This is a genomic window from Agrobacterium sp. CCNWLW155 (assembly GCF_036888815.1).
Taxonomy (GTDB): Bacteria; Pseudomonadota; Alphaproteobacteria; order Rhizobiales; family Rhizobiaceae; genus Agrobacterium; species Agrobacterium radiobacter.
Genome location: NZ_JBAKFW010000001.1, coordinates 110,564 through 221,234, shown reverse-complemented (window position 1 = coordinate 221,234; position 110,671 = coordinate 110,564). Strand labels below are relative to the sequence as shown.

Genomic DNA, 110,671 nt, shown 5'->3' with positions numbered 1-110,671 from the left:
GTCCGCGACAGAACTTGATCTGTGGCGCAACCTATAAATTTCCGATGATGAATTTTCGACGATCACGCGCCACGGGAAACCGGTGGCACGGCCACCTCTGTTAACGTGGCTGGTTCGCAAGAAACCTTATGAAAAGCGCTGCCTATTTGGGAAATTTTCCGCTTTTCACCTTGAGTGACATGATCCAGACCACAATCACCAAGCCCGATCACAACCAGTGCTTGACTCCAAACACACAACTGTAAATTATATATCCATTCCTATTGTACATTTTCCACTTCACAGTTTCAAATATCAGGGGGATCGCGTGAAGATAAGTTATGTTTTGGCCATCTCGCTATTCACGCTTTCCTCATGTGTTAGCGTGACACCTACTTTTGATGAAGCGCTGATGAAGCACATTGAGGCGCTAAACAACGATATCGATAAGATTGATGCCGCAGTATCTGCTGTTTACGAAGATAAAACACCGTTCTCCAAGGTCGAAGGCATATACGTCGACGCAGTATCAAATGTACGTTCGGCAATTTATATTGCCGAAGGCCGCGCAACTTACCTTCGCAACCGCGTTTCCGGTAGACCCGCCCAGATTATTCACAAAGCACTGCTGATCTGCCAGGAAGCGCTGATGATACAGTTGGCTGCTCATCGAAAAGCACCCTTTAACGTTGAGACCGCGTCCACATTCGCCACGAAGGAAGCCTGTAGCGTTCCGAAGTTGTTTGAAGCCCGGTTGAAGTGAGGTTCACATGGCAAAGGCACTAGATCTGGATAAATTTGAACCGAAAGATGCGTCGGAACTCTATAAGGGCATTCTGCAGCAGGTTTCAGCGGTTCTCATTTCGCACTTCAATGAAGTCAAAAATGAAATTGCCGTTCATATTAAGTCGATTGCGCAAAAGGCATGGCTAACGCAGGCAGGCCTCAAGAGCGGTACGATTTCCAGAGAGCACGCGGATATGGCCATGCACACACAGGAACTGGCCCTCAGCAGCGTGCTGCTCTATTCTGAGTTCCTCGTTTACGACACCGTCCAGACAGTTCTGAACGCGGTTTTTGGTGTGATCGGTGCTGCAATCAGAAACCTGACGGGCTTCGATCTTGCTTTTGGGCGCAGCTAACTGGAACAGGCCTAACAAATTATCCCATACTGCCCGGGCGATGGGTTCTTCCCATCCCGGCGGATGAGTTAGCTTACCGGAAGCGCTTAAAGCTTCGGTTCTTCCTCAAGCAGCGCCCGCACGAAATCGAACATGCCGTGGCGGCGGTCACGGCGGACGCGTTCGGCCTTCACGATTGCTTCGACGGCCTCGAAGGCGGCCTGCAGGTCGTCGTTGAGGATGACATAGTCATAATCGCGCCAGTGCTCGATTTCGGCACGGGAATTGAGGAGCCGGGTCTTGATGACCTCTTCGGTGTCTTCGGCGCGGCGATGCAGGCGCGATTGAAGTTCGGTCATGGTCGGCGGCAGGATGAAGATCGAAACGACGTCCGCCTTCATCTTGTCCTGCAGCTGCTCGGCGCCCTGCCAGTCGATGTCGAACAGCATATCGCGACCGGCGGCCATGGCATCTTCCACCGGCCCGCGCGGCGTGCCGTAGAAATTGCCGTGAACTTCCGCCCATTCCAGCAGCGCATCGCTATCACGCAGACGCTCGAAATCGCGCTTGGAAATGAAATGGTAGTGGATACCGTCAATCTCGCTCTGGCGGCGCGGGCGCGTCGTAACGCTGACGGACAGGCCGATATTCTTGTCCTTGTCGAGCAGGTTGCGGGCAATCGTGGATTTGCCCGCGCCTGATGGCGAAGAAATCACCAGCATCAGCCCTCGGCGGGCAATCGTGACGGGAGAATTATTCACCGGGACCATGGGGTCTACTCCAGATTTTGGACCTGTTCGCGAAACTGGTCGATCACCACTTTCAGCTCTACGCCTGCTGCGGTTACCGCACTCGCATTCGATTTGGAACAGATTGTATTCGACTCGCGGTTAAATTCCTGTGCAAGAAAATCGAGCTTGCGCCCTACCGGCCCGCCATTGGTCAGCAGTTCCCGGGAAGCCTGAACATGGGCGTGCAACCGGTCGATCTCTTCGCGCAAATCCGCCTTGGTGGCAATCAGCGCCGCCTCGGCATGCAGGCGGTCGCGGTCGAGCCCGTGCAGGCCATCGCCGATGAGCGAGATCTGCTGGGCAAGTCTTGCCGCGATCTGTTCCGGCTGACGGGACGGATCATTCTCGATGATGTCCACAAGCTGCTCTATGCGGTTGATATGGCCGGACAGGATGGCGAACAGCGACGCCCCTTCCCGCTCGCGCATGTCCTTCAGCTTCTCGACGGCAACCGCAAAACCGGCCAGCACATCGCTATTACGTGTGGCCTGCGCTTCAGCATCGTCTTCCGCCTCGCGAAAATCGACGAGACCCCGCAGTGTAAGCAACGTATCGAAGCTCAGCGGCTTGTCTTCAACGACATCACCAAGCTCCTTCTTAAGTGCCAGAACCGCAGCGAGCGCATCGCGGTTGATCACGGCCTCAAGCCGGTTTTCCGCAATGGCGAGCGTAAGCCCAGCCTGAATATTGCCGCGGGAAAGATGCTCGCCCGCGATTTCCCGCAAGGCGGTTTCCAGCGCTTCAAGACCGGTCGGCAGACGCAGGCGTACATCGAGCCCCTTGCCGTTCACGGACCGCAATTCCCACGCCCAGCGGTAACGGCCGGAGGTTCCTTCGCTGCGCGCAAAGCCGGTCATCGATTGCAATGTCATATCTGGAAGCCCCCCGTCATGCCGTACAAAACCGGGCCCTGTGGATCACAGGGCCCGGTCGAGATTATCAGTTGTTGGCGGGTTTTTCCGCCTCGGCCCCGCCCGGCTGACCATCCACGACAACATCGGGATTGGCGCCGGAAGCAGCCTTCTCAGCCTCGATCTTGCGCCAGCGGCGCACATTGGCGTTGTGCTCTTCCAGCGTCTTGGCAAAGACGTGGCCGCCGGTGCCATCGGCAACGAAATAAAGGTCATCCGTGCGCCAGGGATTGGCAACGGCCTCAAGCGCCGCCCGGCCCGGATTGGCGATAGGAGACGGCGGCAGGCCCTTGATGACATAGGTGTTGAACGGCGTCTGCTTCTGCAGGTCAGACTGGTAAATCGGGCGATCGGACGGTTTGCCATCGCCACCGAACAGACCGTAGATGATCGTCGGGTCGGATTGCAGGCGCATGCCCTTCTTCAGACGGTTGTAGAAAACGGAAGCAACATGGGCGCGCTCGTCATCCTTGCCGGTTTCCTTCTCGACGATCGAGGCAAGCGTCACAAATTCCTCGATGGTCTTGATCGGCAGGTCAGGATCGCGCCGCTCCCAGATCATGTCGATCAGCTTGTCCTGCGCCGCACTCATCTGGTTGATGATTTCTTCGCGCTTGGTGCCGCGGGTAAAGCGATAGGTATCGGGGCGCAAGCTGCCTTCCGGCGGCAGGGCCGAGGGCAATTCGCCGTCCAGCACTTCGTCTGCTCCAAGGCGCGCGAACATCTGCTTCACGGTCAGGCCTTCCGGCAGCGACACGGAATAAAGGATCGACTTGCCGGACTCCAGCAACATCATGATGTCCTTCATCGACGCGCCGGCCTTGATCTCGTATTCGCCAGCCTTCAGCGTCTGGTCCTTTTGCAGGTAGCTGCCGGTCATCAGACGGAAGACGCGGGCGTTGGAGACGACGTCGTTGCGCTCGAGATTATTGGCGATCTCGATGATGCCGGCACCATTGCGCACCGTGAAATGGGTGTTCGTCTGAAGCGGACCGGGCTCCTGGAACGCATTGATCATGTAATAGAAAGCGGCAATGGCCAGCACACAGACCGCGACTGCAAGCGTCATCAGAAAATTCAGAAAGATTACAAGCTGGCCATGGGCCTTACGGGAGCGCTTGGGCGGCGCCGGTACTTTTTCCGGCCGCAAGGCTTCCGTCGGGGATTTCGGAATGATCGGGCCGCGATTACCTTCGCCCGCGCCGTTCTGTCCGTATGGTCCCTGGCTGTTCTGGTTCGTGTCGCTCACCGTCGGTCCTTTTCAGTTCGGCGTTGTCAGCGCTTTTTGCGCAGGTAATGCGGCAAAAACAGGTTCGGAATGCCTTCCTGCACCACATGGAGATATCGTGAAGCATATCTTTCCGCTTCACGAACATCGTTTCGGACAAAGCCGATGGAGGAAGCAGCCTGCGGCCGGAAATCACCCCGAACCGGCAAACGCTTCATAAACGACTACAATATCGGCGCGAAAACCGGAATGACTTTCGCAAGCCTCAATGCGTTCTTCAAAGGAAAGAACGGCCTTCGTCAGCACCCGGTGGGAGGGCGCCAGCGCGGCGGCAGAGCCGCCGCCGGGGATTATGCTTCGTAACGACGCAGCACGAGGGAGGCGTTGGTACCGCCGAAACCGAAGGAATTCGAAAGCGCCACGTTGACCTGCCGCTTGCGCGCCTTGTGCGGCACCAGGTCGATCTTCGTCTCGACATCGGGATTGTCGAGGTTCAGCGTCGGCGGAACGATGTTGTCGCGGATCGCAAGCGTGGCGAAGATTGCCTCGATAGCGCCCGCCGCACCAAGAAGATGGCCGGTGGCCGACTTGGTGGAAGACATCGAAATCTTCGCGGCCGATTCGCCGACGAGCCGTTCGACCGCGCCGAGCTCGATCGTATCCGCCATGGTGGAAGTACCATGGGCGTTGATGTAATCGATATCATCAGGCGTCAGGCCGGCGCGCTTCAGCGCCATCGACATGCAGCGATAGGCGCCTTCACCATCCTCGGACGGAGCGGTGATGTGATAGGCATCACCGGAAAGGCCGTAACCGACGACTTCGGCATAAATCTTCGCGCCGCGCGCCTTGGCGTGTTCCAGCTCTTCCAGAACGACGATGCCCGCACCTTCACCCATGACGAAACCGTCGCGGTCACGGTCATAGGGGCGCGAGGCCTTCTGCGGATCGTCATTATGCTGGGTTGAAAGCGCCTTGCAGGCGGCGAAGCCGGCAAGCGCGATGCGGCAGACCGGCGATTCAGCGCCACCGGCGACCATGACGTCGGCATCGCCGAGTGCGATCAGACGGGCGGCATCGCCAATGGCGTGCGCACCGGTCGAGCAGGCCGTCACCACCGCATGGTTCGGTCCGCGCAGCTTGTGGCGGATGGAAACCTGGCCGGATACGAGATTGATCAGACGGCCGGGAATGAAGAAGGGAGAAATGCGCCGCGGGCCCTTGTCGCGCAGGGTATAGCCCGCCTCGACAATACCTTCCAGGCCGCCGATGCCGGAGCCGATCATAACGCCGGTGGCGATCTGGTCCTCGTCCGTTTCCGGGTGCCAGTCCGCGTCGGCAAGCGCCATGTCGGCGGCAGCCATGCCGTACAGGATGAAAGGATCGATCTTGCGCTGTTCCTTGGGTTCCATCCAGTCATCGGCATTGAAGGTGCCGTTGGAACCATCGCCTACGGGAATACGGCAGGCGATCTTTGCCGGAAGGTCTTCGACTTCGAATTCAGTCACGAGACGGGCGCCGTTATGGCCGGCCAAAAGCCGTTCCCAGGTCACTTCCGTCCCACATCCAAGAGGAGATACCATGCCGGTACCGGTGATAACGACACGCCTCATCGCCAACGCTCCGCCCTTATCCAAATCATCGGTCTTCATGCAACGCCGGACATCAGGGATGTTCATTCGATGTTGCAGTATTCAAATGTCCGCATGATGGCTGCGGGCGCCGTTTCCGGCCCGTGACCTCATGCATCGCCCGGAACACGCGCCGCCTGGGGCATGTACCGTCCTGCCTATAAAACATTGGCCCGGACGAGCCGGGCCAAGGACGGGAGGATATTGCACCTCCCCCATGAAGGTCGATCAGGCCTGGGCCTTCTCGATGAACTTTACGGCGTCGCCGACAGTCAGGATCGAGTCAGCTGCGTCGTCGGGAATTTCGACGCCGAACTCTTCTTCGAAAGCCATGACCAGTTCAACGGTATCGAGCGAATCAGCGCCCAGATCGTCAATGAAGCTAGCGCCTTCAACAACCTTGTCGGCGTCAACGCCAAGATGATCAATTACAATTTTCTTTACGCGTTCTGCGATATCGCTCATGTCGGTTTCCTCGACCTTTATTTTGAAGGGAATGCCTTACGGCACCCTGCCCTGTTAGAAGCCCTCATGCGCCGTTCAAATCCGGCACTGCTGGCAAACCCGTTCAACCCGGTCCAAGCTAGACATCGTCACGCAAAATCGCAACGGCTTCCTGTCTCTCCGGGACGACTGTTCACAGTCTTGGCCCGCTTAACATGGTTTCAATCGGTCGAAAAGCCTGAAAACGCGCTAAGCACAGCGTATGACAGGCTATTTCGCCGAAAACCAGTCAGCGGGGCCTTGCGGCGCCAGCTACCCAAGAAGGTACTTAAACAGCGCCGCAATCCTTTTCATGACGGCCTCAGGCGCCGTCAGATCATCGCCATGCCGCCATTGACGTGCAGGGTCTGGCCGGTCATGTAGGCGGCTTCATTGGAAGCCAGGTAAAGAACGGCCGATGCGACTTCCGCACCGGTTCCCATGCGCTTCATGGGAATGGCGCCCATAATGGCGTCTTTCTGCTTGTCGTTCAGCTTGCCGGTCATGGCGCTTTCGATGAAGCCGGGCGCCACGCAGTTGACGGTGACGTTGCGGGTGGCGATTTCCTGCGCCAGCGACTTCGAAAAACCGATCATGCCGGCCTTGGAGGCGCAGTAGTTGGCTTGACCAGGATTGCCGGTGACGCCGACGATGGAGGTGATGTTGATGATGCGGCCGAAACGGCGGCGCATCATCGGATGTGTCAGCTCGCGCGTCAGGCGGAACATCGCCGTCAGGTTCACTTCGATGACGTTATCCCAGTCCTCGTCGCTCATGCGCACGAAGAGGCCGTCCTTGGTGATGCCGGCATTGTTGACGAGGATATCCACGCCCTCCAGCTCGGCTTCGGCCTTTTCGCCGAGCGCCTTTACCTCGGCTCGGTCGGCAAGGTTAGCCGGGAAAATCTTGACGCGGTCGCCAAGTTCCGCCGCCAGCGCTTCAAGCTTTTCAACGCGGGTGCCGTGCAGGCCGACGGTTGCGCCCTGGCTGTGGAGAAGGCGGGCGATTTCTTCGCCGATGCCGCCGGTCGCGCCGGTTACGAGAGCCTTGCGGCCTGTCAGATCTAACATGTTCCGTTCCTTCTTTAGAGCAACTCCGCAAAGCCTTTTAACGGAATTGCATCGGGAATTATCGTAAAACAAAAGGCCGTTACGGGGCGAAGCCCGTCTCAGCCGATAAGAGTGGCGAGAAGCTGGTCGATATCGGCAGCGCCGTTGACGGCAACGCCGTTCACCGTCTTATCGATGCGGCGGGCAAGGCCCGTCAGCACCTTGCCGGAACCGATCTCGTAAAGCTGCGTCACATTGTTGGCGGCGAACCACTCAACCGTCTCGCGCCAGCGCACCTGGCCCGTTACCTGCTCGACCAGCAAAGCGGCGATCTCATTGGCATCGGAAACGGGTGTGGCGCGCACATTGGCGACAACGGGCACGACCGGGTTGTGTTTTTCGACCTTGGCCAGCGCCTCGCGCATGGCTTCCGCCGCCGGCGCCATCAGTGCGGAGTGGAAGGGTGCCGAGACCGGCAGCATGATGGCGCGCTTGGCGCCCTTTTCGGAAGCGATCGCCGCCGCCTTTTCAACGGCAGCCTTGCCGCCGGAAATGACCAGCTGGCCACCGCCATTGTCATTAGCGATTTGGCAGACACCGAGGATGCCGGCTTCCTCGCAGATTGCGGACACCGCATCATGCTCCAGCCCGATGATCGCAGCCATCGCGCCCTCGCCGACCGGCACGGCGGCCTGCATGGCATTGCCGCGGATACGCAGAAGACGGGCGGTATCGGCAACCGAGAAGGTGCCGGCGGCACAGAGCGCCGAATATTCGCCGAGCGAATGGCCGGCTACATAAGAAACCGTATCGGACAGCTTGAAGCCGCGCGCTTCGAGAACCCGCATGACCGCCATGGACACGGCCATCAGCGCCGGCTGGGCATTGGCCGTCAGCGTCAGCGTCTCTTCCGGGCCGTTCCACATGATATCGGAAAGCTTCTGGTCGAGCGCCTCGTCGACCTCCTGAAACACGGCGCGCGCTTCCGGATAGGTATCCGCCAGCTCCTTGCCCATGCCGACGGCCTGGCTTCCCTGACCGGGAAATGTGAATGCAATACCCATGGGATGTCGTCCTTCTTGTCTGGCCTTGCCTTTATTCTTTCGGACTTCCATTCACATTCCCGCCAGCGAAGTCAAGGCTTGAAGCCCTATGGCAGGCCTTTGTCAGGGGTTTTGCCGACCTGTTTTCCCCTTTCTTTTCATCATATTTTTTCTTGCACTGCGGCAAATCCCCATTACTTTCACCCCACCTTCCAAAACTCGTCAAAGCACCGGGACCTCTCCATGAAACAGAATCTACTGGGACGCACGGGCATCTCCGTGTCCGAAATCTGCCTCGGCACCATGACGTGGGGCACGCAGAACACCGAAGCAGAAGCCCATCAGCAGATGGACTACGCCATCGAAAACGGCGTCAATTTCTTCGATACGGCCGAGCTTTATCCGACCACCCCCGTTTCCGCCGAAACACAGGGCCGGACCGAGGAGTATATCGGCAGCTGGTTCGAAAAGACCGGCAGGCGCGATCAGGTCGTGCTCGCCACCAAGGTCGCCGGCTCCGGGCGCGATTATATTCGCGGCGGCCGCGATATCGACGCCGCCGCCATCCGCGAGGCGGTGGATACCAGCCTCAAGCGGCTGAAGACCGACTACATCGACCTCTACCAGGTTCACTGGCCGAATCGCGGCACCTACCATTTCCGTGGCGCCTGGGGCTTCGACGCCTCCGCTCAGGACAAGCAGCGTACGCTTGCCGAAATCACCGAAAAGCTGGAGACGCTCGGAGAACTGGTGAAGGCCGGCAAGATCCGCGCCATTGGCCTCTCCAACGAAAGCGCCTGGGGCACGCAGAAATATATCGATATCGCGGAAGCGAACGGCCTGCCGCGCGTCGCCACCATTCAGAACGAATATAACCTGCTGTACCGCAGCTTCGATCTCGACATGGCGGAAGTCGCCCATCACGAAGATGTCGGCCTGCTCGCCTATTCGCCGCTTGCGGCGGGTCTGCTGACCGGCAAATACCAGAACGGCGCGCGCCCGGCGGGATCACGCGCCTCCATCAACAAGGATCTCGGCGGCCGGTTGCAGCCGCTGCAGGAAGCGCCGGTCAAGGCCTATCTAAAGCTTGCCGCCGAGCATGGGATCGATCCGGCCCAACTCGCCATCGCCTTCTGCCTGACACGCCCCTTCATGGCCTCGGCCATCATCGGCGCAACGACGATGGAGCAGTTGAAGGTGGATATCGCGGCGGCGGATGTGACGCTGTCGGAAGAGGTGCTGACGGGTATTGCCGCGATCCATCGGCAATATCCGATGGCGATCTAAGGTAGCTGGTTGCCATGGCCGTCCCCGAAAGCGCAACGGAACTGCGAACTGCAATCGAAAGCAGTTTTGAAAAGCTGATGCGCGAATTGGAAACAGTCCCGGTGGACCTTGCCGGGACGAGGGACATGGACGGCCATGCAGCCGGTACGCTGATGAGCGTCAACGACCTCGTCGCCTATCTGATTGGCTGGGGAGAGCTGGTGCTGAAGTGGATATCGCTTCGCGCCGAAGGTCGTGAACCGGATTTTCCCGAAACAGGCTATAAGTGGAATGCGCTGGGAGCCTTGGCGCAGAAATTCTACGGCGACTACGTCTCCCTGTCTTTCGCCGAACGGCAGGAGCGACTGGACAGTGTGAAAAGACGGATCATCGACGCCATCAACGCATATGATCCGCATCAGCTTTACGCCCCCGGCTGGTACGGCAAATGGTCACTTGGCCGTATGATCCAGTTCAACACGTCCTTGCCCTACGTTAACGCCCGCGGACGGCTGCGAAAATGGAAGAAAGCCAGAGGAATAGCCTGATTTTGCGGTGCGGGGTTGTTTTCTGCGGAAAAATCCGTATAAGCGCGCTGTTCACAACACCCGGTCCAATTGGCTGGTGGCTGAACGGAGGGCTGGTTCCGGTAACGGAACAGCAGGAACCATAAGGTTTTTCCGGCCTCCCGTGTCTCCGCTCTCGACCGTCTCGAACAACGCTTTTCTTGCTTTAAGGCCTTCACGCCTTGTCAGGAGCAGTCGTTGAGGCTTAGCGCCGTTGCCGGGTGAAGGACGAAACGCAAGAAAGGCAAAGCTTAAATGGCTCTTTACGAACACATCTTCCTTGCCCGGCAGGATATTTCTGCCCAGCAGGTCGACGCACTTGTCGAGCAGTACAAGGGCGTTATCGAATCGTTCGGCGGTAAAGTCGGACGCGTCGAGAACTGGGGTCTGAAGTCCCTCACCTACCGCATCAAGAAGAACCGCAAGGCTCACTACGCTCTCATGGACATCGACGCTCCGGCGGCCGCCATCCATGAAGTCGAGCGCCAGATGCGCATCAACGAAGACGTTCTTCGCTACATGACCATCGCCGTCGAAGCCCACGAAGAAGGCCCGTCTGCGATGATGCAGAAGCGCGATCGCGACGACCGTCCGCGCCGTGACGGCGACCGTCCGGACCGTGGCCCGCGTGAAGATCGTGGTCCCCGCGCACCGCGCGAAGGTGGCTTCGGCGACCGTGAAGACCGTCCGCGCCGTCCGCGCGAAGACCGTGCATAAGAAGGAGTTTTGACCAATGGCTGACGCATCCTCTTCCCAGGCACGCCGCCCGTTCCACCGCCGTCGCAAGACGTGCCCCTTCTCCGGCGCCAACGCTCCGAAGATCGACTACAAGGACGTACGTCTCCTGCAGCGCTACATTTCCGAGCGCGGCAAGATCGTTCCGTCCCGCATCACGGCCGTTTCCCAGAAGAAGCAGCGCGAACTCGCCCAGGCGATCAAGCGCGCCCGCTTCCTCGGCCTGCTGCCCTACGTTGTAGCGTAATGAATTAAAGCGAGGCTGCGGTTTATCGCGGCCTCGTTTTTCTCGAGCAGCTGACTCTTGATCAGCGGGTCGAAAATTATAATCCTTCCGCGTTGGGCGCGGATCGATACTCTGAAAAACCCATGTTGGGGATGAGGCTCTCAGGAGCGATCCTCTAACTGCTTAAGTTTCAGCAGGACAGCGAAGTGCAGAAGTTGAACCAGACAGTGCTGATCTCCGGCGTTCTCGCCGGCATATGCGCCGCGTTTCTGACGCTTGGCGCAACGGCACAGTCGTCCCTGTCCTTCCTGCTTTATGCCGGTTCCGCCATGCCGATCTTCATCGCCGGCATGGGCTGGGGCAACCGCGCCGCCATTATCGCGATCATCACCACGGCCATCATCGGCGCGCTGGTCATGTCGCCGCTTTTTGCGCTGACCATCGCAATCTTCACGCTGATCCCGGCGGGCTGGCTTTCGCATCTCGCCAATCTGGCGCGTCCGGCCTCCGAACTCGGCGGCCCGGATGATCTGCTTGCCTGGTATCCGCTTTCCGGCATCGTCCTGCATCTGTGCATTCTGGTTTCCGTCGCCGTCGTCATTCTCGGCTGGATGATCGGTTACGGTCCCGATCTCGTCACGCGTATGATCGACATGATTATGACCTCGGTTCAGAACAGCGAACCGTTGTTCGAACCCAATGTCGAGGCACTGGCGCGGACGAAGTCCCTGTTTGTACTTCTGCTGCCGATCGTTCAGGGCGGTCTCTGGGTCATCCTGCTGTTTGCCGCCTATTATTTCGCGACGCGAGTGGTCGGCACCTTCGGCAAGGGTCTGCGCCCGCGCGAGGACATCGCTTCGGCGCTGCGCATGCACCGCAACGCCATCTTCATCTTCCTCGCCGGCATCGTCGCCATCTTCCTCGGCGGCGTCGCGGCCATGGTCGGCGCAGTCATCTGCGGCACCTTCGGCGCGGGCTTCCTGATGGCGGGTTACGCCTCGTTGCACAAGCGCGCCCGCGGCAAGGACTGGCGGCTGCCGGTTCTCATTCTCGCATATCTTTCGGCGGTCTTTGTCTTTCCGCTGTTCATCATTCTCGTGTTCGGCCTGAGCGACGTGCGCAGCACGATCTCTCTTACACCGGCGCGGAAAACCGACAATTCGAACGAAACCAAACCATAGAAAGGATCAAGAAGATGGACGTCATTCTTCTCGAACGCATCAATAAGCTCGGCCAGATGGGCGAAACCGTAAAGGTCCGCGACGGCTACGCCCGTAACTTCCTGCTGCCGCAGGGCAAGGCGCTGCGCGCCAACGCCACCAACAAGGCACGTTTCGAAACCGAGCGCGCAACGCTCGAAGCCCGTAACCTCGAGCGCAAGTCGGAAGCCCAGAAGGTTGCCGAAGCACTCGAAGGCAAGTCCTTCATCGTCGTCCGTTCGGCTGGCGAAACCGGCCAGCTCTACGGCTCTGTCGCTGCTCGCGACGTCGTCGAAATCCTGGCTGCCGAAGGCTTCAACATCGGCCGCAACCAGGTTGAACTGAACACGCCGATCAAGACCATCGGCCTGCACAACGTCACCCTGCACCTGCATGCCGAAGTCGAGCTGCAGGTTGAGCTGAACGTTGCCCGTTCGGCTGAAGAAGCAGAACGTCAGGCCAAGGGCGAAAGCCTCACCTCCGCTGACGCCATCTACGGCGTTGACGAAGACGCACTGCGTCCGGAAGACTTCTTCGATCCGGAAGCTGACCGCGACGGCGACGACGAATAATAGTTTGGCCTTGCGGCCATAAGAAAACCCCGGATGGCGACATCCGGGGTTTTTTGTTGGGTTGAATTCGCGGAGGAATACCCCCTCTGCCCTGCCGGGCATCTCCCCCTCAAGGGGGGAGATCGAATCGCCGCTAGCCCTCGATCACCTCAACGTTTGAGAATGAAGTGGTGGTAGAGCTTCTTGCCAATCTCCCCCCTTGAGGGGGAGATGTCCGGCAGGACAGAGGGGGGTGAACCACGCACTCCAACCGTGCCCAACTACTTCGCCGCCGTCTCCGCCCCCTCAGGCGCCTTGCTCTTATCCACATGCACCACCACCGACATGCCCGGCGAAAGCTCCGCCGCAAGCGGCTGATCCGCATCGATCGCAATCCGCACGCCGAGACGCTGGGCGATCTTCACGAAATTACCCGTCGCATTGTCAGGCTTGATGACGGCGAATTCCGAACCCGTCGCGGGCGAAAACCGTTCCACATGGCCGGTCAGCTTGCGGCGATGCAGAGCATCCACGGAGATCGTTACGGGCTGGCCCACCTGCATGCCGGCAAGCTGGGTTTCCTTGAAATTGGCGATGACCCAGACATCGTGCGGCACGACGGCCATCAATTGTGTTCCGGCGGTGACATATTGACCAGTGCGCACGCCGACCTCGCCTAGCCTGCCATCCACGGGAGCGTGGATTTCGGTATTGGCGAGATCGATCCGGGCGAGCTCGACGGCGGCTTCGGCATTGGCGACGGCCGCCTGCAGCGAGCTGCGGTTGACGATGATGGTCTGCAGATCCTGCCGCGAGACCTCAAGCGCCGCCTTGGCCTGGGAGAGCGACGCCCTCGCCTTTTCAAGCCCGGCATGGGCTTCTTCTTGCAGGCTGGAGGTGCCGGCGCCGCTCTTGATGAGATTATCCTGCCGGTCGGAGGCGAGCTGCGCCTGTTTCAGCGACGCCTCGGCACTGTCGACCGCCGCTTCACTCGAGCGGATGTTGGCGTTGGCGGCATTTTCCTGCTGTCGGGAATTGTCGAGTGCGGCCTTGTGGGTATCGAGCGTTGCTTCCGCCTGCGCCTGCTTCTGGCGGTAGATACGGTCATCGATCTTCGCGAGCAGCGCGCCCTGGCTGACTTCCTGATAATCCTTCACCGGCACGTCCACGACATAACCGCTCACCTGCGGGCTCATCGTCGTGACATAACCCCGTACGAAGGCGTTGTCGGTCATTTCGACGGTGGAAAGGAACGGCGGCAGCCGCCAGGCGTAAAGCACCAGCGCCACGCCGGCGAGACCGCCGAGCAGCACGAGAATGGAAACGGGGGTAAAAAACTTCTTCAGCATTTTGTCACTCTTGGAATGTTCAAGACTGTGGTGCCGGTGCGGCATCGATGTCTTCCCGGAAAAGGAAAGGACGGATGCGCAGCCATGCAAGGTGGATCAAAAGCGCGGCCAACGCCAGCGCGGAAACGACTGAAATCAGCAGGAACGTGTCATTATAAGCAAGCACATAGGCTTCCCTGCTGACCTGCTGGCCAAGCAGTGACAGCCCCTCTGCCTTCAGCAATGCCGGATCGGTGATGACATGGCTGTAAGCGCCGGAAAGCTGTGAGACACGCTGGGCGACCATGGGATTGGTAAGCAGGATATTTTCCACCAGAATATTGGAGTGGAACTTCTCCCGCAGCGTTACGAAACTGCCAAGCAGGCCGGTCATCAGCATCGAACCCGTGATCTGCGTGAACAGGAAGATGGTGATGAAGTTCACCAGATAGGGTGCACCCCGGGCCAGCGCGGCGGCGAAACCCTTGGCCATGACGGGCGGCAGGAACATCGCCGCGCCAAAGGCGATCATCATCTGGCTGAGATACATCTCACCCGGCCGCGTCAGATTGTTGGACTGGCTATCCATGAATGAACCGGCGGCGATCAGCGCCAGCGCAATCACATGGGCGGTATCGACGTATTTCGTCAGCATCAGCCAGGCACAGGCCGCACCGCCGAGAACGGTCGCCAGCAGCACAAGTGCATAAAGTGTCGTCGTCTGGTCGTTCAGCAGGCCGAGCTGCTGGTAAAAGCTGACCGCCGTTGAGGATTGCTCGGAGGAAACCGCACGGTAGACGAGCAGGACCGCAATAATGTGCAGGTTGGTTTTCGAGAAAATCCAGCGCAGGTCGAGCAGCGGATTCTTGCGCGGCAATTCGATGAAGGCCATCAGCGTCAGAAGTGCGATCGACGTCGCCAGAAGGACGCCCAGCCACCATGTTTCGAACCACCAGTAGAACCGGCCGAGGGTGAGCATGACCGCCAGACAGCCGAGACCGCCTGCAAACAAGAGATAGCTCAGAATATCCATGCGCTCGATGACTTTCGCGCGCGGCGGCGGGGTGACCTTCAGCACATAGATCATGGCGAAAGCGATCAGCGCGAATCCCACTTCCATGGAATAGAGCGCGTTCCATCCGTCGATTTCCAACAGGGATGGCGAGACGATGCGGGCGAGCGGCGCTGACAGCAACGTGCCCGTCAGCGCTATGCTGAAACCAAGCGAGAATTTCCGCGCAGGCGGAAAGGCTTCCAGAATATAGAGAAAGCCGAGCGACGAGATCGGCGCGGCGGCCATGCCGCTGACAAAACGGATGACGATTGCCGAATGCAGGTCGGTCACGAAGAGGTTGAGACAGGAGGCCACGACAAACACGATAATCGAGACTTCGGCGAAGGGCCGCAGGCCATATTGCGCCCGGACCTTGAACAGCGCGATGGAAAACGTGGCGTAAGGCGCCATATAGGCCGCGGAAAGCCACGCGACCTCAGCCACCGTGGCGGAAAACTCGCCCTGCAACTGGTAGATATTGGCCATGACGAGATTCATGCCCAGGCCTTGTGTGATGAAGAACGACAGGCCCGCAAAAATGAAGCACAGCCGCAGCCAGAGCGGCCGCTCAACCGGCTGCGGTGCGGCGGCAGCGGCAGGTTCCGGCACGGTTTCGCCCGCGCCCGAAGCGCTCATCGGCGTCACTGCCGCTTCCGGAAGGTCGACTGGTTTGGCAGTTCCTTCGGCATCCTGGGAAGCGGCCTTGTCAGCGGTTTGCGGTACGAGGTTGCTCATGATTGCACCCTCCCGGCCGCGAGATTTTGCAGATTGGCCGAAAGCCGGCGCATGACATCAAGCGCCGTCGCCAGTTCCTGCGAGGAAATGTCGGCGGCAATCTCGGAGCGCAGCGACTTTGCCATCGCCTGCACCGTCTCGGAGGTTTTCTCGCCCTCCGCCGTCATGTGGATGCGTTTGGCGCGGCGATCGGTTTCGTCGGAACGGCGCTCGATGAGGTTCTGCTTCTCCATGCCGTCAAGCACCCGCACCAGCGTCGGCGTCTCGATTTCCATTTCCTCGGCAAGCTCGGTCTGCGTCAGCGGTCCGCGCCGCGAGAGCGCAAAAAGCGCTCGCGCCCGCGCAAGCGTCAGCCCGCTCTCCCCCACCCGCGCGTCGAAAAACGCGCGCAGTTTCCGGGTGAAAGCGGAGACTTCATCGAGAAGCTGTTCCTTGTCGGTCTCGCGGGACATGTCAGCAAGCCTTATAATTAGCACACTACTTATTTTCTGCCTATTTATTCGCAAGGCTGACGATTTTCAAGTTTCTTTCACGCCGGGTCTGCCATGCGATAAACTCATGGCAGCGAATCACCTTGCCGGAAGACCCCGGCACCTTGTTCCCCACCGCCTGTGGATTGCTGGGGACAACTGAAGATGTGATCAAGCTTCGTAGAGCGGACGTCAGCCTGCCATAGAGTGTTGCAACAATATCATTGACTGCCATGCCCCAGAAAGCCAAACCCGAGGTTTAAGGACAAAGGCAAAGGGAGATCGCGCAAACCATGAACGACGCTGTGAGAAAGATCACCCCCGCGCAACCGGCGGAACCGCATTACCGTGAAGCGCCGAACAATATCGAGGCCGAACAGGCGCTGCTCGGCGCCATCCTCGTCAATAACGACGCCTATTACCGCGTGTCGGACTTCCTGAAGCCCGTGCACCTCTACGAGCCGCTGCACCGAAAGATCTTCGAGGTGGCGGGCGATATCATCCGTATGGGCAAGACCGCCAATCCGGTGACGATCAAGACCTTCCTACCCGCCGACGACAAGATCGGCGATCTGACGGTGGCGCAGTACCTCGCACGTCTGGCAGCGGAAGCCGTATCGATCATCAACGCGGAAGATTACGGCCGGGCGATCTATGATCTGGCGCTGCGCCGCGCGCTTATCCAGATCGGCGAGGATGTCGTCAACATCGCCTATGACGCGCCGCTCGACATGCCGCCGCAGGCGCAGATCGAAGACACCGAACGCCGTCTGTTCGAACTGGCGGAAACCGGCCGTTACGACGGCGGCTTCCAGTCGTTCAACGATGCCGTGGCACTGGCGATCGACATGGCGGGCGCGGCCTTCGAGCGCGACGGTAACCTCTCGGGCATCTCCACCGGCATTCACTCGCTCGATGCCCGCATGGGCGGCCTGCAGCGTTCCGACCTTATCGTGCTTGCCGGTCGTCCGGGTATGGGCAAGACCTCGCTTGCGACAAACATCGCCTACAACATTGCCGCATCTTACGAGCAGGAAGTGCAGCCGGACGGGTCGTACAAGGCCAAGAACGGTGGCGTCGTCGGCTTCTACTCGCTCGAAATGTCGTCCGAACAGCTGGCGACGCGTATCATTTCCGAGCAGACCGAAGTGTCCTCCTCGAAAATCCGTCGCGGTGACATTACCGAGGCCGACTTCGAAAAGCTCGTCGCCTGCTCCCAGATGATGCAGAAAGTGCCGCTTTATATCGACCAGACCGGTGGTATCTCGATTGCCCAGCTTTCCGCCCGCGCCCGCCGCCTGAAGCGCCAGCGCGGCCTTGATGTTCTGGTGGTGGACTACGTTCAGCTGATGACCGGCTCCGGCAAGAGCGGCGAAAACCGCGTGCAGGAAATCACCCAGATCACCACAGGCCTCAAGGCGCTGGGCAAGGAACTCAACGTTCCGATCATCGCGCTGTCACAGCTCTCCCGTGCGGTGGAAAGCCGCGAAGACAAGCGCCCGCAGCTCTCCGACCTTCGTGAATCCGGCTCCATCGAGCAGGACGCCGACGTGGTGCTGTTCGTGTTCCGCGAGGAATATTACGTCAAGAACATGGAGCCGCGCGATATTTCCGATCCCAAATATACTGAATGGGAAGCCCTGTTCGACAAGGTGAAAGGCACGGCCGACGTCATCATCGCCAAGCAGCGTCACGGACCGACCGGCACGGTGAAGCTCGCCTTCCAGTCCGAGTTCACGCGATTTACCGATCTCGCCGATCCGAGCTTCAGCCAGTACGAAGAGCATTGATCCGGACATAATAGCCGAGAGGGTATGTTTACCGTCTCGGCTATATCCCACGTTCCGGAAACAAGGCCCGAGTCTTTTCAGAGCCTTGGTGGAATTTTCTCACAATCCGATTCCGCGCAGCAGCGCCACGGCCGCAACACCAAGCGCGGCGGCCGGCAGGAGGCTGAGGCGCAGCGCCGCGACGGCGGTTATTGCGCAGGCGATGGCTTCCGCCGGCCCGCTCGCAAGCGCCGTCGGGGTGACCACGGCCATCAGGACGGCGGGAGGGACCACGCCGAGCGCCTTTTTCAGACGCGGTGTCAGGGTAAAATGACTGACCAGCAGCAGGCCGCCAAGACGCGTGGCGACGGTTGCCGCCATCATGGCAAGGATTGTCAGCAGCGTATTCGGATCGAGCGTCATGCCGGCTGCTCCGCCGGTTCCTCGTGGCCGAAGGCGGCAACGGCAAGTCCAGCCAGGGCGCCTGCGGCGATATACCAGGCGTCGGGAACAAGCGCATGGGTGAGATAGGCCGCGGAGGCACTTGCCACAAGCACGAAGCCGGTTTCCCTGCCCCTCCAGAAGCCCATGAGCAGCACGATGAAAACGGCCGGAAAGGCGAAATCCAGACCGATGACCGACATGTCTCCCACAACCGAACCCAGCAGCGCACCGGCGAGCGTGGCAAGGTTCCAGACGAGATAGATCGACAGGGCGGCCCCGGTGAAGAAGGCTGCCGTCAATCGACCGGCAATGACGCGGAACTCCGACAGCGCCCAGGATTCATCCGTCAGCACCAGCATGGCCGCATATTTCCGCCAGCCCCTGAAATCATCCAGCTTACCGGCGATGGAAGCGCTCATCAGCACATGGCGCAGATTGACCAGCAGCGCCGCAAAACCAAGTGCGCTCCAGCTTGCCGGATGGGTCCATAAATCCATCGCAACGAATTGCGAGCCGCCGGCAAAGACCAGCAGCGACATCAGCGAAGCTTCGAGCGGCGACAAGCCCTTGCCGATGGCGACCGCACCGAACACCACGCCGATCGGCACCATGGCGACCAGCAATGGGGCAGCCGCCCTCAATCCCGCACCGAACTCGCCGCTTCTTCCCGATATGGACATCGCATTCTCCCTTTCGAAAGAGAGGGATTACGCTTGCGACATCCTGCGGTCTTGAACGAAAGTGATGTTATGCGGTTTTCTGCTGAAACTCCGCTTTTTGTTTTGTCGCATTTCCGAACGGAAAACCGGGGGCCACTTTCCTGGAAATGCTTTAAACTCAGGCGACCCGGAACTGCCCCGGCGTGACGCCGGTGCGGGCCTTGAAATGCCGAGTGAAATGCGCCTGATCGGCAAAACCGCACAAAGCCGCAACCTCGGCCGGCATCTCACCGGCGCGCAAAAGGCGGCGCGCCCTGCGGATGCGCACATCCGTCAGATAGGCATGCGGGGTGATGTGAAACTCTTTCCTGAAAGCGCGGATGAGGTGGGCGCGGCTGAGACCGGCGATGGAGGCAAGTTCCTCAAGGCCGATATCGGTCTCGTAATTGTCAGAGAGATAATCGCGGGCGGTGTAAACCGCCGTTTTCTCTCGGGTTTCGACCGGCAGAATGATGGCGCTGCCGTGCTTGCCGAACAAAGCCGCCAGAACCGAGAACATGCCCTCATCCGCCTCAAGAGCACCGGATTTCCCCTCCAGCCGCCGGTGCGCCATCTGAAAGGCGGCCGCCATCTGCGGATCGCGCGGCAGAAATCTGGGGAAGGATGGTGTGCCGTGGAAAACCCTGCCCGTGACATCCTCGATGATGTCGCGCAGCAGTTCCGTATCGGGATAGATCATCCGGTAGCGATAACCGCCGCCGCCCGGTGCGCCATCGTGAATCTCATCCGGATTGATGAGATAAAGATGCCCCGGCCCCGTCTGTTCGGTGGTGCCCTGAATGGTGGAAATCTGCGAGCCGCTTTCGATCGCGCCTATGGAAAACGTGTCATGCGCGTGCGGCGAATATTCGTGGGTGAGAAAAGTCGCGCTCAGGCACTCCATGCCGCCAAAACGCCGGTCACGCCAGAAACGCGTGGTTTCCGTCGTGGCAACGGGCATGAAATCAAGGGCCTGTTCCTGCGAAACATTGTGCATGAGCGAAGTTTAGAGCATTCCGTCCTTACCGTCTTGAACAAAAGTGCTAGGGTCCCAACCGGTTCAAGATCAACCGGACGCATGGCATGACAGACGACTTCGAAGATAGCTTCCCCGAAAACGAAATCGATGCTTTCGAGCACGCACCGCTGAGGCTGACCGTCGATCTCGGCGCTCTCGCCGATAATTGGCGGGACATGAAAAAGCGTTCCGGCAAGGCGCGGACGGCGGCTGTCGTCAAGGCCGATGCCTATGGTCTCGGCATCGAGGATTGCGGCGCGACGCTTTACCATGCCGGCGCGCGTGATTTCTTCGTGGCGACTGTGGCCGAGGGTGCGACCCTGCGTTCCTATGCCCCGGAAGCGCGTATCTTCGTGCTATCAGGCATATGGCAAGGCCAGGAACGCCAGGTTTTCGACAATGACCTGGTGCCGGTTCTGGCCTCCGAGGAGCAGCTTTCCTTCTGGATGGCGACGGTTGCCGAGCGTGGTGACCACCCCTGCGCGCTGCATGTGGATACCGGCTTCAACCGTCTGGGGCTGCCGCTCGACGACGCCTTGTTTCTGGCCGACGACGTGACGCGGCCGGCGAGTTTCGACCCGGTTCTGGTGCTGTCGCACCTCGCCTGCGCCGACACGCCCTCCTCGCCGATGAACAGGGTCCAGCTCGAATCATTCCGGAAGGTTAGCGCTGCTTTCGAAGGCATCGAATCAAGTCTCTCGGCTTCCGCCGGGATATTTCTCGGCCCCGACTATCATTTCGACCTCACCCGCCCCGGCATCGCCCTTTATGGCGGCGAAGCGGTCAATGACATGGCAAACCCGATGCGTCCCGTCGCCACGGCCGAAGCGCGGATCATCCAGATCCGTGAAGCGGGCGAAGGCCAGACCGTGAGTTATGGCGGCACCTTCCTGCTGAAACGGGCAAGCCGCCTTGCCATCGCATCTGTCGGTTATGCGGATGGATACCAGCGTTCGCTTTCCGGCTCCGGCATTCCGCTGCGCGAAATGGGCCATGGCGGCGCCTATGGTGTGGTCAACGGGCACAAGGTCCCCGTTGCCGGCCGTGTGACCATGGACCTCACCATTTTCGACGTGACGGATGCCCCGGCCAATGCCATCCGTGCCGGCGACTATATCGAGCTTTTCGGCCCCAATGTGCCTGTTGATGAGACCGCACGGGCGGCCGGCACCATCGGTTACGAAATGCTGACGGGGCTTGGCCTGCGTTATGAGCGGCAATATCTGATGGCCGACGACTAGGCCGCACCTTGGCTCTTGGAAAGCGGAAGTGACCTGTGCTACAAGAGAACAAAAGGAGATCGAAATGCCCGAAATCCATTTGAGCGAGCAGGACGAGAAGTTCATCGAAGAGCAGGTGGCGGCGGGCATCTATAGCGATGCGGATGCTGTCATTCATGCGAGCCTGCAATTGCTGAGCAGTGGCGAGGGAAGACTCGCGGAGCTCCGGAAGATGATTCACGAAGCTGACGCAGAGTTCGAACGGGGTGATTACGTGACCTTTTCGACGGATGATGATCTGACCGCCTGCATCATCGAACGCGCCAGAAACGAAAAGTGACAAAGGCCCGCGCCTATTCGCTGTCATCGCGCGCCATTCGTGATCTTATCTACATCTATAAATATCTGGAGGATAGAAATCCGGCCGCCGGCGAACAGCTCGTATCGGCCATCGAACGGAAAATCCGGGACACGGCGCGGCTAGGTCTCACAGGGGTTCCCGTGACTGGATCAGTAGCGGCCTTCGCGCCGTCAATCATAAAAATCGCTGCATCTATTTTCGTGTAAAAGAAAACGAGCTGCGCACATTACGCATCGTCCATGGCCATCAACACATTGGCGCTGAAGACGTAGAAGAAGAAAATTGACATCACATGGCCAAAGCCAAGACCCAATTCGTGTGCCAGAACTGCGGCACGGTTCACACCCGCTGGGCGGGAAAATGCGAAGGCTGCGGCGAATGGAACACCATCGTCGAGGAAGATCCGATGGGCGGCATCGGTTCCGGGCCGGGCAAGACGCCGAAGAAGGGCCGCCCCGTCACCCTCACCTCGCTATCAGGTGAAATCGAGGAGGCGCCGCGTATCCCGACCGGCATCAGCGAACTCGACCGTGCGACCGGTGGCGGTTTCGTGCGCGGTTCTGCGGTGTTGATAGGCGGTGATCCCGGCATCGGCAAATCGACGCTGCTCATGCAGGCGGCGGCCGCCCTTTCGCGGCGCGGGCATCGCATCGTCTATGTTTCGGGCGAAGAAGCTGTGGCGCAGGTGCGCCTGCGCGCCCAGCGTCTGGGTGCGGCCGAGACCGATGTGCTGCTGGCCGCCGAAACCAATGTCGAGGATATTCTGGCGACGGTTTCCGAGGGCAAACGTCCCGATCTCATCATCATCGATTCCATCCAGACGCTCTGGAGCGACACGGCTGATTCCGCCCCCGGCACGGTGACGCAGGTGCGCACCGGCGTGCAGGCGATGATCCGGTTTGCCAAGCAGACGGGCGCGACCATGGTGCTTGTCGGCCATGTCACCAAGGAAGGCCAGATTGCCGGTCCACGCGTGGTCGAACATATGGTCGATGCCGTGCTTTATTTCGAAGGCGACCGCGGCCACCACTACCGCATCCTGCGCACCGTCAAGAACCGCTTCGGGCCGACGGATGAGATCGGCGTGTTCGAAATGTCGGACAAGGGGTTGCGCGAGGTTTCCAACCCTTCCGAACTGTTCCTCGGCGAGCGCAACGAAAAATCGCCGGGCGCCGCCGTCTTCGCCGGCATGGAGGGCACACGCCCTATCCTGGTCGAAGTGCAGGCGCTGGTTGCCGCCACCTCGCTCGGCACGCCGCGCCGCGCCGTGGTCGGCTGGGACAGTTCGCGGCTCGCCATGATCCTTGCCGTGCTGGAGGCCCATTGCGGCGTGAAGCTCGGCCAGCACGACGTCTACCTGAACGTCGCCGGCGGTTACCGCATTTCCGAACCGGCCGCCGATATGGCGATTGCCTCTGCGCTGGTTTCCTCGCTTGCCGGTCTTGCCCTGCCCGCCGATTGCGTCTATTTCGGCGAAATCAGCCTGTCGGGCGCGGTACGACCGGTCTCGCATACGGGCCAGCGATTGAAAGAAGCTGAAAAACTCGGCTTTTCCGCCGCACTTCTGCCTTCTGCTTCGGCTGAATTGCCGAAAGGCGGCAAGGGGCGCTGGACGGAAATCGAAAGCCTTCCGGACCTCGTGGCCCGCATCGCCGGCTCCGGCAACCGGTTCAAACAGGTTGAGGACGACGAATATTGATCCTTTCGCCAGGGGAAACAGTGGTGTAAGAGGATCGCAAAATTGGCAAGGCAGCGTCTGACAAGGCGTCGCACCTCCGGAGTTGGTATATGCCCATTACAATTTTCGACGGCATCGTCATCGCCGTTGTTCTTTTCTCCGCCATTCTTGCGATGGTACGCGGTTTTTCCCGCGAGATTCTGTCGATCGCGAGCTGGGCCGGTTCGGTCGCCGCCGCCTATTATCTTTATCCGGTCCTGCTGCCCTATGCGCGCAACTATACCGATGACGACAAGATCGCCATTGCCGGTTCGGCTGGCGTGGTCTTCCTCGTTTCGCTGATCGTGATTTCCTTCATCACCTCGCGCATTGCCGATTTCATCATCGACAGCCGCATCGGCGCGCTGGATCGCACGCTTGGTTTCCTGTTTGGCGCAGCACGCGGCATTCTGCTTTTGGTCGTCGCGGTCGCCTTCTGGAACTGGCTGGTGGATGTGAAGACGCAGCCGGAATGGGTGACGCAGGCGAAGTCCAAGCCTTTCCTCGACGGGCTGGTGGGCAAGCTGGAGGCGGTTCTGCCTGACGATATCGAGCCGCAGATCCGCGCCCGCATCCTCGGAAAGCCGCAGGAACCGACGACCACGCAGGCACCTGCGGAAGATGTGCCGGCAACAAATCCGCCGGCAACGAATAATTGACACAGTGTCGCGCCTTGCAATGCATGCAAGGCGCGCTATTTGTGCTAAATATCAAGCACGACACAGACGGACCGACCGGGGGAAACACTCACCGGAGAGGTCTTTCTTTTTTTCTCGGTAGAGAGCAAGGGCAAGCCGGATGATTGAGCCGCTTTCGCATTCCCCGTTCCCTGGGGCCACTTTCAAGGAAGAGATCGACGGCGACACGCTGCATGAAGAATGCGGCGTGTTCGGCATTCTCGGCCATGCCGATGCCTCGGCGCTGACCGCTCTCGGCCTGCATGCGCTTCAGCATCGCGGCCAGGAAGCAGCCGGCATCGTTTCCTTCGATGGCAAGCGCTTCCATCAGGAACGCCATATGGGCCTCGTCGGCGATCATTATACCGATCCGGCAACCCTTGCCCGCCTGCCCGGCTCCATCGCGATTGGCCACACCCGTTATTCCACGACAGGCGAAGTGGCGATGCGCAACGTGCAGCCGCTGTTTGCCGAGCTGGAAGAAGGCGGTATTTCCATTGCCCATAACGGCAATTTCACCAACGGCCTGACGCTGCGCCGCCAGATCATCGCCACCGGCGCCATCTGTCAGTCTACCTCCGATACCGAAGTCGTCCTTCACCTCATCGCCCGTTCGCGCCACTCCTCCACCGCCGATCGTTTCATCGACGCTATCAGGCAGATGGAAGGCGGTTATTCGATGCTGGCCATGACGCGCACCAAGCTGATTGCCGCGCGTGACCCGATCGGCATCCGCCCGCTGGTGATGGGCGAGCTTGATGGCAAGCCGATCTTCTGCTCGGAAACCTGCGCTCTCGATATCATCGGTGCGAAATTCGTCCGCGACGTTGAAAACGGCGAAGTCATCATCTGCGAAATCCAGCCTGACGGTTCGATCACCATCGATGCGCGCAAGCCGTCGAAGCCGCAGCCGGAGCGTCTCTGCCTGTTCGAATATGTCTATTTCGCCCGTCCCGATTCCGTCGTCGGCGGCCGCAATGTCTATACGACGCGCAAGAATATGGGCATGAACCTTGCCAAGGAAGCCCCGCTGGAAGCCGATGTCGTGGTTCCGGTTCCCGATGGCGGCACGCCGGCAGCTCTTGGTTTTGCGCAGGAAAGCGGTATTCCCTTCGAATACGGCATCATCCGCAACCATTATGTCGGCCGTACCTTCATCGAGCCGACGCAGCAGATCCGCGCTTTCGGCGTCAAGCTCAAGCATTCCGCCAACCGGGCGATGATCGAAGGCAAGCGCGTGGTGCTGGTGGACGATTCGATCGTGCGCGGCACGACCTCGGTCAAGATCGTGCAGATGATCCGCGAAGCGGGCGCCAAGGAAGTGCATATCCGTGTCGCCAGCCCGATGATCTTCCATCCGGATTTCTACGGTATAGACACGCCTGACGCCGACAAGCTGCTGGCCAACCAATATGCCGATGTCGAAGCGATGGCGAAGTTCATTGGCGCCGATTCGCTCGCCTTCCTGTCGATCGATGGGCTTTATCGTGCCGTTGGCGGCGAGAATCGCAACCATGCGCGTCCGCAGTTCACGGACCATTATTTCACCGGCGACTATCCCACCCGCCTTCTCGACCAGAACGGCGAGGCCATGGGCAGCAAGATTTCCATGCTGGCCAGCAACGGCTGATTTTCCAGATCAACAAGCGGCCACCGGCTTCCGGGGCCGCTTTTTTCTTGCCTTTTGTTCAGGCAAGCGCATGCGACGATATGATCGCTTGCGAAAGGCCAGCGGCGCTTCGTAGAAGGAAGCGCAATCATTTCGGGGGAGACCATGACTATCGATCTCAAGGGCCGCATCGCTCTCGTTACCGGCGCTTCGCGCGGCATCGGCTATTTCACCGCGCTGGAACTTGCCAAGGCCGGCGCGCATGTCATCGCCTGCGCCCGCACGGTGGGCGGCCTTGAGGAGCTGGACGACGCCATCAAGGCCGTCGGCGGCACGGCGACGCTCGTTCCCTTCGATCTCTCCGACATGAAAGCCATCGATGCGCTGGGCGCCAATATTTTCGAGCGCTGGGGCAAACTTGATATTCTCGTCGCCAATGCCGGCGTTCTCGGCGTCATCTCGCCGGTTGGCCATATCGAAGCGAAAGTCTTCGAAAGGGTCATGAACATCAACGTTACCGCCACCTGGCGACTGATCCGCTCGGTCGAGCCGCTGCTTCTGAAGTCGGATGCCGGCCGCGCGCTTATCCTGTCCTCGGGCGCCGCCCATAGCTGTCGCCCCTTCTGGGGTGTCTATTCCACCTCCAAGGCGGCAGTCGAAGCACTGGCCCGCACCTGGGCTGCTGAGACGCAGAAGAGCGCGCTTCGCGTCAACAGCATCAATCCCGGCGCCACCCGCACCGCCATGCGCGCTCAGGCCATGCCCGGCGAAGATCCGACAACCGTACCGCATCCATCAGAGGTGGCGGCGGCCATTCTTCCGCTCGCCTCGCCCGATCTGACCGAAACAGGCAAACTCTTCCTCGTGCGCGAGGGAAAATTCGTGGACTACCGCCAGCCGGAGTGAATATTTTCCGCTCGGAGCGGCGATACGGCCACCACGGTTGCTCTTGACCGGGCCGCACCGCCGCGCCATAAAGCAAGATATGAGAACGATGATCTGCACCTGCTGCTGAGATTTTTTTGCTGGTTCGCCACCGGCCAGATCGTTTTCGTCTCCCGCAAGGTCAAGAAAGATAAACGTTCCGGCCAGGATAATATTCTGCCTCTAGGGAACTGCCGCATGTCCTTGCGCCTGAAATTTCACAATACACTCACACGCGAAAAAGCGGAATTTGCGCCGATCGACGCTGACAATGTGCGCATGTATGTCTGCGGTCCGACCGTCTATGATTTTGCCCATATCGGCAATGCCCGCCCGGTCATCGTGTTCGATGTTCTCTACCGGCTGCTGCGCCACGTCTTTGGCGAAGACCATGTGACCTATGCCCGCAACATCACCGATCTCGATGACAAGATCAACGCGCGGGCGCTGCGGGATTATCCGCATCTGCCGCTGAACGACGCCATCCATGCGGTGACGAAAAAGACCGCCGACCAGTTCCATGAGGATGTGGCCACGCTCGGTTGCCTTCCGCCGACCGTCGAGCCGCGCGCCACCGACTATATAGCCGAGATGATCGACCTCATCGAGAAGCTGATCGCCCGCGGCCATGCCTATACGGCAGGCGGCGAGGTGCTGTTCGATACCCGGTCGATGGCGGATTACGGCCAGCTTTCCAAACGGCCGCTGGACGAACAGCAGGCGGGCGCGCGCGTGGCGGTGGAAGCCCACAAGAAGACCCCCGGCGATTTCGTGCTGTGGAAACTGTCCTCGGATAATGAACCGGGCTGGGAAAGCCCCTGGGGTCGCGGTCGTCCGGGCTGGCACATCGAATGCTCGGCCATGGCCGGTCGCTATCTCGGTGAAGTTTTCGATATTCACGGCGGCGGGCTCGACCTCATCTTCCCGCATCACGAGAACGAAATCGCGCAATCGCGCTGCGCCAACGGCACGCATGTCATGGCCAATGTGTGGATGCATAACGGCTTCGTGCAGGTGGAAGGCCGCAAGATGTCGAAGTCCGAGGGTAACTTCGTGACGATCTACGAATTGCTGCACACGGAGAAATTCGGCGGCCGGCAATGGCCGGGCGAGGTTCTGCGCCTTGCCATGCTGATGACGCATTATCGCGAGCCGATCGATTTTTCGGTGAAGCGTCTGGAAGAGGCTGAACGCCTGCTCGCCAAGTGGCCGGCGGCGGAAGCCTCAGATGCCGCCCCGGACGAAACCGTGCTCGAGGCGCTCGCCGACGATCTCAACACGGTTGCCGCCGTTCAGGCCCTGCATGCGCTGGCGCATGCCGCCAATACCGATCCATCCAGGCTGCCCGCCTTTGCGGCGAGTGCTGCCCTGCTCGGTGTCCTGCCGAAGAAGACGGAAATGGACGAGGCCATCGTTTCCGCCGTCGATGCGCTGGTTGAGCTGCGTCTGGAAATGCTGAAGGCGAAGAACTTTGCGGAGGCCGATCGTTTGCGTGACGAGCTTTCCGAGAAGGGCATTCAGCTGAAGGATGGCAAGGACAAGGAGACCGGGGAACGGACGACGACGTGGGAGTTGAAGCGGTAGGCTCCGCGTTCGAGGCTACCCCCCTCTGCCCTGCCGGGCATCTCCCCCTCAAGGGGGGAGATCGACCTGCTGCGAGGTCTCGCCCATCTCAAAGCTTGAGAGTGGAGCAACGGTAGTGCTTCTAGCTGATCTCCACCCTTGAGGGGGAGATGCCCGGCAGGGCAGAGGGGGGTTAAGCGCCACGGTACGCCCTTGCTTTCGCCCACACCATACTCCAATCTCGCGGCACCCCATCAAGCTGCGAGCATTCCCGTGCCCCATGCCAAGGTCGAGCTAGAACATCGCGCGTATGCCCGGCAGGTGCGAAAGACTATGACCGACGCCGAACTGAAGTTCTGGAACGCTGTCCGCGCTCACCGCCTTGACGGCCTGTCTTTCAGACGCCAGCTGCCAGTCTCCGGATATATCGTTGATTTCGCTTGCCCGTCGCATAAGATCATCGTCGAGTTAGATGGGTTTCAACATGCGGAAGACGCTGCGGCGGCCTATGACCAGCAGAGAACACGGACGTTTGAGGAACTTGGCTGGACAATCCTCCGTTTCTGGAACGAGGATATTCTGAAGGACATCGACAATGTCTGTCTCCACATTATCCGAACGGTGAAGGAGGACCGGCCATGACAACATATACCGGCGGATGCCAGTGCGGCGCGATCCGTTTTCGCGCCAGCGGGGAGCTGAAAGACAGTTCCATATGCCATTGCCGCATGTGCCAGAAGGCCTTTGGTGCCTATTACGCGCCGCTGGTTTCGGTGCGGGGCGTGGAGTTTGAATGGACCCGGGGAGAGCCGAAACGCTTCCAGTCCTCCAGTGTCGTCAAGCGCGGTTTCTGCCCCGAATGCGGTACGCCGCTAACCTATGAAGCGCCTGATGGCGTAGCGGTGGCGGCCGGGGCCTTCGATGATCCCGCCGCGCTGCCGCCGACCATTCAGTGGGGCGTGGAACGCAAGATCGATTTCGTCGACAGCCTTCACACACTGCCTGCCGTTGCCACCGAGGACGACCTGACGCAGGTGGACTATCTCGCCGATCTCGTTTCCTATCAGCACCCCGACCACGACACAGAAAACTGGCCACCGGAGAACAGATAATGAGCGAAGCGGGATTTTCCGGCGGCTGTCAGTGCGGCGCCGTGCGTTTCCATGCGGGCAAGCTCGGCCGCGCTTCCATCTGCCATTGCCGCATGTGCCAGAAACATTTCGGCAATTTCTTCGGCGCGCTGGTCAGTGCCGATCAGGCGCACCTGACCTGGACGCGCGGCCAGCCATCCCTCTTCCGCTCCTCGGCAAAAATCCATCGCGGTTTCTGCAACAAGTGCGGCACGCCGCTGACCTATCATTATCCCGGCGGCGTGGAGATCGCCATTGGCGCTTTTGACGAGCCGGAGCGCATCGAACCGCAGGTGCAGGTCAATTTCCACAAGCGCATGCCGTGGATCGAACAGCTCTTCGGCAAGCCGGCAGTGGAACAGGGCGTCGACGAGGCGGAGATCACCTCCTATCAGCATCCGGATCACGACACGGCCAAATGGCCACCCGAAGGAAACTAAGACATGACCGAAGAATTGTGCGGCTTTTACCCCGAGATCGAACCTTTCGAGACCGGCATGCTCGATGTCGGCGACGGCCACACGATCTATTGGGAAAGGGTGGGCACACGCGGTGCAAAGCCGGCGGTTTTCCTGCATGGCGGTCCGGGTGGTGGGGTGAACCCGACGCATCGCCGGGTTTTTGATCCGGCACTTTACGACGTCATCCTGTTCGATCAGCGCGGCTGCGGCCGTTCCACGCCGCATGCGGAACTGGAAGCCAACACCACCTGGCATCTGGTCGCCGACATGGAAAAACTGCGCGCACTGTGCGGCTTTGAAAAATGGCTGGTTTTCGGCGGTTCCTGGGGCTCGACGCTGGCGCTCGCTTACGCCGAAACCCATGCCGACCGCGTCAGCGAACTGGTTCTGCGCGGCATCTACACCGTCACCAAGCCGGAGCTGGACTGGTATTATCAGTTCGGCGTATCCGAAATGTACCCTGATCGCTGGGAAAACTTCATCGCGCCAATCCCTGAAACGGAACGCGGTGCGATGATGCAGGCCTATAATCGTTATCTCACCGGCGCGGACGAAACCAAGAAGCTGGAATGCGCCAGGGCATGGAGCCAGTGGGAAGGCGCGACCATCTCGCTGGTCACCGATCCGGAACGGGTCGAGGATTTCGGCGAGGACAAATATGCCATCGCTTTCGCACGCATCGAGAACCACTTCTTCGTCAACGGCTGCTGGCTGGAGGAAGAGCAATTGCTGCGCAATGCCGGCAAGCTCAGGGATATTCCGGGTGTCATCGTGCATGGCCGTTACGACATGCCCTGCCCGCTGAAATATGCCTGGCAGCTTGCCAAGGCCTGGCCGAAGGCGGATTTCCATATCATCGAGGCGGCCGGACACTCGATGAGCGAGCCCGGCATCCTTGACCAGCTGATCCGCGCAACCAACCGTTTTGCAGGGAAATAATCAGTCTTTTCAGAGCTTTGGCCCGGCCGGATGAGAGAATGATTCACGCGGGCTTTCCAGCGGCTATCATCCGGCAGATTGCGACAGCAGCCCGTTTCAAGGGCAAACCGCCTTTTATTCATGCAGTTTTTCTCATGGACGCTTCACGGAAATGAATTGGCTCGCACCACGCCGATCCGGTATGAAGGGCCATCCCTAATAATTGGCGGTACTCCCATGGCACTCGATAAAACGCTCCCGGCCCAAGAGGGCGGCGATAGCGCGCGCGGTTTTGCTTTCGCGCTTTCCGCATATCTGCTGTGGGGGTTCCTTCCCTTCTACATGAAGGCGGTTGCGCATATTTCGCCGATCGAGGTCATCGTTCACCGCGTCGTCTGGTCGGTGCCGATCGCCGCTGCCGTACTCATAGCGATCGGGCGGACGACGGAAATCAGGGCGGCGCTGAAAAACCCGAAAATGCTTGCCATGGCGAGCCTTACGGCCGCTCTGATCAGCATCAACTGGGGTGTCTATATCTGGGCGATCGGTGCGGGTCGCGCGCTCGATGCGGCTTTGGGTTATTTCATCAATCCGCTGTTCAGCATCTTCCTCGGGGCAGTGCTTTTGAAGGAAAAACTCTATCCGGCGCAGATCGCCGCCATCGTTCTGGTGGCGCTCGCAGTCGCGATCCTCACCTGGCATGCGGGCAGCCTGCCGTGGGTTTCCATTGCGCTCACCGTGTCCTGGGGTTTTTACGCCTTCTTCCGCAAGACGCTGCCCATCGGCGCAACGCAGGGCTTCCTGCTTGAAGTCATGCTGCTGTCCATCCCTGCCGTGCTGGTCATGGCCTGGCTGGGGTTCAGCGGACAGGCGCATTTCATGGGTGGCAATGCGGCCGACACCTGGCTTCTGGCAGCCAGCGGCGTCATCACCGCCGTGCCGCTCATCCTCTATGGCAATGGCGCAAAACTGCTGCGGCTGTCGACCATCGGCATCATGCAATATATCGCGCCGACGATGATCTTCCTCATCGCCATCTTCGTCTTCAAGGAACCCTTCGACATGGTGCGGATGGCGGCCTTTGCGATGATCTGGGTCGCGCTGGCGATCTATACAGGCTCAAGCCTGCTGCGGCTCAAGCGATAGGGCCTACGGCGTCGGGATTTCTATCCTTCCTCATTCCCCGTGTTCGTCACAGGAATGAGCGAAGTGGAAGTTAATAGTCCACCAGCAATTGCGGTGTCGCGTCATAACCGAAACGCGGCTTGACGCCGAGAAGGCCTGCCGTCTGGGCGATGATTTCGCGGGTCATGGGGGCTGCTGTCGAGGCCGCCGTGCGCCCGCCGTTCACGCCGGTCCTCGGAGCATCGATCATCGTCAGCACGACATATTTCGGCTTGTGCATGGGAAAACCGGCCACGAAGGCGTTGAAATTGATATCCTTGGCGTAACGCCCATTGATCACCTTGTCGGCGGTTCCGGTCTTGCCGCCCACGTGAAATCCCTCCACCTGCGCGCCACGGCCGGAGCCCTTGATGCCGTTCCAGTTGAACAGGTAACGCATATCCGCACTGGTCTTGTCTTTGATGACGGTGCTCGCCAGCGATACCGCAGCCTCTTTCGAACGCGGCAGGAAGGTCGGCGAAATCAGGCTTCCGCCATTGATGAGGGCTGCTGCAGCCACCGCCGTCTGCAACGGGGTGGTGGCGACGCCATGGCCGAAGGAGATGGTGACGGAATTGATCTTCTTCCAGTTTCTCGGCTGGGTGGGGGTGGCCACACCGGGCATTTCCGTGTCCATTCTGGTAAGAAGCCCGAGTTTCGTCAGGAATTGCTGATGGCCTTCGACACCGACCTTGTCGGCCACCGCCGCTGTGCCAATATTCGATGAATATTGAAACACCTCCGGAATGGAGAGCGGCCGGTTCCGGCCCTTGAAATCCTTGATGGTGAAGCCGCCCATGCGGATCGGCCGCGACGCATCGACCACCGAATTGAGTGTGATCGCCCCCGCATCCAGCCCCATGGCGAGGGTGAAACTCTTGAAGGTTGAGCCCATTTCGAAGGTGGCGTTGCTCATGCGGTTGAACCAGCCCTTTTCATACTCCCTGTCGATGCTGCCATCGGCAAGGGTGCGGGAAGGTTCGTTCGGATCGTAATCCGGCACGGAGGCCATGGCCAGTACTTCGCCCGTCTCCACATCGAGGATCACCGAACCCGCCGCTTCGGCCTGATACGCGCTTTTCGCCTTCACGACCACTTCGCGGACGATGTTCTGTACCCTGAGATCGATGGAGAGCCGCACCGGCTCCAGCGGCGCGCCGCTGGCAAGACCGACGGCGCGCAGATCGGCCAACCCCTGCTGGTCGAGGTAACGCTCCATGCCGGCAAGCCCCTGATTGTCGACATTGACGTGGCCGATAATATGCGAAGCGGTGGGGCCACCCGGATAAAACCGTCGCTTTTCCGGCCGGAAACCAATGCCCGGTATGCCGAGATTGAGAATATCCGCCTGCTGCCGGGGTGTCAGCTGACGTCGCAGCCATTGGAAGCCGGTATCCGAACGCAATCTGCGGTGCGTTTCACGCCAGTCGATGTTGGGAATGACGGTTGCGAGTTTTTCCACCACCTCGTCCGGATCGACGATCCTGCGCGGATCCGCATAAAGCGAGACCATATTGAGATCTGTCGCCAAAAGCATGCCATTGCGATCGACAATATCCGGCCGGGAAGCGACGGCATTGACGCCGGTGTTGATCCATGCGGTCGCCACCGGTTCGGCAAGGCCATATTGGACGAGACGCGCGGCGACGACACCATAGATGACGACAAAGGCGGCAATCAGGATGCCGAGCCTCATGCGCGCATCGCCCCTGCGACGGGCGGCGGAGCCGAGGATCGCCTCACTGCCCTCTCCGGGACTTCTCCTGATAATGAAATGCGCCCGGCTTTTGAGCCGCACCACAAAAGCAATCATTTCCTGATGACACCCACCCTCATGGCGGCGAAAACGAATTCCGCGACAACCAACGCCCTATTGAGGCTGGCACAAGATCATTCGCGGGGCCATGGAAAGAGCGGGCGGACCGATGCCGCCGTTAAATCTGTATTAATATACATTTAAAATTGTAACGAACCCCCAAGGGGCCGTTAACAATCGTCACGCCTAGAGGCGGGAAATCACCGAGGGATCGCCTTCCGGGTTCTGCTGCGCCAGCGCCCGGTCGATGATAGCGGGCACGATATCCTTCACCTCGTCGATAACGAGCGGGTTGAGAAGGTGGGCGCGGTGGATGAAGCCCTGGTCGCGCATGTGCTGCACCAGCTCCAGCATCGGGTTCCAGAAACCGTTGATATTGGCGAAAACCATCGGCTTGGCGTGACGGCCAAGCTGCGCCCAGGTCATGATCTCGACGATCTCTTCCAGGGTGCCGACACCGCCCGGCAGCGTCACGAAGGCATCCGAGCGCTCAAACATCATATGTTTGCGCTCATGCATGTCCTTGGTGATGACAAGCTCGTTCAATTGTCCGAGAGAATGGCGCGTTGCCTCCATATCGACCAGAAATTCCGGTATGATGCCGGTTACTTCGCCGCCATTGGAAAGAACGCCGCTGGCAACCGCGCCCATGATGCCCTTGGTGCCGCCGCCATAAACGAGGCGAATGCCGTTTTCGGCAATGGATTTCCCAAGCGCGCGGCCTGCTTCCATATGGGCCGGATCACGTCCGGGCTGGGAGCCGCAATAAACGCAGATGGATCGAATCGGTGTATTTTTGTCCGTCATGAAGGGAAGGAACTATGTGCGATGCGGCACGTCAAGAAAATTTGGGAAATCCCTTGCAAATATGGCCTTTTGGCCACTCGCCGCTTGTCTGTCGCAAGGTAAGACGCTAGCAATCTCAACTCGTGTGAAAAGCTTGAAATACCCGGAGATTCCAGGATGAAAAACAATAAAGCCGGTTTGCTGGCGCTGATCGTGCTGGGCATTGCGTCCCTGCTCATGATCTTTTTCGTCCTGCCGCGGATTTCCAATGACGGCAAACCGATCGGCGACGCCATCAACGAGGCCGGCAACGCCGTGAAGAACAGCGTTGAAATGGGCAGTGACAAGGCGGGCGACATCCTCTCCGATGCGGCCGAGGAGACGGCCAACATCGCCGATAAGGTGGGACGTCTGGCGGCTTCCGCAACCCAGTCGATCAAGGATCTGACCACGCTTTTCGCCGACAGCAAGGTTCCCTCCGACGCCGACTTCGCAGCGGCACGCAAGAAGGTCGAGACCTCGCTCAAGGAACTGACGAATATCGAAATTCCCGAGTCGCTGGATGAAACGACGTCGCGGCTCATCACCACGGCCCGCACTGCGGCCGAACGCACCACGGCGTTCCTGCGCGGTCTGCCTGACAATGCGGCGGCGGCGGCGGCACAGGTGCGTCGTCTGGCGGGCGTCTTCGCCGGCACCGACGATGGTGCGCCCGAACCGGCAAAGCCGGCCGCAGCACCAGCCGATACGGCACAGTCTTCTTCCGGCGCGCCGACTTTCGACGTGCTGCGCGTCGAGCCCGATGGTTCGGCCGTGATCGCCGGCAAGGCGCAGCCCGGCGCAAAGCTCGAAATCCTCAGCAACGGCAAGGTGGTCGCCCAGACGACCATTGACGGCACCGGCGATTTCGCTGCCGTTTTCGACAATCCCCTTCCCCCGGGCGATCACGAGCTCGTGCTGCGTTCAACCGACGCCAACGGCAAGGCGACGCAGTCCGAGGAAGTGGCGACCGTTTCCGTGCCTGATGGCAAGGCGGGCGAGCTTCTGGCCATGGTTGCCAAGCCTGGCAAGGCAAGCCGCGTGCTGGCCATGCCGGAGGCAGCACCCCCGGCGCTTAAGCCGCAGGCCGCGCCATCGCAACAGCCTGCGGCCACATCTGAGACCAGCGCCAACACCGCCGCCGCGCCGCTCGCCGGTACTACAGCTCCGTCCGCCGCGGCTCCGCTAACGTCGAGCGTTCAGGTCACTGCCGTCGAGTTCGAAGGATCGAAGATTTTCGTCGCGGGTTCCGCGCCCGCCGGTTCGACGGTGCGCGCGCTTGTCGACGACACGGAAATCGGCAAGACCACGACGGAAGCCTCGGGTCATTTTGTCATCGAAGGCGATGTCGATCTTGCCGTCGGCAGCCATATCATCACCGTCGAGGAACTGAATGCCGACGGCACCGCGAAAGTGCGCGTGCGCGTTCCCTTCGAGCGGCCGCAGACCGATCAGGCAACCGTCGCCATGCAGGCGCCATCCACCTCATCTTCGGCGACCACGACCGCGGCACCGGCTGAAAACCAGAGCACGGCAAGCGACCGCGCCGCTTTCGAAAAGCTGCGCGCCGATGTCGCCAAGGCCTTCGGCATTCTCTCCAATCTCTACAGGGATCAGGCGACGCCGGCGCTCGACCAGGCCATTGCCGGCCGCTCCGCCGTCGTCATCGGCCTGAAATCGCTTTCGGAATTCCGTACAGCGGCCGCGACCGAGCCCGCCTTCACCGCCTTTGCGGGCGATATCACCGCCAAGGCGCGTCAGCTGCTGACATCGGTCGAGGCATGGCCGAACGACGTGGCGGCAATCGGCAAGGGCATCGCTTCGCTCGCAAGCCGGCTCTCCGAACTGCACATCACCGCGCCGCCCGCACCGGCACCGCAGGCCCCTGCTGGCCCGCAGACCTTCGAGCAGGCGCCGCTGGCCGAAAGCCAGAACAGCGTCATCATCCGCCGCGGCGATACGCTGTGGCAGATTTCGCGCCGCGCGTACGGACAGGGCGTGCGTTATACGACCATCTATCTCGCCAACGAGGACCAGATCAAAAACCCCGACCTGATCGAGCCCGGCCAGATTTTCGGCGTGCCAAAGGAAGCCCTGCCGAATTCGGAGGAACTTCACCGCAAGCGGCTGAAGAGCGGTTCCTGAGCATTTGAAGCGTTGCGGTGAACCCGTGACGACCCTATCTGTGACACGCGCGGCGGCTTGACCAGAGCCGCCGTCCTGCTGTCGGCTTCCGGCAGTGACCGGAGAGAATGATGGCCACGACCAAAAAAACAATTTCGGCGGATTCCAGCAATCCGACCCAGACGCTGATCAATCTCTGGCCCTATATGTGGCCGGAGGGTCGGTGGGACCTGAAGATGCGGGTGGTCTGGGCGACCATATTCCTCATCGTCGCCAAGCTGGTGCTGATCGCCGTTCCCTATTTCTTCAAATGGGCAACGGATGCGCTGAATGGCAAGCTCGATATGGCAGGACTGGTCCCGGCCTTCCTGCTCGGCGCCGTCGCGCTTGTTATCGCCTATAATCTGACGCGGCTGATCCAGGTCGGGCTCAACCAGCTGCGCGATTCCCTCTTTGCGAGCGTCGGCCAGCATGCGGTGCGCCAGCTCGCCTACAGGACCTTCGTGCACATGCACCGGCTTTCTTTGCGTTTCCATCTGGAGCGCAAGACCGGCGGGCTTTCGCGGGTTATCGAGCGTGGCACCAAGGGCATTGAAACCATTGTCCGTTTCACCATCCTCAACACAGCGCCGACCTTCATCGAATTCCTGCTGACGGCGATCATCTTCTGGGCTTCCTACGGTTTTTCCTATGTGCTGGTCACGGTCATCACCGTCTGGGCCTATATCTGGTTCACCGTGCGGGCCAGCAACTGGCGTATCGGCATTCGCCGCGCCATGAATGACAGCGACACCGACGCCAACACCAAGGCGATCGACTCGCTCCTGAATTTCGAGACGGTCAAATATTTCGGCAATGAGGAGATGGAGGCGCGACGTTTCGATGTCGCCATGGAGCGCTATGAGAAGTCAGCGATCTCGATCTGGACGTCGCTCGGCTGGCTGAACTTCGGTCAGGGCGTGATCTTCGGCATCGGCTCGACCGTTATGATGGTGATGTCGGCGCTTGCCGTGCAGCGCGGCGAACAGACCATCGGCGATTTCGTCTTCGTCAACGCGCTTCTGCTGCAGCTTTCGGTGCCGCTCAACTTCATCGGTTTCGTCTATCGCGAAATCCGCCAGGGCCTGACCGACATCGAGCAGATGTTCGACCTTCTGGAGGTGGAAGCCGAAGTGACCGACAGGCCGGATGCAGAACCGCTCGCGGCCGGCCCAGGTGCCATCTCCTTCCGCGATGTGCACTTCGCCTATGACCCCGAAAGACCGATCCTGAAGGGCGTTTCCTTCGACGTACCGGCGGGCAAGACGGTGGCGATCGTCGGGCCTTCAGGTGCGGGAAAATCGACGATCTCGCGGCTGCTCTATCGCTTCTACGATATTCAGGAAGGCTCCGTCACCGTTGACGGGCAGGACATTCGCGACGTGACGCAGAAGAGCCTGCGCTCGGTGATCGGCATGGTGCCGCAGGATACCGTGCTCTTCAACGACACGCTTGCCTATAACATCCGCTACGGTCGCCCCTCGGCAACCGACGAGGAACTGAGGGCGGCGGCGGATGCGGCACAGATCAGCGCCTTCATCGGCAAGCTGCCGGAGGGCTACGCGACCATGGTGGGTGAACGGGGCCTGAAGCTTTCCGGTGGTGAAAAGCAGCGCGTGGCGATTGCCCGCACGATCCTTAAAGCCCCGCCGATCCTCATTCTCGACGAGGCTACCTCGGCGCTCGACACCCACACCGAACAGGAAATCCAGAGCGCGCTCGATATCGTCTCGAAGAACCGCACGACGCTGGTTATCGCCCACCGGCTTTCCACCGTCATCGGCGCGGATGAGATCATCGTGCTGAAGGAAGGGCTGATTGCCGAACGCGGCACCCACAGCTCGCTGATGACGCAGAACGGTCTCTATGCCTCGATGTGGAGCCGCCAGCGCGAGGCGATCCGGGCGGAAGAAATGCTGCGTCATGTTCGCGAAACCGACGATCTGGGTGTCATCGACCGCGGCGAACCCGCCCATTGATGGCTATACCCGGGGTAACTGGGCCAACGGACGAACCCCGCCATTGCCGCGCGGGGCGTTTGGCTGTAACCAGCTAGGCAAAATTTGTCGCATTGCCGTGTGGAGCGTGTCGTATCACGACCACATATAGACGCGGCAGACGAAAACCGGAGCAAGGAATCTCATGAATCTGTTCGACACCATTCGCAACACCATCGTACCGATCCACAAGGAAGGTTATGTCTTCGTGGCGGCCTTCTTCGTCGCATCGCTGGTGCTCGGCTGGATCGCCGAACCGCTGTTCTGGGTCGGCCTCGTCCTGACGGCCTGGTGCGCCTATTTCTTCCGCGACCCCGAGCGTGTCACGCCGCAGGATGACGACCTCATCATCAGCCCGGCCGACGGCAAGGTTTCCGCCGTGCAGAGCGTCGTTCCGCCGCTGGAGCTGGAACTCGGCAAGGAGCCGCTGGTGCGCATCTCGGTGTTCATGAACGTGTTCAACTGCCATGTGAATCGCGCGCCGGTACGCGGCCGCATCGTCAATGTCGCCTACCGTCCCGGCCTCTTCCTCAATGCCGAAGTCGACAAGGCTTCCGAAGACAATGAACGCAACGGCCTCGTCATCGAGACTTCGCACGGCAAGGTCGGCGTGGTGCAGATCGCCGGCATGGTTGCACGCCGCATCGTCTGCTGGGTGAAGCCGAATGAACCTGTTGATGCCGGTGAGCGTTTCGGTCTTATCCGTTTCGGTTCGCGACTCGATATCTTCCTTCCCGTAGGTTTCGAGCCGCGTGTATCGGTCGGCCAGACGGCGATTGCCGGTGAAACCGTGCTTGCCGAATTCGGCTCGGCCAAGGGTCCGGTCGTCAGCCGCCGCGGCTGACGGAAACAGGAAGGGCATGCGCATGGAAACGCCGATCGCCGAGCCGCAACAGAACGGCAAACCCGAGGGCCGCAGCGACAGCGGCCGTGGACCCCGGCTGAGGGAAATTCCCTTCCGCCTCGTCGTTCCTAACCTCATCACCGTTCTGGCCATCTGTGCGGGCCTCAGCGGCGTGCGTCTCGCCATTGAAGGCCGCTTCGAGCTGGCCGTCGGCATGGTACTGCTGGCCGCCTTTCTCGACGGCATAGACGGGCGCATTGCCCGCATGATGAAAGCGACGTCGAAATTCGGCGAACAGATGGATTCGCTGGCCGATATCGTCAATTTTGGTGTCGCCCCTGCCCTCGTGGTCTACGCCTACCTTCTCGATCAGGCGCGTTCCATCGGCTGGATCGCCGCCCTCATCTATGTCATCGCCGCCGGCCTGCGTCTGGCGCGTTTCAACGTCATGATCGAGCGGCCGGTAAAGGCGCCTTGGCAGAATGAATTTTTCGTGGGCGTGCCGGCCCCGATGGGCGCCCTGCTGGTGCTTCTGCCTGTCTATCTCGGCTTCCTCGGCGTCGAGCCGGACAAGCCCTTTGCCTATGTCGCCGCCGCCTATACGGTCCTGATCGGTTATCTCCTCATCAGCCGCCTGCCGGTCTGGTCGGGAAAATCGGGCACCAGCCGCATCCGCCGCGATCTGGTGCTGCCGATGATCCTCGTCGTCGTGCTCTATGTGGCGATGTTGATGAGCTTCACCTGGGAAGTTCTGGTTCTGACCGTCGCCGCCTATCTCGTCTTCATCCCCATCAGCGCCCGCCTCTGGCACCGCCGCTACGGCACGCTGACAATCGAGGAAGACGCGCATGACGACGCGAACGGCGGCAACGGCCTCGATCGCGGCATTTAAAACCGCAGGTTTATTTTTTCTCGCTACAGGCCGGCGCAGGGTGTGACGCAAAATGTCGCAGCCTGAAAAGCCGGCTTCGTTTTTTTCGCCTCGAATCCGTCAAGATTAGCCGCGAAAGAAGTGGCTCACACGCATCGCAACGGCGATTGGCGTGAATTGTGGAGAGAGAGAAATGACGAACGAGACGAAGGCACAGCCGCAGGCGAAGCCCGACCTCAACAGCCACTACCGCCCGCTCGGACTGAAGGCCGTTGCGGCCGCAGCCCTGATGCTGAAGCGTAAGCCCGCTGCCAAAACCGCCTGAAAATATTCGCTTTTTTGATTTTCCCGGTTTTTGCGGACTACCCGGAAAACGGAGAGTTGCGGACGGAAGATCAACAAGCATGCGGCGCCTTTTCCGGGCGCCGTTTTTGTATATGGCGTTCCGCGAAACTGCGGATCGTCAATCATTTGCAAAATTGGCAGCCTTCTGTAACGAAGCTGAAACGAAAATGTAGTAAAAATCTCGCCTTCCACAAGAAGGCTATACGAACAGCGACGTATAGATTAGTGAATACAAAAGAACTTTTCTATTCCGCATTTTTTTCCACAACAATGAATAAGCCAATTTTCGAATTCGCAGAAATGCGGATGACGAATATTCGGCGTTGGGGGAAGATTGTGAAGACAGGCCAGGGGGGCTTGGGACGGCCATGCAGGATAAAATCCTTCTGATTGAAGATTCCGTTGCTCTTTCCATGCTGCTGAAGACGCGGCTTTCGGAAGAAACGGAAGCCGAGGTTGTTCATTGCGACAGCATGGCCGCGGCCGATGCCCTCATGCAGGCCCATAGTTTCACGCTGGCGCTGACGGGTCTCAATCTGCCCGATGCGCCGAAGGGCGAGATTCTCGCACTTTTATCCGAGCGTAAGGTGCCCGCGATCGTTTTCACCGCCACGGTGGATGACGAGGCGCGCAAGCGCTACGCCGAAAAGAAGATCATCGACTACATTGTCAAGGACGGCCATCGCACCGTCGATGCGGTGGTCAGAACGGTCCAGCGGATTTTGAGCAACAAGCTTTTTTCCGTTCTGGTGGTCGATGATGTTCGCACAGCCCGTTCCGGTCTCGTGGAAATTCTGGAACGGCAGAATTTCAGGGTCAGCGAGGCCCATTCGGGCAAGCAGGCGCTGGAAATACTGTCGCAGGACCCGACGATCCAGCTTGTCATCACCGACTACCATATGCCCGACATGGACGGTTATGAGCTGACGCGCCGCATCCGCGACAGCCGCTCATCCGAAGATTTGCGGGTGATCGGCATATCGTCCTCCACCGACCGGTTGCTTTCGGCAAGCTTCCTGAAGGCGGGCGCCTCGGATTTCGTCTACCGCCCTTTCGTGCCGGAAGAATTGCAATGCCGCATCGATAACAATATCGAGACGCTGAAGCAGCTTAAACGCCTGCGCGAGCTGGCCGAACGAGACCACCTCACCGGTCTGCCCAATCGCCGCTCCTTCTTCGAGCGCACGCGGGCGCTGATGGATGTCATCAACGGCAATGACGAGAGCGGCGCCGTCGCCATTCTCGACATCGACCATTTCAAGAAGATCAATGACACGCTGGGGCACGATGCCGGCGACAGGGCGTTGAAAAAGCTGGCCGAACTGCTGCATGACATGTGCGATGAACAACGCCATATTCCCGCCCGCCTCGGCGGCGAGGAGTTTGCCGTGTTCCTACGTGGGCTGGATGCGCGAGCCGCCTATCAGTTCTGCGAAGAGCTGCGTGGACAGGTGGAAAAGAACGGTCGGCAGCTGAGCGGCAGCAGCCTCGCCCTGACGATTTCGCTCGGCGTCGTGGAGATCGAAAAGGGTGAACCCTTCGACAACCAGCTGAATGCGGCGGACCAGCTGCTCTATCTCGCCAAGGCAAATGGCCGCAACCGCGTCTATTCCGACATCATGATCCAGGAAGGCCTGCAGAAGATCGGCCGGAACAGCTGAGCTTTTCTGAACAAGATAGTCTTGTGTGGGACCGAGCGCGTGCCGCGTAACGACGGCTGACCTCGACTTCCTCGGAAAGCATCTCAAAACAGCGACATCTGCCCGTCATCCTTCGCCGGTTTGATCTTCGCCAGCGGCGCGCTTTCCGGCACCGGCTCGATGAGATCGGCACCGACATTGGCGACCTTGTTGACCTTGTCCGATACCGGGATCATCTCGAAGAAATCATCCTGAACCGGCCGCATCAGGTCGACGATCTCGCGCGGTTCCTGGGTCTTGCAATCCAGCCAGCGGCTGAAATCCTCGGGCGCAATGACAACAGGCATGCGGTCGTGAATACGGCCGATCGCGGCATTGGCGGCGGTGGTGAGGATCGCACCGGTATCGACCTCCGAACCGTCGGCGGAAGACCAGGTTTCCATGAGGCCGGCGAAAGCGACTATGCCGCCACTTTTCGGGCGAATGAAATAGGGTTGCGGTTTGCCGCCCTCCTCCTTCGGTGGGCGTCGCCATTCGTAAAAGCCGGTTGCGGGCACCAGCACGCGGCGATGGCGCATGGCGGCGCGGAAGGAGGCCTTGCCGATGGCGGTTTCCGAACGGGCGTTGATGAGCAGCGGAAAATCCTTCGGGTCCTTTACCCAGCCCGGCATGAAACCCCAGCGGACCAGCACGGCGCGGCGATTGGGCAGGTTGCTGCCGCGCTCCTGCCGCTCCCCCTCCATCACGATCAATATGGGCTGCGTCGGTGCGATGTTGAAACGGGCGGGAAAATCCTCAAGGCCGATCAGATCGAGATAGTCGGCGATCTCCTCGGGTGTCGCCTTCAGCACGAAACGTCCACACATGCTTTTTCCTCAACCCCTTGGTCCGAACAGGATGATGGCGGTGCCGGCAAGGCAGACAGCGCCGCCGGCAATATCCCATTTGTCCGGCGCATGCCCTTCCACGCCCCAGAGCCAGAAAAGCGACGCAGCGATGTAAATCCCGCCATAGGCGGCGTAAGCCCTGCCCGCCGCCTCTGTCGGAACCAGTGTCAGAAGCCAGGCGAAAGCGGCAAGCGCCAGCATGCCCGGCAGCAATATCCACCCGGTCTTGCCGAGTTTCAGCCAGGCCCAGAAGGAAAAACAGCCGGCGATTTCGGCAAGAGCCGCCAGGACATAGATAAGATAGACCTTCATTCCACCGTCTTTAGCATGCACAATCGCGACAGTTCCGGACTATAACGCTCACTTCGGAAACCGGAATCGATTTTCCGGACCACGACACTATAGACAGGCCGCAGACGGCCGAAACAAGCGAAACCATTCATGACCCTTCGTATCAAGCCCCGCGCTGCCTCCTCCGCCATCGTCAGGAACGGAGACCGGCTGCTTCTCGTGCGCCGTATCAACCCGCCCTCGAAGGACATGTTCGCCTTTCCGGGCGGGCGCGGCGAAGACGGCGAAACGGCAGCCGAGACGGCGCTGCGCGAATTGCACGAGGAAACCGGTATCGTGGCGCGAAGGCCGCAGCTTTTCGCGACCTATGATCTTCCCTCCCGCGACGCTGAAGGCGTGCTGACGAGCCATTATTTCCTCTCCGTCTTCACCGTGGAGACGGATGCCGATCCCGTCGTGACTGTGGGCGACGATGCGGCGGATGCCGGGTGGTACACATTGGCGGAAATCCGCCTTCTGCCTGCGCCCGAAAGTGTGGTCGAATGCGCCGAGCGCCTGCTTGCATGATTGCCAGTCAGCCAGAATCGCTATTATCTAGGACTGATCCGCCCGCCGGATGGTCACGAGCCAACAGTTCACGAGTATGTGTGGGGCAGAATAGAATTTTGATACGGCCAACCATCTTCCTGTCTCTTTTTCTGACCATGCTTGCCATATCAGGGCAAGAAGGCATCGCTTTTGCGCAGCCTTCAAAACCGGCTTCCGAGGCACGTCCGGCGGAAGCGATACCGCCCAAGCCCGCTCCTTATGACGACAAGCTGGCACGGCTGTCGGAAATACTGGGCGCGGTGCAATATCTGAGAACCCTGTGCCCCTCTTCCGGACCGGAGGACTGGCGCAGGTCGATGAGCGATCTTCTGGCTGCGGACACGGCCAACGAACCTGAACGACGTCAGCGCATGACGGCTGCATTCAACCGTGGATACCGCTCCTTTGCGGCCATCCACACCAGTTGCACACGCGCCGCCATCATGGCAGAAGAGAACTACCGTAACGAAGGGGCAACACTCGCGCAGGAAATCGCGTCCAGGTTCGGAAATTAGAGGATTGTTAACCTCTTTTCGCCGCAGCCCGTGCCGTTTTGATAAAAGGCTGCTAGTGTTGTTAACAGGGTGGTAAGGACTTGCCCGCCCTGTCGAGGATGAAAAATGCAGACAAGCCGTAACGAAATCGACGATATGATCGTGCATGAAAAGATGCAGGTCGCTCTGGAACACCAGAACGAGGCATGGGCTGACGGCATGGCCGACGGCATCGAGCCGGAGATCATCGCCGATGCCGCCATCGCTCTGGCCATGCGCGAAACCATCCGTATCCATGGCGAGGCCGGCGCTGAAGCAATGCTGGAATCGCTGCGCCAGCGCATGCTTCAGGGCGAATTTTCGCCGCAGCGGGTAATACAGTAAAGCCGGGGTCTATCATGTCTTGCCTGAGCAAGGGCCTTTTGCGCTCTTCCGCCCTGCTGTCCATTCTGCTTGCCCTGACCGCCGGTCCGATTGGCGTGCCGAGCCGCGCCTTTGCCCTTTCCGAGCTGAAGCCGGCGCAGAACACCGAAAGCGAGCCGAAGGCCGAGAGCGAGCAGCCGCAGCAAGCCCAGCCTGCTGAGCCGGACGAGATCGAAGGCGATTCGGAAGGCATTCCCCTGCCCGACCCTTTGGTGGACCGTTCCGCTGGCCAGGCAAACCAGCAATCCGCCAAGCCCGATAACACCCCGGAAATGTCTGTTGTAATCGAGCACGACATTTCCAAGGCGCCGGAACCCGTGCGCAAGCTGCGCCAGCAGATCATCGACGCCGCCGCGTCAGGCGATATCGAAAAGCTGCGGCCCTTCATCGCCGCCGGGCAGAACCAGTTCCGCATCGACGGCAGTGACAGCGAAGACCCGATTGCAGCGCTGAAAAGCTATTCCGGCGATCCGGACGGGTTGGAAGTGCTGGCGATCATCATCGATCTCCTGTCGACCGGTTATGCCCATATCGATGCCGGCACGCCTGACGAAGCCTATGTTTTCCCCTATTTTGCCGGAAAACCGCTGAATACGCTGACTGCACCGGAAAAGGTGGAGCTTCTGCGAATCATCACGGCGGGCGATCTGGCGGACATGCAGGAATTTGGCAATTACAGCTTCTATCGCGTCGGCATTTCGCCTGACGGCAAGTGGAAGTTCTTCACCGCCGGCGATTGATCGCATCGCAGTGCTTGCCGTTCTCGGGCAAAAATCCTAACTGTGCGGAATGAGCATTCCGGCAAATGCATCTGCATCTTGCCTGCTATCCGCATAGTCTCGACGAACCGAACGGTGACACCATGCCTTCCGCCTTTCTTGCCGACCGCCGCCTGATCCGGGTTTCCGGCACCGGCGCCGAGGAGTTTCTGAACAACCTCATCACCGCAGATATCGAGAATCTGCCGGCAGGCGAGGCCCGGGCCGCGGCACTTCTGACGCCGCAGGGCAAGATCCTGTTCGATTTCCTGATCTGGCGCGATGGCGGGGACTATCTGATCGAAACGGGCGCCGCCGAACAGGACGCATTGCTGCGCCGCCTGACCATGTACAAGCTGCGCGCACCGGTCGACCTCAAAGTCGAGACGGTCGAAGGTGTGAGCGTTTTCTGGACCGAGACTGCACCGGTGGCAGGCATCAGGGACGGCCGTTTCGCCAAGGCCGGAATCGATCTCTTCAGGCTACCGGGCGCATCGGCCTCGGGCGATGTTGCGGCCTATGATGCGCTGCGCGTTGACCATGGCATTGCCGAATCCGGCCGGGATTATGCGCTGCAGGATGCTTTTCCCCATGATGTTCTGATGGATGTGAATGACGGCGTTTCCTTCAGGAAGGGCTGCTTCGTCGGTCAGGAAGTCGTCTCGCGCATGAAGCACCGCGGTACGGCAAGACGCCGCGTCGTCACCGTTTCGGCCGGAGGCGCGTTGCCCGCCAGCGGGGCGGAGATTACCGCCGATGGAAAACCGGTCGGCACGCTTGGAACCGTTTGCGGCAACAGGGCGCTTGCCATCGTGCGGATCGACCGCATTGCCGATGCGCTTGCTTCGGGCACGCCGCTTCTTGCCGAGACTGTTCCCGTGACCGTGGCCCTGCCGGCCTGGAGCGGCCTTTCCTTCCCAGCGGCCGATCCCGCGGCTCGGGCGGAGGATTAAGAGTGACGCCCGCAAAAAGCCCGCGCGCCTGGCAGCGCATGCTGTCCGGCCGGCGGCTCGATCTGCTCGACCCGTCGCCGCTCGATGTGGAAATCGCCGATATCGCCCACGGCCTTGCCCGTGTTGCCCGCTGGAACGGCCAGACGCGCGGCGACCACGCCTTTTCCGTCGCCCAGCATTGCCTCATCGTCGAAACCATCTTCTGCCGCATGTGCACGGGTGCGACGCCTGATGACATGCAGATGGCGCTTCTGCACGATGCGCCAGAATATGTCATCGGCGACATGATCTCGCCGTTCAAATCCGTGGTGGGCGGTGGTTACAAGACCGTGGAAAAACGGCTAGAAGCCGCCGTGCATCTGCGTTTCGGCCTGCCGCCACATGCATCGCGCGACTTGAAGGACCGCATCAAGAAGGCCGACACGGTCGCCGCCTTTTTCGAGGCGACGGAGCTTGCCGGTTTTTCCACCGCCGAGGCGCAGAAATTCTTCGGCCTGCCGCGCGGCATTACCCGCGATATGTTCGACATTACGCCCCTGCCCTCCACCGAAGCGCAAAAGCTGTTCATCGAACGTTTCGAGGCTATCGAGGCGCTGCGCGCGGTCAAGACGGGGAGCGCGACATGACGGCCATTGTCGTATCGCCGCTGTCGCGGATCGCGGAGATGGCCGTGAAACACAAGGCCCGCGAAATGGTGACACTGATCGCCAAAGAGCAGGCCTTTCATCGCCCCGCCGTCATTGCCGCAGATCGGCATCTGACGCTTGCCATGAACGACATCACATTCAAGGGCACCGCTGATCTCATCGCGCCTGATGATGCGCATGTGCTGAGGCTGATCGATTTCGCCCGCGAATGGGACCAGTCCGCGCCGCTGCTCATCCATTGCTGGATGGGTGTTTCGCGCTCGCCCGCCGCCGCCGTCATCGCAGCGCTCAGCCTTTATCCTGACCAGGATGAAATGGAGCTTGCGCTGCGCCTGCGCGCCGTCTCGCCCTATGCCACGCCGAATGCCCGCATCATTGCCATCGGCGACCGTCTGCTCGGACGCGACGGCAGGCTGGTGGCGGCGATCAAAAAAATCGGCAGGGGCGCGGATACGGATGGTAACGTGCCCTTCGTACTGCCGCTTGGCGCCTGAGGCCGTTTTGGCGGAACCCTCACGGCGTCCAGTCGTTACCAACCCTGAACAGCAATAAAAATCACAGGATAATTCATGGAACAACAGGCAACGGATATCATCGTCGCATCGCAGGCGGCGTTGCAGCAGGCGAGCGCGCTTGCGGTGCAATATTCCTTCTCGGTCGTTGGTGCGCTTCTGCTGCTGATCATCGGCTGGCTGGCCGCCACCTTCCTGCAACGCTGGGCCTTTCAGGGCCTGTCGCGCATTCGCGGCTTCGATGCGACGCTCGCCGGCTTCTTCGCAGGCGCCATCCGCTATGTGGTTCTCATTCTGGTACTGGTCATGGTGCTTGGCCAGTTCGGGGTGCAGACCGCCTCCATTCTCGCCGCCCTTGGCGCCGCCGGTCTGGCCATTGGTCTGGCGCTGCAGGGCACGCTGCAGAATATTGCCGCCGGCATCATGCTTCTGGTGCTGCGCCCCTTCCGGGTCGGTGAATATATCGAGACCGGCACGGTCAGCGGCACGGTGATCGAGATCGGGCTCTTTGCCACCGAACTCAAGACCAGCGATGGGCTCTATCGTCTCGCGCCCAACTCCACCCTCTGGAACGTGCCGATCACCAATTACAGCCGTTTTCCCTCGCGCCGTCACGAACTGAGCCTGACGGTCAAGACTGACGAGGATCTCACGGCCGCGCAGAATATGCTGATGAAAGTCGTGCGCTCGGAGAGCCGGGTTTTGCTGGACCCCGCCCCCGTCACCTTCGTCGATTCGGTCAGCGCCGACAGCGCCACCGTCAAATTGCGCTACTGGGTGCGCAGCGACAGTTATTTCGCGACAACCCGCGACGTGACGAAGGCCATGAAGCTCGCCTTCGACGAGCGCAAGGCGGAAGTGAACGCGCAGCCTGCCTGAGGCCTCGCGCCTCCCCCTCTCTTCAAGCGCGGTGGCTGCAGCAGCCATCGCGCTTTTTCGTTGCGTTGCGTTGGAGCACACACTTGCATCCCGCTGACGTGGCCTCTATAGGTCGTTGCGTAATGTTATTACGTAACTTACTTTTATGAATATGAGAGGGCCGAAACAATGCAGAAGATACTCACCCGCGTCACCGGCGCTGTCGCACTTGGTTCCATGCTGCTGGCGGCGACCACGGCAATGGCTGCCGGTGGCGACAAATCCGCAGCCCATAGCCACGACCATGGACACGATCACGGCCACCAGATGACCGAGGCTGAAAAGCAGATCTACAAGGGTTATTTCGAGGATGCGCAGGTGAAACCACGCGCTCTCTCGGACTGGGAAGGCGACTGGCAGTCGGTCTATCCCTACCTGCTGAACGGCTCGCTGGACCCCGTCATGGCCGAAAAAGCAGCCCATGGCGACAAGACCGCCGCCGAATACCGCGCCTATTACGACATCGGTTACAAGACCGATGTAAACCGCATCGTCATCAAGAGTGACAGCGTGGCGTTTTATAAGGACGGCAAGCCCGCTGAAGGCACCTATGTCAGCGACGGCCATGAAATCCTGACCTACAAGAAGGGCAATCGCGGTGTCCGCTACATCTTCAAGAAAACCGGCGGCGATGAGGCCGCACCGCAATTCATCCAGTTCAGCGATCACTCCATCGCCCCTGTCAAGGCGGGCCATTACCATCTCTACTGGGGAGCTGACCGCAAGGCGCTGCTGGACGAAGTGACCAATTGGCCGACCTATTATCCCTTCCTGATGGACGGTGGCGATATCGTGAAAGAAATGGCGGCGCATTGAGACCGCAAGTTAGCGGTCTTCCGCAGCATGTGTGAATGACGCGAGCGGTTGCCGCTTGTCACCTTCTCCCCAAGGGGGAAGGTCGCGGCAGCGGGATGAAGGGGCAAGCTCTCGGCTTATCGCTGGCGTTGCCCCTCATCTACTCCTCCGGGGCATCCTCTCCCCGGCGGGGAGAAGAAAGGCTCACTGCCCCATGGTCGAACGATGCGCCCAGCCGGTCATGCGCTTTTCAAGCCAGGCCATGATCGCATACATGACGATGCCTTCCACCGCGAGCATCAGCAGGCCGGCAAAGACGAGCGGCACATTGAACTGGCTCTGGGCCGAACTCATCATGTTGCCGAGGCCGTAATTGGAAGCGACGGTTTCCGACACGACCGAACCGACAAAAGCGAGCGTGATGGCGATTTTCAGCGAGCCGAAAAAATAGGGCATGGAGCGCGGAATACCGACCTTCAGCATGATGTCCATCTTCTTTGCGCCAAGCGCCCGCAGCACATCTTCCGTTTCCGGTTCAATGGTGGCAAGGCCGGTCGCGACATTCACGACGATGGGAAAAAAGGAAATCAGGAATGCGGTCAACACGGCGGGAACGGTGCCGATGCCGAACCAGATGACGAGGATCGGCACCAGCGCCACTTTCGGGATGGCGTTGAAGCCGATCATCAGCGGATAAAGCCCGGCATAGATGGTTTTCGACCAGCCGATGAACAGACCTATGGCAAGACCGGCGGCCACAGCAATGGCAAAACCCAGTGTCGTCGTATAAAGCGTCTGCAGCGAATTCTTCCAGATCGGCGACCAATATTGCATGATGGCCTGTCCAACCCTTACCGGTGACGGCAGAATGGTGGGCGGCATTTTCAGCGCATGGACGAGCAGTTCCCACAACACGAAAAGCGCCAGCGTATAAAGCCATGGAGCGGCTTTCACCCAGTTGACGCGGGCGATCAGCGGCTTGCGCGACTCGGCCGCAACGGTGCTTTCCAGGATCGCGCTCATGCCGCCACCCTCGCCTGGGCGATCTCGCCATGCAGTTCCTGCACCATGTCGTTGAAACCCCTGTCATACATGATATCGAGCTGGCGCGGGCGGGCAAACGGAACGCGGTGTTCCGCGAGCACGCGGCCCGGCCTTGCGCTCATCACGAAAATCTTGTCGGCCAGAAATGTCGCCTCGCGCAGATCATGGGTCACAAGGATGATGGTGACACGCTGTGCGGCGTGCAGGTCGCGGATGACGCACCACAATTCCTCGCGGGTGAAGGCATCGAGCGCGCCGAAAGGCTCGTCCAGCATCAGTAGTTCCGGTTCGTGGATCAAGGCCCGGCAAAGATTGGCGCGCTGCTGCATGCCGCCGGAAAGCTGCCACGGATACTTCGAACCGAAACCCTTCAGGCCGACGATTTCCAGCAGCCGCTCGGCTTTCGCGACATATTCCGCCTTATGGGCGCGCAGGCGTCGGCGATGTCTCTCGACGATTTCCAGCGGCAGCAGGATATTTTCAAGCGTCGTGCGCCAGGGCAGCATCGTCGGGTTCTGAAACGCCATGCCGACAATTGAAACCGGCTCCGTGACCTGCCGCCCGGCAACGATGACATTGCCCTTCTGCGGAATATGCAGCCCGGTCACCAGCTTCATCAGGGTCGACTTGCCGCAGCCGGAGGGACCGACCACGGCGGCGAATTCACCCTTGTCGACCGTCAGGTTCAAACCGGATACGGCCAGCGTGCCGGCGGAGCCGCCGTAACGCATGTCGACACTGTCTATTTCCACGAGATGTGACATTGCTGTTCCCGTTTTAAGTAAAATGATAGGCCATGACAGCCCGAAGCGTCGCCGCTTGTTTCTTCTCCCCGCCGGGGTCTCCCGCTCGGGGAGAAGAGACTCGCGGCATCCGCCCGTTCTTTCTTCAGCATCAGGGAAGCATGCGCTCTTCCTTGGCCGGCAGGTAGGTCGCGTCGAACACCTGCTCCGCCTTGATGTTGCCCTTCAGGCCGAGGGAGACTTTCAGCGTTTCGACGGAGGCCGCAAGCCGGGCAGGATCGACGCCGCCCATGCCGTTTTCCACCACATAGGGCGTCTTGATATTCATGCTGTTGGCCATGCTGAGGCGTTCAAGCTCGATGGCGCTGTCGAGCGTCTCGTTGCGCTTGAGCACCGCCGCCACGCCCTCTTCGGGGTTCTTGACGGAATCGGCGAAGCCCTTGGCCAATGCTTTCAGGAAGCCCTTTACTGCTTCCGGGTTTTTCTCTGCGAAATCAGTGTTTACCAGCACCGCATTGCCATAAAGATTCAAGCCGTGCTCTGCCATCAGGATGGTCGAGATATCGTCATCGGCAATGCCCTGTTTCTTGAGGTTGAGGATCACCGAAAAGGCAAAGCCGAAAACGGCGTCGACATCGCCCTTGGCGAGCATCGGTTCACGCACCGGAAAACCGATCGATTCGATCTTGATCTTGCTGTCGTCGAGACCCGCCACCTGTTTGAAGGCCGGCCATTGCGCGAAAGCGCCATCCGGCGGCGGCGCGCCGAGCTTCTTGCCTTCCAGCGACTTCGGATCACCGGTGACACCCAGCGACTTGCGGCCGACCACGGCGAAAGTCGGGCGCTCATAGACCATATATACGGCCTTGATCTTCTGGCTCGGATCTTCGTCGAGGAACTTCATCACCGAATTGATATCGCCGAAACCCATCTGATAGGCGCCGGTCGCCACGCGCGGAATAGCTTCAACCGAACCGTTACCGCTGTCGATGGTGACATCGAGACCCTCAGCCTTGAAGTAACCCTTGTCGAGCGCCAGCAGGAAACCGGCGGCGGGGCCTTCGAACTTCCAGTCGAGCGTGAATTTCACCGGCGTTTCGGCCCGCGCCTCGATGATCGGCAGCGAAAAGCCGGCGGTTACACCGATGGCGGTAATGGCCAGAGCTCTGGTCAACAACCTGCGCGTTAAAATCATCTGTTCCCCCTGATGGTTTTGTTGGATTGGTTGCATAAGACCCAATTCCAACCCTCAAGGCAAGATAAAATTGCATACAAAATAGCCGTTATTTTGTATGCTTATTTTATATGCACAAACAATCACAAGACAGGCAAAAAGCCGGCAATCTGCCCATCGCGAATGCAACGAAGCGAAAGCAGTATCGTTCACCCAGAGAACACAGCGTTCTCATTTGCCGGGGTTGCGGATCAGGGGCAGCCTGCGACAAATAGGGCCAGGAACAGCAGGCGAAACGGCGGGACGGCAAGATGAATTCTGCACTGGGCATACACCACATCACCATGATCACCCGGAAGGTGCAGGCGAATGTGGATTTTTACGCCGGCTTTCTGGGCTTGAGGCTGGCCAAGCGCACGGCCGGCTTCGAAGACGCCATGCAGCTTCACCTGCTTTATGGCGACGACATCGCCTCACCCGGCTCGCTTCTGACATTTCTCGTCTGGGAAGATGGCGGCCAGGGCCGTGTCGGTTACGGCCAGACGCTGGAAATTTCCGTGGCGATCGATCCCGCTGCGATCGGCTTCTGGCTGACGCGGGCGCTGAGATTCGGCATCCGCGCGGAAGGCCCGACTGATGAATTCGGCGCTCCGGTGATCCGGCTGAAAGACCCTGACGGCCTGATCGTCAAGCTGGTCGGCACCCGCGCCTTTGCCGATGCCACGCCACATGTGACCGACGATATTTCCGCAGAAGACGCCATTCGCCGAATCTATGGTGCGACGGTGCTGAGTGAAGTGCCGGAAGAAACCGTAGCGTTTCTGGAGAAACATTTCGGCTACCGGCAGGAAAGCCAGGCGGGCGCGATCCGCCGGCTCGTTTCCGACAGCGGCGACATTATCGACGTGCGTGACGCCACCGGCTTCTGGTCCAGCGCGCCGGGCACCGGCACCGTCGATCACATCGCCTTCCGGGCGAAGGACATGGATGAGCTGAACACGGTTCTAACCGGGCTGAAATCGCTGAATTCCAGCACCACCAACGCGCATGACCGGAAATATTTCCACTCGCTTTATGTCCGCGAACCGGGCGGCGTGCTGATCGAAATGGCGACCGATGGGCCGGGCATGACGGTGGACGAACCGCTGAACTCGCTCGGCGAAAAACTGTTCATCCCGCCGCTCTTCATGAAGGACGAGGCGGATGTGCGTGTCGCCCTGCCGCAATTCTCGATGCCGGGCGAAGAACGCATCATCTATCGCGACCTGCCCTTCGTGCACCGTTTCTACACGCCCGAGGAAGCTGATGGCAGCACCATCATCCTGCTGCACGGTTCCGGCGGCAGTGAAACGAGCCTGATGCCCCTGGCGCACCGGGCAGCACCGGGCGCCACCCTTCTGGGCGTGCGCGGCCGTAGCACGGAAGAAGAAATCGCCCGCTGGTTCCGCCGTTTCCCCGATTTCAGCTTCGACCAGCAGGATATCGTTACGGAAGCAGAAGCCTTTGCCGCCTTCGTGGAGGGGGCAATCCGCGCCTATGGTCTTGATCGCTCGAAACTGCGGTTTATCGGCCATTCCAATGGCGCGAACTTCTACGCTGCCTTTGCCGCGCTCTATCCCGAACTTGCAGGCGACGCCCTGCTCTATCGCCCGATGCCGGTTCTCGAAACATGGCCGCAAACCGATCTTTCCGGCCACAATTTCCTGCTCGTGGCGGGACAACGCGACAAATATCTCGACAAGGCGAGCGAGCTGCAGGGAAAGCTCACGGCGAGCGGTGCAAAGGCCGAGATGGAAACGGTTGAGGACGGGCACGAGCTCGGGCTTACCGATATCGAAGCGGCGCGGCGGTGGCTGGCGGGTGCTTCCTGATTCGAGCGGTACATCGGATCGAGCGGAGGCCACCCATTTCTTCTCCCCGTCGGGGAGAAGAAACAAATGGCATATGCTTACCCCCGCGCCACCCACACCATTCATCAACCGGGCCTTGCATAAATTCACCAAAAGGGCTTTAAAAACAGCTTCGTAATTGGAGAGTCCGTTTGGAAATCCCGCTGTTTATCCTCGCCCTCGTCGCGGCCTTCATCTACACGCTGGTCGCGAGCATCCGCAATTCAAGCCGAATCAAGTCGCTCGAACGGGAGGTGCACAGCCTCAAGCGGCTGATGGCTGCGGGCGTGACGTCGGCTGCGGCATTGCAAACGGAGAGCACGGAATCCACGGTAAAACCGGATTTCGAGGCGGAAGAGCCAAGCACGCCCCCTGCGGAAGACACAGCCTTCCAGGCTGAATACGCATCCGAGCCCGAAGACGCCGCCGCCATGGCAGCATCGGAAGAGCTGGCGCGCGAGGAGGCCCAACCTGCGCCTGCCGCCGAGGCCGTATCCACCCCGGCAACGAAGGAGAGCTTCGAAAGTCTGCTCGGCGCGCGCTGGGCGGTCTGGGCCGGTGGACTGGCGCTGGCGCTCGGCGGCATTTTCCTCGTTAAATATTCGATCGAATCGGGCCTGCTCAGCCCGGCCGTGCGGCTTTCGCTCGCCGCCATTTTCGGTCTTGTTCTCGGGCTTGCCGGCGAAGCGATCCGCCGCAAGGCGGTGCCGGGCATCGCCACCACCTATTCCAACGCCATGATACCGGGCGTGCTGACGGCGGCGGGCGCATTGACGCTGTTCGGCGTGGTTTATGCAGCCTATGGCATTTACGACTATATCGGTCCCGGCGCGGCTTTTGGCCTGCTTGGCCTCGTCGCTTTCGCCACCATCGGGCTTTCGCTGCTGCACGGGCAGGCGCTGGCCGGTCTCGGCCTTCTCGGTTCGATGCTGACACCCGCGCTGATTTCCACCGAAACGCCGAATATCTGGGCGCTCTTCGTCTTCCTCACCGTCTCCTGGCTGGCAACGGCGGCAGCGGCGCGCAGGCAGGGCTGGACCGTGGTTCCCTCTCTCGCCAATGCCGGGCTTGGCCTCTGGGCGCTCGGCTATATCGGCTTTTCCGAAACGATCAGCGCCGAACCGCCAACACTTGCCCTGCTCGTCATGCTGGCGGGAACAATATTCCTCTGGCCCGGCAAGGCATTCGGCACGCCGCCCGCCCAAACTGCCGAAACCGCAGCGCCCGAGCGACGCGCCGTCCGCGCCATGCGGCTTCTGCTACGCCCGTCACTCGCCCTCAATCTCACCGTCTCGATGGCCGTGATCCTGCCGGCAATCGGCTTCCTTTTTGCCGATGGCGGAGTCGATACTCATCCGGCCCTGATCGTTTCAGCGCTCATAGCCGCCCTTGCGGCCCTTGGCGCCGCCCGCCACTATGCGGTATGGCCCGCTATTATCGCAGCACTTGGCGCGCAGGCTGCGGTATCGCTGATGTCACGTCAGGGTCTCGACTTCATCGGCGTCATCAACGATACGGCCGTATCGCTTCCGCCCGTATCGGTTGGCTATGCGGCGGAAATCGCCATGGCGCTCGGCCTCGGGGCCGTGTTCGTGCTGTCCGCCTTCTCCTTCCTGAAGCGCAAGGGTGCTGACGACGCGGATTTCGCCCAGCTCTGGGCCGGTATCGCCGCGCTATTCCCGGTCTGGCTCGCCACCGCAAGCTTTGTTGAATATGGCAATCTTGGCCGCGACTGGCTGCACGCCGCCTATGGCCTCGGCCTCGGCTTCGTGTTGATTGCAGGTGCCGAATGGCTGCACCGGCAGAACAATGAGGCCTATCGCAAGCCGCTCAACATTCTCGTGCTCGGATCATTCGCCGCCTTCGCGCTCAGCCTGCACACGCTGACGGAAGGGCTGGTGACAACCGTTCTGCTTTCGGTCATCGGTTTCATCTATGTGCTGGCAAGCCGTTACCGCAACTGGGAGGTTCTGCCCTGGGTGATGGCCGTGGCAAGCGTTGCCGTTCTCGGCCGCATCGCCTGGGAACCCACCATTGTCGGGCCGCAAAACCTCGGTATCACACCGGTCTTCAACGCGCTTCTACCGGGTTATGGCATTCCCGCACTGCTTGCCGTTGCCTCGGCATGGCTGCTGCGCGACTGGCCGGGGGTCAGGGCGAAGAACTTCCTGCAGGCGGTTGCCAGCGTCATGGGGCTTCTCGCCGTCGCCATCCTCATCCGCCACGCAATGAATGGCGGCACGCTGGATGACAGTGTGCCGACGCTTGGCGAACAGTCGATCTATACGCTGCTGACCATTGGTTTCTCGGGCGTGTTGATGACGCTGGATCTGAAAAGCCCCAGCCCCATCTTCCGCTACGGCTCGATGATTGCCGGCGTGATTGCCGTCATCAACGTGCTGACGATGCATTTCTTCACGCTCAACCCCTATTTCACCGGCGAAAATACCGGCCGCATCCCATTCCTCAACCTGCTGCTGATCGGTTACCTCCTGCCGGCGCTCGCCTATGGCGGCCTTGCCTATTACGCGCGGGGAAAACGTCCCCCGCCCTATGTCAGCATGCTGGCGGTGGCGGGCGCAGCGCTCGGTTTTGCCTGGGCCACGCTTTCAGTGCGCCGCTTCTGGCAGGGCGAAAATATTGCCGACTGGAAGGGTTTCCTGCAGGGCGAGACCTACAGCTATTCGGTGGTCTGGCTGCTGATCGGCGTGTTGCTGCTCGTGCTTGGCTCGCGCTTTAATGCCCGCAGCCTGCGTCTGGCATCGGCCGCCTTCGTGCTGATCTCGGTTGCCAAGGCGTTCCTGATCGACATGAGCAATCTCGAAGGCGTGCTGAGGGCGCTGTCCTTCATCGGGCTCGGCGCGGTGCTCATCGGCATCGGCCTGTTCTACCAGAAAATCCTCACCCGGAAGCCGCAGGCATGATTGCTGCCGAGGCTTTCGCGCCCTATGCGGCGCTTGCGCAGGACCTGATACCACACGCCGCGGACAGCGGCGACGGTTCGCATGATCTTGCCCATATTCACCGCGTCTTCCGCAACGCCATGCGCATCCATGTGGGCGAAGGCGGCGATGGCACCGTGCTGGCCGCCAGCGTGCTGTTGCATGATTGTGTGGCGGTGGAGAAGAACTCACCGCTGCGCGCGCAGGCCTCGCGGCTTGCGGCGGAAAAGGCATCCGGCATTCTGATGGGGCTCGGCTGGAAACAGGCGGATGTTGACGCCGCCGCCCATGCCATCACCACACACAGCTTTTCCGCCAATATCGAACCGCAGACGCTGGAGGCAAAAATCCTCCAGGATGCTGACCGGCTGGACGCCATCGGCATGGTGGGGGCGGCGCGCTGCTTTTATATTGCCGGGCGCATGGGCTCGGCACTTTACGATCCGGTCGACCCGCTGGCAAAGGACCGGCCGCTTGACGACCGCGCCTTTGCCATCGACCATTTCGAAACCAAGCTGTTCAAGCTGGCCGACGGTTTTCGCACCGAGACAGGCCGGCAGATGGCCAAAGCCCGCCACGAGCGGCTGAAACAGGTGCTGGACCTGTTTCTCGACGAGATCTAAGGAGACCCGAGATGCGTGTGACCGAACTCAACATCTATCCGCTGAAGAGCGCGCGGTATCCCTCTCTCCGAAAGCGCCGTTTCGGCCGAAGGCCTGCCGGGTGACCGCCGCGCCATGCTTACTGATCCCTCCGGCCATTTCATCACCCAGCGCGAATTGCCCGCCATCGCCACGGTTCTGGCGCGGCATGAGGATGGCGGCATGGTGCTGGCGCGCGACAAGGAAAGCGAGATTTTCGCAAGGCCATCCGGGCAGCGCATGGATGTGGCGGTGTGGAAATCGATCGTCAGCGCCAATATCGCCGATGACGAGACCAATGGCACGCTCTCGGCATGGCTGGGGCGCGAGGTGAAGCTCGCCTTTTTTGATGATGCCTCGAAACGTATTGCGAGCCTCGAATGGACGGGCAACGAAACGCCCGTCACCTTCGCGGACGGTTACCAGATCCTCGTCACCACCACCGCTTCGCTTGCCGCGCTGAACGACAATATGCGCGCCAATGGCGAAGACGCTGTTGGCATGGAGCGGTTCCGGCCCAATATCGTGCTTGACACGGACGAGCCATGGGCTGAGGACCGCTGGGCGGCCATCGAGATTGGCGGCATTCGCTTCGATCTCGTCAAACCCTGCGCCCGCTGCATCATGACCACGCAGGATCAGACCACCGGCTCGCGTGATGTGCCCTCCCCCATGAAAGCCATGGGCCGCATCCGCATGTCCGGCGACCGGCGCGTGCCCGGCCCGCTCTTCGGCTGGAATGTGACGCCGCGCAGCCAGGGCAAGCTGTCCGTCGGCGATGTGGCAAAGGTGGTCGAGGAACGGCCGGAAGGCTGGACGATCAAACGGCGGTAAGTTGCTGGTTCGGGTCAAACCCAACCCACAGCCCACAGCGCAAAGTTTTCATAGGCTGGCGCGCCCTCTCTCCATCATTCCTGCGCCTGTCACAGGATGAGGAAAGGACGGAGCGTCACCGCATCACGGCTTGTGCGCCCCGACGATCAGGAAAATCGGGCGGCGATCTTCGTGCTTCAGTTCAGGCCGCTCGGCCATCAAGGCCGGATCAGGCCTCGGCTCCGCCAGCCGCGCCAAAACAAATCCGGCAGCCAGGAGACCATTGAGAAGGCCTGACACCGTGCGGTGATATTTGACCACATCGTCCGCCATCCAGTTGGAATGGCGCACGCCCTGACTTTGATAATTATCGAGCGGCCAGTGCAGGATTTCGCCATCCTCGCCATAAAACCAGTCCTGTTTTTCCAGCGCCGTGAAAACGGGATGTTCGATGGAAAAGATGAAATCGCCGCCGGATTTCAGTACGGTGAAAATCTTCGCGAATGCCAAGTCGAGATCGCGGACGTAATGCAGGGCGAGAGAACTCAGCACCACATCGAAACTCTCCTGCGGAAAATCGATGTCTTCGATGGCAGCGCGGCGGTATTCGATGCCGGGCCCGCCATTTATCTCGGCGGCGCGGTGCAGCATGTTTTCCGAGAGATCGACGCCAACGACATGGCGCGCGCCCTGCTCTGCAGCAAAACGGCAATGCCAGCCGAAACCACAACCGAGATCAAGAAGGCTCCTGTCTTTCAGGGGCGGAAGCATGGCACGCAATTCATGCCACTCGCCGGCCTGACGCAGGCCCTCCACGGAGCGCGGCATGGCGCTGTAGCGCTCAAAAAACCCGGGATCGTCGTAGATATTCTGTTTCATCGTCGTCTCTCCGGCCGTATTCCATCAATCGCATGAATAGTGGCCGTCAAGAAAAGTCGCTAGTGGGACTGGCTGACAAAAGATAATATTCATCCCATCATAGCGGAATCCGCGGCAAGCCATGTCCCTCTTTTTTGGGACGAGGCGCCGCGATGGGGGAATATTCATGTTGCAAGCCACACGCCAGACAATGCCCTGGCTGATTATCGCCGCCGGGTCACTGATTGCCGTCATGACCTTCGGGCCGCGTTCGGCCATGGGCTTCTTCCAGCTGCCGATGCTTGCCGATACCGGCTGGGACCGTTCCACCTTCGGTCTCGCCATGGCCCTGCAGAACCTCTTCTGGGGTCTCGGCCAGCCCTTCTTCGGCGCCATCGCCGATAAATACGGCACGGGCCGCGTGCTTGTTCTCTCCGGCCTGCTTTATGCTGCCGGCCTCATCTGCATGTCCTTTGGCACCTCGCCCTTCTGGCTGCATTTCGGCGGCGGCGTGCTCGTCGGGCTCGGCATTGCCGCCGGTTCCTTCAGCGTCATCCTTTCGGCCTTTGCACGCCATGTCACGCCGCAGCAGCGTTCGCTCGCCTTCGGCATCGGCACGGCGGCGGGCTCAGCCGGCATGTTCCTGTTCGCACCGATCAGTCAGGGGCTGATTTCCACCTATGGCTGGTCGGACAGCCTCGTCTGGCTTGCCGCGATGATGATGCTCGTGCCGCTGCTCGCCTTCTTCATGCGCGGCAATTCCTCTTCCGGCAGCCAGTCGCAGGCGCAGTTCCAACAGACGGCAGGCGAAGCGCTGAAGGAGGCGCTCGGCCATAAAAGCTACCTGCTTTTGACCACCGGCTTTTTTGTCTGCGGTTTTCAGGTGGCCTTTATCACCGCGCATTTCCCGGCCTATCTCGGCGATATCGGCATCGAACCGCGCTACGCCGTCATCGCCATGGCGCTGATCGGCTTCTTCAACATCATCGGGTCGCTTGCCGCCGGTGTCATTGCCCAGCGTTATTCGAAACCCTATCTGCTCGCCTATATCTATATCGCCCGCTCTGTCGCCGTCACAGCCTTCCTGCTTCTGCCGCAATCGCCGCTTTCGGTCATCATCTTCGCCGCCGTCATGGGCATCCTCTGGCTTTCCACCGTGCCGCCGACCAATGCGCTGGTGGCGATCATGTTCGGCACCCGCCATCTCGGCATGCTCGGCGGCGTCGTGTTCCTGTCGCACCAGATCGGCTCGTTCCTCGGCGTCTGGCTCGGCGGCTTCCTTTACGACAGGCTGGGTTCCTATGATCTCGTCTGGTGGCTGGGCGTCGGCATGGGGATTTTTGCGGCCATCGTGCATTGGCCCATTCAGGAGCAACCGGCCCCGAGGCCTGCAATGGCCTAGTCAGACAGCCTTATCGAGCGCGGGCGGCATCACCTTCCCCTCAGTCGCCCGGCCTTCCAGCGCCTTCAGCGCCGCCTGCACGAAACCGTCGCGGGCGGCGTTTTCGTTGAGCCCACGCGGATCGTAGACATGCCGGTTGAGGAAATGGGCGGTGAGGCGGAAAGCCGCCGCAAGGCTGTCAGGATCGGCGGCCTTCGACTGGCCTTCGCTCAAGAAAGCCGGAAGCGACAGCATGCGCTCCGCATAGGGCGCGCCTGCCGTGCGGCAAACCGCCCGGCCCGTCTTTGGCGATACATAGATGAGGTCGGTGCGCAGCCCCGTCGCCGCGCATTCGGTAAGATCAAGCCCGAAACCGAGATCGTTCAGCACTGCCAGTTCAAAGCGCACGAACAATTCCCCGGCATCGACGGGGTCGTGGAGATTGTCGAGAATGATATCGAGCGCCTGATAGAGATGCGGGTGCGGATCACGCTCCGGCAGAAGCCTGAGAAGAGCACCCATGGCCTGTACGCCATAAACCGCGGTCGCCGTCTCCATCAGTTGTGCGGCGCGCAATTGCAGCGGCTCAATGCGGAACTCGCCGAGATGATCGTGAAGGCGCGCGCGCCAGATGACATCCACCCGGTTTCCGGCCTGTAGCACCGGCTGCATGCTGCGGGAACGGCCGGAACGGACCAGCCCCAGATGGCGGCCACGCGAAGGGGTCATCACCTCGGCGATGACACTTGTCTCGTCATGGCGTTTTACGCCGAGAATGATTGCCTCTTCCTGCCACTGCATGAAACGCGTCCGAATTTCGATTCAAGGCCGATCATACCCGATCTGGCGGCGAAACGTTATTCTTTTACGGCATCGTCGACCGTGCCGACGAGGTTGAGGACGAAATCGATAATTTCGTTTTCTCCGAAGGGCTTGCCCAGCAATGGCGCATGCATGAGATCATCCGGAAAACCCGTCGTGTCGCCATAGCCGCTGACGAAACCGAAGGGAATTCCCCCATCGCGCAGCCCGCGCGCAAAATCATAGCTCTTGCCGTCGGTAAGGCTGACATCAAGAAGTACGCAATCGGCGCCGTCCTCTTCAACGGCCTGCCTCGCCTGCGCCAGCGTCGTGGCGATGACGACGGTTTCCACCCCCATGGACTGGAGAACCGCTTCGACATCAAGCGCCACCAGATATTCATCCTCAACGATGATAACCCGTTGTGGCACCATATGTTTTCTTCTTCCTAAAAAGATGGCCGCAAGGCTCGAAGCTGCGGTTTCCGACATGATTCTCCAGTGAGATATCACGACAGGAGTCGCAAATTACGGCTCCACCGTCATTTAAAAAAGACATGTCGAAAGAAGATCAGATGAAGGGTCTTTGCCGCTTCTCTTCGCTTTCCCAGCCCGCCACATGGCTCAACCCGGCATCATCAAGCACCAGACAACCCTTGTCGGTCCAGCGAATGAGACCGCGATCGACCAGCTTTCTCAAGGTCTTGTTGGTGTGGACAATGGAGAGGCCAAGTGTATCCGCCACATGCTGCTGGGTGACCGGGATCGGCGTTTCCCCCTGTATGAGATGGACCGCCTTTGCCTTGCTGTAGAGGAAAACAATCAGATAGGCGGCGCGCTCCAGCGCCGTGCGCCGGCCGATGCTGAGGAGATGGCTGTCGAGCATGCGTTCCTCACTCGCAGCGATCCAGGTCAGGTCATAGGCAAGCGTCGGATGGTCGGTGAAGAGATTGTTGAGGCGCGAGCGCTCGAAGACGCATAGGGTTACCGGCGACAGCGCCTCCACCGAATGCTGCATTTCCCCCATCACCGTGCCCTGCAGGCCGACGAGATCGCCGGGCATGACATAGTTCAGTATCTGCCGCCTGCCGTCTTCCAGCGTCTTGTAACGGAAAGCCCAGCCCTGCAAAACGGTGTAAAGATGGGCGCTATGCGAGCCTTCCATCAGGATGACGGAGCCGCCTTCCACCGCAAGTTCCCCCGTCTTGAAACGCGAGACGAAATCTAGCTCGGAGGAGGAAAAGTCGCGGAAATGCGGCAGGTCGCGCAGGGGACATTGCTGGCACGGGGTGGTGGAAATTCCGTTCGGTTTTTTTGGCGACATGAATATCCGTCATCGAAAAAAGGTTGCGCCCAATTGTTTTGGAACAACCCGCCCGAACGTATTCGGTTCCCGATGGTGGGTGAAGATATTCAGTTCGCTATTTGTACGTCGTTCCATCCCCCCACCCCCTCATTCCTGTGCTTGCCACAGGAATGAGGGGGTGAAGCGGATGTGCTTCAGTTTCGGGGGAATTCCAGTCCCATTTCGCGGAAACGCTCGGGGTCATCACCCCAGTTCTCGCGCACCTTGACGAACAGGAAGAGATGCACCGGCTGTTCCAGGATATCAGACAGTTCCTTGCGCGAGGCGGTGGAGATCGCCTTGATTGCATCGCCGTTCTTGCCGAGCGCAATTTTCTTCTGGCTGTCGCGCTCGACATAGATCACCTGCTCGATGCGTACCGAGCCGTCCTTGCGTTCTTCCCACTTTTCCGTCTCGACATGCGAGGCATAGGGAAGCTCCTGATGCAGGCGCAGGAACAGCTTCTCGCGGGTGATTTCGGCAGCGAGCTGGCGCATCGGCAGATCGGAAATCTGGTCTTCCGGGTAATACCACGGACCTTCCGGCAGAGCCTCCACCAGATAATCCATCAGGTCTTCGCAACCCGAACCGTTGGTGGCCGAAATCATGAAGGTGCGGTCGAAGGCCACCGTCTCATTGGCGGCGGCGGCAAGCTTAAGCAGGTCTTCGCGCTTCACCTGGTCGATCTTGTTGAGGCAGAGGATCTTCTTCTGCGGAACATCCTTCAGGCCTTCGAGAATGGCCTCGGCGTCGCCTTTAAGACCACGTTCGCTGTCGATCAGCAGCAGGATGAGATCGGCATCCTTCGCGCCGCCCCAGGCGGAGGTGACCATCGCGCGGTCGAGCCGGCGGCGCGGCTTGAAGATGCCGGGCGTGTCCATGAAAACGATCTGCGCATTCTTGTGAATGGCGATGCCGCGCATCACGGCGCGCGTCGTCTGAACCTTGTGGCTGACGATCGAGACCTTGGCGCCCACCAGCCTGTTGACCAGCGTCGACTTGCCGGCATTGGTCGGGCCGATAAGGGCCACGAAACCGGAACGGGTCGGAAGGTTGTTGTCTTCGCCTTCAATGGCGGGGTTTTCGTGATCGGTCATGATATCCATCAAGGTCAGAGGTATTCAACATGCGGCCTTATCGGTCCGCCATGCGCTCGATTTAGCACCCTATGGCGGGCGCTCAGTTCTGGGTGGAGCCCTTCTGCCAGACGCCTTCGCGTTCCAGCAATCTGGTTGCCGCCACCTGCTCGGCCGCGCGCTTGGAGCGCTCGACACCGGTTTCCGGCTTTACGCCGGGAATTTCGACAGTCACTGTAAAGCGAGGATCGTGATCCGGTCCGGAGCGATCGTCAATCCTGTAAGAGGGCGTGGTCGCAAATCTGGCATGCGCCCATTCCTGCAATTCGGTCTTGGCGTCTCGCCGTCCGGCATCCACGCTCGTTGCGCGGCCCTGCCAATATTTCAGAATGAACTTGCGCGATGCTTCCAGCCCGCCATCCAGATAGATGGTGGCGATCAGGCTTTCGACCACATCGGCACGCACATTCAACATCGCCTTGCCGGTCAGCTTCTTCACGTCGGATCCGGTACGGATGAAATTGTGCAGCCCCATCTCGTCGCCGATCGCGGCGCAGGATTCGGCGCTCACGAGCTGGTTGAGACGGACGGAGAGTTCACCTTCGGTGGCGTTACGGAAGATGGAGAACAGCAATTCCGCCACGCAGAGGCCGAGAACGCGATCCCCCAGAAATTCCAGCCGCTCATAATTGCCGGCCGCGGCGGAGCGGGCGCTGGCATGGGTCAAGGCCCGGTCGAGCCGGGCCTTGTCCTTGAATTCATATCCGATCAACGCTTCCAGACGGGAGATTTCGTCCGCGGAAAGCGGCTTGGTCTTACTCATCCCACAACCTTGAACAGGCGGTCCCAACGCATGTTGGCCGGCCATTCCCAAATGCGGCTGAACGGCGTGTCGTTGCCCAGCGAGAAGAAGATGACGCTGGCGCGGCCGATCAGGTTTTCTTCAGGCACGAAACCGACATCGAAGCGGCTGTCGAGCGAATTGTCTCTGTTGTCGCCCATCATGAAATAATGGCCTTCCGGCACCACGAATTCACGCGTGTTGTCGCCACGCGAATCGGGCGACTGGTCCAGCGTGTCGTAGGTGACGCCATTATCAAGCGTTTCGCGGAAAACAGGCACATTGGCGCCCGGATCGGCGCGATAATCTGACGTGAAGGTGCCGTCGGGCTGCTTCGGAATCGGCTGACCGTTGATGAACAGCACGCCGTTCGTCACCTGGATGCGATCACCCGGCAGGCCGACGAGACGCTTGATATAATCGACTTCAGGATTGGGCGGCAGGCGGAAGACCACGACGTCGCCGCGCTTCGGCTTGCTGAATTCGAGAATGCGGCCCGAAAACAGGTTCGGCGAAAAAGGCAGCGAATATTTCGAATAGCCGTAGGAGAACTTATTGACGAAAAGATAGTCGCCAACCAGAAGCGTCGGCATCATCGAGCCCGATGGGATCGTGAAGGGCTGAAAAAGCACGGTGCGGATGACCATGGCCAGCAGCAGCGCCTGAATGATGACCTTGACGTTCTCCCAGAGGGCGTTCTGCTTCTTTTCAGCTTTTTCCGACACTTAAAGACCTGCCTGATTGTTTCCCGGCTTCTTCGGCTTCGCGAAGGCTTCCGGGCCGTTGTTTGTAGAGCCTGCGGCGGTGGAGCGGTTTACACTGCCGGCAACGCTTTCATATTTCTGCGACTTCTCTAGAACCTTTCCAGCCCGAAGGGAAGCGCTTCTGTCACACGCCCGCAAATAGAACGCCAATGCGGCAAGGCCGGGGCCTCAATCGATCACGGGAAGCGCTTCTATGATCACAAATGCCTGAGCATAAGGAAAATCGTCCGTGATCGTCAGGTGAATATTGGCGCGGTGGCCGGCAGGCAGCATGGCCGCCAGCCTCTCCCCTGCCCCATTGGTCAGCACCATGGTCGGCTTGCCGCCCGGCAGATTGACGACACCCATGTCCTTCCAGAAGACGCCATTCGCAAGGCCGGTTCCCAGCGCCTTGGAACAGGCTTCCTTGGCGGCAAAACGTTTGGCGTAGGAAGCGGCGCGGTTCTTGCGGCCATCGGATTTCGCGCGCTCGATATCGGTGAAACAGCGATGGGTGAAGCGCTCGCCGAAACGTTCGATCGACTTTTCAACGCGGCGGATGTCGATCAGGTCGCTACCCAATCCAATGATCATTTCAGCATCTCCAGAGAAGCATTCTTGTTGGCGGCGCGATGCGCGAGATTTTCCATCTTGCGGCGCTGGAAACCGCTGATGAGGCCATAAACGGCGATATAGGCGATGATTGCGCTGATGCCGGCCGGAAGAAGCGCGCCGATGGTCATGGGCTCCAGCACCGGCGTCCATATCTGCCGGAATTCAAGATGGCTGAACAGCGCCACGAAATCCACATGCGCGGCACTTTCCGTCTTCTGCCGGCCGAGGATGAAGTGCCCCAGCTCCCAGGTGGATGCCCAGATAAAAGGAAATGTCAGCGGATTGGCGAAGGTGGTGCCTAGTGCTGCCGCCACGAGATTGACGCGCAAGAGGAAACCAAGCGCCATGGCGATGATGATGTGAACGCCGAGAAACGGCGTCCATGCCACGCCCACACCGATGGCGACACCGGCGGCAACAGAATGCGGAGAGGCGGAAAGCCTGAGCAGCCGCAGCTTCATATAGCGCAGCGAACGGGAAAAACCCGTTCGCGGCCAGAACAGGTCGCGAATCTTCTCTGAAAAACCAACGGGTTCACGGCGGCGAAACGGCATGGAGGCAGTCTATTTCATCGCCCTGGCCGAGCCAAGAGCATGGTAGACAACAAAGGACTTTTGCTGACTTATCCCCACGTCCGTCATTCTGGCCTTGAGCCGGAAACCAGCCTACGCGTGTTCGCGCAGCGTCGACAGATCAATAACAAACCTTGCCGGACACTCTGACGTCATCCTTGGGCTTGTCCCGAGGATCAGCAAGCGATTGATTCAATTCGACGTGATTAGATCCTTGGGGCATCCTCGAACTTGTTCCGGGGACCAAGGAGACGTTGAGGAAATACGCTCCCTCTCGCCGTCAACTTCATTGCAAACGCAGCATGTCATATCAGTCAAACCGGACAGCTGTGTGTGGGACACCCGCTAGAAGCGCGTATTCACCTTGGTCTACGAGACGCAGGGATGCACAGGCCGATAGGGCTGCATCTGCTAGCCCCATACGCATGGCGATGGGCTGCCATGCGTTGAGTGCATTACCGGCGGAACAGGCCGCGGTCGATTTCGCGCTGGCGGAATTCGAGATCGACATTCGATACCGAACCGCTGAGATATTCGAATTCGCGTTCCTGGGTGGTCTTGCCACGGACGGCACGGGCGATCTTGCGAAGCGGAGTAAACATGATTTTCGGTCCTTTCGGTTTGGAACTGGCGTTTCTCATCGGTGTACATCCACCGGCACGCCGCGTTTCCTTCTCTTCAATTTCTGAGGAGAAAATAGTCGCAAACCGCTTCCACGACCAGAGACAGGAAAAGGCCGCTGCCATGCATTGAACGCATAACAACGGCCTTTCAGTATCTTCAAAGGATCAAAAATGCCTCAATCGAAGGCACGCGTCACCGTCGAGACGCAGTCGAGATCCTTGAGCTGCGACAGAAGCTGGTTCAGCTGCCTGAGATCCCAGACTTCGACATCCAGCGCCAGCTCGGAGAAATCCGTGCCGATGCGGACCATGTTCAAGCCCCGAATATTGACATCGAGCGTGGCGATCGATTGCGCCACGGAGGCGAGCGTGCCCGGTTCGTTCAGCGCATTGATCATCACCCGCGCCATGAAGCGCGACTTGTTCGCCTCATCGAGATCCCAGCGGACATCAATCCAGCGCTCCGGCTCATCGTCGAAACGCTGCAGCGCCGGCGCCTGAATGGGATAGATGGTGATGCCCTTGCCTTTTTCCATGATGCCGACGATGCGGTCACCCGGAACGGCGCCCGCCGCTCCGAAATGCACGTCGACATTGCCGGAAAGGCCACGGATGGGCAGCGGGTCGGGTCCATCCAGCATTTCGGCCGCGCCGTCATCTTCCAGAACGGAGCGCGACTTTCCGGGGATCTTGAAGACCATGCCGGAGGCGCTGCGCATGTTGAACCAGCCGTCGTCACCGGTCATCTTCACCGTAACGCGCTCATCCTGATAATCCGGATAGACCGCGCGCAGCACATCCAGCGAGGAAACCTCGCCGCGCCCGACGGCAGCGATCGCGTCTTCCACATCCTTCTGCGCCAGACGATGCAGCACGGGCTTCAGCGCTTCCCGGGAGAAGGCCTTGCCGGCGCGCTCGAAGGTGCGCTCCAGAATGCGATAACCGAGGCCGGAATATTGCTTGCGGATCGCCATGCGGGTGGCGCGACGAATGGCCGAACGGGCCTTGCCCGTCACCACCACCTCTTCCCATGCGGCAGGCGGCACCTGCACGCCCGAGCGGATGATCTCCACCTCGTCGCCATTGTTAAGCCGGGTCACGAGCGGCATGATCCGCCCGTTGATCTTGGCGCCAACCGTTGTGTCGCCGATATTGGTGTGCACCGCATAGGCAAAATCGATAGGTGTCGCGCCGCGCGGCAGCGCAATCAGCTTGCCCTTGGGCGTGAAGCAGAACACCTGGTCCTGGAACAGTTCCAGCTTGGTATGTTCGAGGAATTCTTCCGGGCTGTCGCCTTCGGCGAGCGATTCGATGGTGTGGCGCAGCCAGGAATAGGCGTTGCTTTCCCGAGAGAGCAGATCGCCCTCCCCGTTTTCGCCATCCTTATAGAGCGCATGGGCGGCAATGCCGAATTCGGCGATCTCGTGCATGCGCTTGGTGCGGATCTGCAGCTCGATGCGCTGGCGCGAGGGTCCGACGATGGTGGTGTGGATGGAGCGATAGTCGTTCTGCTTCGGCGTGGAGATGTAATCCTTGAAGCGACCCGGCACCACGCGCCAGCGGGTGTGCACGATGCCCAGCGCCCGGTAGCAGGCGGGAATATCGTCCACCAGAATACGGAAACCGTAAACATCCGAAAGCTGCTCGAAGGAAAGCGACTTCGCCTGCATCTTGCGGAAAACCGAATGGGGCTTTTTCTGCCGCCCTTTTACATTCGCCCCGATCAGGCCGTTCGCCACGAGAAGCTCGCGCAATTCGTCCTCGATCTTCTTGATCAGGCCTTCATTGCGCGTTTCCAGTTCCTGCAGGCGGTTGGTCACCGTCTCATAGGCTTCCGGGTTGAGATAACGGAAGGACAGGTCCTCCAGCTCGTCGCGCATGTCCTGCATACCCATGCGGCCGGCGAGCGGCGCATAGATTTCCATGGTCTCTTCGGAAATGCGGCTGCGCTTGTCAGCCGGCATATATTCCATGGTGCGCATATTGTGCAGGCGGTCGGCGAGCTTGACCAGAAGGACGCGCACGTCGTCGGAAATGGCGAGCAGCAGCTTGCGCAGATTTTCCGCCTGTTTCGCCTTGCGGGTGACGAGATCGAGCTTCTTGAGCTTGGTGAGGCCTTCCACAAGCCGGCCGATATCTTCGCCGAACAGCTCGTCGATTTCCGCGCGGGTGGCGGTGGTGTCCTCGATCGTATCGTGCAGCAGCGCCACCGCGATGGTCGATTCGTCGAGATGCATTTCTGTGAGGATCGCGGCAACTTCCAGCGGATGCGAGATATAGGGGTCGCCATTGGCCCGCTTCTGCTGGCCGTGTTTCTGCATGGCGTAAACATAGGCCTTGTTCAGCAGGGCCTCATTCGCATCCGGTTTGTATTTTTGAACCCGCTCAACGAGTTCGTATTGCCGCATCATGCGATATTCCACAAAAAGAAAGCGCGCCAACCTTGGGGTCGGCGCACAATGCTGCATCAATAGGGATCAGATTATGACGGCAACTATTGACAGACGGTAACCACCGCCTGCCAAAGGCGTCATAAAGTCAGATCAATAATCGTCATTTTTTTCCGGCGGCACAAGGCCTTCGATGCCGGCCAGCAGTTCTTCTTCCGACATCTGGTCGAAAGTGACGGTTTCCGGCTGGTCGTCGTCTTCGCCGTCGGCAATAGCAGAGGCGGCGAGCGTGACCGGATCGGGCTCGGGCTCGTCCACCTCCACATGCTTCTGCAGCGAGTGGATGAGGTCTTCCTTCAGATCGTCGGGAGACAGCGTCTCATCAGCGATTTCGCGCAACGCAACGACAGGGTTCTTGTCGTTGTCGCGGTCAACCGTGATGGAAGAGCCCTGCGAAATCTGGCGCGCACGGTGGCTGGCGAGAAGCACCAGCTCGAAACGGTTGTCTACTTTATCAATGCAATCTTCTACTGTGACGCGGGCCATTGCCTGTCCTTTGTGGGTCGTAATGTCGTGGATCAGAGCGCCGTGCGATATTAGCGATGCACCGGCTGTGCCCTAACCTATTGAATCTGCGCCTCGCGCCTTGCGAAAAACACTCAAGATTTCTCGTGACGAAGCTTTCCAGCTTCCGATACAGCCATTGGCCGCGGAATTCAAGTTTTTCCTGTATTTGGCGTCTTTTGGCAACTTATCCGCCATGTTTGGCGTCTGATGAACAAAATGTCTAGAAGAATTGTCTTGGAATACGGGGGAAGGTAGCTTACTTAAAACGCAACGGCGATGCGCAAAATTCGTTGATACGACATGATTTTTTGCGTTAGCGACCGGAAATAAAAGCCAGATAATGGCCTTTCCAAAAAAAAGGAATGGGATGGAATGTTCGATCCACGGGAGAAAATTGCGCTCTTCATAGACGGAGCCAATCTTTATGCAGCATCGAAAAGCCTGGGGTTCGATATTGACTATCGCAAGCTTCTGAAGGCGTTTCAGAAGCGTGGCTATCTGCTGCGCGCCTATTATTACACCGCTCTTATCGAAGATCAGGAATATTCCTCGATCCGCCCGCTGATCGACTGGCTGGATTATAACGGCTACAAGGTCGTCACCAAGCCCGCCAAGGAATTCACCGACGCACTCGGCCGCCGCAAGATCAAGGGCAATATGGACATCGAACTGGCAGTCGACGCCATGGAGCAGTCCGAGACCGTCGATCACCTGGTGCTGTTTTCCGGCGACGGCGATTTCACCACGCTGGTGGATGCGCTGCAGCGCAAGGGCCGCAAGGTTTCCGTGGTTTCCACCATGGCCACCCAGCCCGCCATGATCGCCGACGATCTGCGCCGCCAGGCCGATCACTTCATCGATCTGATGACGCTGAAGGCCGAAATCGGGCGCGACCCGAACGAGCGCCCCGTTCGTCACGCCGAAGGTCCAGAGACCGTCTGATTCGGTTTTTGTGCCGCTGATATTGCAAAACGCGTCCGTCCAAAAGACGGGCGCGTTTTTGTTTCAAGCGTCTCCAGCAGGACAAAATTCCTCTTATAATTAACAAACATCAAATCCGGCCAGTCGAAATTATATCTTGGTTAATTTTAGACGTGTCTAAATCACGCAACGGCGCCAGAGACGTGATTTGGGCGTCAGATCAGGATGACTAGACATGCATGGCCAAGAAAAAACCGACCGACAACTCGATGAAAGACTGAATTTTCTGGGGCTTGGCCACGGTGAACGGCAAAATCTTTCAGACATGAAGGGCGTCATCACCGGCTCTCTCGACGCCTCTCTCGATCGTTTTTATGCGAAGGTCCGCTCGGTGCCGGAGACCGCGAAGTTCTTCGCGAACGACGCCCACGTGCAGCACGCCAAGGCCATGCAGCTCAAACACTGGGCAAGAATCGCCTCCGGCACATTCAATGCGGATTATACCGATGCCGTGACCGCTATCGGCCGCACCCATGCAAGGCTCGGGCTGGAGCCTCGATGGTACATCGGTGGTTATGCGCTGATGCTCGATGGCATCGTAAAGGCCCTGATCGAGTCCGAGTTGAAGGGCCTCTTCATGGAAAAGAAGGCCCGGAAGGTGAAGGACGCCCTGTCCGCCACCATCAAGGCCGCGCTTCTCGACATGGATTATTCGATCTCCGTCTATCTCGACGTGCTTGCCGCCGAGCGGCACAAGGTGGAGGCCGAACAGGCGCAGATGAAGAAGGAGCAGGAGCATGTTCTCGCACTGCTCAACAGCGCCCTCGACAGGCTGGCCAATGGCGACCTCACCTCCAGCATCGGTGAAAAGACCGCACCGCAATTCCAGGGACTGATCGCCAATTTCAACGCCGCCGTCGGCAATCTCTCCGGCGCATTTGCGCAGATCGTCGAGGAAGCGAACAAGATTTCCGGCAATACGCGCGAACTGACGTCAGCGACCGACGACATGGCCCGCCGGACGGAGCAGCAGGCCGCGGCCCTTGAGGAAACCGCCGCCGCTGTCGAGGAAATCACCACCATTTCCAAATTGTCGGCGCAGCGTTCCGAAGAGGCCAAGGCCATCGTCGAAAGCTCGGCCGTTGAAGCCGCGCGCTCGCGCGATGTGGTGACGGAAGCGGTGAGGGCGATGGGGGCCATCGAGGACTCATCGCAGAAGATCACCCAGATCATCTCCGTCATTGACGAGATTTCGTTCCAGACCAATCTTCTGGCGCTGAATGCCGGCGTGGAAGCCGCGCGCGCCGGCGAGGCTGGCAAGGGTTTCGCCGTCGTTGCTCAGGAAGTGCGCGAACTGGCGCAGCGTTCAGCCAACGCCGCAAAGGAAATCAAGACCCTGATCTCCAAATCCTCCGCGGATGTGATGCAGGGCGTCTCGCTGGTCAACAAGACAGGCGAATCCTTGAATACGATCGGCAACAAGGTGGATCATATTCAGGAACACATTGCCTCGCTGACCAAGGCTGCGCAGGAGCAATCCGTCGGCATTCAGGAAATCAGCGCCGCCATCAACAGCATGGATAATCTGACCCAGAAGAATGCGGCGATGGTGGAAGAAACCAATGCGGCCACGCATAATCTGAGCGATGTCAGCGCCAATCTGGCGGCGCTCGTCAGCCGGTTCAGCGTCTCGGCAACGAAAGCTCATGTGGAGCGGACTTACAAGGCGGCGTAACGGGGCCCGGCGCGCAACACACTCCCGTCATCCCGGCCTTAAGCCGGGATCCAGCCAGTCCAAGTCCTTGGGCTGAAAGAACTCTTTCCACGGCGCAGACGCGCCGTGACTGGATGCCGGATCAAGTCCGGCATGACGGAGGAACAAGCGGTGAAAGGCAGCAAGCCCCCTGCCCGGCAAAATTTATTGCCGCTCAGGCGTTGCCACCCTTCAGCAAGCGCGACTTCTGCCGGTTCCAGTCGCGTTCCTTCTCGGTCTCGCGCTTGTCGTGCAGCTTCTTGCCCTTGGCGAGCGCCAGTTCCAGCTTCGCGCGGCCTTTTTCGTTGAAATAGACCTTCAAGGGTACCAGCGTCATGCCTTCGCGGTTGATACCGGCGCGCAGGCGGTTGATCTCACGCTTGCTCAAAAGCAGCTTGCGGCGGCGGCGCGGCTCATGGTTGAAGCGGTTGGCCTGCAGATATTCCGGCAGGTGGGAATTGATGAGCCAGATTTCATCGCCCTCGTCCGACGCGTAGGATTCGGCGATATTCGCCTTGCCTTCGCGCAGCGACTTGACCTCGGTGCCGGTCAGCACGAGCCCTGCCTCGTAGGTATCAATGATCTCGTAGTTGAAACGGGCCTTGCGGTTTTCCGCAACGATCTTGTTCACCACGCGCTGGCTGCCTTTGGGGGCCATGATATTTCAATCCCTTGTTTTCCTTATTGCGCCTTCGGCTTACCGCCGAGAGCGGTTTTCGAACCTCTATTTAATGTTGTCGTCGCAAAAAGAAAAGGCGCGCCGAACGGCTTCTGTTTCGAAGCGGTCCATGGCGCGCCTTTTAGGTTTTCAGGCGTGTCTCAGTTCATCAGGCCGGCATGCTTCAGCGCCGCATCGATGGCCGCTTCCGTGGCCGGTTCCAGCGTGCTCATCAAGGGCGAACGGACCCGGCGATTGCCGCCGCGGGTCTTCGACAGCGCATATTTGGTGCCGCAGACGCCGGGCTCCATGAAGATGGCCTTGTGCAGCGGCATCAGGCGATCCTGATATTCCAGCGCCTTGGCGTAATCACCGGCGAGCATCGCCGCCTGGAATTCCGAACAGAGGCGCGGCGCGACATTGGCCGAGACCGAAATGCAGCCGACGCCGCCATGGGCGTTGAAACCGAGCGCCGTACCATCCTCACCCGAAAGCTGGATAAAATCCTTGCCGCAGGAAATACGCTGTTCGGAAACGCGATCGATCTTGCCCGTCGCATCCTTCACACCGACGATGTTCTTATGCGCCTTGACCAAGGCGCCCATGGTTTCCGGCGACATATCCACCACCGAGCGCGGCGGGATATTGTAGATGACGATCGGCAATTTCACCGCTTCGGCCACGGCGGAGAAATGGGCGAACAGGCCCTTCTGGGTCGGCTTGTTGTAATAAGGCGTAACCACCAGCAGCGCATCCGCACCGGCTTCCTGCGCGTGCAGCGCAAGCTCGATCGCCTCATCGGTATTGTTAGAGCCAGCGCCCGCAATGACCGGAACCCGTTTCGCCGCTACCTCGATGCACAGCTCGACGACACGTTTGTGCTCGTCGTGGGAGAGGGTTGGAGATTCCCCCGTTGTGCCCACGGGCACAAGTCCGTTGCTGCCTTCAGCGATCTGCCATTCCACATGGGCGGCAAACGCCTGTTCGTCCACGGCGCCATTGTCCGTGAACGGGGTAATGAGGGCGGGAATTGATCCCTTGAACATGCAAAGCTCCTGGCGCCGAGCCGGTTCATGCTTCGGCCGCATTCGATGGTTAAAACCGGCACACATTAGAGCCAGCCCTTGGCGCCGACAAGCGCTAAGGCAGCGTATTTTGTCCGAAATTGTCGGAAGTGTGACAGTCTCCGGACCGTGATCGGCAAGCACAAAAGGCCGGCACCGAAAAGAGACGCCGCTCGCGGGCCGGTGAATAAAAGTTGATTGAATTGCGGGGCGGTTATTAAGATTTCATTAAGGCTGAAATCCCAAGATTCCGGTGCGGGACATCAGACCGTTTTCGGCAATCCCGCTGCAATGAAGCGATATTACAAGAAAGTCGACAAATCCGTTACACGATGAAGAGCGGCATGAAAAAGACAGTCTGGGGATTGATGGCGGCGGGCCTTGCCGCAACCGTTTGGAACGCACTGGCCGGGCCGCTGCCGGAAGGTGCGGCGCCGCTTCCCTATGTCAAGCCGAATGCACCGACCGTTCCGGCCTTCATGCCGGCCTCGCCCGAGATCACCGGCGCCATACCGCGCCTCAACCGCCCCGATGACACAAGCCAGTTGAAGGCAGGTCTCGACGCGCTTTCGAGCCGTGATGCGGCCCGCGCGATTGCGCTGCGCAACACCATGCCGACCGGCAGCCTTGACCGCCATATCCTCACCTGGGCTATTGCCGTTTCCGGCCAGAAGGACGTCGCTTCCGCCGAAATTGCCGCTGCCCAGCGCGAGCTCTCCGGCTGGCCGGGTGCGGCGACGCTGCGCGCCAATTCCGAAAAAGCGCTTTACCGCGAAGATCCGCCCGCACCCCAGGTGCTTGCCGCCTTCGGCAATAGCCGCCCGGAAACCGCCGAAGGCACCGTGGTGTTCGCCAAGGCGCTCGCCTCCTCCGGCAAGGGTGCGGAATCGCAGAGTCTCATTCGCCAGCTCTGGGGCAGCGAAGGCATGGACAAGGACATGGAAGACCGTGTGCTTGCCGAGTTTCCCGCCTATCTGACGCCCGCCGACCATAAGGCGCGCATGGACTATCTGATGTATCGCAGCCGCATCAGCCAGGCGAAGCGTTTTGGTGATCTCGGCAAGGCGCAGTCGCTTTACAACGCCTGGGCGGCCGTGCTGCAGCGATCCGCAACCGCAACCGCGCTCCTCGGCAAGGTCGACGCCTCCTGGCGTAGCGACCCTGCTTATCTCTTCGCGCGGGTGGAAAACCTGCGCAACCAGCAGAAATACCCCGAAGCAGCGGCCCTTCTGCGACAGGCGCCGAAGGAAGCGGCCAAGCTCGTTAATGCCGGCGAATGGTGGAACGAGCGCCGTATCATCGCCCGAGGCATCGCCGATCTCGGTGATTTCGCCGAGGCCTATCGCATTGTCGCCAATCATTCTGCCACCTCGGCGGTCGATACCGCCGATGCGGAATTCCATGCCGGCTGGTACGCGCTGAGGGCGCTGCGCGACCCGGCGACGGCTTCGCGTCACTTCAACACGCTGCTTCAGACCTCGAACCGGCCGCTTTCGGCGTCGCGCGCCTATTATTGGCTAGGTCGGGCGGCGGAAGCCGGTGGACCGGGCGACGCCCGCGACTTCTTCACCAAGGCAGCCGCTCACCCCGGCACGTTTTACGGCCAGCTCGCCGCCGCGCGAATCGGCGCAAAAACATTAAACGTCACCTATCCGAGCCCCAGCAGCAGCGACCGCGAACGTTTCGCCGGCCGCGAAGCCGTACGCGCCATCGACCGGCTGGAGGCGGCCGGTTACGGCTGGCGTGCCGACAGCCTTTATCGGTCGCTTGCGGAACAGCTCGACAGTCCCGGCGAGCTTGCCATTCTGGCGGCAAGGGCTGAGGGCAACGGCAATCACCAGGTCTCGCTACAGATCGGCAAGACGGCCTTCAGCCGCGGCATCGATGCGGCAGCGCTCGCCTATCCGCTCGGCGTCATTCCCGCCAGCGCCAATATTGCCGGCTCCGGCAAGGCGCTCGCCTATGCGATTGCCCGGCAGGAAAGCGCTTTCAATCCCGCCGCCGTCTCCGCCGCCAATGCCCGCGGCCTGCTGCAACTACTGCCCGGAACCGCCAAGGGCGTGGCCGGCCGCCACGGCCTGCCCTACACGCAGGCGATGCTGACCAGCGATGCGGGCTACAACGCCACGCTCGGCGCGCATTATCTCGGTGAACAGATCGACAGCTTCGGTGGATCCTACATCCTCACCTTCATCGCCTATAATGCCGGACCGAAACGCGTGCCGGAATGGATCTCGCGATATGGCGACCCGCGCGGCAAGCCGATCGACGAGGTGGTCGACTGGATCGAACGCATCCCCTTCCCCGAAACGCGCAATTACGTGCAGCGGGTGATGGAGAATTATCAGGTTTATAAGACGCGGCTGGGGCAACAGGCCGATATTGTCGATGATCTGCGCCATGGGCGTGCGGGATAAGGCAGCATTCTTCCGCCAATCGCTGATCGTTCTAAAACATTCAAGCATCGGTTCGCCCGGTGCTTTTTTTGTTTTCCGTGTTTGAATAACGCCTCTCAGCTCCGGAAGCCATCAAACGAAAAACCCCGGCATTTCTGCCGGGGTTTCCATCACTGACAATGTCAGATCAGATTAGAACGTGCGCTGAAGGCGGAAGAAACCAGTCCACTGCTCGCCAGCACCGCTGTCAACACCTTCGGTGCCATCGACGTCCTGGTAGTTAACAGCAATCTTCGTGGCAAGGCCCTGCGTGATCTGGTAGTCAAGCGTCACACCAGCGCGCCATGCGTCGCGGTCGCCAACGAAGTCGTTGTCAGCACCGATATCAACCGTACCGAAGTACTGTGCACCGGGGGTGATGGTCAGCTTGTCAGTTGCCTTGATTGCGTATTCAGCAGCAACCGTCCACTCGGACTCTTCGTAGTAAGAGTTCGCGCCGGAAGCCCATGCACCGGAAAGACCAAACGTGCCCGGACCGATGTCAGCCGTTACGATTGCACGGAGTGCACCGTTTTCCTGGTCGGTGTCATAGGAGCCGAGCAGGTTTGCGCTGACAGCGCCGAACTTGGCACCGATGATACCGCTGATACCAACGTTGTTCGGGCCTTCGATGAAGCCGCCCTTGGCAATGCCGAGGTTCGAAACGTCGTCCAGCTCAGTTTCCAGCTCTTCAACCGAAATACCTGCGTAGAAGGAGCCGGCATCGTAGGTGTAACGCAGAGCGTTTGCACGGGTGGAGTTCGAAGACAGGATATCGGTTTCGCCGGAGAGATCATCATCCCACCAGGTGTACATGTAACCGACCTTCAGGCCGCCAAGTTCGATGAAAGCCTGATCGACATTAACGCCACGATCAGCGTCGTTGTCGGCTTCGCCACGCAGACCGATGTAACCACGCAGAGCGCCAAGCTCGGTATCGGTGCGGGTGTCGATGTTGAACTGAGCGCGGGTGAACGAGTTCCAGTCAGAGGTGCCGGACTTGTCGCGACCGAAGTCGGTCTGGAAACGGATGTAACCGTCGAACTTCAGGCAGGTTTCCGTGCCGGGGATGTAGAAGAAGCCGGTGCCGAAAGCGTCGCAAACGCGAACGTATTCCAGGGGCTCAGGCTCAGCAGCGACGATAGCGTCGGCAGCGTGAGCGCCGGATACTGCTGCGAGAGCTGCAGCGGAGCCGATGAGAAGGCTCTTGATGTTCATGGTTGACCTCCAGTCAAACGCTTAATCTTCTAAGCAGCGGGTGGGAAAGCACTCAGGAATGCGTGCCGCTTATGAAGATGATTAGAGCCAAAACCGGACGGAGAGGCAACGGTAATCGTGACAGAAGGAAGACAGTAAGGTGTCCTTAGTTTTTCATTGTTGCGAAATAGCTACAATTCTAATCGACGGGCCCTCATTTCTTAAAAAACCGTTAATAAACAATGCCTTTCAAGTGGTTAACGAGCGGAAATGCCAGCCCGGCCGCCCGAAACCAATCCATCCTCCAAAATCCTGACACAACCGGGCCATGAGAAATTGTCCAAAAGACGATTGCCAAGGCTGCAAATCAGACCTTCTTCGATGCAACCAATCAATCTTGGGGGCAACTCTTGCGGCTCCCAACTTGATCTGCCTCTGATCGCGAATCACCGAGGGTTGCTGCAGCTATTTACGTGAAGGGGCCGAGCACGATCCAAGCGCGATACTGCCTTGGTGCCGTAGTCGGCATTCCGATGCTTGCTCAAACAAAAAAAGCCCGACATTTCTGCCGGGCTTTCCATCACTGACAATGTCAGATCAGATTAGAACGTGCGCTGAAGGCGAACGAAACCAGTCCACTGGTCGCCACCGCCGTTAACACCTTCGGTGCCGTCGACGTCCTGGTAGTTAACCGAAACGAGCGTCGAGAGACCAGAGGTGATCTTGTAGCCAACAGCTACGCCAGCGCGCCATGCATCGCGGTCACCAACCCAGTCGCCATCAACGTCCAGATCAAGCGTGCTGAAGTACTGAACGCCGGGGGTGATGGTCAGCTTGTCGGTTGCCTTGATTGCGTATTCAGCGGCAACAGTCCACTCGGACTCTTCATAGTACGCGTTAGCGCCAGATGCCCATACGCCGGAGAGGCCGAGGGTGCCCGGGCCGATGTCAGCCGTCACGATTGCACGGATAGCACCGTTTTCAGCGTCGGTGTCGTAACCGCCAAGCAGGTTAGCCTTAACGGCGCCGAAGTTTGCACCGATGATCGCGCTGATGCCAACGTTGTTGTTCGGCTCGTTAGCGACGACGTTGGTAACGCCAAGGTTGTTTACGCCGAAGATATTCGTGGAAGAACCGCCGACAACAACGTTTTCGAGTTCTTCAACAGCTACGCCAGCGTAGAAGGAACCTGCATCGTATGTGTAACGGATAGCGTTCAGACGGGTGAAGTTGGAAGACAGGATATCGACTTCACCAGAGAGACCGTCATCCCACCAGTTGTAGTAGTAACCAACCTTCAGGCCGCCGAGCTCGATGAAAGCCTGGTCAACAACAACGCCACGGTCAGAGTCGTTGTCAGCCTGACCACGGAAGCCGATGAAGCCGCGCAGAGCGCCGAGTTCGGTGTCGGTGCGGGTGTCGATATCGAACTGAGCGCGGGTGAACGAATCCCAATCAGACGTGCCGGACTTGTTGCGGCCGAAGTCAGTCTGGAAACGGATGTAACCCGAGAACTTCAGGCAGGTTTCCGTGCCGGGGATGTAGAAGAAGCCGGTGCCGAAAGCGTCGCAAACGCGAACGTATTCCAGGGGCTCAGGCTCAGCAGCGACGATAGCGTCGGCAGCGTGAGCGCCGGATACTGCTGCGAGAGCCGCAGCGGAGCCGATAAGAAGGCTCTTGATGTTCATGGTTGACCTCCAGTCAAAGTTTTTAAGTGGGTCTGGGTACTTTCGCTGAAGGACAGCATTCCCTGCCCCATTCCCGTGTTCTTAGAAGCCAAACGATCCACCGCCTCGCTTCTGGTGGTGAAAATACAAAAGGTTTCGCCGCTTGCAATCGCCAACATCCGATAAATAGCATTTACGTATATGCTTCATTTCGGTTTGTTGCGGAAACAACACACAGTGCGCACCCGGCCGGCAGACAGCTTTACCATGCGTTAAGAAATTGCTTGAAAATCCGTTAGTTAGCGAGGTTAACAAGGTCTTTCTAAACTACCGGCCTTTTCGGCGAAGCCTTGCCTTGCTGGGCAAGGATGATGGAAATTTTTGCTTCCTCATACCCCTTAACCTGACATGCCGCCACGGCGCTCACGGAGAAAGGATAGAAAACCATGCCGTCTGCCACCGATTCCTCGCGCAACGATTCGACGCGCTTGCTCAGCGCTGGTTACGATACTGCCGGTACGATATTGAAGTCGACACCACCAAGTCTCTTGATTCGCTCGTTTCTTCCATAATCGAAACCTGAAGAGCGCGGACGTCTGCGGCTTCATGGTGCGAGGTCGACATGGCTGTCGCGCACCGAAGCACGAAGCGCGGGTCGGCTATGATTTGGAGCTGAGGGATATGTAGGGCTGAAGTTTCCGGTCTGTGCCAAAGTGGCGGAGAGGATGGGATTCGAACCCACGATACGCTTTTGACGTATACTCCCTTAGCAGGGGAGCGCCTTCGACCACTCGGCCACCTCTCCGGTGCGGCCTGATTATTGCGTAAAAAAAATGATTGCAAGGCTTTTTCGCCAAGAAGCACAAAAACCTGTTGGCTGAACATCGTCCCCGCGAAACTTTGCGGGCAATTCGGGAACTTCTTGACCGACCGTACGTTCTGCCTTCGGTAACAAAAGAGGTGTTCTAATGGCTCAGACCAAACTGAATGTTGTCGAAGACACGATCGAAAACCAGATTGCGGAGTTGCGTTCGCAGATCGCATCCCTCTCCAAATCCGTATCCGCCCGCGCGGAAGGGGTGAGCGAGGATGCATCCGAATTTCTGGATGAGGCGCGCGGACGCGTCCGCAAGGCCGCGCATAATGTACGCGCCCAGGGCCAGAATGTCGTGGAAGCTGTCAAGGAAAATCCCGGTACGGCAACCTCCCTGCTGACGATCGTTGGCGCACTCGGTTTTGCCATCGGTTATGCCGTCGGCACAAGCACACAGCAGAACTCGTCGAACAGCAGCCTTTATCGCTGGCGCTAATCGCTGCATGGAATTAAAATTCAGGCAAGGCGGGTCAACCCTGCCTTGCCTTTTCGTATGGGTTTGAAATGTAATGAATGGGGGCGGATATGCGGTTCAGCGACGATCTTGAAACGGCTTTGTCGGATTTTGCGAGGGATCACGGCATAGACAGGGATGAGGCCATCCAGCGCATCATTCGCGCCGCCCTTATCAATAGCGGTTATCTCGCCTCCGGCGAAGAAGGTATTCCGCCGGAAAAGCTGAACGCCAGCAACGACGACTGAATTAATATCCCGACCGCGATGGCGCAGGCGCTGCTCCGCCCTTGTAACGGGCCGACAGCGCACGCAGGGTGTTGGCGAATTCCGTGACATCCGCCCCGACGGCGACGAAGGACGCGCCGAGTTCGAGATAACGGCGATTATAGGTTTCGTTAAAGGTGAGAATGCCGGCAGCCTTGCCCGCCTTGACGATCTTGACGATGGCCGCCTCAATCACCGCCTGCACTTCCGGCTCGTCTATGCGGCCGAGATAACCCATATCCGCGGCCAGATCCGCCGGGCCGATGAAGACGCCGTCCACGCCCTCCACCGCGAGAATATTATCGAGATCGTTGATCGCCGCGCGCGTTTCGGCCTGCACCAGCAGGCAGACGCTATCGGAGGCGCTGTCGGCATAGTCGGTTATCGTGTTGAAAGCGGAAGCACGGGCAACGGCCGCGCCCATGCCGCGAATACCGCGCGGCGGATAATGCATGGCGCTGACCAGATCCGTGGCCTGGGCAGCGGAATCAACCATCGGCACAAGAAGCGTGCGCGCACCCGCATCCAGAAGCTGCTTGATCATCCAGCTTTCGCCGACCGGCACGCGCACCACGGGTTCGGCAGGTGATGTGGCAAGGGCACGCAGCTGGTCGATGATGCTGCGCAGATCGTTAGGCCCATGCTCGCCGTCGATCACCAGCCAGTCGAACCCCGCCGTACCGGCGATTTCCGCCGTGATGGCCTCACCCATATCGAGCCAGAGGCCGATCTGCGGCTTGCCGGCATGGATGGCGGTTTTGAAACGGTTTTCGGGAGCAGGCATGATATCCTCAGGAAAGCAGTAATTTCAGATCGGCGGAGAAGTCCGCCAGGATGGCGCGATCCGGCTCCGCGCCGGTATCGAGCAGTTTCTTGCCGGCAACATAGGCCTTGGCGTCATTGACGGCATCGACGGCGACGAATCGTCCATCGCGGAAATACCAGACGGACCAGCTGCCTTCGCGCGCACCGGGCCGGAGCACCGTCTCGTCGTAACCCAGGTTGAAGCCGGCAATCTGCAGCTTGGCGTCATATTGATCCGACCAGAACCACGGTTTCGGATCATAGGCGGTTTCAGCCCCGGTGAGCACGGCAGCGGTCGCCTCCGCCTGATCGACCGCATTCTGTACCGATTCGAGACGCACGTGCTGGCCTCGCCACGGCAGCAGCGCGCAATCGCCCACCGCATGAATGGCGCTGTCGGATGTGCGGGTATGGTCGTCCACCACGATGCCATTGCCGACATCGAGGCCCGATTCGCGGGCAAGGCGGTCATTCGGCGTCACGCCGATGCCGACGATGACGAAATCGACATCAAGCATAGAGCCGTCGGAGAGTTCGGCAGCGGCCACCCGGCCTTCCATGCCGACAAGGCGCACAAGGCCGGTCTTTTCGCGGATGGAAACGCCATGGGCCTGATGGATGCCGCGCATGATATCGGCGGTTTCTTTCGCCGCCACGCGCTGCAGAATGCGGTCGGCCATCTCGATCAAGGTCACCTCGAGGCCGAGCTTGCGGGCGACGGCGGCCGCTTCAAGGCCGATATAACCGCCGCCGATCACCAGCAGCCTGCGGCCGGGCTTCATCTCCTCCATCAGCCGGTTGGCGTCGCGCTTGTCGCGAACCGTCAGGACGCCTTCGAGATCACCGCCGATGCTGGCGGGCAGCAGGCGGGGTGCGGCCCCGGTTGCCAGGACCAGCCTGTCATAAGAAAGCGTGCTGCCATCCTGCATGCGCACGGTTTTTTCAGCTCGGTCTATCTCCTCCACCCAGGTGGAAAGCCGAATATCGACATTGTTTTCGGCGTACCATTCCTCCGGGCGGAACATCAGCCGGTCGAAACTCATCTCACCGAGAAGGTATTTTTTGGATAGCGGCGGACGCTGGTAAGGATAGGCATCCTCGGAACCGATGATGGTGATGGGGCGCTCGTCCTTCAGCGCCCGAAGCTTCGACGCCAGCGCGAAAGCGGCCTGCCCCGCCCCGACGATTACCAGCCTTCCCGTCACAGTTCACTCCCAGAACAACCACGAAGCGCCGATCCTGCCGACCCTCGCGAAGCCATATTACCGGATCAGGCGTAACGCCAAGTACGGCCCCAGTCAACCGCGCAGCAACGCCAGCCCGGTGCAAGCATGACGCATTATCAGCACAGGCTGCGGCACGACTGCAACCTGATGGGACCGAACGCATTTCCATAGTGGAAACATCGGCTTCCCCGACGGAAGATTGGTCGAGATCGACACACACTAGAGATAATTGCGCGCATTTCCTTCATGCCCTGGCAAGGAAGCGGCGTTAAAATCGGCACGAAAGAGGCAATCCGGGAGGTTGTCATGGCTTTACATATGGATATCAGTCAGAACGTCCCACAGGACGAGATGTACGAGAAATTTCAGATCGACCGGCCCGGCAAGATCACCTTCATCGGGCATCATCTCAGCGCCAAGGACACCATGCGCTGCCTGGTGCGGACCATTTCCCTCTACGGCGCCGAGCTGGATGTCAGCCCCGATCTGGAAATGCCGGCCAATTTCTATCTGGAAATTCTGGGCATCCGCGACGAGATCGGCTGCACGCTGATCCGCCGCGAGGAAGAAAAGGCCACGATCGGCTTCAACATGCTGATCGATGCGGAATTCCTGCACCATGTGCGGCGCCTGAGCTTCGAGACCAGCGTCTGACCTTGTCACGACAGGCCGATGGTTTTTTCCATCCCTTCTTCGCGACGAAAAATTCTGTTCCAAAACAGCCATGCCGCAACCGGCCGCGCCTTGCGTCCGGTTTTTTTGCACCTATTGTGAGCCGGGTTTTAAACACAGGTACCGGAACTTTCAGCCAATGTCCGCTTTTTCACGCCTTACACCACTTGCCGTCTCACTTCCTTCCACCGTTCCCTTCGTCGGCCCCGAGGCCATCGAGCGGAACCGCGGTTTGAAGGTGGAGGCGCGAATCGGCGCAAACGAAAGCGGCTTCGGCCCCGCCCCTTCCGTGCTGCTGGCCATGCGCGATGCGGCAGCGGAAACCTGGATGTATAGCGATCCGGAAAATTTCGAGTTGAAGGAAGCGCTTGCCATTCACCACGGCGTTGCACGCGGCAATATTGCCATCGGCAGCGGGGTTGATGGCTTGCTGGGCGAGATCGCCAGGCTGATCGTCGAGCCGGGCACGCCCGTCGTCACCTCGTTTGGCGGCTATCCCACTTTCAATTACCATGTAAACGGTTTTGGCGGGAGGCTCGTCACCACGCCCTATGTCGACGATCACGAAGACCTCGACGGTCTTCTCGACCTCGTTAACAGGGAAAATGCGCCGCTGGTCTATTTCGCCAACCCTGATAATCCGATGGGAAGCTGGTGGGAAGCGAGCGAGGTGGTTGCCTTTGCCCGCGCATTGCCGGAAACCTGCCTGCTCATTCTGGACGAAGCCTATTGCGAGACCGCGCCCGCGAGCGCCGTTCCGGCCATCGATGCGCTGATCGGCCAGCCGAACATCCTGCGCATGCGCACCTTCTCGAAAGCCTATGGACTCGCCGGCGCGCGCGTGGGTTACGCCATCGGCACGCTCGGCAATGTCGAAGCCTTCGACAAGATCCGCAACCATTTCGGCATGGCGCGCATTTCGGTCGCCGGCGCCTTGGCGGCGCTGAAGGACCAGGCCTATCTGCATGAAGTCGTTGGCAAAATCTCCGCGGCCCGCGAGCGGATTTCGGTAATCGCCCGCGAGAACGGCCTTTCACCGCTCCCCTCCGCCACCAATTTCGTCACCATCGATTGCCACCGCGATGGTGCTTACGCCCGCGCCATCGTCGATGGGTTGATGGAGCATGGTGTGTTCATCCGCATGCCGGGTGTTGCGCCGCTCAACCGCTGCATCCGCGTGAGCGTGGGGCCGGATGACAAGCTTGATCTTTTCGAACAGGCGCTGCCGAAGGTTCTCAAGGCGATCGGGTAAGTTCCCAACCCACCCTCATTCCTGTGCTCGTCACAGGAATGAGGGTTGGAAAGTCCGCACAATGCGCGCATCGATTCAACATCCTCCCGCAAACCCCTGCCCAGGAATCATTTTCTGGCAACGAGAGCTCACCAGACATAAGAAAACCGCGCCGGCCTTGTTCCTGCCGGTCGCGGTTTGATGTGTCAGCGCAAAAGCCCTTTTCAAAGCCCTCGCCGCGTTCCCCTTCGGGTTTACTTTCGTTTTGACCGGTCGTCGGGACTGGAGGGAACCGGACCGGAAATCTCAATAATGGCTTGGGTAAATCAGTGCATCGTCATCCAGTCGCGGGCGGCGCGCAGCGCTTCGGCGAGTTCCGATTTCGTCATGTTGCGGGCGAGATCAGCGCGGAGCGAAGCGGCTCTTTCCGATCCGCGGATCGCGGCGATGTTGAGCCATTTATGCGCTGCGATCAGGTCCACCTTGCAGCCCCGGCCGGTCGCATAGACCAGGCCGAGATTGCAAAGAGTGTCGGCGCGGGTTTCGCCACCGGCAGCCATTTCGATATCGCTGATGTCAAAGCGTGCCATTGTTTTAATCCCTGTCTTTCTACCTGTTTCATCATTCGCCTTCTTGTCGAGGCTACCGTCCGGACCCGCCGTCTTTTGCGGCTTTTTTGTCCTTTCGTCCGGCAGGTTTTCCCTGCGCTTTTGATGAGTTCACTATGCCACGGGGCTTTCAACGGTCGCTTAAAAGGCATGATTAATGGGCCGCAAACAAACTGCAAACGATTGGTAAAATTGGGTTTTTGTTAAATATCACGAGCCGCGGAAATTAAGGACTTTGCGGCGAATTTTACGAAAACTTTAGAAATGGATTTAAACCCTTCCTTCACCACGATCAAAACAGCGGTTTTCGAATTCTCCCTTTTTCGCTCCTCCCGCTGCTGCAAATGCCGCGCCGCGGCCACAAATTTCTGTTTCCTTTTACGTGAACGTCAAATACTATCCGCGCTGCCCGTCATGAGGATGAAACGGGCAAAGGATATTGCGGTGTGAGGAGCAATCGTTGCGCCGCAGGGCGGCTTTGGGCCAGAAATGGTGCATTCGCATGCCAAATGGGTTTGATCTGCGCATCGCCTCTTCGGGCCTGTCCGGCCCAGGAAAGCCTGCGCGAATTTCGGGAGGAATTTTATGAAGCGTATGATGACGATTGCCGCCGCCCTCATGCTGAGCGGCAACCTTGCCTTTGCCGGCGAGGCGATCGAAGGCAATTGGAAGACGGCCAGCGGCGAAACCGCCGTGATCGGCCCCTGCGGCGGCGCCTTCTGCGTAACGCTGAAGACCGGCAAACACGCCGGAAAACAGATCGGCAAGCTTGCCGGCAAGGGAAACAGCTATTCCGGCGAAATCACCGATCCCGCCAATGACAAGACCTATAGCGGCTCCGGCACCGTTTCCGGCAACTCGCTGAGCATGAAGGGCTGCGTGCTGAAGGTTCTGTGCAAATCACAGACCTGGACACGGCTGTAATCGACAAGGCGGCGGGTGGGCTTTCTGTCCTCCCGCCTGCGGTCCCGCGCCTGACGGCGCGGTGCGCTGCCCAAGGATCGCGCCCGAAATTGCGGACAGACGCCGCATGGAAGCCGTATATCCCTACGAGAGCAACGCATGCGCCCCACCCTTTCGACAATCCTGATCGCGGGCACCTCCCATGTCGGCAAAAGCACCCTTGCCGGCCTGCTGAGCGAAAGACTGCGCTGCGAGGCAATATCGACCGACAGTCTCGCCCGCCATCCGGGAAGGCCCTGGCCGGGCATTCCGGCACCGGTGGAGGAATATTACTCACAGCTCTCGCCGGAAACGATCCACTGGTTTCTGAAGATACATCATCAGAACATCTGGCCGCTGATCCGCACGATGATCGACAGCAGGTCGGGCACCGGCAATCCTGCAATCTTCGAGGGCGCGGCCCTGCGGCCGGAATTGATATCGCCGCTGCTCGGCAGCACGGTCGCCGGTGTCTTTCTCCATGCCGGCAATGATTTTCTTCTCGAGAGAATGCGTTCTCACGCGCAATATGAAGACGCAACGGCCGACAGGCGGCGGATCATGGACGCTTTCATCGAGCGTTCGTTGCGGGAAAACACCGATATGCTGGCATCCGCGCAGGAACACCACTTGCCGGTTGTCAATGTGACCCAGCCTCGGGCATTCGAGACCCTGCTGACCGATCTTGCGGCACGCGCGGAGGCCCCTCTGTCCTGATCGAAAAGCGGGTGGTCCGCGAGATGCCCAGCGCCATTGCGTGCCAATCCACCATGTCACCACCCGTTAACATCCCTGAACACCATATGAACCGGGGTCTCAGGGTCCGTTCAGTCCGAGTGTGGCAAAACTCTGTCCATCAACTCCAATAAAGGGGAATGGACATGGCAAAGCTGATCAGCCGACTGGCAATCTTCGCGTTTCTCATGGCGATCTTCGCCATGTCCTTCGCCTCGCTCGTCGTTAATCCGAACCGCAGTTTCCAGCGTGTGAATGCCGGTGCAGCAATTGCCTGCCAGCACAGCCCGTCGCCCGCCGCCAATTGCCCCGTCGTACTTTGAGGACCGGCCGATGACGACAAGCTTTTCCAACGGCCTGTTTTCCGCACTGAGACTGGTGCTGATGGCCTCGATCTTTCTTGGTCCGGTGGCCGGACTTGCGGTTTACAAGGCCGATCCCCGCCCCGCCTCCAAGGGCGCCGGTTTCGTGCTCCTGATGAGCCTTCAGCGCGGCGCGCTCGGCTGAGTTTCCGCCGCCCCAATATTGCTCCAGCCGCTTTTTCCGTTTCTTTTCAGTTTCTTCGTATTTCTGTCGCTTGCCTGTCGAATTTGGCCTCTTATAATGGGCCATGACAATAGCAAAACGAACGATTCCGCCCTTCACCTTCATCAGCCCCGAGCCTTTCGCGCCGCAGACATTCACGGACCCGAAAGAAGCTGTGGCGGCTTTGACCGCGCTTTACGAACGCAATACGGCGTTCCTCATCAACTCCTTCACCGACCTTGCCAAGGGCGCGCCGATCACCGGCCGTTACCGCGCCTGCTACCCGCAGGTCAGCCTGGAGACCGCCACCTTCGGCCATGTCGATTCGCGTCTCTCCTACGGCCATGTCACCGCCCCCGGCGTCTATACGACGACGATCACCCGGCCGGAACTTTTCCGCCATTACCTGAAAGAGCAGCTGGGGCTTCTGATGAAGAACCACGGCGTTCCGGTGACGGTTGCTGAATCGGCCACGCCCATTCCGCTGCATTTCGCCTTCGGCGAAGGCGCTTATGTCGAAGCGGCGGCGGCATCCTCGCTCTCCGACGTGCCATTGCGCGATCTTTTCGATACGCCCGATCTCAACAATACCGACGATCTCATCGCCAATGGCGAATATGATCAGGTGCCCGGCGAACCCGCGCCGCTCGCACCCTTTACCGCACAGCGCATCGATTATTCGCTGGCCCGCCTCAGCCATTATACGGCAACCAGCGCCAGCCACTTCCAGAACTTCGTGCTGTTCACCAACTACCAGTTCTATATCGATGAATTCGCCGCATGGGCGCGGCAGATGATGAAGAATGGCGGCGAAGGCTACACGGCCTTCGTGGAGCCGGGCAACATCATCACCCCTGCCGGCTCCGACAAGCCGGAAACGGACGCCGTTCTCGGCCGCCTGCCGCAGATGCCCGCCTATCACCTGAAGAAGAAGGGCCATGCCGGCATCACGCTCGTCAATATCGGCGTCGGTCCCTCCAATGCCAAGACGATCACTGACCATATCGCCGTGCTGCGCCCGCATGCCTGGCTGATGGTCGGCCATTGCGCCGGCCTGCGCAACAGCCAGCGGCTTGGCGATTATGTTCTGGCGCATGCCTATGTGCGCGAGGACCATGTGCTTGACGACGACCTGCCGGTCTGGGTGCCGATCCCCGCGCTTGCCGAAGTGCAGCTGGCGCTGGAAGGTGCGGTCGCCGAAGTCACGGGTTACGAGGGCTTCGAGCTGAAACGCATCATGCGCACCGGCACCGTCGCCACGATCGACAACCGCAACTGGGAGCTTCGCGATCAGGCCGGCCCCGTCAAGCGCCTGTCGCAATCGCGTGCCATCGCGCTCGACATGGAATCGGCCACCATCGCGGCCAACGGCTTCCGCTTCCGCGTGCCCTACGGCACCCTGCTCTGCGTCTCCGACAAGCCGCTGCATGGGGAATTGAAACTACCGGGCATGGCGACAGAGTTTTACCGCACCCAGGTCGCCCAGCATCTGCAGATCGGCATCCGTGCCGTGCAGAAGCTTGCGGCGATGCCGACGGAAACGCTGCATTCGCGCAAGCTTCGAAGCTTTTACGAGACGGCGTTTCAGTAAGATCGCACATCTTCGCCCTCAAGGTGGTGATGTCTGTTCATACACCTTGAGGCCGTGCGATGCGTGTGACTATCGACCTTGATGACGACTTGATGGCCGAGGCCATGGAAATCACCGGATTGTCCACCGTCGAGGCGACGGTTGGACGGGCTCTGAGAGAATTTGTCCGGGTACACTGGCAGAGACGTGCGCTTGAGGAACTGCGGGGGATTGGCTGGGAAGGCAATCTTGATGGGCTCGGGCAGTGACGAAGGCCTGGAAACCTCTCCGTCGTCGTCCTCGGGCTTGACCCGAGGATCCACCATCACACGCGGCAATGGATCCTCGGGTCAAGCCCGAGGATGACGTCGAGTGTGAGGGATGCTTTAACAGTCTGCCCACACAGACTGAATGAAGGCGACGTGTGCCTTTAAACCACCTTCACCGTCCCCTCCACACGCACGGGGAAATTCACCGATCTGGCGATAAAACATTTCTCATGCGCGTCATGGTGCAATTCGTCGGCTCTCGTGGGATCCCCCTTCGAAATGGTGATCACCGGCTTCAGCACCACCTCGCTGAATTGCCCGGCGCCGTCCTTTTCCATCAACAGCGTGCCTTCGGCATTGTCGACATAGTCTTCGACGATGATGCCGTTGACGGAGCAGAAATGCAGGTACCAGAGCTTGTGGCAGGCCGAGAGTGAGGCGACGAGCAGGTCTTCCGGGTTCCAACGGGAGGCATCGCCGCGGAAGGCAGGGTCGGAGGAGCCGGCGATATCGGCTTTTCCCGAGGTGGAAATCGTATAGTCGCGTTCATAGTCGCGGTAGCCGGACGTCCCCTTGCCGCGATTGCCCGTCCATTTCACCTGAACGGCGTAATGATGTTCCTGTCCTGCCATGTAATTACTCCTCCCTTATCGTATCACGCAGGTGGTCGAGCCCCTTGCGCAGCGTCTCGATGATCTCATCCACTTCCGAACGGCTGATTGTCAGCGCCGGCGAGGCCAGCATGCGGTCTCCCGTGGCGCGCATGACGAGGCCGTTTGCCAGGCAATGGTTGCGCACCGCGGTTCCGATATCGTCGGGCTTCGCAAAACGTTTGCGTGTCGCCTTGTCGGCCGTTATCTGCAGGCCGCCCATCAGGCCGACATTGACAGCCTCGCCCACCAGTTCGTGGTCCTCAAGGCTTTTCCAGCCTTGCGAAAAATACGGGCCGATATCGTCGCGCACCCGCTCCACCAGCCCTTCGGTCTCGATGATGCGGAGATTTTCAAGCGCTGCGGCGGCGCAGACGGGGTGGCCGGAATAGGTGAAACCATGATTGAAGTCACCGACCTCAGACAACATCACGTCCGCCACCCGATCCGAGACGATGACGCCGCCTATCGGCAGATAACCTGATGACAGGCCCTTGGCGACGGGCGCGAAATCCGGCTCCACGCCAAAATGCTGATAGCCGAACCAGGAGCCGAGACGGCCGAAACCACAGATCACCTCATCGGAGACGAGGAGAATGTTGCGCGCCTTGCAGATGCGTGCGATTTCCGGCCAATAGGTCTCCGGCGGCACAATCACGCCACCGGCGCCCTGAATGGGTTCGGCCACAAAAGCGGCAACGTTTTCCTCACCGAGCTCGTCGATCTTCGCTTCGAGTTCCCGGGCGACCTTCAGGCCGAATTCGGCAGGTGAAAGATCGCCACCCTCGGCGTACCAATAGGGCTGGCCGATATGGGCGATACCCTCGATCGGCAGGTTGCCCTGCTCGTGCATCCATTTCATGCCGCCGAGCGAGGCTCCGGCCACCGTCGAGCCGTGATAGCCATTGCGCCTCGCAATCACCTTCGTCTTCGTCGGATGGCCGAGCGCCTTCCAGTAGACCCGCGCCATGCGGAACCAGGTATCGGTCGCTTCCGATCCGGAATTGGTGAAGAACACATGGTTCATGTCAGGCCCGGCGCGGGAGGCGATTTTCTGCGCCAGAAGTGTCGCCGGCGGCGTGGTGGTGCCGAAAAACGCGTTGTAATAGGGCAGCTCGTTCATCTGGCGCTGCACGACATCGGCGATCTCGCGGCGGCCATATCCAATATTCACGCACCAGAGGCCGGCGAAGGCGTCGAGATATTTCTTGCCGGTGCTGTCATAGATGAACACTCCTTCCGCGCGCTCGATGATGCGGGTGCCGGCGGCATTCAGCTTGCCCATATCGGAAAAGGGATGAAGGTGGTGGGCGGCATCGATGGCGGCGAGGTTGGACAGCGGCTTGGAGATTTCATTCATGACAGATCGCACTCCCATAAAGGCAACGGCGCTCACGCCACCGCGCCCGCCGAACATGGCCGGGCGGATTCGATTTGGCAAGGCTGGCGTTTTTTAGGGGGAGCGCATGGAACGAGCGGTTGCCGCTAGTTTCTTCTTCCCGCCGCGGAGAAGGTGGCCCGAAGGGTCGGATGAGGGGGTATCGTTGCTGGACTTCGGAGACCTCGCCCCCTCATCCCGCTGCTGCTCCCCCTCGGGGAGAAGAAGCAAGCGGCAACCACACAATCCAAAAACGGTTGCCTCGCGCTCTTCAGCCAAGCGTCATGCGAAAAACGCCCGCCCCACCAGCACCTTCAATTCGCCCGCATGAACTTTCAGCGCCACATCCCGCTCCATCGGCAGCAACTCGCCATCGATGACACATCGCAGGTCATGGCGCTTCTTGGGGAAATGCAGTTCCACATCCGTCACGGTCATGGCGGTGACGGCGGCGTTTTCCTTCAGCCTGCCGCGCAGAATGTCGAAAGCGAGTTTCGCAACGCCGGAGGGACGCAGCGGATCGGCAAGATAAAAGCCGAGATGGCCGCCCGAGACATTATCCGCCACCATCAGCGAGCTCTGGCCGAACTCGTTGTTGGAGACGGAAATGGCCGAGACCTTGCGATGCTGCGTCCTGCCATTGACAGTATATTGCACCTCGAACACCGGCGGATTGAGGATGACGTTGATGGCGGCGCGGATGCTCGCCTTGATCTTGCCAAGACGGGAGGCGAAAGCGAGATTGTTGCGGTAGCGCACCATGCGCGAATGCAGACCTGCGGAAAACTGGTGGACGAAGAGGCGGCCATTGGCGCTGGCGATGTCGACACTGGCAATCTCGCCACTCGCCAGCGTTTCCAGCGCCTGGCGAATATCGAGCGGCAGCTTCAGCGAGCGGGCGAAGAGGTTCATGGTGCCGGCCGGAACGATGCCGAGCGCGATGCCGTGCTTCCAGGCGATGGCCGCTGCTGCGGAAATCGTGCCGTCGCCGCCGCCGGCAATGATGGCTTCAATGCCCGGTTCATCGGCGGCGCGTTCCATTTCCTCGACGATATCTTTTCCGGAGACCAGACGGCAATCGATCGTGTGGCCGGCACGGGTGAAAACGTCGCGGGCGTGTTCGCAATAGGCTTCCATGTCAGTGGTACGAAAAGTGCCGCCGTCGCGATTGAAAATTGCAATGAGCTTCATGTTTCCAACCCGATCCAGTAGCGCAGCCGCGCGTAAATGCCTGTCGTCATATAGAGTTCCGAACACCATCGCGTGAAGATGCTCTTTTGCCGAGAATCGCTCTACCGCAACGCATCATTTCATGTTAGGGATCACTTAAGGTCATTTTCATGACCGCGCATCTCCAGTCAGGGCAGACCGCTCCCATACGGTCTTGCCCTTTTTTCTGTGGGCCCTTCCCGTTTTTCAGGTCACGATGAGCCAGTCGAATATTTCCGAAGCCCGCCCTGGCGCGGAGAATGAAACCGTTTACACGGCAGCGCCAGCCGTGGCCCTCTCCCCGCTTGCCATCGCACTTATCGAACTGGCGCTTGCCGCCGGCGGCTTCGGCATCGGCACCGGTGAATTCGCCATCATGGGCCTTTTGCCTGACGTTGCCACCACCTATGGCGTCACCGTTCCGCAGGCGGGTTACGTCATCACCGCCTATGCGCTCGGCGTCGTCATCGGCGCGCCGATCATTGCGGTGCTTGCCGCGCGCATAACGCGTCGTACCCTGCTTCTCGGCCTGATGGGGCTTTTTGCGGTCGGCAATATCCTGAGCGCCCTTGCACCTGATTTCCTGAGCTTCACCGTCCTGCGCTTCATCACCGGCCTGCCGCATGGCGCTTATTTCGGCGTTGCGGCGCTGGTGGCGGCCTCCATGGCGCCCATCCACAAGCGCGCCCGCGCCGTTGGCCGCGTGATGCTCGGCCTCACCATCGCCACCCTGCTCGGCACCCCGCTTGCCACCTTCTTCGGCCAGCTTCTGTCCTGGCGCGCGGCCTTCATGCTGGTCGGCGGCATCGGGCTGTTGACGGTCGCCCTTCTCTGGCTGTTCCAGCCGCGTGACAGGGTGGAAGAAGGCGCCAGCGTGTGGCGCGAACTTGGCGCTTTCCGGCGCGTGCAGGTGTGGCTGACGCTTGCCATCGCCGCCGTCGGTTTCGGCGGCATGTTCTCTGTGTTCAGCTATATCGCCAAGACCACCACCGATGTGGCGATGATGCCGGTTTCCACCGTTTCCATGGTGCTGGCGCTGTTCGGAATCGGCATGAATGTCGGCAATGTCGTCGGCTCGCGGCTGGCGGATATCTCGCTCAACGGCACGATTGGCGGCATGCTGGCCTTCAACGTGCTTGTCATGACCGTGTTTGGCATGACGGCGGACAATCCATTCATGCTCTGCCTCTGCGTCTTCCTGATCGGCTGCGGTTTCGCAGCCTGCCCGGCCGTGCAGACCCGGCTGATGGATGTGGCGCAGGATGCGCAGACGCTGGCTGCCGCCTCCAACCATTCCGCCTTCAACATCGCCAACGCGCTTGGCGCCTGGCTTGGCGGCCTCGTCATCGCCATGGGTTTCGGTTACGCCTCGACGGGTTATGTCGGTGCGGTTCTTTCCCTTCTCGGGCTTGGCGTTTTCCTCGTTTCCGTCACCGTCGAGCGGCGCGCAAAAGCCGGCTGAATGCCGGTTTTTTAACCGCTTGAATGCCCTTTCCGGGACCCGCCCGGAACCTTACGGAAATTTCACAATAGGTCCGCTTGACTCTTTTTCGTTTCAGGCGCAACACGGCGTTACGCACGGGCCGTGACCCGGAACTGTGCGGATTTCAACGGAGCATCATTAGATGTCTAGCGACAGTAGTAGTCGATTGCCTTTGCCGAAAGCGGCGAACGGGAACTGATCCGACCTCTGTCGGCTCACCACCGCGTTCGCCGTAATCGGCGAATCGACGGAAAGGTGAGCAATCATGAACTTCCACACTCTCTCCCAGAGAGCCAGCAAGGCCGCACGTCTTCTCCGCAGCGGAAATGCCGGTTCCACCACCATCGCAGAACGTGTCGAGCACCTCAACACGCTTGATACCGACGCAGCCGTAGCTGCCCTGCTTGCCATGCCGCAGGCAAAGGCCGTTGCCATTCTCGACCGGCCGGAACTGCATGACGCAGCCGCCATCATTGCCGGCATTCCGCTCGAACAGGCCGCCCGTTTCGTCAACCTCATGTCCGACGACCGCGTCGCCGACGTCATGGCGGAAATGGAAGAAGAGCCCCGCGCCAAGCTGTTTGCCCGGCTGGACCGCACCACGGCGCTCTCCATCCAGCATCTGATGGGCTATCCGCCGCGCACCGCCGGCTCCATCATGACCACGGAATTCGTCAGCGTGCCCGACAGCTGGACGGTGGAACAGACCCTTTCGCACATCCGCGTCGTCGAGCGGTCGCGTGAAACGGTCTATGCCATCTATGTGCTGGCGCAGGACGGGACACTCTCCACGGTGGTGACGCTGCGTCGCCTGCTGACCGGCGAACCGGGCGCTTCCATCCTCTCCGTCGCTTCGAAGGAGGGCATTGCCTATGCGAGCCCCCTGATGTCGCAGGAGGATGTCGCCCGGCTGATCCGCAAGCACGACCTTCTGGCCCTTCCCGTTGTCGATGACCATTCGCATATCCTCGGCATCGTCACCGTTGACGACGTGATCGACACCATGATCGCCGACACCACGGAAGACGCCCACAAATTCGGTGGTATGGAGGCGCTCGGCAAGCCCTATATGACGATCGGTTTTCCGGACATGATCCGCAAGCGCGCCGGCTGGCTCGCAGCCCTGTTCCTCGGTGAAATGCTGACGGCCAGCGCCATGCAGCATTTCGAGGGCGAACTGGAAAAGGCCGTGGTGCTGACGCTGTTCATTCCGCTCATCATGTCGTCAGGCGGCAACTCCGGTTCGCAGGCCACCTCGCTCATCATCCGGGCGCTGGCGCTCGGCGAACTGAAGCTTTCGGACTGGTGGCGCGTGCTGCTGCGCGAAATCCCGACGGGCCTGACCCTCGGCTGCATTCTGGGCGCCATCGGCTTCCTGCGTCTGACGGTCTGGCAGCAGGCAGGTTTCTACGATTACGGCGAACACTGGCTGCTGGTCGGCGCAACCGTTTTCGCGGCGCTTGTCGGCATCGTCACCTTCGGTTCGCTGGCCGGTTCCATGCTGCCCTTCATCCTGCAGCGCCTGCGGCTCGACCCCGCCAGCGCCTCTGCCCCCTTCGTCGCCACGCTGGTGGATGTCACCGGCCTTATCATCTACTTCTCGGTGGCGCTGGCGATCCTCAGCGGCACATTGCTCTAAAGACAAAAGGCCCGTTCGAAAGAGCGGGCCTTTTCATTTGCGATGGGAAAAAGCGAGAAGCCCTGCCCTCAGCCGCCGGCATTGATGACGCCCGTTCCCAGTAGGGCGAGCAGGATGAAACCGATGACCACGCGGTACCAGACAAAGGGCATGTAGCTCTTGGTCGAGACCAGCTTGAGGAAAACCACGATCACGGCGTAACCGACCACGAAGGCGATGAGGGTCGCAAGCCCGGTCTGCCCCCAGCCGACCGGATTGTCCTCACCGATGCTCTTGAAGAGCTGGTAGAAGCCGGAGCCGAAGACGGCGGGAACGGCGAGCAGGAAGGAATAACGCGCCGCCGCCTCGCGGGTGTAGCCCAGAAGCAGACCGGCGCTGATGGTGCCGCCCGAACGCGAAACACCGGGGATGAGCGCCATGGCCTGCGCGAAACCGAACAGGATGCCATCGCGCCAGATCAGCTGGTTGAGCTTGTAACGCTTCTCCCCGATCCTGTCGGCAAGACCGAGAACGATGCCAAAGACGATCAACATCACAGCGGTGATATAGAGGTTGCGCAGCGAATGTTCGATGGCATCCTTGAAGAACAGGCCCAGAAACACGATCGGCACCGAACCGACGATGATCAGCCAGCCCAGCCGGGCATCAGCCTTGTTATATTCGCCAAGGCGCAGGTTCTGCCGCAGCCAGGCGGCTGCTATCCGCATGATATCGGACCAGAAATAGACCAGCACCGCCATTTCCGTGCCGATCTGGGTAATTGCGGTGAAGGCGGCCCCGGGATCCGCGCCGGAGGGCAGGAACTCCCCGGCAATCCTCAGATGCGCGCTTGAAGAAATCGGAAGAAACTCCGTAAGTCCTTGCAAAAGGCCGAGAAATCCGGCCTCCATCCAACCCATGCTCATGTGCTTTGATGTCCCTGCTGCGAATCGAGTTTGCAGCATTATGCATCAATCGGGGCAAATCCGTGTTGCATCGCACCATGAAAAATGGCCCTCACGGGACGTGCTTTTACCCGTGATTTCTCTCAGGCCGCCTTCTCCGCAGCCTGCGGAAGCTGGGTGTATTTCGCGCCGTTCTTGCAGACGACATGGGCGTCCCCCCAGCTTTTCAGCGCCGAGATGACCGGCCGCATCGTCTCGCCAAGCGGCGTCAGCGCATAATCCACCCGCGGCGGCACCACCGGGAAGACGGTGCGCGAAATCAGGCCCGCTTCCTCCAGTTCCCGCAGCTGCTTGGTCAGCATGCGCTGGGTGACGCTGGGAATATGGCGGCGCAGCTCGTTGAAGCGCAGCGTGCCCTCATTGATGAGGTGATAAAGGATCACGCCCTTCCATTTGCCGTCGAGAAAACTCAGGGTCGATTCCACCGGGCAGCCGGGAAAGTTGCCGGTGAGCTTGGCGCGCGGTCGCGACATCACAGTATCCTTTTTGTATGTATCATCACAAAATGTGCATTCTTGCGATCGATGTTCATATGTATCAAGTAAGAGGCACGCAAACAAGCAAAGGAGACTGTTCATGCGCGCCATCGGTTACAGGACCAGCCAGCCCATCACGGCGAAAGACGCCCTCGTCGATATCGACCTGCCCCAGCCGGAAGCGAAAGGGCACGACATTCTGGTGGAAGTGAAGGCCGTTTCGGTAAACCCCGTCGACACCAAGGTGCGCCGCAACCAGACGCCGGAAAACGGCGAACCGCGCGTGCTCGGCTTCGATGCTGCCGGCGTGGTGAAGACCGTCGGCGACAAGGTCTCGCTGTTCAAGCCCGGCGACGAGGTATTCTACGCCGGTGTCATCAACCGCCCCGGCTCCAACAGCGAATTCCATCTCGTCGATGAGCGCATTGTCGGAACAAAGCCCAAATCATTGAATTTCGAGGAAGCGGCCGCCCTGCCGCTGACCGCGATCACCGCTTATGAGACGCTGTTCGACCGGCTGCGGGTGAAGGAACCGGTTCCGGGCGCAGCCAACGCCGTTCTGGTCATCGGCGGCGCTGGTGGCGTCGGCTCCATCGCCGTCCAGCTCCTGCGGGCGCTGACCGACCTCACCGTCATCGCCACCGCTTCGCGGCCGGAAACGATTGCCTGGGTGAAAGAACTCGGCGCGCATCACGTCATCGATCACAGCAAGCCGATCGCGCCGCAGGTGGAAGCGCTCGGGCTCGGTGCGCCGGGCTTCGTGTTTTCCACCACCCATAGCGACATTCATGCCGCCGACAGTGTGGCGACCATCGCGCCGCAGGGCCGTTTCGCGCTGATCGACGATCCGGCCGGCGGTTTCGACGTCATGGCCTTCAAGCGCAAATGCGTATCGATCCATTGGGAAATGATGTTCGCCCGCGCCGTCTTCCAGACGCCTGACATGATCGAGCAGCACCGGCTGCTCAACCACGTGGCCGAGCTTGTCGATGCCGGCAAGATCAAGACGACGCTGACCGAGGTTTTCGGCACCATCAATGCCGCAAATCTCATCAAGGCGCATGCGCTGATCGAAAGCAACAAGGCCAAGGGCAAGATCGTGCTTTCGGGCTTCTGATCAGCAACGAGGCGTCCGCATCGCGGGCGCTTCTCTCCGCTTACGGAGGTGTTTGGGCCGTGCGCAAAACCGCGCGGCCATTCCTGTCAATCGTCGTCCGGGTCTTCCGGGCACGGCCAGGAGGCCGGCGCGGTAAGGCCGTTCGGCAATTTGGTCTTGGCGTCACCACAGGCAATATCGATCTGTTTCTGGTCGAGGCCGGTGGCCATGGAAAGATCGACCCCTTCAATCCGGGTCAGGAGCAGGAAGGCGCTGGTGAAATCCACCGGGCCGCCAAGCTTCGCGCCGCCGAAGCGGGCGCGTGACAGGTTGGTGAGCGAGAATTTCGAGCCGTTCAGCGTCGCACCCTCAAAATCAGCACGGCCGAGTTCAGCCTTGGTGAAATCCGTGCCGTCCAGCTTGGTGTTTTCGAATTTGGTCCGCTGCATTTCGGCATTAACGAATTTGGCATTGGTGGCGTCGGCGGCGGAAAAATCGCTGCGATAAGCTTCCACCTTGGTCAGGTTGGCACCCTGAAGGTTCGCCTCGCCAAGGGCCGTACGGATGAGCTTGGCCTTTTCGAGATTGGCGCCCTTCAGCGAAGAACCGCGCAGATCCGTATAGGTGAAATCCGTGCCGTAGAGCATCGCCGAATCGAGATTGCTGCCGCCCAGCATCAGAAGGCGCTTGTTGCATTCGCGCCAGTCGATGCCGGCCATGGCATCGGTACGGCAGCTTGCGGCCACCAGCGGGCCGCCGCTGAAAGAAACGGCAATCATCGCAAGCGCCGCCACACCGGCAACGCACCCTGTCTTCCGCACGATATTCAGCCTTTGAAAGCCGGACATTCTTTCACTCCCTGTCGTCTTGCGACGGCACCTAGGACCATATGCACGCACGTTCAAGGCGTTACCGCATCGCTGAACCACAATCCACGGGCCACGCGACCATGCAACACCCCAACATCCTATATGTAAGAAATCGAAGAGCAATCCACAAATACTGACGGGGGACGGGCCATGAACGCTGCTCTTTCGTCATGCCGGACTAGATTCGGCATCCAGTCACAGCGCGTCTGCGCCGTGAGGAGAGTCTTTTACGATCAAAGACTTGATCGCGCCGGCCCCCGAATCAAATCCGGGGTGACGGCGTTCAAACGCCACGGCGTCGCTAAACGACGTCAACGATCCAGACGGTTCGGACCCACCATCACATATTGGCGTAAACCGGCCCTTCGCCACCCTGCGGCGGCACCCAGTTGATGTTCTGGTTGGGGTCCTTGATGTCGCAGGTCTTGCAGTGCACGCAGTTCTGCGCGTTGATGACGTAAACCTCTTCGCCGTCCTTCTCCACCCACTCGTAAACACCGGCCGGACAATAACGCGTCGAAGGACCGGCAAAGACGTCGTGTTCGGAGCGCTTCTGCAGCTCCATGTCCTTCACCTGAAGGTGGACCGGCTGGTCTTCCTCATGGTTGGTGGAGGACAGGAACACCGAGGACAGGCGGTCGAAGGTCAGAACGCCATCAGGCTTCGGATAGGCGATCGGCTTGTGCTTCGAAGCGGGCTCGAGGCTCTGCGCATCCGTCTTGCCGTGCTTCAGCGTGCCGAAGAAGGAAAAGCCGAACAGCTGGTTGGTCCACATGTCGAGACCGCCAAGGCCGACACCGACGAGCGTGCCGAATTTCGACCACAGCGGCTTGACGTTGCGGACCCGCTTCAGGTCCTTGCCGATATCGCCTTCGCGCCACTCGGCCTCGATCTCCGCCACCTCGTCATGGGCGCGGCCGGCGGCAATCGCCACGGCGATCTTCTCCGCCGCCAGCATGCCCGAGAGCACCGCATTGTGGCTGCCCTTGATGCGCGGCACGTTGACGAAACCAGCCGAACAGCCGATCAGCGCGCCGCCAGGGAAAGTCAGCTTCGGCACCGACTGGTAACCGCCTTCGGTAATCGCGCGCGCGCCATAGGAGATGCGCTTGCCGCCCTCGAAGGTGTCGCGGATGGCCGGATGCGTCTTGAAACGCTGGAATTCCTCGAAAGGATAAAGATAGGGGTTCTTGTAATTGAGGTGCACCACGAAGCCGACGGCAACGAGATTGTCCTCCAGATGATACAGGAACGAGCCGCCACCGGTCTTGAAACCGAGCGGCCAGCCGAAGGAATGCTGCACGAGGCCCTGTTTGTGGTGTTCCGGCTTGACCTGCCAGAGTTCCTTGATACCGATGCCGAATTTCTGCGGCTCGCGATCTTTCGAGAGGTCGAATTTGGAAATCAGCTCCTTGGCGAGCGATCCACGCACGCCCTCTCCAACAAGCACATATTTGCCGTGCAGCTCCATACCGCGGGTGAAGGCGGGACCAGGCTCGCCATTCTTCTCGATGCCCATATCGCCGGTGGCGACGCCGATGACGGCGCCTTCGTCATTATATAGCACTTCCGTGGCGGCAAAGCCCGGATAGATCTCGACGCCGAGCCCTTCCGCCTTTTCCGCCAGCCACCGACAGACCAGCCCGAGCGAGACGATGTAGTTGCCATGATTGTTCATCAAGGGCGGCATCATGAAATTCGGCAGGCGGATGGAGCCGGCCGGGCCCAAGAACATGAACTGGTCGTCCTTGACCTCGGTCTTGAAGGGATGCCCCTCCTCTTCGCGCCAGCCGGGCAGAAGACGGTCGATGCCGATGGGATCGACCACCGCGCCCGAGAGGATGTGCGCACCGACTTCCGCGCCTTTTTCCAGAACGACGACCGAGAGCTCGGGCTCCACCTGCTTCAGGCGGATCGCGGCGGCAAGACCCGCGGGACCCGCGCCAACGATCACAACGTCGAATTCCATCGCTTCGCGTTCGGGCAGTTCCATCGCTTCCGTCATCTCGTCCTCTCAGATCGCCGGTCCCATCCGGCTGTTGTTATATATCCGCTTACCGGCATCGTCGGCGCATCGCCTGCGCCGGACAAAAAGCCATCCGCGACACCACATTTACCAGCGTCTGTCTTCGCAAAGCAGGACGCCTTTGTCGAGCTTCTATAGCGGCAAAACATGTCGCACGCCAGTCAATTGTCAGACAACCTGATGATTGAATTATTACTTTTACGTTCACGTAAGATTGAAAATAGAAGCTGGGAGTGTAGGCGTCAAGGGTAGTCGGCATTTGTGCCACTCTCGCGTTTATCGCGGCTGAAACGCCCATTCGGCTCGCTTCATCAATGGCGGCGTTTCCGTTTGCGCCGCAAGCGGACATACCTTTACGTATCGATGATTGTCCGCTGTCGCCCCCATTGAAGACGTTCACTGGCTTGATTGCGATGCTGCAAACCGGACATAGTACGACAGCAAAACGTGTCGCAGGTTTCGGGAATTATGCGACAGGTGTGGTATCTCACCAGGGAGACAATGAGAGATATGAACCGCAGCGTCACCTTCACTTTGGCCGCCGACGACTATGTTGCTGCCAACAAGCTGTTCATACTGAAATATTCAACCTCAGGCTGGCCGCTCGTTTGCTGGCTGATCTTCGTTGCTTTGCTGCTTGCCTCGCTCTTCACGTTGGCGCTGCGATTCCCCGATGCGCCTTTCATGTCGCTCTTCTACATCTGCGTGGTGGTTGTGATCGCAATACCGCTCTACCAATATTTTTTCGGCGCTGCCGTGTTTGCCCGCAAGGCCTACGCAGACCAGAAAACCCTTCAGCACCCGATCACGGTTACATGGTCTGAGGAAGGCTTTAGGAGCAAGGCACAGCAGGGCGACTGGAATGTTCCTTGGAACGACTATCTCAAATGGACCGAAGACAGCAAGGTGATCCTCCTCTACCAGGGGGGGCGCGTGTTCAACATGCTGCCTAAGCGCGTCCTGACGCCAGCACAGATCGACGACTTCAGGCAATTGGTGGCCGCCAACATCAAGCGCGCGTGAAATAGCCCCACTAAGATGGAGCCATTCTTATCGCAAACTCCCAAGTTCGCGACAAAATCGCCACTGCTGACTTCTAAGGAATTTCTGTAGCAAGAGTTTGGTGCAAAACTCCGGCTTGAGCGACACTGGAAGACCACTTCTGCTCTCTGTCAGACTGAAACCTGCCAATCCGCTCTCCATCCCCATCAGGCCTGTCCAGATCAGTGCTGCAATGACCGGTTTGGGCCACAAGCCGACTTAGCTAAAATCACACCCCACTCAAACCGCCCACTCCTCATCCGTCGTGAACACGATCGTCAGCCAGCGGTCACTGCCCTCGCCGCCCAGCGCGTCGCCGATCTCGTCGCGGATCGCGTCCCATTCCTCCAGACGCCGGGCCGGCCAGTTCTTCGGCACGATGAAGAAGAGTTCGATCTGACGGCCGCGGCCGACGCGGGCGACATAGGAATAGTGCGAAGCGAAGCCGAATTTTTCCACCGTCTCGGCGGCCACCCTGTCCACATGCTGCTTGAATTCCAGCGGCGTCACCAGAAGGATGTCGGCCAGCGCCTGCTTCACATTGCCGAGCGGCATGGGGATGATGACGAGGCAGACCAGCGCCAGCACGGCCGGGTCGATATAGGGCGAAAGCCATGCCTGCGACGTTCCCGTCAGCCCGTAACCCACGGCGAAGGCGATAAAGAGCGCGATGCTCAAAAGCGCGCTCATCAACCAGCTTTTGGCATCCAGCGCCACGAAGGCGGATTTCAGCCGGCGGTTCTGCCTTTTGACGAACCACGCCATGGCGAGCGAGACGGCAAAGCTGAGGAAGGTGACGATGATCGCGTAGTCGAACTCGATCGACCTGCCGCCATCCATCAGGCTGTCGATGGCATTGATGAGCGCATAGATCGCAGCGCCCATCAACAGCGTGCCGTTGAGGCCGAGCACCATCGGCTCCAGGTGCCAGAAACCCATGGTGAAACGCTCCACCAGTCGGCCGCCCGGCCTTGGCGCTGCGGAGGCGGCGATCAGCCGCGCGACCAGCAGCGCCAGCACCGTCATGAAAGCGTCGGTCAGCGCATAGACACCATCGAAAACCACCGCGAAGGAGCCGGAGAACAGGCCCGCGCCGATACCGAAGAGCGCCAGGAGAACCGTGACGACAATGGAGAATTTCAGCAGGGATTGTTCTGTCATGACGTGTATTTTTCCTTCGAAACCGGGCGCCACCTTCATAGAGGGTTTTCGCCATTCTTAGAATCGCGAAAAAGCTCTAACTCTTTGTTTTGTCGCATTTCCGGACGGAAAACCGGGGTCCACTTTTCCTGGAAATGCTCTATAAACAGCACATAGCGCACTCACAAGACAGGATAAAACCCATGGATTTCGGCATTTCCGGCAAACGCGCCCTCGTTCTCGCCTCCTCTCGCGGCCTTGGGCTGGGCATTGCGACGGCGCTGGCGAAAGAAGGCGCGCATGTCCTTCTCGTCGGCAGAAGCGGCGATAAGCTGGAGGCAAACTGCAAGGCGATCAATGCGCTCGGCAAGGGCAAGGCCGACTGGGTCTGGGGCGATCTTGCCGATGACAATTTCGTCGCCGCCATGGTTCAGGCGGTCAAGGACAAGCTCGGCGGCATCGATATTCTCGTCAACAATACAGGCGGTCCGACCCCGGGCCTTGCGCAGGAGATGACGGTCGAAAAGCTCGATACCTTCTTCCAGTCCATGGTGCTGCGCGTCATCACGCTCACCAATACGCTTCTGCCTGACATGAAGGAACAGGGTTTCGGCCGCATCCTCACCGTCGCCTCGTCAGGCGTGTTCGAACCGATCGCCAATCTTGCGCTTTCCAACACGCTGCGCGGCGCGCTGGTCGGCTGGAGCAAGACGCTGTCCTCCGAAGTAGCCTCCTTCGGCATCACCTCCAACCTGCTCCTGCCCGGCCGTATCCATACCGACCGCATCGATGAGCTTGATGGCGCCAACGCCAAGCGTCTCGGCAAGAGCGTCGAGGAAATCCGCGAGGCCTCCGTCAAGAGCATCCCGGCCGGCCGCCTCGGCACGGTGGAGGAATTCGCCGCCGCCGGCGCTTTCCTCTGCTCGGTTCCGGCAAGCTACATCACCGGCACGATGCTGAGAGTGGATGGCGGCGCGGCGAAGTCGAACTGACGCCGAATAAACAAAAATCCGGTCAGGAGGCCGCTCCGTAAATCACGTAGCGGTTCCGGCCGGTATTCTTGGCTTCGTAAAGCGCCGTGTCGGCGCGGCGCAGGACATCGCTCGCGCTCTCGCCCGGATTTGCAAAGGCAATGCCAGCCGAGCAGCTATAGCGGAAATCCGGCACGTCGCTCAGCGGCGATGCCGCGGTCAAAGACAACAGCAGCTTCTGCATGATGATCTCCGCGCTCAAAACGCGTGAACCGCCGAGCATCAGCAGGAACTCCTCGCCGCCGATTCGCCCGACGAGATCGTCGCGGGCGACCGCAGCGGAAAGCCGGGCGGCGAAGTCTTTCAGAACCAGATCGCCGCAGGCATGGCCAAAGCGGTCGTTCACCGACTTGAAGTGGTCTATATCGATGATGATGACGGCGAGCGCCTCGGCCTTGTTGGGGCCAAGCCGGTGATTGAGAACATCCATGACGTAGCGGCGGTTGCCGAGACCGGTCAGCTCGTCGCTCAGGGCGGATTTCAACGCCCTGTCCCGCTCCTGGCGAAGATCGCGCAGTTCAACGCCGAGTTCGGAAATATCGGTGACGACGCACAACATCCAGCCACCCGGCAGCGTCGTCTCGGTCGTGAGCATCCAGCGCCCGTCATTGAGGCCGGTCTCGATGGTGCGGAACGGCAGCTTGCCGCGCCTCGTTCTCGCGGAGCGCAGCCACAGTTCGAAATCGGAGGTCTCGATGGCCGTGCCGGCGGAGTTGCGGTAACCGCTGCGCATGAGCTCAACCCATGTCGGAAACTCGTCCGGACCGAGGCCGAGCGCCGTGCGGAATGCCGTGTTGGCGAAACGCAGTTCATCGCCGCCGTCGAAAAGCGCATAACCCTGCTGCGACGCCTCCATCAGGTCCATGAGATGGCGGTTGAAGCTGTCCGCATCGCCGCGAACGCGGGCGTTTCGCGCCGGCGACACGTCTTCGAGGGTGGAACGGGCCGGCTTTCGGGACATCGGGGCTCCGTCTGCAAACACAACAAATACAAAAATAAATCTGCTCTTTAACGCTATAGTTCAGCCTTATACTCGCTTTATGCGAAAAAATATTTAATGCGGGCGGCAGGGCGGCCTTCCACCCATGGCGATTACTTCATGCAAATTTCACAATAAACCCGGGTGCAGGTGCTTGCCATTCCGTCGGCCCTGTGCAATCAACCGCCCTCCTCTGACATCGGGGTGCCAAAGGCATCCCTTATTTTCGCGCTGGGCCGCCTTTCAGGCCGGGCGGGTTTTTCTATCGGCGACAAGGATATGGCGATGACGCAAAAGCGGGCTCTCGGCCTCGATTTCGGCACGACCAACACGGTCATGGCTCTTTCCGACGGCGGCGGCGAAAGCCGTTCCATGCGTTTTACCAGTAGCGCAGGCACGGATGACAGCATGCGCACCGCGCTCTCCTTCATGAAGGATGCCGGCCTGGGTGCGGCCGCCCTGCATGTGGAAGCGGGCCATGCCGCCATCCGCCAATTCATCGACAATGCCGGCGACTGCCGTTTCCTGCAGTCGATCAAGACATTTGCGGCCTCGCCGCTGTTTCAGGGCACGCTGATCTTCGCCAAGCGCCAGAGCTTCGAGGACCTGATGGACGTGTTCCTGCGCAAGCTGAGGACCTATGCCGGCGAGGAATGGCCAGGTGACGTTTCCACCGTCATCGCCGGCCGGCCGGTGCGTTTCGCCGGCAGCAATCCGGATGAGACGCTGGCGCTTGCCCGTTACAACGAGGCGCTCACCCGGGCAGGCTTCCCTGATATCCACTATGTCTACGAGCCGGTGGCGGCCGCCTATTATTTCGCCCAGAGCCTGAAGAAGGACGCCAATGTGCTGGTGGCGGATTTCGGCGGCGGCACCACGGACTATTCGCTGATCCGTTTCGAAACCCATGCCGGCAAGCTTTCCGCCACCCCCATCGGCCATTCCGGCGTCGGCGTGGCAGGCGACCATTTCGATTTCCGCATGATCGACAATCTGGTCTCGCCCGAGATCGGCAAGGGCAGCAAGTTCAAAAGCTTCGACAAGGTGCTGGATGTACCCTCGGGTTATTACGTGAATTTCGGCCGCTGGAACCAGCTGTCGATCTTCAAGACCTCGAAGGAATTCACCGCGCTGAAATCGCTGGTGCGCTCGGCGCTGGAGCCAGAAAAACTCGAACTCTTCATCGATCTGGTCGACCACGACGAGGGCTACCCGCTCTATCAGGCGATTTCCGCCACCAAGATGGCGCTATCCTCGGCGGAGGAAGCGGAATTCAACTTCTCGCCGCTCGGCAAGGCCGGCCGCAAGATGGTGAAGCGCAGCGATTTCAACAACTGGATCGCTGACGACCTCGCCAAGATAGAAGAAGCGCTCGACGAGGTTCTGGAAAAGACGAAGGTTGCGCCCGAGGCGATCGACAAGGTGTTCCTGACCGGCGGCACCTCCTTCGTGCCGGCGGTGCGCGAGCTTTTCACCCGCCGTTTCGACGCCGACCGTATCGAAAGCGGCGGCGAGCTGCTCTCGATTGCCCATGGTCTCGCCATGATCGGCGAAAGCGGCGATATTCAGCGCTGGACAGCGTGATTTACGGGTTCCCCGGGCGGGGAACATGGGGTAATTTCCGCCCATGATCGCCGCTCACGACCTCTCCCCGGCCGAACTCGCCGCCCTCCTGCATTTCCATGCGGATGCGGGCGTGGACTGGATGCTGGAAGAGACCCCGGTCGACCGTTTCGCTGAATTCGCCGCCGCCCGCCCTGCCCGATCCGCGCCGGCACAGGATGCGGTGACATCGGCACGCCAGACTGAAAGGCCGGCGGATCGCCGTGCCGACGCGCCTCAACGGCAGGCGGCAACGCGCAGCGCCCCGGCGCGTGGCTCGCCAGCCGCCCCCGCCATTCAGCAGAATGTCGCCATGCCGGACGAGCAGGCCGTGGCGGCGGCGCGTTTTGCGGCGGAAAGCGCGAGATCGCTTGCCGAGCTGAAAACCGCGCTTGAGGGTTTCAGCGGCTGCAACCTCAAGAACAGCGCGCGCAATACGATTTTCACCGCAGGTGATGCCGCCTCCGCCATCATGGTCATCGGCCCGATGCCGGATGCTGATGACGACCGCGAGGGCCTTCCCTTCGCCGGCAAGACCGGGCTTTTGCTCGACCGCATGCTGGCGGCCATCGGGCTTGAGCGCAGCACCATCATGCTCGGTAATGTCGTGCCCTGGCGGCCGCCGGGCAACCGCCCGCCGACGCAGGCCGAGATGGATATCTGCCGCCCCTTCATCGAGCGACAGATCGCCCTTGCCGAGCCGAAACACCTGTTGCTTCTTGGCAACTTTACCGCACGTTTCTTCTTTGGCGGCACCGGCACCATCCATACGCTGCGCGGACAGTGGCGTGATGTCGCAGCCGGACACCTGGTTTTGCCTGCCTTGGCCAGCCTGCATCCGCAGGAACTGTTGAACGCGCCAGCGAGTAAGTCCTTGGCATGGCAGGACTTATTGGCTTTTCAGGCAAAGATCACCGAGGGCTGACTGCCTCATTCCTACTCAATGTAAATGAATTATGAAAAAAGCCATGCGCATTACGCATAACAGCGGCGCATTTGGCCGGCTTGCCGAATCCATGCTGCGCTGCGATATAGCGATCATGTCTTGGGAGGAATTCGGTTTAAGGAACCAAGGCAATGACCACTCGCTTCCGTCCGGTACATTCCGGCTTTGAAACGCTCCGTCTGGCGGGCCTCGGCCCTCGCTCCAGTCAGGGCTACCATCGTTTCGGCGCAGCCGCAAACGAACAGATGACCGCACGCGCTGCCATGCAGCAGGTCCGCGTGACGCGTCCCTCGGCAGTCTTCGCGGATTTCCGCGAGCGCTGAGAAGCACTCAGGCCAGCCTAGCACTGGCTCATAGATATGATTGCGCGCTGGCGTCTTTCTTCGGGAAGGCGCCTTTTGCTTTTGCGTGTTTTCACGATTATAGACCTCCGTCATGCTGGACCTGATCCGGCATCCAGCCAGCCCAAGTCCTTGGGCTGAAAGGAGTCTTTCCAACACGCAGACGCATGTCGACTGGATTCCGGCTCATGGCCGGAATGACGGACACACAAAGCGGCCAGTGTATAGCGGCCGAGGAAACATCCCTCACCCCTGCGGCGTCGAAGCCTTGCGCGCCGCCCGTCTCGCCAATCCCAGCTGATGTTCGCGGAAAATGATGAAGATACCGGCGAGGATCACGATCGCCGTACCGATCAGCATTGTCACCGTCGGAATATCTCCAAACAGAATGTAGGACACCGCGATGCCGAAGACGATGGAGCTGTATTCGAAGGGCGCGATAACGGAGACTTCCGCATGGCGGTAACTCTCCGTCAGGAAGATTTGCGCGACGCCGCCGCAGATGCCGCTGGTGATCAAGAGCATCGCCTGCGTCACGCTCAGCGAATTCCAGCCGAAGGGCACGCTGATGAGCGATAACAAAGTGGCGGTGAGCGAAAAATAGAGCACGATGGTCGGCGTCTTTTCCGTTTCCACCAATTGCCGCACCTGGATCATGGCCAGACCGCCCAGCGCCGCGCCGCATAGCACGGCAATGGCCCCCAGCCCCTCACCCGCGGCAAAGCCGCCCTCACTCAGAAGCGTCATCTTCGGCCACAGAATCACCAGCACGCCCATCATGCCGACAAACACCGCACTCCAGCGATAGATGCGCACCTTTTCATGCAGGATGAAGGCGGCGAAAACGACGGCGAGAAGCGGCGAGGCATAACCGATGGCGATGAATTCCGGCAGCGGCAGCATGGTCAACCCATAAAAACCGCAGGCCATCGAGAGGATGCCCAGAAAACCGCGCTTGAAATGGCCGAGGAGATTGTTGGTGTGCAGCGCGCTCGCCAGCGCATGCAACCAGGCGAGATAAACGACGATCGGGATGATGGCGAAGGCGGAACGGAAGAAGGTGATCTGGCCGGCCGGCACGTCACCT

Annotated in this window: 113 protein-coding genes, 1 tRNA gene and 1 pseudogene (1 of these 115 only partly in view); 65 read left to right on the top strand and 50 right to left on the bottom strand. The window is 59.8% G+C overall.

Going from position 1 to position 110,671, the window contains the following annotated elements; translation table 11 throughout:
* Positions 1-307: 307 nt before the first annotated feature.
* On the top strand, positions 308-742 hold the full coding sequence (locus tag V6S97_RS01155) for a hypothetical protein (RefSeq protein WP_334425926.1): 435 nt from the start codon (positions 308-310) through the stop codon (positions 740-742).
* Positions 743-749: 7 nt separating this feature from the next.
* On the top strand, positions 750-1,121 hold the full coding sequence (locus tag V6S97_RS01150; protein ID WP_003502090.1) for a hypothetical protein: 372 nt from the start codon (positions 750-752) through the stop codon (positions 1,119-1,121).
* A gap of 86 nt (positions 1,122-1,207) precedes the next feature.
* On the opposite strand, the gene gmk is transcribed toward V6S97_RS01150, so the two are convergent.
* The 3 genes from gmk to mltG form a co-directional block, all read right to left on the bottom strand.
* The gene (gene gmk, locus V6S97_RS01145; protein WP_003502089.1) at positions 1,208-1,870 is read right to left on the bottom strand and encodes a guanylate kinase; all 663 of its coding nucleotides are present in this window, start codon (positions 1,868-1,870) and stop codon (positions 1,208-1,210) included.
* Positions 1,871-1,875: 5 nt separating this feature from the next.
* The gene (locus V6S97_RS01140) at positions 1,876-2,763 is read right to left on the bottom strand and encodes a YicC/YloC family endoribonuclease (RefSeq protein WP_334425925.1); all 888 of its coding nucleotides are present in this window, start codon (positions 2,761-2,763) and stop codon (positions 1,876-1,878) included.
* A 67-nt stretch (positions 2,764-2,830) separates the two neighbouring features.
* The gene (gene mltG, locus V6S97_RS01135) at positions 2,831-4,051 is read right to left on the bottom strand and encodes an endolytic transglycosylase MltG (RefSeq protein ID WP_003502086.1); all 1,221 of its coding nucleotides are present in this window, start codon (positions 4,049-4,051) and stop codon (positions 2,831-2,833) included.
* Positions 4,052-4,195: 144 nt separating this feature from the next.
* Between mltG and V6S97_RS01130 the strand changes: the two genes are divergently transcribed.
* Complete coding sequence (locus tag V6S97_RS01130; protein WP_162266776.1) at positions 4,196-4,393, top strand: hypothetical protein; 198 nt, start codon at positions 4,196-4,198, stop codon at positions 4,391-4,393.
* Here the strand turns inward: V6S97_RS01130 and fabF are convergent.
* The 4 genes from fabF to fabD form a co-directional block, all read right to left on the bottom strand.
* Positions 4,381-5,643, bottom strand: a complete 1,263-nt coding sequence (fabF, locus tag V6S97_RS01125) for a beta-ketoacyl-ACP synthase II (protein WP_003502082.1) — start codon at positions 5,641-5,643, stop codon at positions 4,381-4,383. The two genes, V6S97_RS01130 and fabF, sit on opposite strands and share 13 nt — an antisense overlap.
* A 246-nt stretch (positions 5,644-5,889) precedes the next feature.
* Positions 5,890-6,126: an acyl carrier protein gene (locus tag V6S97_RS01120; protein ID WP_003502080.1), complete on the bottom strand. Its 237-nt coding sequence runs from the start codon at positions 6,124-6,126 to the stop codon at positions 5,890-5,892.
* A 350-nt stretch (positions 6,127-6,476) separates the two neighbouring features.
* A complete protein-coding gene (gene fabG / locus V6S97_RS01115) occupies positions 6,477-7,214 on the bottom strand; it encodes a 3-oxoacyl-[acyl-carrier-protein] reductase (RefSeq protein ID WP_020811738.1) in 738 nt (245 codons plus the stop codon).
* A gap of 98 nt (positions 7,215-7,312) precedes the next feature.
* Positions 7,313-8,257: an ACP S-malonyltransferase gene (fabD, locus tag V6S97_RS01110; RefSeq protein ID WP_003502070.1), complete on the bottom strand. Its 945-nt coding sequence runs from the start codon at positions 8,255-8,257 to the stop codon at positions 7,313-7,315.
* A gap of 222 nt (positions 8,258-8,479) precedes the next feature.
* Between fabD and V6S97_RS01105 the strand changes: the two genes are divergently transcribed.
* The 6 genes from V6S97_RS01105 to rplI all read left to right on the top strand — a co-directional run bounded on the left by V6S97_RS01105 (position 8,480) and on the right by rplI (position 12,800).
* A complete protein-coding gene (locus tag V6S97_RS01105; protein WP_129564851.1) occupies positions 8,480-9,523 on the top strand; it encodes an aldo/keto reductase in 1,044 nt (347 codons plus the stop codon).
* Positions 9,524-9,537: 14 nt separating this feature from the next.
* Positions 9,538-10,050, top strand: coding sequence for a ClbS/DfsB family four-helix bundle protein (locus V6S97_RS01100; protein WP_129564852.1), 513 nt, complete (start codon positions 9,538-9,540; stop codon positions 10,048-10,050).
* 273 nt (positions 10,051-10,323) lie between these two features.
* A complete protein-coding gene (gene rpsF, locus V6S97_RS01095) occupies positions 10,324-10,785 on the top strand; it encodes a 30S ribosomal protein S6 (protein ID WP_003502065.1) in 462 nt (153 codons plus the stop codon).
* 16 nt (positions 10,786-10,801) lie between these two features.
* The gene (rpsR, locus tag V6S97_RS01090; RefSeq protein WP_003502063.1) at positions 10,802-11,050 is read left to right on the top strand and encodes a 30S ribosomal protein S18; all 249 of its coding nucleotides are present in this window, start codon (positions 10,802-10,804) and stop codon (positions 11,048-11,050) included.
* A 185-nt stretch (positions 11,051-11,235) separates the two neighbouring features.
* Positions 11,236-12,210, top strand: coding sequence for a membrane protein (locus tag V6S97_RS01085; protein ID WP_031234095.1), 975 nt, complete (start codon positions 11,236-11,238; stop codon positions 12,208-12,210).
* A gap of 14 nt (positions 12,211-12,224) precedes the next feature.
* Complete coding sequence (gene rplI / locus V6S97_RS01080; protein ID WP_003502059.1) at positions 12,225-12,800, top strand: 50S ribosomal protein L9; 576 nt, start codon at positions 12,225-12,227, stop codon at positions 12,798-12,800.
* 260 nt (positions 12,801-13,060) lie between these two features.
* Here the strand turns inward: rplI and V6S97_RS01075 are convergent, their stop codons facing one another.
* Genes V6S97_RS01075 through V6S97_RS01065 form a run of 3 tightly spaced genes read right to left on the bottom strand, consistent with a single transcriptional unit; the run spans position 13,061 to position 16,348 of the window.
* Positions 13,061-14,128 carry an HlyD family secretion protein gene (locus V6S97_RS01075; RefSeq protein WP_031234094.1) on the bottom strand — a complete coding sequence of 356 codons (1,068 nt, stop codon included), beginning with the start codon at positions 14,126-14,128 and terminating at the stop codon, positions 13,061-13,063.
* A gap of 19 nt (positions 14,129-14,147) precedes the next feature.
* A complete protein-coding gene (locus V6S97_RS01070; protein WP_334425921.1) occupies positions 14,148-15,896 on the bottom strand; it encodes an MFS transporter in 1,749 nt (582 codons plus the stop codon).
* Positions 15,893-16,348: a MarR family winged helix-turn-helix transcriptional regulator gene (locus V6S97_RS01065; protein WP_060724025.1), complete on the bottom strand. Its 456-nt coding sequence runs from the start codon at positions 16,346-16,348 to the stop codon at positions 15,893-15,895. The genes V6S97_RS01070 and V6S97_RS01065 overlap by 4 nt, the downstream gene beginning before the upstream one ends.
* A gap of 311 nt (positions 16,349-16,659) precedes the next feature.
* Between V6S97_RS01065 and V6S97_RS01060 the strand changes: the two genes are divergently transcribed.
* Entirely contained in the window at positions 16,660-18,156 is a 1,497-nt protein-coding gene (locus tag V6S97_RS01060) for a replicative DNA helicase (RefSeq protein ID WP_003502052.1), read from the top strand.
* Between the two features lie 99 nt (positions 18,157-18,255).
* Here the strand turns inward: V6S97_RS01060 and V6S97_RS01055 are convergent, their stop codons facing one another.
* The 3 genes from V6S97_RS01055 to V6S97_RS01045 form a co-directional block, all read right to left on the bottom strand.
* Positions 18,256-18,558: an AzlD family protein gene (locus V6S97_RS01055; protein ID WP_129564854.1), complete on the bottom strand. Its 303-nt coding sequence runs from the start codon at positions 18,556-18,558 to the stop codon at positions 18,256-18,258.
* The gene (locus tag V6S97_RS01050; protein WP_334425918.1) at positions 18,555-19,259 is read right to left on the bottom strand and encodes an AzlC family ABC transporter permease; all 705 of its coding nucleotides are present in this window, start codon (positions 19,257-19,259) and stop codon (positions 18,555-18,557) included. Before V6S97_RS01050 ends, V6S97_RS01055 begins: the two co-directional genes overlap by 4 nt.
* A gap of 157 nt (positions 19,260-19,416) precedes the next feature.
* Entirely contained in the window at positions 19,417-20,274 is an 858-nt protein-coding gene (locus V6S97_RS01045; protein ID WP_060724023.1) for an AraC family transcriptional regulator, read from the bottom strand.
* Between the two features lie 86 nt (positions 20,275-20,360).
* Between V6S97_RS01045 and alr the strand changes: the two genes are divergently transcribed.
* From alr to rarD, 13 genes are all read left to right on the top strand, one after another.
* Positions 20,361-21,536 carry an alanine racemase gene (gene alr, locus V6S97_RS01040; RefSeq protein WP_003502045.1) on the top strand — a complete coding sequence of 392 codons (1,176 nt, stop codon included), beginning with the start codon at positions 20,361-20,363 and terminating at the stop codon, positions 21,534-21,536.
* Positions 21,537-21,600: 64 nt separating this feature from the next.
* Positions 21,601-21,855, top strand: a complete 255-nt coding sequence (locus V6S97_RS01035) for a type II toxin-antitoxin system ParD family antitoxin (protein ID WP_003502043.1) — start codon at positions 21,601-21,603, stop codon at positions 21,853-21,855.
* The gene (locus V6S97_RS01030) at positions 21,852-22,082 is read left to right on the top strand and encodes a type II toxin-antitoxin system RelE/ParE family toxin (RefSeq protein ID WP_003502042.1); all 231 of its coding nucleotides are present in this window, start codon (positions 21,852-21,854) and stop codon (positions 22,080-22,082) included. The genes V6S97_RS01035 and V6S97_RS01030 overlap by 4 nt, the downstream gene beginning before the upstream one ends.
* Before the next feature lie 86 nt (positions 22,083-22,168).
* The gene (gene radA, locus V6S97_RS01025; protein ID WP_003502040.1) at positions 22,169-23,575 is read left to right on the top strand and encodes a DNA repair protein RadA; all 1,407 of its coding nucleotides are present in this window, start codon (positions 22,169-22,171) and stop codon (positions 23,573-23,575) included.
* Positions 23,576-23,664: 89 nt separating this feature from the next.
* Positions 23,665-24,252 carry a CvpA family protein gene (locus tag V6S97_RS01020; RefSeq protein WP_003502039.1) on the top strand — a complete coding sequence of 196 codons (588 nt, stop codon included), beginning with the start codon at positions 23,665-23,667 and terminating at the stop codon, positions 24,250-24,252.
* Between the two features lie 139 nt (positions 24,253-24,391).
* Entirely contained in the window at positions 24,392-25,900 is a 1,509-nt protein-coding gene (gene purF / locus V6S97_RS01015; RefSeq protein ID WP_003502024.1) for an amidophosphoribosyltransferase, read from the top strand.
* 144 nt (positions 25,901-26,044) lie between these two features.
* Positions 26,045-26,785: an SDR family NAD(P)-dependent oxidoreductase gene (locus tag V6S97_RS01010; RefSeq protein ID WP_003502023.1), complete on the top strand. Its 741-nt coding sequence runs from the start codon at positions 26,045-26,047 to the stop codon at positions 26,783-26,785.
* Positions 26,786-27,001: 216 nt separating this feature from the next.
* Positions 27,002-28,387 (top strand): cysteine--tRNA ligase, encoded by a 1,386-nt coding sequence (gene cysS, locus V6S97_RS01005; RefSeq protein ID WP_003502021.1) that lies wholly within the window; start codon positions 27,002-27,004, stop codon positions 28,385-28,387.
* A gap of 312 nt (positions 28,388-28,699) precedes the next feature.
* On the top strand, positions 28,700-29,008 hold the full coding sequence (locus V6S97_RS01000; RefSeq protein WP_003502020.1) for an endonuclease domain-containing protein: 309 nt from the start codon (positions 28,700-28,702) through the stop codon (positions 29,006-29,008).
* Positions 29,005-29,478, top strand: a complete 474-nt coding sequence (locus V6S97_RS00995) for a GFA family protein (RefSeq protein ID WP_003502018.1) — start codon at positions 29,005-29,007, stop codon at positions 29,476-29,478. The genes V6S97_RS01000 and V6S97_RS00995 overlap by 4 nt, the downstream gene beginning before the upstream one ends.
* The gene (locus tag V6S97_RS00990) at positions 29,478-29,936 is read left to right on the top strand and encodes a GFA family protein (protein ID WP_003502014.1); all 459 of its coding nucleotides are present in this window, start codon (positions 29,478-29,480) and stop codon (positions 29,934-29,936) included. The genes V6S97_RS00995 and V6S97_RS00990 overlap by 1 nt, the downstream gene beginning before the upstream one ends.
* A 3-nt stretch (positions 29,937-29,939) precedes the next feature.
* Positions 29,940-30,896, top strand: a complete 957-nt coding sequence (gene pip / locus V6S97_RS00985) for a prolyl aminopeptidase (RefSeq protein ID WP_020810189.1) — start codon at positions 29,940-29,942, stop codon at positions 30,894-30,896.
* Positions 30,897-31,112: 216 nt separating this feature from the next.
* Positions 31,113-32,021 carry an EamA family transporter RarD gene (gene rarD / locus V6S97_RS00980; protein ID WP_003502010.1) on the top strand — a complete coding sequence of 303 codons (909 nt, stop codon included), beginning with the start codon at positions 31,113-31,115 and terminating at the stop codon, positions 32,019-32,021.
* 70 nt (positions 32,022-32,091) lie between these two features.
* Here rarD and V6S97_RS00975 read toward each other — a convergent pair whose 3' ends face one another.
* Positions 32,092-33,852 (bottom strand): peptidoglycan D,D-transpeptidase FtsI family protein, encoded by a 1,761-nt coding sequence (locus tag V6S97_RS00975; RefSeq protein ID WP_112292818.1) that lies wholly within the window; start codon positions 33,850-33,852, stop codon positions 32,092-32,094.
* A 189-nt stretch (positions 33,853-34,041) separates the two neighbouring features.
* Positions 34,042-34,662 (bottom strand): TIGR00730 family Rossman fold protein, encoded by a 621-nt coding sequence (locus tag V6S97_RS00970; protein ID WP_003502006.1) that lies wholly within the window; start codon positions 34,660-34,662, stop codon positions 34,042-34,044.
* Between the two features lie 156 nt (positions 34,663-34,818).
* Here V6S97_RS00970 and V6S97_RS00965 point away from each other — a divergent pair, with 156 nt between their 5' ends.
* The 6 genes from V6S97_RS00965 (at position 34,819) to V6S97_RS00940 (ending at position 42,561) form a co-directional block, all read left to right on the top strand.
* Complete coding sequence (locus tag V6S97_RS00965; protein ID WP_334425914.1) at positions 34,819-36,825, top strand: LysM peptidoglycan-binding domain-containing protein; 2,007 nt, start codon at positions 34,819-34,821, stop codon at positions 36,823-36,825.
* 110 nt (positions 36,826-36,935) lie between these two features.
* The gene (locus tag V6S97_RS00960) at positions 36,936-38,822 is read left to right on the top strand and encodes an ABCB family ABC transporter ATP-binding protein/permease (protein ID WP_111792724.1); all 1,887 of its coding nucleotides are present in this window, start codon (positions 36,936-36,938) and stop codon (positions 38,820-38,822) included.
* 163 nt (positions 38,823-38,985) lie between these two features.
* Positions 38,986-39,684 carry a phosphatidylserine decarboxylase gene (locus V6S97_RS00955; protein ID WP_003502001.1) on the top strand — a complete coding sequence of 233 codons (699 nt, stop codon included), beginning with the start codon at positions 38,986-38,988 and terminating at the stop codon, positions 39,682-39,684.
* A gap of 22 nt (positions 39,685-39,706) precedes the next feature.
* A complete protein-coding gene (gene pssA, locus V6S97_RS00950; protein ID WP_060726401.1) occupies positions 39,707-40,576 on the top strand; it encodes a CDP-diacylglycerol--serine O-phosphatidyltransferase in 870 nt (289 codons plus the stop codon).
* Between the two features lie 172 nt (positions 40,577-40,748).
* The gene (locus V6S97_RS00945; RefSeq protein WP_003496883.1) at positions 40,749-40,880 is read left to right on the top strand and encodes a hypothetical protein; all 132 of its coding nucleotides are present in this window, start codon (positions 40,749-40,751) and stop codon (positions 40,878-40,880) included.
* A gap of 388 nt (positions 40,881-41,268) precedes the next feature.
* Positions 41,269-42,561 carry a GGDEF domain-containing response regulator gene (locus V6S97_RS00940; protein ID WP_003501996.1) on the top strand — a complete coding sequence of 431 codons (1,293 nt, stop codon included), beginning with the start codon at positions 41,269-41,271 and terminating at the stop codon, positions 42,559-42,561.
* Positions 42,562-42,644: 83 nt separating this feature from the next.
* Here V6S97_RS00940 and V6S97_RS00935 read toward each other — a convergent pair whose 3' ends face one another.
* The gene (locus V6S97_RS00935; RefSeq protein ID WP_065694921.1) at positions 42,645-43,406 is read right to left on the bottom strand and encodes an SOS response-associated peptidase; all 762 of its coding nucleotides are present in this window, start codon (positions 43,404-43,406) and stop codon (positions 42,645-42,647) included.
* A gap of 9 nt (positions 43,407-43,415) precedes the next feature.
* Positions 43,416-43,739: a YnfA family protein gene (locus tag V6S97_RS00930; RefSeq protein ID WP_031234137.1), complete on the bottom strand. Its 324-nt coding sequence runs from the start codon at positions 43,737-43,739 to the stop codon at positions 43,416-43,418.
* A gap of 129 nt (positions 43,740-43,868) precedes the next feature.
* Between V6S97_RS00930 and V6S97_RS00925 the strand changes: the two genes are divergently transcribed.
* The 9 genes from V6S97_RS00925 (at position 43,869) to V6S97_RS00885 (ending at position 49,827) form a co-directional block, all read left to right on the top strand.
* Positions 43,869-44,285 (top strand): NUDIX hydrolase, encoded by a 417-nt coding sequence (locus V6S97_RS00925; RefSeq protein ID WP_060724009.1) that lies wholly within the window; start codon positions 43,869-43,871, stop codon positions 44,283-44,285.
* Between the two features lie 98 nt (positions 44,286-44,383).
* A complete protein-coding gene (locus V6S97_RS00920; protein WP_060724008.1) occupies positions 44,384-44,821 on the top strand; it encodes a TIGR02301 family protein in 438 nt (145 codons plus the stop codon).
* Positions 44,822-44,926: 105 nt separating this feature from the next.
* The gene (locus V6S97_RS00915; RefSeq protein ID WP_003501987.1) at positions 44,927-45,184 is read left to right on the top strand and encodes a hypothetical protein; all 258 of its coding nucleotides are present in this window, start codon (positions 44,927-44,929) and stop codon (positions 45,182-45,184) included.
* A 14-nt stretch (positions 45,185-45,198) separates the two neighbouring features.
* A complete protein-coding gene (locus V6S97_RS00910; protein ID WP_111793945.1) occupies positions 45,199-45,963 on the top strand; it encodes a hypothetical protein in 765 nt (254 codons plus the stop codon).
* A 122-nt stretch (positions 45,964-46,085) separates the two neighbouring features.
* Entirely contained in the window at positions 46,086-46,934 is an 849-nt protein-coding gene (gene ygfZ, locus V6S97_RS00905) for a CAF17-like 4Fe-4S cluster assembly/insertion protein YgfZ (protein WP_334426548.1), read from the top strand.
* Between the two features lie 2 nt (positions 46,935-46,936).
* Positions 46,937-47,560, top strand: coding sequence for a YfbR-like 5'-deoxynucleotidase (locus tag V6S97_RS00900; RefSeq protein ID WP_162692508.1), 624 nt, complete (start codon positions 46,937-46,939; stop codon positions 47,558-47,560).
* Entirely contained in the window at positions 47,557-48,075 is a 519-nt protein-coding gene (locus V6S97_RS00895; protein ID WP_111780926.1) for a tyrosine phosphatase family protein, read from the top strand. The genes V6S97_RS00900 and V6S97_RS00895 overlap by 4 nt, the downstream gene beginning before the upstream one ends.
* Positions 48,076-48,150: 75 nt before the next feature.
* Positions 48,151-48,972 carry a mechanosensitive ion channel family protein gene (locus V6S97_RS00890; RefSeq protein WP_003501978.1) on the top strand — a complete coding sequence of 274 codons (822 nt, stop codon included), beginning with the start codon at positions 48,151-48,153 and terminating at the stop codon, positions 48,970-48,972.
* A gap of 168 nt (positions 48,973-49,140) precedes the next feature.
* A complete protein-coding gene (locus V6S97_RS00885; protein WP_087743688.1) occupies positions 49,141-49,827 on the top strand; it encodes a metal-binding protein ZinT in 687 nt (228 codons plus the stop codon).
* Positions 49,828-50,010: 183 nt separating this feature from the next.
* Here V6S97_RS00885 and V6S97_RS00880 read toward each other — a convergent pair whose 3' ends face one another.
* The 3 genes from V6S97_RS00880 to V6S97_RS00870 all read right to left on the bottom strand — a co-directional run bounded on the left by V6S97_RS00880 (position 50,011) and on the right by V6S97_RS00870 (position 52,788).
* Complete coding sequence (locus tag V6S97_RS00880) at positions 50,011-50,829, bottom strand: ABC transporter permease (RefSeq protein WP_099085520.1); 819 nt, start codon at positions 50,827-50,829, stop codon at positions 50,011-50,013.
* A complete protein-coding gene (locus V6S97_RS00875; RefSeq protein ID WP_003501967.1) occupies positions 50,826-51,614 on the bottom strand; it encodes an ABC transporter ATP-binding protein in 789 nt (262 codons plus the stop codon). The genes V6S97_RS00880 and V6S97_RS00875 overlap by 4 nt, the downstream gene beginning before the upstream one ends.
* Positions 51,615-51,744: 130 nt before the next feature.
* Positions 51,745-52,788 (bottom strand): ABC transporter substrate-binding protein, encoded by a 1,044-nt coding sequence (locus V6S97_RS00870; protein ID WP_334425906.1) that lies wholly within the window; start codon positions 52,786-52,788, stop codon positions 51,745-51,747.
* Positions 52,789-53,078: 290 nt separating this feature from the next.
* On the opposite strand from V6S97_RS00870, the gene V6S97_RS00865 reads away from it, so the two are divergent.
* The 4 genes and pseudogenes from V6S97_RS00865 (at position 53,079) to V6S97_RS00850 (ending at position 59,073) form a co-directional block, all read left to right on the top strand.
* Positions 53,079-54,638: a VOC family protein gene (locus tag V6S97_RS00865; RefSeq protein ID WP_334425905.1), complete on the top strand. Its 1,560-nt coding sequence runs from the start codon at positions 53,079-53,081 to the stop codon at positions 54,636-54,638.
* Between the two features lie 170 nt (positions 54,639-54,808).
* On the top strand, positions 54,809-57,580 hold the full coding sequence (locus V6S97_RS00860) for a DUF2339 domain-containing protein (protein WP_334425904.1): 2,772 nt from the start codon (positions 54,809-54,811) through the stop codon (positions 57,578-57,580).
* Positions 57,577-58,221 (top strand): HD domain-containing protein, encoded by a 645-nt coding sequence (locus tag V6S97_RS00855; protein WP_060724002.1) that lies wholly within the window; start codon positions 57,577-57,579, stop codon positions 58,219-58,221. Before V6S97_RS00860 ends, V6S97_RS00855 begins: the two co-directional genes overlap by 4 nt.
* A gap of 11 nt (positions 58,222-58,232) precedes the next feature.
* Positions 58,233-59,073 (top strand): annotated as a pseudogene (locus V6S97_RS00850) (MOSC domain-containing protein).
* Positions 59,074-59,196: 123 nt separating this feature from the next.
* Here the strand turns inward: V6S97_RS00850 and V6S97_RS00845 are convergent.
* Positions 59,197-59,931 (bottom strand): class I SAM-dependent methyltransferase, encoded by a 735-nt coding sequence (locus V6S97_RS00845; RefSeq protein WP_175280609.1) that lies wholly within the window; start codon positions 59,929-59,931, stop codon positions 59,197-59,199.
* 166 nt (positions 59,932-60,097) lie between these two features.
* On the opposite strand from V6S97_RS00845, the gene V6S97_RS00840 reads away from it, so the two are divergent.
* Positions 60,098-61,312 carry an MFS transporter gene (locus V6S97_RS00840; RefSeq protein ID WP_162691508.1) on the top strand — a complete coding sequence of 405 codons (1,215 nt, stop codon included), beginning with the start codon at positions 60,098-60,100 and terminating at the stop codon, positions 61,310-61,312.
* Here V6S97_RS00840 and recO read toward each other — a convergent pair whose 3' ends face one another.
* The 9 genes from recO to V6S97_RS00795 all read right to left on the bottom strand — a co-directional run bounded on the left by recO (position 61,313) and on the right by V6S97_RS00795 (position 67,885).
* Positions 61,313-62,092 (bottom strand): DNA repair protein RecO, encoded by a 780-nt coding sequence (recO, locus tag V6S97_RS00835; RefSeq protein ID WP_334425903.1) that lies wholly within the window; start codon positions 62,090-62,092, stop codon positions 61,313-61,315.
* A 56-nt stretch (positions 62,093-62,148) separates the two neighbouring features.
* Positions 62,149-62,526, bottom strand: coding sequence for a response regulator (locus tag V6S97_RS00830; RefSeq protein WP_107675319.1), 378 nt, complete (start codon positions 62,524-62,526; stop codon positions 62,149-62,151).
* A gap of 136 nt (positions 62,527-62,662) precedes the next feature.
* Positions 62,663-63,415 carry a Crp/Fnr family transcriptional regulator gene (locus V6S97_RS00825; RefSeq protein WP_107675318.1) on the bottom strand — a complete coding sequence of 251 codons (753 nt, stop codon included), beginning with the start codon at positions 63,413-63,415 and terminating at the stop codon, positions 62,663-62,665.
* A gap of 176 nt (positions 63,416-63,591) precedes the next feature.
* The gene (gene era / locus V6S97_RS00820; RefSeq protein WP_020813374.1) at positions 63,592-64,542 is read right to left on the bottom strand and encodes a GTPase Era; all 951 of its coding nucleotides are present in this window, start codon (positions 64,540-64,542) and stop codon (positions 63,592-63,594) included.
* Between the two features lie 73 nt (positions 64,543-64,615).
* Positions 64,616-65,335, bottom strand: coding sequence for a ribonuclease III (gene rnc / locus V6S97_RS00815; RefSeq protein WP_080866037.1), 720 nt, complete (start codon positions 65,333-65,335; stop codon positions 64,616-64,618).
* Complete coding sequence (lepB, locus tag V6S97_RS00810; protein ID WP_060723996.1) at positions 65,332-66,078, bottom strand: signal peptidase I; 747 nt, start codon at positions 66,076-66,078, stop codon at positions 65,332-65,334. The genes rnc and lepB overlap by 4 nt, the downstream gene beginning before the upstream one ends.
* A 207-nt stretch (positions 66,079-66,285) precedes the next feature.
* Positions 66,286-66,690, bottom strand: coding sequence for a holo-ACP synthase (gene acpS / locus V6S97_RS00805; protein ID WP_003509952.1), 405 nt, complete (start codon positions 66,688-66,690; stop codon positions 66,286-66,288).
* Positions 66,687-67,265 (bottom strand): DUF2062 domain-containing protein, encoded by a 579-nt coding sequence (locus tag V6S97_RS00800; protein WP_099085525.1) that lies wholly within the window; start codon positions 67,263-67,265, stop codon positions 66,687-66,689. The genes acpS and V6S97_RS00800 overlap by 4 nt, the downstream gene beginning before the upstream one ends.
* Positions 67,266-67,738: 473 nt before the next feature.
* Positions 67,739-67,885: a hypothetical protein gene (locus tag V6S97_RS00795; RefSeq protein ID WP_003496944.1), complete on the bottom strand. Its 147-nt coding sequence runs from the start codon at positions 67,883-67,885 to the stop codon at positions 67,739-67,741.
* Between V6S97_RS00795 and V6S97_RS00790 the strand changes: the two genes are divergently transcribed.
* A complete protein-coding gene (locus V6S97_RS00790) occupies positions 67,884-68,036 on the top strand; it encodes a hypothetical protein (RefSeq protein ID WP_003509954.1) in 153 nt (50 codons plus the stop codon). The two genes, V6S97_RS00795 and V6S97_RS00790, sit on opposite strands and share 2 nt — an antisense overlap.
* Before the next feature lie 46 nt (positions 68,037-68,082).
* On the opposite strand, the gene V6S97_RS00785 is transcribed toward V6S97_RS00790, so the two are convergent.
* Positions 68,083-70,317 (bottom strand): RelA/SpoT family protein, encoded by a 2,235-nt coding sequence (locus V6S97_RS00785; protein ID WP_026363476.1) that lies wholly within the window; start codon positions 70,315-70,317, stop codon positions 68,083-68,085.
* A 132-nt stretch (positions 70,318-70,449) separates the two neighbouring features.
* Positions 70,450-70,842, bottom strand: coding sequence for a DNA-directed RNA polymerase subunit omega (rpoZ, locus tag V6S97_RS00780; RefSeq protein WP_020009554.1), 393 nt, complete (start codon positions 70,840-70,842; stop codon positions 70,450-70,452).
* A gap of 393 nt (positions 70,843-71,235) precedes the next feature.
* Between rpoZ and V6S97_RS00775 the strand changes: the two genes are divergently transcribed.
* Together V6S97_RS00775 and V6S97_RS00770 are read left to right on the top strand one after the other, a co-directional pair.
* Positions 71,236-71,805 (top strand): LabA-like NYN domain-containing protein, encoded by a 570-nt coding sequence (locus V6S97_RS00775; protein WP_003509957.1) that lies wholly within the window; start codon positions 71,236-71,238, stop codon positions 71,803-71,805.
* Between the two features lie 214 nt (positions 71,806-72,019).
* A complete protein-coding gene (locus V6S97_RS00770) occupies positions 72,020-73,519 on the top strand; it encodes a methyl-accepting chemotaxis protein (protein ID WP_020813378.1) in 1,500 nt (499 codons plus the stop codon).
* 193 nt (positions 73,520-73,712) lie between these two features.
* Here the strand turns inward: V6S97_RS00770 and smpB are convergent, their stop codons facing one another.
* A complete protein-coding gene (gene smpB, locus V6S97_RS00765) occupies positions 73,713-74,195 on the bottom strand; it encodes an SsrA-binding protein SmpB (RefSeq protein ID WP_003509959.1) in 483 nt (160 codons plus the stop codon).
* A 161-nt stretch (positions 74,196-74,356) separates the two neighbouring features.
* On the bottom strand, positions 74,357-75,241 hold the full coding sequence (gene dapA / locus V6S97_RS00760; protein WP_003509960.1) for a 4-hydroxy-tetrahydrodipicolinate synthase: 885 nt from the start codon (positions 75,239-75,241) through the stop codon (positions 74,357-74,359).
* A 362-nt stretch (positions 75,242-75,603) separates the two neighbouring features.
* Here dapA and V6S97_RS00755 point away from each other — a divergent pair, with 362 nt between their 5' ends.
* Positions 75,604-77,676 (top strand): lytic transglycosylase domain-containing protein, encoded by a 2,073-nt coding sequence (locus V6S97_RS00755; RefSeq protein WP_174066945.1) that lies wholly within the window; start codon positions 75,604-75,606, stop codon positions 77,674-77,676.
* A gap of 171 nt (positions 77,677-77,847) precedes the next feature.
* On the opposite strand, the gene V6S97_RS00750 is transcribed toward V6S97_RS00755, so the two are convergent.
* From V6S97_RS00750 to V6S97_RS00740, 3 genes are all read right to left on the bottom strand, one after another.
* Positions 77,848-78,912: a porin gene (locus V6S97_RS00750; RefSeq protein ID WP_003509963.1), complete on the bottom strand. Its 1,065-nt coding sequence runs from the start codon at positions 78,910-78,912 to the stop codon at positions 77,848-77,850.
* Positions 78,913-79,493: 581 nt separating this feature from the next.
* Positions 79,494-80,579, bottom strand: a complete 1,086-nt coding sequence (locus V6S97_RS00745; RefSeq protein ID WP_003509965.1) for a porin — start codon at positions 80,577-80,579, stop codon at positions 79,494-79,496.
* Positions 80,580-81,272: 693 nt separating this feature from the next.
* Positions 81,273-81,363 (bottom strand) — tRNA-Ser (locus V6S97_RS00740).
* 163 nt (positions 81,364-81,526) lie between these two features.
* On the opposite strand from V6S97_RS00740, the gene V6S97_RS00735 reads away from it, so the two are divergent.
* Both V6S97_RS00735 and V6S97_RS00730 read left to right on the top strand, forming a co-directional pair.
* A complete protein-coding gene (locus tag V6S97_RS00735; protein WP_003509967.1) occupies positions 81,527-81,868 on the top strand; it encodes a hypothetical protein in 342 nt (113 codons plus the stop codon).
* Positions 81,869-81,957: 89 nt separating this feature from the next.
* Positions 81,958-82,134, top strand: a complete 177-nt coding sequence (locus V6S97_RS00730; RefSeq protein WP_162993007.1) for a hypothetical protein — start codon at positions 81,958-81,960, stop codon at positions 82,132-82,134.
* A 1-nt stretch (position 82,135) separates the two neighbouring features.
* On the opposite strand, the gene V6S97_RS00725 is transcribed toward V6S97_RS00730, so the two are convergent.
* A complete protein-coding gene (locus V6S97_RS00725; protein ID WP_020009756.1) occupies positions 82,136-82,936 on the bottom strand; it encodes an aldolase/citrate lyase family protein in 801 nt (266 codons plus the stop codon).
* 7 nt (positions 82,937-82,943) lie between these two features.
* Entirely contained in the window at positions 82,944-84,161 is a 1,218-nt protein-coding gene (locus V6S97_RS00720) for an NAD(P)/FAD-dependent oxidoreductase (protein WP_065694919.1), read from the bottom strand.
* 327 nt (positions 84,162-84,488) lie between these two features.
* On the opposite strand from V6S97_RS00720, the gene V6S97_RS00715 reads away from it, so the two are divergent.
* Both V6S97_RS00715 and V6S97_RS00710 read left to right on the top strand, forming a co-directional pair.
* Complete coding sequence (locus tag V6S97_RS00715) at positions 84,489-84,836, top strand: hypothetical protein (RefSeq protein WP_020809747.1); 348 nt, start codon at positions 84,489-84,491, stop codon at positions 84,834-84,836.
* A 157-nt stretch (positions 84,837-84,993) separates the two neighbouring features.
* Positions 84,994-86,106, top strand: coding sequence for a pyridoxal phosphate-dependent aminotransferase (locus V6S97_RS00710; protein ID WP_060723988.1), 1,113 nt, complete (start codon positions 84,994-84,996; stop codon positions 86,104-86,106).
* Between the two features lie 305 nt (positions 86,107-86,411).
* On the opposite strand, the gene V6S97_RS00705 is transcribed toward V6S97_RS00710, so the two are convergent.
* Positions 86,412-86,675 (bottom strand): SEL1-like repeat protein, encoded by a 264-nt coding sequence (locus V6S97_RS00705; RefSeq protein WP_003509974.1) that lies wholly within the window; start codon positions 86,673-86,675, stop codon positions 86,412-86,414.
* Positions 86,676-87,278: 603 nt separating this feature from the next.
* Between V6S97_RS00705 and V6S97_RS00700 the strand changes: the two genes are divergently transcribed.
* The 6 genes from V6S97_RS00700 to V6S97_RS00675 all read left to right on the top strand — a co-directional run bounded on the left by V6S97_RS00700 (position 87,279) and on the right by V6S97_RS00675 (position 90,734).
* On the top strand, positions 87,279-87,617 hold the full coding sequence (locus tag V6S97_RS00700) for a DUF2147 domain-containing protein (RefSeq protein ID WP_003509976.1): 339 nt from the start codon (positions 87,279-87,281) through the stop codon (positions 87,615-87,617).
* A 138-nt stretch (positions 87,618-87,755) separates the two neighbouring features.
* Complete coding sequence (locus tag V6S97_RS00695) at positions 87,756-88,352, top strand: hypothetical protein (protein ID WP_334425890.1); 597 nt, start codon at positions 87,756-87,758, stop codon at positions 88,350-88,352.
* 158 nt (positions 88,353-88,510) lie between these two features.
* Positions 88,511-88,693, top strand: a complete 183-nt coding sequence (locus V6S97_RS00690) for a hypothetical protein (protein WP_020809511.1) — start codon at positions 88,511-88,513, stop codon at positions 88,691-88,693.
* Between the two features lie 10 nt (positions 88,694-88,703).
* Complete coding sequence (locus tag V6S97_RS00685) at positions 88,704-88,877, top strand: hypothetical protein (protein WP_003509979.1); 174 nt, start codon at positions 88,704-88,706, stop codon at positions 88,875-88,877.
* A gap of 103 nt (positions 88,878-88,980) precedes the next feature.
* Positions 88,981-90,486 (top strand): AMP nucleosidase, encoded by a 1,506-nt coding sequence (amn, locus tag V6S97_RS00680; RefSeq protein WP_003509981.1) that lies wholly within the window; start codon positions 88,981-88,983, stop codon positions 90,484-90,486.
* A 59-nt stretch (positions 90,487-90,545) separates the two neighbouring features.
* Positions 90,546-90,734, top strand: a complete 189-nt coding sequence (locus V6S97_RS00675) for a type II toxin-antitoxin system VapB family antitoxin (RefSeq protein ID WP_087743667.1) — start codon at positions 90,546-90,548, stop codon at positions 90,732-90,734.
* Positions 90,735-90,895: 161 nt separating this feature from the next.
* Here V6S97_RS00675 and V6S97_RS00670 read toward each other — a convergent pair whose 3' ends face one another.
* The 3 genes from V6S97_RS00670 to V6S97_RS00660 form a co-directional block, all read right to left on the bottom strand.
* Entirely contained in the window at positions 90,896-91,366 is a 471-nt protein-coding gene (locus V6S97_RS00670) for an OsmC family protein (RefSeq protein WP_003509984.1), read from the bottom strand.
* Positions 91,367-91,370: 4 nt separating this feature from the next.
* Positions 91,371-92,744: an aspartate aminotransferase family protein gene (locus V6S97_RS00665; RefSeq protein WP_162686144.1), complete on the bottom strand. Its 1,374-nt coding sequence runs from the start codon at positions 92,742-92,744 to the stop codon at positions 91,371-91,373.
* A gap of 300 nt (positions 92,745-93,044) precedes the next feature.
* Positions 93,045-93,953 (bottom strand): diacylglycerol/lipid kinase family protein, encoded by a 909-nt coding sequence (locus V6S97_RS00660; RefSeq protein WP_003509989.1) that lies wholly within the window; start codon positions 93,951-93,953, stop codon positions 93,045-93,047.
* A gap of 235 nt (positions 93,954-94,188) precedes the next feature.
* Between V6S97_RS00660 and V6S97_RS00655 the strand changes: the two genes are divergently transcribed.
* The gene (locus V6S97_RS00655) at positions 94,189-95,433 is read left to right on the top strand and encodes an MFS transporter (protein WP_080866556.1); all 1,245 of its coding nucleotides are present in this window, start codon (positions 94,189-94,191) and stop codon (positions 95,431-95,433) included.
* 286 nt (positions 95,434-95,719) lie between these two features.
* Entirely contained in the window at positions 95,720-97,093 is a 1,374-nt protein-coding gene (gene mgtE / locus V6S97_RS00650; RefSeq protein WP_020809600.1) for a magnesium transporter, read from the top strand.
* 68 nt (positions 97,094-97,161) lie between these two features.
* Here the strand turns inward: mgtE and V6S97_RS00645 are convergent, their stop codons facing one another.
* Both V6S97_RS00645 and V6S97_RS00640 read right to left on the bottom strand, forming a co-directional pair.
* A complete protein-coding gene (locus tag V6S97_RS00645; protein ID WP_003509996.1) occupies positions 97,162-97,998 on the bottom strand; it encodes an undecaprenyl-diphosphate phosphatase in 837 nt (278 codons plus the stop codon).
* A gap of 122 nt (positions 97,999-98,120) precedes the next feature.
* Positions 98,121-98,510: a winged helix-turn-helix transcriptional regulator gene (locus V6S97_RS00640; protein WP_003509998.1), complete on the bottom strand. Its 390-nt coding sequence runs from the start codon at positions 98,508-98,510 to the stop codon at positions 98,121-98,123.
* Between the two features lie 103 nt (positions 98,511-98,613).
* Between V6S97_RS00640 and V6S97_RS00635 the strand changes: the two genes are divergently transcribed.
* A complete protein-coding gene (locus V6S97_RS00635) occupies positions 98,614-99,630 on the top strand; it encodes a zinc-binding alcohol dehydrogenase family protein (RefSeq protein WP_099085530.1) in 1,017 nt (338 codons plus the stop codon).
* Between the two features lie 86 nt (positions 99,631-99,716).
* Here V6S97_RS00635 and V6S97_RS00630 read toward each other — a convergent pair whose 3' ends face one another.
* Positions 99,717-100,457 carry a pentapeptide repeat-containing protein gene (locus tag V6S97_RS00630; protein WP_003510001.1) on the bottom strand — a complete coding sequence of 247 codons (741 nt, stop codon included), beginning with the start codon at positions 100,455-100,457 and terminating at the stop codon, positions 99,717-99,719.
* Positions 100,458-100,818: 361 nt separating this feature from the next.
* Complete coding sequence (locus V6S97_RS00625) at positions 100,819-102,483, bottom strand: electron transfer flavoprotein-ubiquinone oxidoreductase (protein WP_262514305.1); 1,665 nt, start codon at positions 102,481-102,483, stop codon at positions 100,819-100,821.
* A 531-nt stretch (positions 102,484-103,014) separates the two neighbouring features.
* Between V6S97_RS00625 and V6S97_RS00620 the strand changes: the two genes are divergently transcribed.
* Complete coding sequence (locus V6S97_RS00620) at positions 103,015-103,527, top strand: YcxB family protein (protein ID WP_111780947.1); 513 nt, start codon at positions 103,015-103,017, stop codon at positions 103,525-103,527.
* 258 nt (positions 103,528-103,785) lie between these two features.
* Here the strand turns inward: V6S97_RS00620 and V6S97_RS00615 are convergent, their stop codons facing one another.
* Complete coding sequence (locus tag V6S97_RS00615) at positions 103,786-104,706, bottom strand: cation diffusion facilitator family transporter (RefSeq protein ID WP_112593285.1); 921 nt, start codon at positions 104,704-104,706, stop codon at positions 103,786-103,788.
* 182 nt (positions 104,707-104,888) lie between these two features.
* On the opposite strand from V6S97_RS00615, the gene V6S97_RS00610 reads away from it, so the two are divergent.
* A complete protein-coding gene (locus V6S97_RS00610) occupies positions 104,889-105,677 on the top strand; it encodes an SDR family oxidoreductase (protein ID WP_334425881.1) in 789 nt (262 codons plus the stop codon).
* Positions 105,678-105,699: 22 nt separating this feature from the next.
* Here V6S97_RS00610 and V6S97_RS00605 read toward each other — a convergent pair whose 3' ends face one another.
* Positions 105,700-106,677 (bottom strand): GGDEF domain-containing protein, encoded by a 978-nt coding sequence (locus V6S97_RS00605; RefSeq protein ID WP_003509778.1) that lies wholly within the window; start codon positions 106,675-106,677, stop codon positions 105,700-105,702.
* A gap of 303 nt (positions 106,678-106,980) precedes the next feature.
* Between V6S97_RS00605 and V6S97_RS00600 the strand changes: the two genes are divergently transcribed.
* From V6S97_RS00600 to V6S97_RS00590, 3 genes are all read left to right on the top strand, one after another.
* Complete coding sequence (locus tag V6S97_RS00600) at positions 106,981-108,279, top strand: Hsp70 family protein (protein WP_031233668.1); 1,299 nt, start codon at positions 106,981-106,983, stop codon at positions 108,277-108,279.
* Positions 108,280-108,322: 43 nt separating this feature from the next.
* Entirely contained in the window at positions 108,323-109,222 is a 900-nt protein-coding gene (locus tag V6S97_RS00595; RefSeq protein WP_080866031.1) for a uracil-DNA glycosylase, read from the top strand.
* Between the two features lie 152 nt (positions 109,223-109,374).
* The gene (locus V6S97_RS00590; RefSeq protein ID WP_003509784.1) at positions 109,375-109,566 is read left to right on the top strand and encodes a hypothetical protein; all 192 of its coding nucleotides are present in this window, start codon (positions 109,375-109,377) and stop codon (positions 109,564-109,566) included.
* 264 nt (positions 109,567-109,830) lie between these two features.
* Here V6S97_RS00590 and V6S97_RS00585 read toward each other — a convergent pair whose 3' ends face one another.
* Positions 109,831-110,671, bottom strand: partial view of a DMT family transporter gene (locus tag V6S97_RS00585; RefSeq protein ID WP_020809591.1) — the 3' portion only. 95 nt of this gene lie beyond the right edge of the window; 841 of the gene's 936 nt are visible here — the last part of the coding sequence; its start codon lies beyond the right edge, outside the window; it ends in the stop codon at positions 109,831-109,833.

Excerpts from the sequence above, each read along its gene's own strand:
- V6S97_RS01150 (WP_003502090.1), top strand. The coding sequence starts at position 750 with ATGGCAAAGGCACTAGATCTGGATAAATTTGAACCGAAAGATGCGTCG.
- gmk (WP_003502089.1), bottom strand. The coding sequence starts at position 1,870 with ATGGTCCCGGTGAATAATTCTCCCGTCACGATTGCCCGCCGAGGGCTG.
- V6S97_RS01140 (WP_334425925.1), bottom strand. The coding sequence starts at position 2,763 with ATGACATTGCAATCGATGACCGGCTTTGCGCGCAGCGAAGGAACCTCC.
- V6S97_RS01130 (WP_162266776.1), top strand. The coding sequence starts at position 4,196 with ATGGAGGAAGCAGCCTGCGGCCGGAAATCACCCCGAACCGGCAAACGC.
- fabF (WP_003502082.1), bottom strand. The coding sequence starts at position 5,643 with ATGAGGCGTGTCGTTATCACCGGTACCGGCATGGTATCTCCTCTTGGA.
- V6S97_RS01120 (WP_003502080.1), bottom strand. The coding sequence starts at position 6,126 with ATGAGCGATATCGCAGAACGCGTAAAGAAAATTGTAATTGATCATCTT.
- fabG (WP_020811738.1), bottom strand. The coding sequence starts at position 7,214 with ATGTTAGATCTGACAGGCCGCAAGGCTCTCGTAACCGGCGCGACCGGC.
- fabD (WP_003502070.1), bottom strand. The coding sequence starts at position 8,257 with ATGGGTATTGCATTCACATTTCCCGGTCAGGGAAGCCAGGCCGTCGGC.
- V6S97_RS01105 (WP_129564851.1), top strand. The coding sequence starts at position 8,480 with ATGAAACAGAATCTACTGGGACGCACGGGCATCTCCGTGTCCGAAATC.
- V6S97_RS01100 (WP_129564852.1), top strand. The coding sequence starts at position 9,538 with ATGGCCGTCCCCGAAAGCGCAACGGAACTGCGAACTGCAATCGAAAGC.
- rpsF (WP_003502065.1), top strand. The coding sequence starts at position 10,324 with ATGGCTCTTTACGAACACATCTTCCTTGCCCGGCAGGATATTTCTGCC.
- rpsR (WP_003502063.1), top strand. The coding sequence starts at position 10,802 with ATGGCTGACGCATCCTCTTCCCAGGCACGCCGCCCGTTCCACCGCCGT.
- rplI (WP_003502059.1), top strand. The coding sequence starts at position 12,225 with ATGGACGTCATTCTTCTCGAACGCATCAATAAGCTCGGCCAGATGGGC.
- V6S97_RS01075 (WP_031234094.1), bottom strand. The coding sequence starts at position 14,128 with ATGCTGAAGAAGTTTTTTACCCCCGTTTCCATTCTCGTGCTGCTCGGC.
- V6S97_RS01070 (WP_334425921.1), bottom strand. The coding sequence starts at position 15,896 with ATGAGCAACCTCGTACCGCAAACCGCTGACAAGGCCGCTTCCCAGGAT.
- V6S97_RS01065 (WP_060724025.1), bottom strand. The coding sequence starts at position 16,348 with ATGTCCCGCGAGACCGACAAGGAACAGCTTCTCGATGAAGTCTCCGCT.
- V6S97_RS01060 (WP_003502052.1), top strand. The coding sequence starts at position 16,660 with ATGAACGACGCTGTGAGAAAGATCACCCCCGCGCAACCGGCGGAACCG.
- V6S97_RS01055 (WP_129564854.1), bottom strand. The coding sequence starts at position 18,558 with ATGACGCTCGATCCGAATACGCTGCTGACAATCCTTGCCATGATGGCG.
- V6S97_RS01050 (WP_334425918.1), bottom strand. The coding sequence starts at position 19,259 with ATGTCCATATCGGGAAGAAGCGGCGAGTTCGGTGCGGGATTGAGGGCG.
- V6S97_RS01045 (WP_060724023.1), bottom strand. The coding sequence starts at position 20,274 with ATGCACAATGTTTCGCAGGAACAGGCCCTTGATTTCATGCCCGTTGCC.
- alr (WP_003502045.1), top strand. The coding sequence starts at position 20,361 with ATGACAGACGACTTCGAAGATAGCTTCCCCGAAAACGAAATCGATGCT.
- V6S97_RS01035 (WP_003502043.1), top strand. The coding sequence starts at position 21,601 with ATGCCCGAAATCCATTTGAGCGAGCAGGACGAGAAGTTCATCGAAGAG.
- radA (WP_003502040.1), top strand. The coding sequence starts at position 22,169 with ATGGCCAAAGCCAAGACCCAATTCGTGTGCCAGAACTGCGGCACGGTT.
- V6S97_RS01020 (WP_003502039.1), top strand. The coding sequence starts at position 23,665 with ATGCCCATTACAATTTTCGACGGCATCGTCATCGCCGTTGTTCTTTTC.
- purF (WP_003502024.1), top strand. The coding sequence starts at position 24,392 with ATGATTGAGCCGCTTTCGCATTCCCCGTTCCCTGGGGCCACTTTCAAG.
- V6S97_RS01010 (WP_003502023.1), top strand. The coding sequence starts at position 26,045 with ATGACTATCGATCTCAAGGGCCGCATCGCTCTCGTTACCGGCGCTTCG.
- cysS (WP_003502021.1), top strand. The coding sequence starts at position 27,002 with ATGTCCTTGCGCCTGAAATTTCACAATACACTCACACGCGAAAAAGCG.
- V6S97_RS01000 (WP_003502020.1), top strand. The coding sequence starts at position 28,700 with ATGACCGACGCCGAACTGAAGTTCTGGAACGCTGTCCGCGCTCACCGC.
- V6S97_RS00995 (WP_003502018.1), top strand. The coding sequence starts at position 29,005 with ATGACAACATATACCGGCGGATGCCAGTGCGGCGCGATCCGTTTTCGC.
- V6S97_RS00990 (WP_003502014.1), top strand. The coding sequence starts at position 29,478 with ATGAGCGAAGCGGGATTTTCCGGCGGCTGTCAGTGCGGCGCCGTGCGT.
- pip (WP_020810189.1), top strand. The coding sequence starts at position 29,940 with ATGACCGAAGAATTGTGCGGCTTTTACCCCGAGATCGAACCTTTCGAG.
- rarD (WP_003502010.1), top strand. The coding sequence starts at position 31,113 with ATGGCACTCGATAAAACGCTCCCGGCCCAAGAGGGCGGCGATAGCGCG.
- V6S97_RS00975 (WP_112292818.1), bottom strand. The coding sequence starts at position 33,852 with ATGATTGCTTTTGTGGTGCGGCTCAAAAGCCGGGCGCATTTCATTATC.
- V6S97_RS00970 (WP_003502006.1), bottom strand. The coding sequence starts at position 34,662 with ATGACGGACAAAAATACACCGATTCGATCCATCTGCGTTTATTGCGGC.
- V6S97_RS00965 (WP_334425914.1), top strand. The coding sequence starts at position 34,819 with ATGAAAAACAATAAAGCCGGTTTGCTGGCGCTGATCGTGCTGGGCATT.
- V6S97_RS00960 (WP_111792724.1), top strand. The coding sequence starts at position 36,936 with ATGGCCACGACCAAAAAAACAATTTCGGCGGATTCCAGCAATCCGACC.
- V6S97_RS00955 (WP_003502001.1), top strand. The coding sequence starts at position 38,986 with ATGAATCTGTTCGACACCATTCGCAACACCATCGTACCGATCCACAAG.
- pssA (WP_060726401.1), top strand. The coding sequence starts at position 39,707 with ATGGAAACGCCGATCGCCGAGCCGCAACAGAACGGCAAACCCGAGGGC.
- V6S97_RS00945 (WP_003496883.1), top strand. The coding sequence starts at position 40,749 with ATGACGAACGAGACGAAGGCACAGCCGCAGGCGAAGCCCGACCTCAAC.
- V6S97_RS00940 (WP_003501996.1), top strand. The coding sequence starts at position 41,269 with ATGCAGGATAAAATCCTTCTGATTGAAGATTCCGTTGCTCTTTCCATG.
- V6S97_RS00935 (WP_065694921.1), bottom strand. The coding sequence starts at position 43,406 with ATGTGTGGACGTTTCGTGCTGAAGGCGACACCCGAGGAGATCGCCGAC.
- V6S97_RS00930 (WP_031234137.1), bottom strand. The coding sequence starts at position 43,739 with ATGAAGGTCTATCTTATCTATGTCCTGGCGGCTCTTGCCGAAATCGCC.
- V6S97_RS00925 (WP_060724009.1), top strand. The coding sequence starts at position 43,869 with ATGACCCTTCGTATCAAGCCCCGCGCTGCCTCCTCCGCCATCGTCAGG.
- V6S97_RS00915 (WP_003501987.1), top strand. The coding sequence starts at position 44,927 with ATGCAGACAAGCCGTAACGAAATCGACGATATGATCGTGCATGAAAAG.
- V6S97_RS00910 (WP_111793945.1), top strand. The coding sequence starts at position 45,199 with ATGTCTTGCCTGAGCAAGGGCCTTTTGCGCTCTTCCGCCCTGCTGTCC.
- ygfZ (WP_334426548.1), top strand. The coding sequence starts at position 46,086 with ATGCCTTCCGCCTTTCTTGCCGACCGCCGCCTGATCCGGGTTTCCGGC.
- V6S97_RS00895 (WP_111780926.1), top strand. The coding sequence starts at position 47,557 with ATGACGGCCATTGTCGTATCGCCGCTGTCGCGGATCGCGGAGATGGCC.
- V6S97_RS00890 (WP_003501978.1), top strand. The coding sequence starts at position 48,151 with ATGGAACAACAGGCAACGGATATCATCGTCGCATCGCAGGCGGCGTTG.
- V6S97_RS00885 (WP_087743688.1), top strand. The coding sequence starts at position 49,141 with ATGCAGAAGATACTCACCCGCGTCACCGGCGCTGTCGCACTTGGTTCC.
- V6S97_RS00880 (WP_099085520.1), bottom strand. The coding sequence starts at position 50,829 with ATGAGCGCGATCCTGGAAAGCACCGTTGCGGCCGAGTCGCGCAAGCCG.
- V6S97_RS00875 (WP_003501967.1), bottom strand. The coding sequence starts at position 51,614 with ATGTCACATCTCGTGGAAATAGACAGTGTCGACATGCGTTACGGCGGC.
- V6S97_RS00870 (WP_334425906.1), bottom strand. The coding sequence starts at position 52,788 with ATGATTTTAACGCGCAGGTTGTTGACCAGAGCTCTGGCCATTACCGCC.
- V6S97_RS00865 (WP_334425905.1), top strand. The coding sequence starts at position 53,079 with ATGAATTCTGCACTGGGCATACACCACATCACCATGATCACCCGGAAG.
- V6S97_RS00855 (WP_060724002.1), top strand. The coding sequence starts at position 57,577 with ATGATTGCTGCCGAGGCTTTCGCGCCCTATGCGGCGCTTGCGCAGGAC.
- V6S97_RS00845 (WP_175280609.1), bottom strand. The coding sequence starts at position 59,931 with ATGAAACAGAATATCTACGACGATCCCGGGTTTTTTGAGCGCTACAGC.
- V6S97_RS00840 (WP_162691508.1), top strand. The coding sequence starts at position 60,098 with ATGTTGCAAGCCACACGCCAGACAATGCCCTGGCTGATTATCGCCGCC.
- recO (WP_334425903.1), bottom strand. The coding sequence starts at position 62,092 with ATGCAGTGGCAGGAAGAGGCAATCATTCTCGGCGTAAAACGCCATGAC.
- V6S97_RS00830 (WP_107675319.1), bottom strand. The coding sequence starts at position 62,526 with ATGGTGCCACAACGGGTTATCATCGTTGAGGATGAATATCTGGTGGCG.
- V6S97_RS00825 (WP_107675318.1), bottom strand. The coding sequence starts at position 63,415 with ATGTCGCCAAAAAAACCGAACGGAATTTCCACCACCCCGTGCCAGCAA.
- era (WP_020813374.1), bottom strand. The coding sequence starts at position 64,542 with ATGGATATCATGACCGATCACGAAAACCCCGCCATTGAAGGCGAAGAC.
- rnc (WP_080866037.1), bottom strand. The coding sequence starts at position 65,335 with ATGAGTAAGACCAAGCCGCTTTCCGCGGACGAAATCTCCCGTCTGGAA.
- acpS (WP_003509952.1), bottom strand. The coding sequence starts at position 66,690 with ATGATCATTGGATTGGGTAGCGACCTGATCGACATCCGCCGCGTTGAA.
- V6S97_RS00800 (WP_099085525.1), bottom strand. The coding sequence starts at position 67,265 with ATGCCGTTTCGCCGCCGTGAACCCGTTGGTTTTTCAGAGAAGATTCGC.
- V6S97_RS00790 (WP_003509954.1), top strand. The coding sequence starts at position 67,884 with ATGATTTTCGGTCCTTTCGGTTTGGAACTGGCGTTTCTCATCGGTGTA.
- V6S97_RS00795 (WP_003496944.1), bottom strand. The coding sequence starts at position 67,885 with ATGTTTACTCCGCTTCGCAAGATCGCCCGTGCCGTCCGTGGCAAGACC.
- V6S97_RS00785 (WP_026363476.1), bottom strand. The coding sequence starts at position 70,317 with ATGATGCGGCAATACGAACTCGTTGAGCGGGTTCAAAAATACAAACCG.
- rpoZ (WP_020009554.1), bottom strand. The coding sequence starts at position 70,842 with ATGGCCCGCGTCACAGTAGAAGATTGCATTGATAAAGTAGACAACCGT.
- V6S97_RS00775 (WP_003509957.1), top strand. The coding sequence starts at position 71,236 with ATGTTCGATCCACGGGAGAAAATTGCGCTCTTCATAGACGGAGCCAAT.
- V6S97_RS00770 (WP_020813378.1), top strand. The coding sequence starts at position 72,020 with ATGCATGGCCAAGAAAAAACCGACCGACAACTCGATGAAAGACTGAAT.
- smpB (WP_003509959.1), bottom strand. The coding sequence starts at position 74,195 with ATGGCCCCCAAAGGCAGCCAGCGCGTGGTGAACAAGATCGTTGCGGAA.
- dapA (WP_003509960.1), bottom strand. The coding sequence starts at position 75,241 with ATGTTCAAGGGATCAATTCCCGCCCTCATTACCCCGTTCACGGACAAT.
- V6S97_RS00755 (WP_174066945.1), top strand. The coding sequence starts at position 75,604 with ATGAAAAAGACAGTCTGGGGATTGATGGCGGCGGGCCTTGCCGCAACC.
- V6S97_RS00750 (WP_003509963.1), bottom strand. The coding sequence starts at position 78,912 with ATGAACATCAAGAGCCTTCTCATCGGCTCCGCTGCAGCTCTCGCAGCA.
- V6S97_RS00745 (WP_003509965.1), bottom strand. The coding sequence starts at position 80,579 with ATGAACATCAAGAGCCTTCTTATCGGCTCCGCTGCGGCTCTCGCAGCA.
- V6S97_RS00735 (WP_003509967.1), top strand. The coding sequence starts at position 81,527 with ATGGCTCAGACCAAACTGAATGTTGTCGAAGACACGATCGAAAACCAG.
- V6S97_RS00730 (WP_162993007.1), top strand. The coding sequence starts at position 81,958 with ATGCGGTTCAGCGACGATCTTGAAACGGCTTTGTCGGATTTTGCGAGG.
- V6S97_RS00725 (WP_020009756.1), bottom strand. The coding sequence starts at position 82,936 with ATGCCTGCTCCCGAAAACCGTTTCAAAACCGCCATCCATGCCGGCAAG.
- V6S97_RS00715 (WP_020809747.1), top strand. The coding sequence starts at position 84,489 with ATGGCTTTACATATGGATATCAGTCAGAACGTCCCACAGGACGAGATG.
- V6S97_RS00710 (WP_060723988.1), top strand. The coding sequence starts at position 84,994 with ATGTCCGCTTTTTCACGCCTTACACCACTTGCCGTCTCACTTCCTTCC.
- V6S97_RS00705 (WP_003509974.1), bottom strand. The coding sequence starts at position 86,675 with ATGGCACGCTTTGACATCAGCGATATCGAAATGGCTGCCGGTGGCGAA.
- V6S97_RS00700 (WP_003509976.1), top strand. The coding sequence starts at position 87,279 with ATGAAGCGTATGATGACGATTGCCGCCGCCCTCATGCTGAGCGGCAAC.
- V6S97_RS00695 (WP_334425890.1), top strand. The coding sequence starts at position 87,756 with ATGCGCCCCACCCTTTCGACAATCCTGATCGCGGGCACCTCCCATGTC.
- V6S97_RS00690 (WP_020809511.1), top strand. The coding sequence starts at position 88,511 with ATGGACATGGCAAAGCTGATCAGCCGACTGGCAATCTTCGCGTTTCTC.
- V6S97_RS00685 (WP_003509979.1), top strand. The coding sequence starts at position 88,704 with ATGACGACAAGCTTTTCCAACGGCCTGTTTTCCGCACTGAGACTGGTG.
- amn (WP_003509981.1), top strand. The coding sequence starts at position 88,981 with ATGACAATAGCAAAACGAACGATTCCGCCCTTCACCTTCATCAGCCCC.
- V6S97_RS00675 (WP_087743667.1), top strand. The coding sequence starts at position 90,546 with ATGCGTGTGACTATCGACCTTGATGACGACTTGATGGCCGAGGCCATG.
- V6S97_RS00670 (WP_003509984.1), bottom strand. The coding sequence starts at position 91,366 with ATGGCAGGACAGGAACATCATTACGCCGTTCAGGTGAAATGGACGGGC.
- V6S97_RS00665 (WP_162686144.1), bottom strand. The coding sequence starts at position 92,744 with ATGAATGAAATCTCCAAGCCGCTGTCCAACCTCGCCGCCATCGATGCC.
- V6S97_RS00660 (WP_003509989.1), bottom strand. The coding sequence starts at position 93,953 with ATGAAGCTCATTGCAATTTTCAATCGCGACGGCGGCACTTTTCGTACC.
- V6S97_RS00655 (WP_080866556.1), top strand. The coding sequence starts at position 94,189 with ATGAGCCAGTCGAATATTTCCGAAGCCCGCCCTGGCGCGGAGAATGAA.
- mgtE (WP_020809600.1), top strand. The coding sequence starts at position 95,720 with ATGAACTTCCACACTCTCTCCCAGAGAGCCAGCAAGGCCGCACGTCTT.
- V6S97_RS00645 (WP_003509996.1), bottom strand. The coding sequence starts at position 97,998 with ATGAGCATGGGTTGGATGGAGGCCGGATTTCTCGGCCTTTTGCAAGGA.
- V6S97_RS00640 (WP_003509998.1), bottom strand. The coding sequence starts at position 98,510 with ATGTCGCGACCGCGCGCCAAGCTCACCGGCAACTTTCCCGGCTGCCCG.
- V6S97_RS00635 (WP_099085530.1), top strand. The coding sequence starts at position 98,614 with ATGCGCGCCATCGGTTACAGGACCAGCCAGCCCATCACGGCGAAAGAC.
- V6S97_RS00630 (WP_003510001.1), bottom strand. The coding sequence starts at position 100,457 with ATGTCCGGCTTTCAAAGGCTGAATATCGTGCGGAAGACAGGGTGCGTT.
- V6S97_RS00625 (WP_262514305.1), bottom strand. The coding sequence starts at position 102,483 with ATGACGGAAGCGATGGAACTGCCCGAACGCGAAGCGATGGAATTCGAC.
- V6S97_RS00620 (WP_111780947.1), top strand. The coding sequence starts at position 103,015 with ATGAACCGCAGCGTCACCTTCACTTTGGCCGCCGACGACTATGTTGCT.
- V6S97_RS00615 (WP_112593285.1), bottom strand. The coding sequence starts at position 104,706 with ATGACAGAACAATCCCTGCTGAAATTCTCCATTGTCGTCACGGTTCTC.
- V6S97_RS00610 (WP_334425881.1), top strand. The coding sequence starts at position 104,889 with ATGGATTTCGGCATTTCCGGCAAACGCGCCCTCGTTCTCGCCTCCTCT.
- V6S97_RS00605 (WP_003509778.1), bottom strand. The coding sequence starts at position 106,677 with ATGTCCCGAAAGCCGGCCCGTTCCACCCTCGAAGACGTGTCGCCGGCG.
- V6S97_RS00600 (WP_031233668.1), top strand. The coding sequence starts at position 106,981 with ATGACGCAAAAGCGGGCTCTCGGCCTCGATTTCGGCACGACCAACACG.
- V6S97_RS00595 (WP_080866031.1), top strand. The coding sequence starts at position 108,323 with ATGATCGCCGCTCACGACCTCTCCCCGGCCGAACTCGCCGCCCTCCTG.
- V6S97_RS00590 (WP_003509784.1), top strand. The coding sequence starts at position 109,375 with ATGACCACTCGCTTCCGTCCGGTACATTCCGGCTTTGAAACGCTCCGT.